This is a genomic window from Arthrobacter sp. 05N429 (genome assembly GCF_056397045.1).
This window is the reverse complement of record NZ_JBFTMQ010000009.1, coordinates 1-113,620: the sequence shown is the minus strand read 5'-3', so window position 1 is coordinate 113,620 and position 113,620 is coordinate 1. Positions and strand designations below refer to the sequence as shown.

At 66.9% G+C, this 113,620-nt stretch carries 102 protein-coding genes, 1 tRNA gene, 1 pseudogene and 2 riboswitches (1 of these 106 cut by a window edge); of the genes and pseudogenes, 33 read left to right on the top strand and 71 right to left on the bottom strand.

Translation table 11 applies throughout. From position 1 onward, the window contains the following. The 3 genes from AC1DF4_RS15070 to AC1DF4_RS15060 form a co-directional block, all read right to left on the bottom strand. Positions 1-96: the 5' portion of an OFA family MFS transporter gene (locus AC1DF4_RS15070; protein WP_476913627.1), read on the bottom strand. It extends 1,299 nt beyond the left edge of the window; the window shows 96 of its 1,395 coding nt (coding positions 1-96); its start codon is at positions 94-96; the stop codon falls past the left edge of the window. Between the two features lie 224 nt (positions 97-320). Continuing rightward, positions 321-2,804, bottom strand: a complete 2,484-nt coding sequence (locus AC1DF4_RS15065; protein ID WP_476913626.1) for a Tex family protein — start codon at positions 2,802-2,804, stop codon at positions 321-323. Positions 2,805-2,827: 23 nt separating this feature from the next. Then, positions 2,828-3,433, bottom strand: a complete 606-nt coding sequence (locus AC1DF4_RS15060) for an SOUL family heme-binding protein (protein WP_476913625.1) — start codon at positions 3,431-3,433, stop codon at positions 2,828-2,830. A 176-nt stretch (positions 3,434-3,609) separates the two neighbouring features. Between AC1DF4_RS15060 and AC1DF4_RS15055 the strand changes: the two genes are divergently transcribed. Next, positions 3,610-7,242 (top strand): TM0106 family RecB-like putative nuclease, encoded by a 3,633-nt coding sequence (locus tag AC1DF4_RS15055; protein ID WP_476913624.1) that lies wholly within the window; start codon positions 3,610-3,612, stop codon positions 7,240-7,242. A 183-nt stretch (positions 7,243-7,425) separates the two neighbouring features. On the opposite strand, the gene AC1DF4_RS15050 is transcribed toward AC1DF4_RS15055, so the two are convergent. The 4 genes and pseudogenes from AC1DF4_RS15050 to AC1DF4_RS15035 form a co-directional block, all read right to left on the bottom strand. After that, on the bottom strand, positions 7,426-8,496 hold the full coding sequence (locus AC1DF4_RS15050; protein WP_476913623.1) for an alkene reductase: 1,071 nt from the start codon (positions 8,494-8,496) through the stop codon (positions 7,426-7,428). 78 nt (positions 8,497-8,574) lie between these two features. Then, positions 8,575-9,629: pseudogene (locus AC1DF4_RS15045) on the bottom strand (2,3-butanediol dehydrogenase). 266 nt (positions 9,630-9,895) lie between these two features. Continuing rightward, the gene (locus tag AC1DF4_RS15040; protein WP_476913622.1) at positions 9,896-10,396 is read right to left on the bottom strand and encodes a PKD domain-containing protein; all 501 of its coding nucleotides are present in this window, start codon (positions 10,394-10,396) and stop codon (positions 9,896-9,898) included. 446 nt (positions 10,397-10,842) lie between these two features. Next, positions 10,843-11,436, bottom strand: a complete 594-nt coding sequence (locus tag AC1DF4_RS15035) for a DUF6318 family protein (protein WP_476913621.1) — start codon at positions 11,434-11,436, stop codon at positions 10,843-10,845. 240 nt (positions 11,437-11,676) lie between these two features. On the opposite strand from AC1DF4_RS15035, the gene AC1DF4_RS15030 reads away from it, so the two are divergent. Then, the gene (locus AC1DF4_RS15030) at positions 11,677-12,111 is read left to right on the top strand and encodes a pyridoxamine 5'-phosphate oxidase family protein (RefSeq protein ID WP_476913620.1); all 435 of its coding nucleotides are present in this window, start codon (positions 11,677-11,679) and stop codon (positions 12,109-12,111) included. 124 nt (positions 12,112-12,235) lie between these two features. Then, on the top strand, positions 12,236-12,757 hold the full coding sequence (locus tag AC1DF4_RS15025; protein WP_476913619.1) for a very short patch repair endonuclease: 522 nt from the start codon (positions 12,236-12,238) through the stop codon (positions 12,755-12,757). Here the strand turns inward: AC1DF4_RS15025 and AC1DF4_RS15020 are convergent. Further along, entirely contained in the window at positions 12,754-13,380 is a 627-nt protein-coding gene (locus AC1DF4_RS15020) for a TetR/AcrR family transcriptional regulator (protein ID WP_476913618.1), read from the bottom strand. The genes AC1DF4_RS15025 and AC1DF4_RS15020 overlap by 4 nt on opposite strands. Positions 13,381-13,501: 121 nt before the next feature. Here AC1DF4_RS15020 and AC1DF4_RS15015 point away from each other — a divergent pair, with 121 nt between their 5' ends. Beyond that, positions 13,502-13,795, top strand: coding sequence for a hypothetical protein (locus AC1DF4_RS15015; protein WP_476913617.1), 294 nt, complete (start codon positions 13,502-13,504; stop codon positions 13,793-13,795). 20 nt (positions 13,796-13,815) lie between these two features. On the opposite strand, the gene AC1DF4_RS15010 is transcribed toward AC1DF4_RS15015, so the two are convergent. The 10 genes from AC1DF4_RS15010 to speB form a co-directional block, all read right to left on the bottom strand. Continuing rightward, positions 13,816-15,084, bottom strand: coding sequence for a 5-methylcytosine restriction system specificity protein McrC (locus AC1DF4_RS15010; protein ID WP_476913642.1), 1,269 nt, complete (start codon positions 15,082-15,084; stop codon positions 13,816-13,818). Beyond that, positions 15,071-17,302, bottom strand: a complete 2,232-nt coding sequence (locus tag AC1DF4_RS15005; protein ID WP_476913616.1) for an McrB family protein — start codon at positions 17,300-17,302, stop codon at positions 15,071-15,073. The genes AC1DF4_RS15010 and AC1DF4_RS15005 overlap by 14 nt, the downstream gene beginning before the upstream one ends. Before the next feature lie 103 nt (positions 17,303-17,405). After that, positions 17,406-17,684, bottom strand: coding sequence for a hypothetical protein (locus AC1DF4_RS15000; RefSeq protein ID WP_476913615.1), 279 nt, complete (start codon positions 17,682-17,684; stop codon positions 17,406-17,408). A gap of 121 nt (positions 17,685-17,805) precedes the next feature. Further along, the gene (locus tag AC1DF4_RS14995) at positions 17,806-18,234 is read right to left on the bottom strand and encodes an acyl-CoA thioesterase (RefSeq protein WP_476913641.1); all 429 of its coding nucleotides are present in this window, start codon (positions 18,232-18,234) and stop codon (positions 17,806-17,808) included. A 74-nt stretch (positions 18,235-18,308) separates the two neighbouring features. Further along, positions 18,309-20,240 (bottom strand): ABC transporter ATP-binding protein, encoded by a 1,932-nt coding sequence (locus tag AC1DF4_RS14990; protein ID WP_476913640.1) that lies wholly within the window; start codon positions 20,238-20,240, stop codon positions 18,309-18,311. 176 nt (positions 20,241-20,416) lie between these two features. Further along, a complete protein-coding gene (locus AC1DF4_RS14985) occupies positions 20,417-22,150 on the bottom strand; it encodes an ABC transporter ATP-binding protein (RefSeq protein ID WP_476913614.1) in 1,734 nt (577 codons plus the stop codon). Positions 22,151-22,407: 257 nt separating this feature from the next. Continuing rightward, positions 22,408-24,123 (bottom strand): MFS transporter, encoded by a 1,716-nt coding sequence (locus tag AC1DF4_RS14980; RefSeq protein WP_476913613.1) that lies wholly within the window; start codon positions 24,121-24,123, stop codon positions 22,408-22,410. A 10-nt stretch (positions 24,124-24,133) separates the two neighbouring features. Then, entirely contained in the window at positions 24,134-24,613 is a 480-nt protein-coding gene (locus AC1DF4_RS14975; RefSeq protein ID WP_476913612.1) for a MarR family winged helix-turn-helix transcriptional regulator, read from the bottom strand. Between the two features lie 188 nt (positions 24,614-24,801). Then, positions 24,802-26,466 carry a thiamine pyrophosphate-binding protein gene (locus tag AC1DF4_RS14970; RefSeq protein ID WP_476913611.1) on the bottom strand — a complete coding sequence of 555 codons (1,665 nt, stop codon included), beginning with the start codon at positions 26,464-26,466 and terminating at the stop codon, positions 24,802-24,804. After that, on the bottom strand, positions 26,463-27,551 hold the full coding sequence (gene speB / locus AC1DF4_RS14965) for an agmatinase (RefSeq protein WP_476913610.1): 1,089 nt from the start codon (positions 27,549-27,551) through the stop codon (positions 26,463-26,465). The genes AC1DF4_RS14970 and speB overlap by 4 nt, the downstream gene beginning before the upstream one ends. A 406-nt stretch (positions 27,552-27,957) precedes the next feature. On the opposite strand from speB, the gene AC1DF4_RS14960 reads away from it, so the two are divergent. Continuing rightward, positions 27,958-28,782, top strand: coding sequence for a DUF559 domain-containing protein (locus tag AC1DF4_RS14960; RefSeq protein ID WP_476913609.1), 825 nt, complete (start codon positions 27,958-27,960; stop codon positions 28,780-28,782). Between the two features lie 162 nt (positions 28,783-28,944). Here the strand turns inward: AC1DF4_RS14960 and AC1DF4_RS14955 are convergent, their stop codons facing one another. Further along, the gene (locus AC1DF4_RS14955; protein WP_066433908.1) at positions 28,945-29,520 is read right to left on the bottom strand and encodes a helix-turn-helix domain-containing protein; all 576 of its coding nucleotides are present in this window, start codon (positions 29,518-29,520) and stop codon (positions 28,945-28,947) included. 312 nt (positions 29,521-29,832) lie between these two features. Here AC1DF4_RS14955 and AC1DF4_RS14950 point away from each other — a divergent pair, with 312 nt between their 5' ends. Then, entirely contained in the window at positions 29,833-31,356 is a 1,524-nt protein-coding gene (locus tag AC1DF4_RS14950; RefSeq protein ID WP_476913608.1) for a sodium:solute symporter family protein, read from the top strand. A gap of 230 nt (positions 31,357-31,586) precedes the next feature. Here AC1DF4_RS14950 and AC1DF4_RS14945 read toward each other — a convergent pair whose 3' ends face one another. Continuing rightward, positions 31,587-31,820: a hypothetical protein gene (locus AC1DF4_RS14945; protein ID WP_476913607.1), complete on the bottom strand. Its 234-nt coding sequence runs from the start codon at positions 31,818-31,820 to the stop codon at positions 31,587-31,589. Between the two features lie 283 nt (positions 31,821-32,103). On the opposite strand from AC1DF4_RS14945, the gene AC1DF4_RS14940 reads away from it, so the two are divergent. Continuing rightward, positions 32,104-33,276 (top strand): VIT1/CCC1 transporter family protein, encoded by a 1,173-nt coding sequence (locus AC1DF4_RS14940; protein ID WP_476913606.1) that lies wholly within the window; start codon positions 32,104-32,106, stop codon positions 33,274-33,276. Continuing rightward, a complete protein-coding gene (locus AC1DF4_RS14935) occupies positions 33,276-34,184 on the top strand; it encodes a matrixin family metalloprotease (RefSeq protein ID WP_476913605.1) in 909 nt (302 codons plus the stop codon). The genes AC1DF4_RS14940 and AC1DF4_RS14935 overlap by 1 nt, the downstream gene beginning before the upstream one ends. Before the next feature lie 4 nt (positions 34,185-34,188). Here the strand turns inward: AC1DF4_RS14935 and AC1DF4_RS14930 are convergent, their stop codons facing one another. Both AC1DF4_RS14930 and AC1DF4_RS14925 read right to left on the bottom strand, forming a co-directional pair. After that, positions 34,189-35,322, bottom strand: coding sequence for an LOG family protein (locus tag AC1DF4_RS14930; RefSeq protein ID WP_476913604.1), 1,134 nt, complete (start codon positions 35,320-35,322; stop codon positions 34,189-34,191). A gap of 8 nt (positions 35,323-35,330) precedes the next feature. After that, positions 35,331-35,831 (bottom strand): SRPBCC family protein, encoded by a 501-nt coding sequence (locus AC1DF4_RS14925; RefSeq protein ID WP_476913603.1) that lies wholly within the window; start codon positions 35,829-35,831, stop codon positions 35,331-35,333. Positions 35,832-35,884: 53 nt separating this feature from the next. On the opposite strand from AC1DF4_RS14925, the gene AC1DF4_RS14920 reads away from it, so the two are divergent. The 3 genes from AC1DF4_RS14920 to iolB all read left to right on the top strand — a co-directional run bounded on the left by AC1DF4_RS14920 (position 35,885) and on the right by iolB (position 38,589). Further along, entirely contained in the window at positions 35,885-36,688 is an 804-nt protein-coding gene (locus AC1DF4_RS14920; RefSeq protein ID WP_476913602.1) for a gamma-glutamyl-gamma-aminobutyrate hydrolase family protein, read from the top strand. A gap of 160 nt (positions 36,689-36,848) precedes the next feature. After that, the gene (locus AC1DF4_RS14915) at positions 36,849-37,589 is read left to right on the top strand and encodes a GntR family transcriptional regulator (RefSeq protein WP_476913601.1); all 741 of its coding nucleotides are present in this window, start codon (positions 36,849-36,851) and stop codon (positions 37,587-37,589) included. Between the two features lie 103 nt (positions 37,590-37,692). After that, positions 37,693-38,589, top strand: coding sequence for a 5-deoxy-glucuronate isomerase (iolB, locus tag AC1DF4_RS14910; RefSeq protein ID WP_476913600.1), 897 nt, complete (start codon positions 37,693-37,695; stop codon positions 38,587-38,589). Positions 38,590-38,708: 119 nt separating this feature from the next. Here the strand turns inward: iolB and AC1DF4_RS14905 are convergent, their stop codons facing one another. The 7 genes from AC1DF4_RS14905 to AC1DF4_RS14875 form a co-directional block, all read right to left on the bottom strand. After that, positions 38,709-39,755, bottom strand: a complete 1,047-nt coding sequence (locus tag AC1DF4_RS14905; protein WP_476913599.1) for a Gfo/Idh/MocA family oxidoreductase — start codon at positions 39,753-39,755, stop codon at positions 38,709-38,711. After that, positions 39,752-40,546: a TIM barrel protein gene (locus tag AC1DF4_RS14900; protein WP_476913598.1), complete on the bottom strand. Its 795-nt coding sequence runs from the start codon at positions 40,544-40,546 to the stop codon at positions 39,752-39,754. Before AC1DF4_RS14900 ends, AC1DF4_RS14905 begins: the two co-directional genes overlap by 4 nt. Next, positions 40,546-41,661 carry a Gfo/Idh/MocA family oxidoreductase gene (locus AC1DF4_RS14895; RefSeq protein WP_476913597.1) on the bottom strand — a complete coding sequence of 372 codons (1,116 nt, stop codon included), beginning with the start codon at positions 41,659-41,661 and terminating at the stop codon, positions 40,546-40,548. Before AC1DF4_RS14895 ends, AC1DF4_RS14900 begins: the two co-directional genes overlap by 1 nt. Before the next feature lie 34 nt (positions 41,662-41,695). Beyond that, a complete protein-coding gene (locus AC1DF4_RS14890; RefSeq protein ID WP_476913596.1) occupies positions 41,696-42,610 on the bottom strand; it encodes an ATP-binding cassette domain-containing protein in 915 nt (304 codons plus the stop codon). Positions 42,611-42,626: 16 nt separating this feature from the next. Then, positions 42,627-43,676 (bottom strand): ABC transporter permease, encoded by a 1,050-nt coding sequence (locus tag AC1DF4_RS14885; protein WP_476913595.1) that lies wholly within the window; start codon positions 43,674-43,676, stop codon positions 42,627-42,629. 52 nt (positions 43,677-43,728) lie between these two features. Further along, positions 43,729-44,724 (bottom strand): substrate-binding domain-containing protein, encoded by a 996-nt coding sequence (locus AC1DF4_RS14880; protein WP_476913594.1) that lies wholly within the window; start codon positions 44,722-44,724, stop codon positions 43,729-43,731. Positions 44,725-44,990: 266 nt separating this feature from the next. Continuing rightward, a complete protein-coding gene (locus tag AC1DF4_RS14875; protein ID WP_476913593.1) occupies positions 44,991-46,217 on the bottom strand; it encodes an MFS transporter in 1,227 nt (408 codons plus the stop codon). Positions 46,218-46,390: 173 nt separating this feature from the next. On the opposite strand from AC1DF4_RS14875, the gene AC1DF4_RS14870 reads away from it, so the two are divergent. After that, positions 46,391-46,840, top strand: a complete 450-nt coding sequence (locus AC1DF4_RS14870) for a MarR family winged helix-turn-helix transcriptional regulator (protein ID WP_476913592.1) — start codon at positions 46,391-46,393, stop codon at positions 46,838-46,840. Between the two features lie 24 nt (positions 46,841-46,864). Here the strand turns inward: AC1DF4_RS14870 and AC1DF4_RS14865 are convergent, their stop codons facing one another. The 9 genes from AC1DF4_RS14865 to AC1DF4_RS14825 form a co-directional block, all read right to left on the bottom strand. Continuing rightward, the gene (locus AC1DF4_RS14865; RefSeq protein WP_476913591.1) at positions 46,865-48,286 is read right to left on the bottom strand and encodes a sugar porter family MFS transporter; all 1,422 of its coding nucleotides are present in this window, start codon (positions 48,284-48,286) and stop codon (positions 46,865-46,867) included. After that, the gene (locus AC1DF4_RS14860; protein ID WP_476913590.1) at positions 48,283-49,158 is read right to left on the bottom strand and encodes a sugar phosphate isomerase/epimerase family protein; all 876 of its coding nucleotides are present in this window, start codon (positions 49,156-49,158) and stop codon (positions 48,283-48,285) included. Before AC1DF4_RS14860 ends, AC1DF4_RS14865 begins: the two co-directional genes overlap by 4 nt. Positions 49,159-49,242: 84 nt before the next feature. Continuing rightward, complete coding sequence (locus AC1DF4_RS14855) at positions 49,243-50,256, bottom strand: Gfo/Idh/MocA family protein (protein ID WP_476913589.1); 1,014 nt, start codon at positions 50,254-50,256, stop codon at positions 49,243-49,245. A 28-nt stretch (positions 50,257-50,284) separates the two neighbouring features. Next, entirely contained in the window at positions 50,285-51,196 is a 912-nt protein-coding gene (locus AC1DF4_RS14850; protein ID WP_476913588.1) for a sugar phosphate isomerase/epimerase family protein, read from the bottom strand. A 91-nt stretch (positions 51,197-51,287) separates the two neighbouring features. Beyond that, positions 51,288-52,799 (bottom strand): CoA-acylating methylmalonate-semialdehyde dehydrogenase, encoded by a 1,512-nt coding sequence (locus AC1DF4_RS14845; protein ID WP_476913587.1) that lies wholly within the window; start codon positions 52,797-52,799, stop codon positions 51,288-51,290. 59 nt (positions 52,800-52,858) lie between these two features. Further along, positions 52,859-54,787 (bottom strand): 3D-(3,5/4)-trihydroxycyclohexane-1,2-dione acylhydrolase (decyclizing), encoded by a 1,929-nt coding sequence (iolD, locus tag AC1DF4_RS14840; protein WP_476913586.1) that lies wholly within the window; start codon positions 54,785-54,787, stop codon positions 52,859-52,861. Positions 54,788-54,826: 39 nt separating this feature from the next. Then, positions 54,827-55,789, bottom strand: coding sequence for a Cgl0159 family (beta/alpha)8-fold protein (locus AC1DF4_RS14835; protein ID WP_476913585.1), 963 nt, complete (start codon positions 55,787-55,789; stop codon positions 54,827-54,829). Continuing rightward, complete coding sequence (iolC, locus tag AC1DF4_RS14830) at positions 55,786-56,790, bottom strand: 5-dehydro-2-deoxygluconokinase (protein ID WP_476913584.1); 1,005 nt, start codon at positions 56,788-56,790, stop codon at positions 55,786-55,788. The genes AC1DF4_RS14835 and iolC overlap by 4 nt, the downstream gene beginning before the upstream one ends. A gap of 227 nt (positions 56,791-57,017) precedes the next feature. Continuing rightward, positions 57,018-57,380, bottom strand: a complete 363-nt coding sequence (locus AC1DF4_RS14825) for a tautomerase family protein (RefSeq protein ID WP_476913583.1) — start codon at positions 57,378-57,380, stop codon at positions 57,018-57,020. 269 nt (positions 57,381-57,649) lie between these two features. Here AC1DF4_RS14825 and AC1DF4_RS14820 point away from each other — a divergent pair, with 269 nt between their 5' ends. Next, positions 57,650-58,015, top strand: a complete 366-nt coding sequence (locus tag AC1DF4_RS14820; RefSeq protein ID WP_476913639.1) for an ArsR/SmtB family transcription factor — start codon at positions 57,650-57,652, stop codon at positions 58,013-58,015. Further along, positions 58,012-58,494: an SRPBCC family protein gene (locus AC1DF4_RS14815; RefSeq protein ID WP_476913582.1), complete on the top strand. Its 483-nt coding sequence runs from the start codon at positions 58,012-58,014 to the stop codon at positions 58,492-58,494. Before AC1DF4_RS14820 ends, AC1DF4_RS14815 begins: the two co-directional genes overlap by 4 nt. A 112-nt stretch (positions 58,495-58,606) precedes the next feature. On the opposite strand, the gene sucD is transcribed toward AC1DF4_RS14815, so the two are convergent. The 6 genes from sucD to AC1DF4_RS14785 all read right to left on the bottom strand — a co-directional run bounded on the left by sucD (position 58,607) and on the right by AC1DF4_RS14785 (position 66,817). Then, positions 58,607-59,509, bottom strand: a complete 903-nt coding sequence (sucD, locus tag AC1DF4_RS14810; RefSeq protein WP_224048674.1) for a succinate--CoA ligase subunit alpha — start codon at positions 59,507-59,509, stop codon at positions 58,607-58,609. A 12-nt stretch (positions 59,510-59,521) separates the two neighbouring features. After that, a complete protein-coding gene (gene sucC / locus AC1DF4_RS14805; protein WP_310060815.1) occupies positions 59,522-60,691 on the bottom strand; it encodes an ADP-forming succinate--CoA ligase subunit beta in 1,170 nt (389 codons plus the stop codon). 224 nt (positions 60,692-60,915) lie between these two features. Then, on the bottom strand, positions 60,916-61,623 hold the full coding sequence (locus AC1DF4_RS14800; RefSeq protein WP_476913581.1) for a hypothetical protein: 708 nt from the start codon (positions 61,621-61,623) through the stop codon (positions 60,916-60,918). Between the two features lie 38 nt (positions 61,624-61,661). After that, the gene (locus AC1DF4_RS14795) at positions 61,662-63,017 is read right to left on the bottom strand and encodes a glycosyltransferase (protein WP_476913580.1); all 1,356 of its coding nucleotides are present in this window, start codon (positions 63,015-63,017) and stop codon (positions 61,662-61,664) included. A gap of 189 nt (positions 63,018-63,206) precedes the next feature. After that, positions 63,207-65,735, bottom strand: coding sequence for a DNA helicase PcrA (gene pcrA / locus AC1DF4_RS14790; protein ID WP_476913638.1), 2,529 nt, complete (start codon positions 65,733-65,735; stop codon positions 63,207-63,209). 224 nt (positions 65,736-65,959) lie between these two features. Continuing rightward, the gene (locus tag AC1DF4_RS14785; RefSeq protein ID WP_476913579.1) at positions 65,960-66,817 is read right to left on the bottom strand and encodes an inositol monophosphatase family protein; all 858 of its coding nucleotides are present in this window, start codon (positions 66,815-66,817) and stop codon (positions 65,960-65,962) included. 111 nt (positions 66,818-66,928) lie between these two features. On the opposite strand from AC1DF4_RS14785, the gene AC1DF4_RS14780 reads away from it, so the two are divergent. Beyond that, a complete protein-coding gene (locus AC1DF4_RS14780) occupies positions 66,929-67,582 on the top strand; it encodes a hypothetical protein (RefSeq protein ID WP_476913578.1) in 654 nt (217 codons plus the stop codon). Positions 67,583-67,793: 211 nt separating this feature from the next. Here the strand turns inward: AC1DF4_RS14780 and AC1DF4_RS14775 are convergent, their stop codons facing one another. Next, a complete protein-coding gene (locus AC1DF4_RS14775) occupies positions 67,794-68,819 on the bottom strand; it encodes a hypothetical protein (protein WP_476913577.1) in 1,026 nt (341 codons plus the stop codon). A gap of 211 nt (positions 68,820-69,030) precedes the next feature. Between AC1DF4_RS14775 and AC1DF4_RS14770 the strand changes: the two genes are divergently transcribed. Then, entirely contained in the window at positions 69,031-69,180 is a 150-nt protein-coding gene (locus AC1DF4_RS14770; protein ID WP_476913576.1) for a hypothetical protein, read from the top strand. Positions 69,181-69,246: 66 nt separating this feature from the next. Here AC1DF4_RS14770 and AC1DF4_RS14765 read toward each other — a convergent pair whose 3' ends face one another. The 3 genes from AC1DF4_RS14765 to AC1DF4_RS14755 all read right to left on the bottom strand — a co-directional run bounded on the left by AC1DF4_RS14765 (position 69,247) and on the right by AC1DF4_RS14755 (position 72,275). Beyond that, positions 69,247-70,773, bottom strand: a complete 1,527-nt coding sequence (locus tag AC1DF4_RS14765) for a putative bifunctional diguanylate cyclase/phosphodiesterase (RefSeq protein ID WP_476913575.1) — start codon at positions 70,771-70,773, stop codon at positions 69,247-69,249. After that, a complete protein-coding gene (locus AC1DF4_RS14760; RefSeq protein ID WP_476913574.1) occupies positions 70,763-71,197 on the bottom strand; it encodes a DUF7793 family protein in 435 nt (144 codons plus the stop codon). The genes AC1DF4_RS14765 and AC1DF4_RS14760 overlap by 11 nt, the downstream gene beginning before the upstream one ends. Before the next feature lie 298 nt (positions 71,198-71,495). Then, positions 71,496-72,275, bottom strand: a complete 780-nt coding sequence (locus tag AC1DF4_RS14755; protein ID WP_476913573.1) for a DUF998 domain-containing protein — start codon at positions 72,273-72,275, stop codon at positions 71,496-71,498. An 86-nt stretch (positions 72,276-72,361) separates the two neighbouring features. Between AC1DF4_RS14755 and AC1DF4_RS14750 the strand changes: the two genes are divergently transcribed. The 3 genes from AC1DF4_RS14750 (at position 72,362) to AC1DF4_RS14740 (ending at position 73,343) form a co-directional block, all read left to right on the top strand. After that, a tRNA-Arg gene (locus tag AC1DF4_RS14750) sits at positions 72,362-72,434 on the top strand. A 1-nt stretch (position 72,435) separates the two neighbouring features. Continuing rightward, positions 72,436-72,927, top strand: a complete 492-nt coding sequence (locus AC1DF4_RS14745; RefSeq protein ID WP_476913572.1) for a DUF6314 family protein — start codon at positions 72,436-72,438, stop codon at positions 72,925-72,927. 11 nt (positions 72,928-72,938) lie between these two features. Then, positions 72,939-73,343, top strand: coding sequence for an NUDIX hydrolase (locus tag AC1DF4_RS14740; protein ID WP_476913637.1), 405 nt, complete (start codon positions 72,939-72,941; stop codon positions 73,341-73,343). Here AC1DF4_RS14740 and AC1DF4_RS14735 read toward each other — a convergent pair. Together AC1DF4_RS14735 and AC1DF4_RS14730 are read right to left on the bottom strand one after the other, a co-directional pair. Then, complete coding sequence (locus tag AC1DF4_RS14735; protein ID WP_476913571.1) at positions 73,340-75,253, bottom strand: ABC transporter ATP-binding protein; 1,914 nt, start codon at positions 75,251-75,253, stop codon at positions 73,340-73,342. The genes AC1DF4_RS14740 and AC1DF4_RS14735 overlap by 4 nt on opposite strands. Continuing rightward, positions 75,250-76,920 carry an ABC-F family ATP-binding cassette domain-containing protein gene (locus AC1DF4_RS14730; RefSeq protein WP_476913570.1) on the bottom strand — a complete coding sequence of 557 codons (1,671 nt, stop codon included), beginning with the start codon at positions 76,918-76,920 and terminating at the stop codon, positions 75,250-75,252. The genes AC1DF4_RS14735 and AC1DF4_RS14730 overlap by 4 nt, the downstream gene beginning before the upstream one ends. A gap of 228 nt (positions 76,921-77,148) precedes the next feature. Here AC1DF4_RS14730 and AC1DF4_RS14725 point away from each other — a divergent pair, with 228 nt between their 5' ends. The 4 genes from AC1DF4_RS14725 to AC1DF4_RS14710 are packed head-to-tail and all read left to right on the top strand — an operon-like array spanning position 77,149 to position 80,132. Further along, positions 77,149-77,895, top strand: coding sequence for a hypothetical protein (locus AC1DF4_RS14725; protein ID WP_476913569.1), 747 nt, complete (start codon positions 77,149-77,151; stop codon positions 77,893-77,895). Beyond that, a complete protein-coding gene (locus tag AC1DF4_RS14720; RefSeq protein ID WP_476913568.1) occupies positions 77,892-78,617 on the top strand; it encodes a hypothetical protein in 726 nt (241 codons plus the stop codon). The genes AC1DF4_RS14725 and AC1DF4_RS14720 overlap by 4 nt, the downstream gene beginning before the upstream one ends. After that, positions 78,614-79,348: a hypothetical protein gene (locus AC1DF4_RS14715; RefSeq protein ID WP_476913567.1), complete on the top strand. Its 735-nt coding sequence runs from the start codon at positions 78,614-78,616 to the stop codon at positions 79,346-79,348. The genes AC1DF4_RS14720 and AC1DF4_RS14715 overlap by 4 nt, the downstream gene beginning before the upstream one ends. A 40-nt stretch (positions 79,349-79,388) precedes the next feature. Next, complete coding sequence (locus AC1DF4_RS14710) at positions 79,389-80,132, top strand: hypothetical protein (protein WP_476913566.1); 744 nt, start codon at positions 79,389-79,391, stop codon at positions 80,130-80,132. A 206-nt stretch (positions 80,133-80,338) separates the two neighbouring features. Here AC1DF4_RS14710 and AC1DF4_RS14705 read toward each other — a convergent pair whose 3' ends face one another. The 9 genes from AC1DF4_RS14705 to AC1DF4_RS14665 all read right to left on the bottom strand — a co-directional run bounded on the left by AC1DF4_RS14705 (position 80,339) and on the right by AC1DF4_RS14665 (position 90,957). Next, positions 80,339-83,362, bottom strand: coding sequence for an alpha-mannosidase (locus AC1DF4_RS14705; protein WP_476913636.1), 3,024 nt, complete (start codon positions 83,360-83,362; stop codon positions 80,339-80,341). 102 nt (positions 83,363-83,464) lie between these two features. Then, the gene (gene fdhD / locus AC1DF4_RS14700; protein ID WP_476913565.1) at positions 83,465-84,337 is read right to left on the bottom strand and encodes a formate dehydrogenase accessory sulfurtransferase FdhD; all 873 of its coding nucleotides are present in this window, start codon (positions 84,335-84,337) and stop codon (positions 83,465-83,467) included. Between the two features lie 75 nt (positions 84,338-84,412). Continuing rightward, positions 84,413-85,903: a molybdopterin-binding protein gene (locus AC1DF4_RS14695; RefSeq protein WP_476913564.1), complete on the bottom strand. Its 1,491-nt coding sequence runs from the start codon at positions 85,901-85,903 to the stop codon at positions 84,413-84,415. Next, entirely contained in the window at positions 85,900-86,187 is a 288-nt protein-coding gene (locus AC1DF4_RS14690; protein WP_476913563.1) for a DUF6457 domain-containing protein, read from the bottom strand. The genes AC1DF4_RS14695 and AC1DF4_RS14690 overlap by 4 nt, the downstream gene beginning before the upstream one ends. Further along, positions 86,171-86,881 (bottom strand): molybdenum cofactor guanylyltransferase, encoded by a 711-nt coding sequence (mobA, locus tag AC1DF4_RS14685; protein WP_476913562.1) that lies wholly within the window; start codon positions 86,879-86,881, stop codon positions 86,171-86,173. Before mobA ends, AC1DF4_RS14690 begins: the two co-directional genes overlap by 17 nt. Before the next feature lie 103 nt (positions 86,882-86,984). Next, positions 86,985-87,485, bottom strand: a complete 501-nt coding sequence (locus AC1DF4_RS14680; protein WP_224048651.1) for an HNH endonuclease — start codon at positions 87,483-87,485, stop codon at positions 86,985-86,987. A gap of 220 nt (positions 87,486-87,705) precedes the next feature. Next, on the bottom strand, positions 87,706-88,464 hold the full coding sequence (locus tag AC1DF4_RS14675; protein WP_476913561.1) for an NlpC/P60 family protein: 759 nt from the start codon (positions 88,462-88,464) through the stop codon (positions 87,706-87,708). A gap of 309 nt (positions 88,465-88,773) precedes the next feature. Further along, positions 88,774-88,943: riboswitch (cyclic di-AMP (ydaO/yuaA leader) on the bottom strand. Positions 88,944-89,079: 136 nt separating this feature from the next. After that, on the bottom strand, positions 89,080-89,898 hold the full coding sequence (locus AC1DF4_RS14670; protein WP_476913560.1) for a M23 family metallopeptidase: 819 nt from the start codon (positions 89,896-89,898) through the stop codon (positions 89,080-89,082). Between the two features lie 4 nt (positions 89,899-89,902). Beyond that, positions 89,903-90,116, bottom strand: a riboswitch (cyclic di-AMP (ydaO/yuaA leader). 145 nt (positions 90,117-90,261) lie between these two features. Next, the gene (locus AC1DF4_RS14665; protein WP_476913559.1) at positions 90,262-90,957 is read right to left on the bottom strand and encodes an iron-dependent transcriptional repressor DtxR; all 696 of its coding nucleotides are present in this window, start codon (positions 90,955-90,957) and stop codon (positions 90,262-90,264) included. Between the two features lie 264 nt (positions 90,958-91,221). Here AC1DF4_RS14665 and serC point away from each other — a divergent pair, with 264 nt between their 5' ends. After that, the gene (gene serC / locus AC1DF4_RS14660) at positions 91,222-92,349 is read left to right on the top strand and encodes a phosphoserine transaminase (RefSeq protein ID WP_476913558.1); all 1,128 of its coding nucleotides are present in this window, start codon (positions 91,222-91,224) and stop codon (positions 92,347-92,349) included. 91 nt (positions 92,350-92,440) lie between these two features. Here the strand turns inward: serC and AC1DF4_RS14655 are convergent, their stop codons facing one another. The 3 genes from AC1DF4_RS14655 to AC1DF4_RS14645 are packed head-to-tail and all read right to left on the bottom strand — an operon-like array spanning position 92,441 to position 94,884. Next, entirely contained in the window at positions 92,441-93,751 is a 1,311-nt protein-coding gene (locus AC1DF4_RS14655) for an MFS transporter (RefSeq protein WP_476913635.1), read from the bottom strand. Between the two features lie 44 nt (positions 93,752-93,795). After that, the gene (locus AC1DF4_RS14650; RefSeq protein WP_476913557.1) at positions 93,796-94,491 is read right to left on the bottom strand and encodes a DUF3027 domain-containing protein; all 696 of its coding nucleotides are present in this window, start codon (positions 94,489-94,491) and stop codon (positions 93,796-93,798) included. A 9-nt stretch (positions 94,492-94,500) separates the two neighbouring features. Next, on the bottom strand, positions 94,501-94,884 hold the full coding sequence (locus AC1DF4_RS14645) for a cold-shock protein (protein ID WP_476913556.1): 384 nt from the start codon (positions 94,882-94,884) through the stop codon (positions 94,501-94,503). 178 nt (positions 94,885-95,062) lie between these two features. Here AC1DF4_RS14645 and AC1DF4_RS14640 point away from each other — a divergent pair, with 178 nt between their 5' ends. From AC1DF4_RS14640 to AC1DF4_RS14615, 6 genes are all read left to right on the top strand, one after another. Beyond that, positions 95,063-95,296 (top strand): hypothetical protein, encoded by a 234-nt coding sequence (locus tag AC1DF4_RS14640; RefSeq protein WP_144673147.1) that lies wholly within the window; start codon positions 95,063-95,065, stop codon positions 95,294-95,296. Positions 95,297-95,306: 10 nt separating this feature from the next. After that, on the top strand, positions 95,307-97,799 hold the full coding sequence (locus tag AC1DF4_RS14635) for a helicase-associated domain-containing protein (protein ID WP_476913555.1): 2,493 nt from the start codon (positions 95,307-95,309) through the stop codon (positions 97,797-97,799). Further along, on the top strand, positions 97,796-99,442 hold the full coding sequence (locus AC1DF4_RS14630) for a DNA repair helicase XPB (protein WP_476913554.1): 1,647 nt from the start codon (positions 97,796-97,798) through the stop codon (positions 99,440-99,442). Before AC1DF4_RS14635 ends, AC1DF4_RS14630 begins: the two co-directional genes overlap by 4 nt. A gap of 94 nt (positions 99,443-99,536) precedes the next feature. Next, on the top strand, positions 99,537-100,247 hold the full coding sequence (locus tag AC1DF4_RS14625; protein WP_441404951.1) for a response regulator transcription factor: 711 nt from the start codon (positions 99,537-99,539) through the stop codon (positions 100,245-100,247). A 5-nt stretch (positions 100,248-100,252) separates the two neighbouring features. Further along, a complete protein-coding gene (locus AC1DF4_RS14620; RefSeq protein WP_476913553.1) occupies positions 100,253-101,740 on the top strand; it encodes a sensor histidine kinase in 1,488 nt (495 codons plus the stop codon). A 122-nt stretch (positions 101,741-101,862) separates the two neighbouring features. Beyond that, positions 101,863-102,150, top strand: coding sequence for a WXG100 family type VII secretion target (locus AC1DF4_RS14615; RefSeq protein WP_441404953.1), 288 nt, complete (start codon positions 101,863-101,865; stop codon positions 102,148-102,150). A 27-nt stretch (positions 102,151-102,177) separates the two neighbouring features. Here AC1DF4_RS14615 and AC1DF4_RS14610 read toward each other — a convergent pair whose 3' ends face one another. The 6 genes from AC1DF4_RS14610 to AC1DF4_RS14585 form a co-directional block, all read right to left on the bottom strand. Continuing rightward, positions 102,178-103,194, bottom strand: a complete 1,017-nt coding sequence (locus AC1DF4_RS14610) for an RNase H family protein (RefSeq protein WP_476913552.1) — start codon at positions 103,192-103,194, stop codon at positions 102,178-102,180. 182 nt (positions 103,195-103,376) lie between these two features. Next, entirely contained in the window at positions 103,377-105,014 is a 1,638-nt protein-coding gene (groL, locus tag AC1DF4_RS14605) for a chaperonin GroEL (protein WP_476913551.1), read from the bottom strand. 319 nt (positions 105,015-105,333) lie between these two features. After that, positions 105,334-106,596: an ABC transporter substrate-binding protein gene (locus AC1DF4_RS14600; RefSeq protein ID WP_476913634.1), complete on the bottom strand. Its 1,263-nt coding sequence runs from the start codon at positions 106,594-106,596 to the stop codon at positions 105,334-105,336. A 98-nt stretch (positions 106,597-106,694) separates the two neighbouring features. Next, a complete protein-coding gene (locus AC1DF4_RS14595) occupies positions 106,695-106,898 on the bottom strand; it encodes a cold-shock protein (RefSeq protein WP_056426478.1) in 204 nt (67 codons plus the stop codon). 195 nt (positions 106,899-107,093) lie between these two features. After that, positions 107,094-107,702, bottom strand: coding sequence for a LytR C-terminal domain-containing protein (locus AC1DF4_RS14590; protein WP_476913550.1), 609 nt, complete (start codon positions 107,700-107,702; stop codon positions 107,094-107,096). An 81-nt stretch (positions 107,703-107,783) separates the two neighbouring features. Further along, the gene (locus AC1DF4_RS14585) at positions 107,784-108,101 is read right to left on the bottom strand and encodes a DUF3263 domain-containing protein (RefSeq protein ID WP_476913633.1); all 318 of its coding nucleotides are present in this window, start codon (positions 108,099-108,101) and stop codon (positions 107,784-107,786) included. Between the two features lie 188 nt (positions 108,102-108,289). On the opposite strand from AC1DF4_RS14585, the gene AC1DF4_RS14580 reads away from it, so the two are divergent. Beyond that, a complete protein-coding gene (locus AC1DF4_RS14580) occupies positions 108,290-108,994 on the top strand; it encodes a uracil-DNA glycosylase (protein ID WP_476913632.1) in 705 nt (234 codons plus the stop codon). 51 nt (positions 108,995-109,045) lie between these two features. After that, on the top strand, positions 109,046-109,885 hold the full coding sequence (locus AC1DF4_RS14575; protein WP_476913549.1) for a siderophore-interacting protein: 840 nt from the start codon (positions 109,046-109,048) through the stop codon (positions 109,883-109,885). A 140-nt stretch (positions 109,886-110,025) separates the two neighbouring features. On the opposite strand, the gene AC1DF4_RS14570 is transcribed toward AC1DF4_RS14575, so the two are convergent. Further along, positions 110,026-111,522 carry a threonine/serine exporter family protein gene (locus AC1DF4_RS14570; RefSeq protein ID WP_476913548.1) on the bottom strand — a complete coding sequence of 499 codons (1,497 nt, stop codon included), beginning with the start codon at positions 111,520-111,522 and terminating at the stop codon, positions 110,026-110,028. 31 nt (positions 111,523-111,553) lie between these two features. After that, entirely contained in the window at positions 111,554-112,627 is a 1,074-nt protein-coding gene (locus tag AC1DF4_RS14565; RefSeq protein ID WP_476913547.1) for a lipid II:glycine glycyltransferase FemX, read from the bottom strand. 138 nt (positions 112,628-112,765) lie between these two features. On the opposite strand from AC1DF4_RS14565, the gene AC1DF4_RS14560 reads away from it, so the two are divergent. Further along, on the top strand, positions 112,766-113,320 hold the full coding sequence (locus AC1DF4_RS14560; protein ID WP_476913546.1) for a TspO/MBR family protein: 555 nt from the start codon (positions 112,766-112,768) through the stop codon (positions 113,318-113,320). 15 nt (positions 113,321-113,335) lie between these two features. Here AC1DF4_RS14560 and AC1DF4_RS14555 read toward each other — a convergent pair. Next, positions 113,336-113,620, bottom strand: a 285-nt coding sequence (locus AC1DF4_RS14555) for an L-serine ammonia-lyase, iron-sulfur-dependent, subunit alpha (RefSeq protein ID WP_476913545.1), incomplete at its 5' end; no start/stop codon positions are given.

The following is a 113,620-nucleotide window of genomic DNA, read 5'->3' as shown; positions in this document are numbered from 1 at the left end:
GCCGATGCACAAGTGCACGGCGAGCGCTGCGGGCGGCACCAGCCACCGGTTGAATCCCGGCGGGGCGATCGTTCGGTCACGGTCCAGCCAGCCCATAAGTGCTCCCCTTGCTTGTCGAAGACGTCGGTGTCCCTGCGGCATAGAGGCGAAGGACCCGCGATTGGGCCGTTGCCTCCGGCAATCATGGTGCAGATCGACAGCAAACGTACTACTTCTGCGACGAACGGTAGGAAATGCGCGATGAGCGGTCGCTTTGGGTTCGGCGACCTGCTTTCGGCGGCCTCTTTTGGGCGCTCTTTTTGGGCGCCCCCTACTCCGGGCTACTTTCCGAGGCCTGCCCTCCGGAGCGCTTCGGCCATCGCTGTGTTATCCGGCGCCGGGGCAGGCGTCGACTTCTGCGGTTGCCTGGCGGGTGTCCGCCGCTCAGGTGCCGGCTTCCCGGGCTGCTTCTGCCCGGACTGCTGCCTCGCCGGCGCCTGCGGTGCCGCACGCCCGCCACCCGCGCGGCCGCCGCCCCCGCGTGCCTCGGGGGCCGCCGGTTCGTCGTCGAGCCTCAGCGTCAGGGAGATGCGTTTCCGTTCCGGATCGGCCTCCAGCACCTTGACCCGCACCACCTGGCCGGACTTGACCACGTCGCGGGGATCGGAGACGAAGCGGTTCGCCAGCGCGGAGACGTGCACCAGGCCGTCCTGGTGAACCCCGACGTCGACGAACGCGCCGAAAGCCGCCACATTGGTCACGGTTCCCTCCAGCACCATCCCGGGCCTGAGGTCGGAGATCTTCTCGATGCCCTCCGAGAACGTCGCCGCCGCGAAGGCCGGACGCGGGTCACGGCCGGGCTTCTCCAGCTCGGCGATGATGTCCTGCACCGTGGGCAGGCCGAACGAACCGTCCACGAAGTCCTGCGGATTCAGGGCGGCGTAGCTTCCCGCGGCCGGCGCCTTCCCGCCGGCGGCGGCCTTGATCTTCCGCGCCACCGGGTAGGCCTCGGGGTGCACGCTGGAGGCATCCAGCGGTTCCGCGCCCCCGGTGATCCGCAGGAACCCGGCGCACTGTTCGAACGCCTTCGCGCCGAGCCGCGGCACCTTCTTCAGCTCGCTGCGCTTGTTGAACGGGCCGTGTTCGTTCCGGTAGGCCACGATGTTCTCGCTCAGCAGCGGCCCGACGCCGGCCACACGGCTCAGCAGTGCCGGGGACGCCGTGTTCACGTCCACGCCCACCGCGTTCACGCAGTCCTCGACCACCGCATCGAGGCTGCGGTCGAGCTTGGCGGCGGTGACGTCGTGCTGGTACTGCCCGACGCCGATCGACTTTGGCTCGATCTTCACGAGCTCCGCCAGCGGATCCTGCAGGCGCCGGGCGATGGACACGGCGCCGCGCAGGGACACGTCCATGCCGGGCAGTTCCGCGGCGGCAAGCGCCGAGGCGGAGTACACGGAGGCGCCCGCTTCCGAGACCACAATCTTCTGCGGCTTGGTGTCCTTGGCAGGGTCCGGGCCGGCGGTGAGCTGCTTCAGCAGTTCGGCAGCGAGTTTGTCCGTCTCCCGGGACGCCGTGCCGTTGCCGATCGCGACGAGTTCGACGCCGTGCTTCCGGGCGAGGGTGACGAGGGTCCGCAGCGCCTCGTCCCACTTCCGGGCCGGGGCGTGCGGGTAGACGGTGTCCGTCGCCACCACCTTGCCGGTGCCGTCCACCACCGCGACCTTCACCCCGGTGCGCAGTCCCGGGTCCAAGCCCAGGGTGGCGCGGTTCCCGGCGGGCGCGGCGAGGAGCACGTCCCTCAGGTTGGCGGCGAAGACCCGCACGGCCTCGTCTTCGGCGGCGGCGAACATCCGGCTCCGCAGATCCGCGGTCAGCCGGGCCAGCACCCGCGAGCGCCAGGCGAGCTGCGCGGTCTGCAGCAGCCAGGCGTCGGCGGGCCGGCCGCGGTCGGCGACCCCGAGGAACCGGGCCACGGCGGCTTCATAGCGGCCGCGCGCGGCGGTGAGGGCGGCGTCGTCGTTCGGTTCAGCCTCGGCGAGATCCAGCTCGAGCACGCCATCCTTTTCGCCGCGCAGCAGGGCCAGGACGCGGTGTGAGGGCATCCCCGACGGCTGCTGCGAGAACTCGAAATAGTCCTTGAACTTCTGCCCCTCCGCGTCTTTTCCCTTCTTGACGCGGGAGACCATCCGGCCCTGGGTCCAGAGCCGCTCCCGCAGCGTGGCGGCCAGGTCGGCGTCCTGGGCGACGCGCTCCACCAGGATGGAGCGCGCGCCCGCAAGGGCCGCGGCGGCGTCTCCGATGGCGTGTTCGGCGTTGAGATACTTGGCCGCTTCGCGTTCCGGGTCCAGCTCGGGCCGCTTCAACAGCGCGTCGGCGAGCGGCTCCAGCCCGGCCTCGCGGGCGATCTGCGCCTTGGTCCGCCGCTTGGTCTTGAACGGGAGGTAGATGTCTTCCAGCCGGGACTTCGTGTCGGCGCCGACGATCGCCGCCTGCAGTTCCGGGGTCAGCGCACCCTGGGCGGCGATCGCTTCGAGGACGGTCCGACGGCGGTCCTCCAGCTCGCGCAGGTAGCGCAGCCGCTCCTCGAGCTCGCGGAGCTGGGTGTCATCGAGCGTCCCGGTGGCTTCCTTGCGGTATCTGGCGATGAAGGGCACAGTGGAGCCGGCGTCGAGCAGGTCGACGGCGGCCTTGACCTGCCAGGCCTGCACGCCAAGTTCGGCGGCGATCTGGGCGGCGATGCCGGACTCTTGGGTCTCGGGAGTCTGGGTCTTGGGCGACGGTGTGGAGGCTGACGGGGACGGGCGCTGCGGGAGTTGGGTCACCAAGCCATTTTGCCTTACCGGGGTCAGGGGCCCGGCGCGCCCGAAGGCGGGACAGGCTCCTGCACGTCCTGGAGAACCTCGTTGCGGCGGAGGAACCAGGGTTTGAACGGAGGATCAAAGCGGGCGAACCGCGGTAGGTCCACGGCTGTCAGCCCGGCCAGCACCAGTGCCGCTTGCAGGCCCTCGTTGCGCCGTTCAAAGGCAGCTCCCGACCCGCTCCCCGAGAAACCAAGGGCTGCGGTCAGGGACCCGGGGATGGTCCGGATCTTGACCTCTGGATTTGTCGGGACCGGGGCCGTCTCTGCCGTCAGGCCTGGGGGGAGCACAAAGGCAACCACAAAATCAGCGGTTTCCCCGCTTCCCGGCAGCGGACCGCTCTGGAGCACCGGGGCGGTCATCGCCAGCTTCTGCGAAGGAGCGGGCTCCTGGATCACCGGGGCCGTCATCGCAAGCTTCTGACGTGCAGTGTTGTTTCCGCTGATGTAATTGAACAGGTGGCGGAAGGCTGCATTGCCGGCACGGTCGAACGTCGCGTTGACCTGCACCTCGGCCACGACGTGCGCGGGATAGCGGCGCAACTCGAAATGCGGGTAGCGCTGGACCAGATGGAAGGGCTGCTGTTCGGTCATCGTCTTTCAGACCATACGCCGGGCGTGCGACAGGAACCAGCCCGTTCCACCCAGGGCGCCCGCCGGTTTTGTCAGAGGGCTTTGATAGCTTGAAGTACAGACGGTCGGGCTGCGCTGACCATCCGTCCAAGGCGGACCAGCCTTCAATCCGGCAGTGCATCATCATCGGGGGCACAGTGTTTTTCCTTGAACCGGAAGGCCCGGGGTCCTTACCGGACCTGGTCTTCTCCGCGAGCGACCTCGTCACGGCCGCCGGCTGTGAGTACCAGCTGCTCCGGAAACTCGACGAGAAGCTGGGCCGCTCCCCTAAAGCAGCCTTCGAAGACGATGAGATGCTCAAGCACGCCGCCGTTTTGGGCGACCTCCACGAGCACAGAGTCCTTGACCGCTTCGTCGCGGAGTTCGGCCACTGGGATCCGGCCGCCGGCCGCGGCGTGTACGACGTCGTGCCGGCCGAGGCCATGGACCGCGCCACGTTGCTGGCCAAGCACCGGGAGTCCATCGACGCCCTGCGCTCCGGCGCCGACGTGGTGTTCCAGGCCGCCTTCTTCGACGGCCAGTTCCATGGCCGCTCCGATTTCCTGGTCCGCCAGGCCAACGGGACTTACGCCGTGTTCGACACCAAGCTGGCCCGCCACGCCAAGGTGACGGCCCTGCTCCAACTCGGAGCCTACGGCGACCAGTTGTTGAAGGCGGGTATTGCGCCGGACCCTGCGGTGACCCTGATCCTGGGAGCCACCGTTCCGCTCCCGGGCGGCGGCTTCGATTACGTCAGAAGCCACCACAAGCTTTCGGAGATCCTGCCGGTGTTCCGGGAGCGGCGGGACCGCTTCATGGCGTTGACCTCCTCGCACCTGGCGCAGCCCGGCCCCGTGAAGTGGGATGCTGCCGGAATCACCGCCTGCGGCCGCTGCGATTACTGCCAGGAGCAGGTCGTGGCCACCGATGATCTGCTCCTCGTGGCGCGGATGAACTCGGCCCAGCGCAAGAAACTCCGCGCCGACGGCATCCGCACGGTCCGGGAACTCGCGGAAGCCGCCCTGGTCAATCCCAACGCCTCAATGCTGCGCCTGCAGGACCAGGCCCGGATGCAGAGCGGCATCGGCGCAGCGGACGGTGAAGTTCGCTTCCTCAAGGACGGTGCAGAGCACAACATCCGCTTCGGCGTGATCCCGGAGAACTCGCTCGCCGAGCTGCCCCCGCCCAGTGAGGGCGACATCTTTTTCGACTTCGAGGGCGACCCTCTTTGGCAGGAAAGCGCGACCGGAATCTGGGGGCTGGAGTACCTGTTCGGCGTCATCGAGGCACCGACGGGTCCCGGCGTCGCCGGAGTTTTCAGGCCGTTCTGGGCGCACAGCCGGGAGGCGGAGAAACAGGCGTTCCTCGACTTCCTCGAGTATGTGCAGAAGCGCCGTCAGGACTACCCGGACATGCACGTCTACCACTACGCCGCCTACGAGAAGACGGCGCTCCGGAAGCTTTCCGTGATGCACGTTGCCGGCGAAGAGACTGTGGACCAGTGGCTGCGGGACGGGCTCCTGGTGGATCTGTACCAGACCGTCCGGAACAGCATCCGGATCTCCGAGAATTCCTACAGCATCAAGAAACTCGAGCCGCTCTACATGGGGACGAATCTGCGCTCCGGGGACGTGAAGGACGCCGGCGCCTCGGTGGTTGCCTACGCCCACTACTGCGATGCCCGCGACGACGGCCGGGCCGAGGAAGCCGCCAGCATCCTCGCCGGGATCTCCGACTACAACGAATACGACTGCCTTTCCACGTTGGAGCTCCGGAACTGGCTCCTGGGGCTGGCCCGGGAGCGAGGGATCAAACCACTCGGCGGGGTCGGACTAGGCGGCGGCGCCTCCCCCGCCACAACGACGGCGGCCGGTGCGGAAACAGGCGCCGTCACCGGGTCGAGTGACGCTGACCTGGATCCGCTGGAAGTGGCGCTGGCCGAACTGGCGGCTCCCGGCGTCGGGCTGTCCGAGGATGACCGGAAGGCGGTGTCCATGCTGGCCGCGGCAGTCAGCTATCACCGCCGGGAGCGCAAGGCTTTCTGGTGGGCGCACTTCGACCGTTGCGAGAACGGCCCGGACACGCATCACCAGCAGGACCGCAACGTTTTCCTTGTTGAGGACGCGGAGGTGCTCGGGGACTGGTGGAAGGACGGCGCCAAGCTTCCGGAGCGGAGGGTGAAGCTGATCGGCACGGTCAGCCCGGGCTCGGACCTCCGTGAGGGCAGCACGTGGTTCCGCATGTACGAGCCGCCGCTTCCGTCCGGGCTTGAGGGCACAGGTATCAACGGGACCGGGCGTAACGGCTGGTTCGGCACCGAGGTTCTGGAGCTGGGGCACGAGGATGGCAGGGACACCGTCATCATCCGGGACAAGCTGCGCAAGACCATCGAGCCGTATATCCAGGTGCCCGTCGCGCTGACCGAAGACCAGCCCATCCAGACCAAGGGCCTCGAGGACGCCTTGGCGGCCTTGGCCTCGGGAGTCACCGCGGCGTTGCGGGCCGGGTCCGCCTTCCCGCACCATCCCGCCCTCGATCTGGTCCGCCGGGTTCCGCCACGGCTGGCCTCCGGGGCTCCGCTGCCCCTCCCCGGCGAAGGCCCGGACCGTTTCATCGATGCGATCACGGCGGCCGTCGAGGCCCTGGACCATTCCTACGTTGCGGTCCAAGGTCCTCCCGGGACCGGCAAGACCCATGTGGGGTCGCATGTCATCGCCCGGCTGGTGGCGCTTGGGTGGAAGGTCGGCGTCGTCGGCCAATCCCACGCAGTGGTGGAGAACCTGCTCAAGACGGCCGTGACCAAGGCCGGCGTCGATCCTTCCGTGGTCGCCAAGGAAGTGAAGCACGCGGAGCCCCTCCCATGGGCGCAGCGCTCGGCCAAGGATGTGGCGCGGCTGCTGGGCACGCCCGGCGGCGCGCTCATCGGCGGCACGGCGTGGACCATGACCGGGGCCAACGTCCCGGCCGGATCGCTGGACCTGCTGGTGATCGACGAGGCCGGACAGTTCTCCCTTGCCAACACGCTAGCCGTGGCCCAGGCCAGCAGCCGGCTGCTGCTGCTCGGCGATCCCCAGCAGCTGCCGCAGGTCAGCCAGGGGGCCCATCCCGAACCCGTGGACGAGTCAGCCCTGGGCTGGGTTTCCGCCGGTCATGCCACGCTTCCGCCGGAACTTGGCTATTTCCTGGCCGACTCGTGGCGGATGACCTCGGAGCTGTGCCGGGCCGTATCCGAACTCTCCTATGAGGGCAGGCTGCAATCGGCGCCGGCCGCCGACCTCCGGCGGCTCGAGGGGGTCCCTGCCGGGATCGAGACCGTCCTGGTGGAACACAGCGGCAACATCACGTCGTCTTCCGAGGAGGCTGACGAGGTCGTCCTCCAGGTGAAGCGGCATCTGGGTTTGAGCTGGCATTCGGAGCAGGGTGCGCGTCCGCTGGAAGTGGCGGACATCCTGGTGGTGGCCGCCTACAACGCCCAGGTCAACGTCGTCCGCGATGCGCTCGATGGGTCGGGACTCGCCGGAGTCCGGGTGGGAACGGTGGACAAGTTCCAGGGCCAGGAAGCCGCCGTCGTGATTGTGTCGATGGCGTGCTCGGCGGTGGCCGAGGCGCCCCGCGGCATGGAGTTCCTGCTCTCCCGCAACCGGATCAACGTGGCGGTCTCCCGCGGCCAGTGGCGCGCCGTCGTGGTCCGGGCACCCGAACTGACCAACTACCTCCCCCCGCACCCCGAGGGCCTGGAGCAGTTGGGCGGGTTCATCGGGCTGTGCCAGCGGCCCGTCGCCGCCAGCTAAGCGGGACATGCCCATTCTTCGCCTCCACCACTGGACATGCTCACGCTTGGCACCCGCACCCACGGGACATGCTCAGTCTTAAGCACGAACAGTGGACAGAATGGCATTCTGCCCACTGTTCGTGGCTCCCGCGGGACATGTCCAGCGGTGTGTGGTGCGGGTGCGGCCGGGAGGCGGCCGGTACTAGTTCTGGTACGCCGGGTAGTCCGTGTAGCCCTTGGCGTCGTCGGTGTAGTACGTGGCCGGGTCCGGCTCGTTGGTCGGGAGTCCTTCACGCCAGCGGCGGACCAAGTCCGGGTTTGCGATCGCTGGGCGGCCGACGACGACGGCGTCAGCGTGGCCATCGGCCACCAGGGCCTGGGCTTCCTCGCGGGTGGTGATGACACCGAAGCCTGAGTTCAGCAGGAAGGTTCCGCCGAAGCGGGCGCGCAGGTCCTGGACGAGTTCGCTCGTGGGGTCCTTGTGCAGCACGCTCAGGTAGGCGAGCTGCAGGGGCGCGAGGGCATCCACCAGGACCTTGTAGGTCTCGTTGACATCCGCGGCGTCGAGCTCAACAGCTCCCTGGACGTTGTGTTCCGGCGAGATCCTGATGCCGACCCGGTCCGCGCCGACGGCGTCTGCCACGGCCTGGGCCACTTCAATGACGAAGCGTGCCCGGTTCGCAGGCGAGCCGCCGTAGACGTCGTCGCGCTGGTTGGAGGACGGAGCCAGGAATTCGTGCAGCAAGTAGCCGTTAGCGGAGTGCAGCTCGACGCCGTCGAACCCCGCACCGATCGCGTTGAGGGACGCCGTGACGAACTCCTGGACGATGCCCGGAAGCTCAGTGGTGGACAGGGCGCGGGGCACGGGGAAAGGCTTCTTGCCCTCGTACGTGCGGGTCTGGCCGTCGATCGCGATGGCGCTGGGTGCGACCACTTCGTGGCCACCGTTGGTGTCCTCATGCGTGACGCGTCCGGCGTGCATGACCTGGGCGAAGATGCGGCCCCCCTCGGCGTGCACGGCGGAAGTGACGTTGGCCCAGCCTTTGAGCTGTTCCTCGGTCACCAGGCCGGGCTGGCCCGGGAATCCTTGGCCGGCGCGGCTGGGGTAGGTGCCCTCGCTGACGATCAGTCCGAGCGACGCGCGCTGCCGGTAGTGCTCGACCACGAGGGGGCCGGGGATGCCTTCCCTGCCGGAGCGGACGCGGGTCAGCGGCGCCATCACGAGTCGGTTGGGCAGTTCCAGCTCGCCGAGGGTCATCGGAGAAAACAGCATGCAGTTCCTTTCACAAGACATTGTCTGTATGCGGCAACTGCACGGCGCCTGCAACTATTCCATGTGCGACCCGGATCACTACGGATGGACGATAATCTTCACCGCTGTGTCGTTGTGGTTGATCAGCGTGTCGAAGCCCTTGTCCACCAGATCATCCAGGGCGATTCTCCCCGTAATGAAGGGTTTCAGGTCGACCTTCCCGTCCTGGACGAGCTTGATTGCCGCCGCGTGATCGCCGCAGTAGGCGATGGTGCCGCGCAGGTCGATTTCCTTCAGGACCACTTTTTGCATGTCGACGGTGGCCGGATGTCCCCAGATCGACACGTTGACGACGACGCCGGCCGGCTTCACGACGTCGAGCATGGTGTCCAGCACTGCATTCACGCCGGCACATTCAAAGGCTGCATCGGCCCCCGCTCCTTCGGTCAGTTCCAACACCCGCGCCTTGACGTCGTCGGAGCTGGGATCCAGGACATGATCCGCGACTCCCGAGGAGACCGCCTTGTCCTTCCGGGCTGCCGACAGCTCGGTGACGATTGTGGTCACGCCGAGGCCCTTGAGGACCGCTGCGGTCAGGAGCCCGATGGGGCCTGCCCGCCGACGACGGCGACGTCGCCCGCTTTGACATCGCTGCGTCCGACGGCGTGATAGGCCACCGCGAGGGGTTCGATGAGGGCGGCTTCGTCCAGTGGGATGTCGCCGACGGCGTGGACCCACCGGGTGTCGACGACGATCGTCTCGCTCAGGCCCCCGCCCCCGCCTGACAGGCCGATGAAGCCCAGCTTGGTACAGAGGTTGTAGTGACCGCTGAGGCACGGGCCGCATTCGTTGCAGACAATGTAGGGCTCCACCACCACGCTATCCCCGACGGCGAGCCCGGTCACTCCCTCGCCCAGTTCCTCGACCGTGCCGGAAAATTCGTGTCCCATGGTTACCGGGGCGGCTTCATGGGAAAGCACGTGGGGACTTCCGGGCGGCGGTGTGAAGATGGGGCCTTCGAGGAATTCGTGGAGGTCGGTACCGCAAATTCCGCACCAGGCGACGGCGATTTTCACCGCCCCCGGGCGCAGCTCCGGCACCGGAACATCTTCAATCCGGAGGTCTTCACGGGCGTGGAATCGTGCTGCTTTCATGATGTTTTTCCTTCGCAGTGCGGGCCGCGGATGCACCCGGTCCGGGCGCATCCACGGCAGGTCGTTGGATTGTCAGAGAAAGTGGCCGCCATCCTCAGTGTGGTTCCCGAAGCTGGGCTTGTCACTGCTTTTCGAATCGCTTACTGGGACCTCGATCCACGCTGCCAGCTGGTGAGTGCCCGGACGGAACGCGTCGACCGGGAACTGCGGGGCCTAGACGCGATCTCTGGCACCTGCTGTTTTCTTGGGGTGCCGACTGTTGGACGCTAGGGAGCAGGAGGTGCGACGCCGGGGCAGCCTTGGCCTTGCGGGTTGCGGAGGCAGTCGTCAGCGTAGTTCCGGGTGATGGAGCGCCAGACGCTCACGGTCTGCGGAGGCGAGCTGAATTGCCCTTGGCCGGGGACGGGCAAGGGCGGGCCGCCGTTGACCGAGTAGGTCCCCTGGAAGTGCGTCGTCAGCACCACTGGGAAGTCGCCGGTCTGGGTATAGACGTGGCTGGTGGCGGTCTTTTCGCCCCAGCGCTCCTGCGGGAGGGGGCCGCCGGCGGCAGTCTGCGGCCCAAGCGAGGTACCGTCGCCGTAACTCCAGGTGTACTGGACGGGTTTGGCGACAACATGGACTTTCTGGGCCAGGATGGTGACGTCGAATTGTTGTTCCGCCGCGTCTGCGAAGAAGTTAGTCTCAGCGCCCCTGAGCGTGTGCGGGCTCGGCTGGGCCGTGACAGATCCTGCGGTGACTGGCAGCCGCTGGAACTCCGTTTGGATCATGGCGGCAATTCTGGGAAGCAAATCCTCCGGTCGCGGGTCGAAAAGACACGTGGGTCCCGAGTGAAAGGTCCATGTTGGATTCGGCACTCCCGCCGGCGCTTTCAGCCAGACGACAGGAATTCCTTCTTTTCCGTCGGGGCCATTCTTACAATCCACGAGGACGGCAAGGCACTCCGTGTCAAAGTCGCCGCCGCCCAGGTGGCACTGCAGTTCGTACTTGTATTGGTTGGGGTCGGCATGCATGGCTCCCGGTTGAAGCGCCACAAATTTCCCGGTCGCAGGGTCCAGTCTCCAGCCACCGACGTCAACGCCCTGATTGCCAAAACCAGCGTCAATTCCATCACCCTCCGCGATCGCCGGGCTAGAGATAAATAGCGTTCCGACTAGAATGCAGGCAATGCCGATTGAGCCCACGACGCGACGCCAACGGGGCGAACTCGATTGGCTCATCGAATTGGGTGAAGACTGGAAAGCTGCCACTCACCGGTCTTGTACGTCACGAGCATGACGTTTCCGGTGTCGGATGGCTGCGTGCGTTCGCGAAATTCAGTTCCCCCCGACGCAATGTATGTAATTGTCCCTTGCTGCACCTGCACGACGACCTGATATTGGCCGTCCGCGTCAGATTCAAAAGTCGTGCTGATCGATGGAGTTTCAATGCGCCCTCCAGCCAGCCATCGATCGTTCGTGTAGTTCTCGGCCAAGGAGCTGGTTATCTTGGCACAGAACTCGCAGGAGGGAGCTGTTACAGATTCCAATCCTGACGCATTCCCTGTTTCGTAGGCGAAGTTCAACTGCGCAAACCAGTACCGCGCGAACGCCTCGAGCCCTTCCTTCGTCTCCGCCTTCGCAGCTTCCGGCAGCACCGGAACTGGCACGTTCTGTGCCCTGCCGGAGGCGTCCGCCGGTTTGTAGCTGGCCGTCGGGGTGGGGGAAGCCGTGGGAGTCGGCGTCCCAGCCAAGCTCGAAGTCGCGGGCGCGGCTGTTGCACCAGGAGTTGTTCCTCCGCCAGTGCACGCTGTGATTGGCAGCAGGGTCATCGCAACCAAAACGGCGCAAATGCGTCTCCGGCGGCCGAAGGTTGAAGTGCGAGATGTCATGGTCAGCTATTCCCCCCGATAGAAAATCAAGACGCCTGAAGCCAAACAATGCCTTAAGGGTAACCGACATCACATTTGGGACATCAAAGTTATCCACAGGCGCTTGATTGACCTCGGCTCCCACCGATTTCCCGGCGCAGGCCTCTGGCGCTTTTCTACATGGCCCAGAACAATGAACCCATGATGTTCGAACATGCAGACGAAAATCCCATCCTCGTACTCGATGACGACCAGTGCTGGAAGCTGATTGAAGGCACGAAACACGGCAGGCTCGTGGTCGTCGTGGGCGGCGAACCCGATATTTTCCCGGTGAACTACGCCGTCAGCGGCCGGAAGCTCTACCTCCGGACGGCCCCCGGCAACAAACTCGCTGAACTGACGATCAATGCCAAGGTGCTGTTCGAAACGGACGGCATACTCGCCGATGAGGCCTGGTCGGTTGTCCTTCGCGGCACCGCCCGGGTGCTGGACCAGTCCGCCGACATCGCAGCGGCAGAGGCCCTGGGGCTCAAGCCGTGGGTGCCCACCCTGAAGGACTTCTACGTCGAGATCGAGCCCACCACGGTCAGCGGGCGCCATTTCCAGTTCGGCGAGCATCCGGAGCGGGAGATCTAACAGAGGTACGACGGCGGCAACGTTGCCTGCTCGACTTGGCCACCACCGTCGACCGCTAAACGACCTAATCCCGCGGGGCCCCCTCCGGCCTGCCGCCCGACCGGCCGCCGCCTAGACTTAATTCATGGCGGACAAGCTGACACCCGAGCGGCGCAGCTGGAATATGTCCCGTATCCGCGGGAAGAACACCAAGCCTGAACTGCTGGTCCGGAAGCTGCTGCACGCCAAGGGCTACCGCTACCGGCTCCACGGCACCACTCGTGGCGGACGCCTCCCTGGCAACCCGGACCTGGTCTTCGCCGGCCGCCACAAAGTCATCTTCGTCAACGGCTGCTTCTGGCACTTCCATGACTGCCGGGTGGGGCAACACGCGCCCAAGGCCAACGCCGAGTTTTGGGAAACCAAACGTACTCGAACGCGGAACCGCGACGCCCTGCAGCGCGATCAGCTCGCGAGCCTGGGTTGGGAAGTCCTCACCGTCTGGGAGTGCGGGCTCAAGGATCTTTCCGCGCTGGAAAAGCAGTTGGACGAGTTCCTGCTGGCCAGCAACTCCCGCCCCGCCGCAGCACGCCCCGCACCTGAACCACCCGCCCCAGCACCACCCGCCCCAGCCCCTCCCGCGTCTGCCTCCGCCCCAGAAAACTAGACCCGGTGGTGGTCGATCAGCCAACCGGCCATTTGCCGGGCGCGGCCGGCCGCGGCGAGGTCCCCCTCGGCCGCTGAAACGATCGAGCCCTTCATCAGGATGTGGCAGGACCGGGAAAACTCTTCCGGATCCCTCAGCCCCGCTTCCTCGGCAAGCTGCTGCACGTGGCCGCGGATCTTCGCGAGGTAGTCGATGCTGGCCTTGCCCAGCGGGTGCCCTGGTCCCATCTCAAGCAGGATGTTGACGAACGAACACGCTTCGAAGTCCTCGCGCGCAAACCAGTCGGCGAACACGTCAAAGACCGCCAGCAGCTGCTCCTCAGGGTTGGCTCCCCTCCGCAGCGCTTCGGCGACAATCTTGTCCACAGTCCACTGCTGGTCCCTTCGCGCCAGGAAGGCGAGCACCAGTTCGTCCTTGGACGCAAAGTGCCGGTAGAAGCTCGCCTTCGCCACACCCGAGCGGCTGATCAGTTCATTTACGCCGACGCCGCGGACACCGCGGGCGGAGAACAGTTCGTAGGCGACCGCGAGAATCCTTTCCCGGACCCCGGGCGCAACAGACCCGCAGTCGGCCGCGCCACGCGGCCGCGGTCCTGATAGTCCGGCATTAGCTGAGAGCGGCATAAGAATCACTTTGCGTCTATCCGAGACAGACTGTTCTGCCTCGGGTAATATCCGAATCTGGGGACAAGGACCCTATCGGGTCCGCACTTACTCGTACTACTACTCCACGGGAGAGCGCCAGATGCCGCACTTGCTGAGGTCCACCACGTCGCCCAGGACTGCCACGTGGCCGTCGAAGTCATCCCCTGGCTTTCGGCCGCAGGAGTACCGGCGGTCCCCCGAAGTCGATCCGGATCTCGAACCCCTGCGTCGGCAGGTATCCGCGATCATTGATGCGATTCTCTCCGACACCAAGCCCGAAGAGGCTCAGGTACGCGAAAAACTTCGCCGGCATGTCGCCAACAACCCCGGCCAGCCGGAAAAGGCCCTCTTGAGCCACCTCCTGTCTGTTTCCGTGGACCAGGAAGCCAGCTAGCGGCGACTCCAAGGAGTACGTCAGCGGCTGATGGTCGCCTGACGCACCACTTCGCCCCAGGACTGCTGTGCCAGGTCCGCCACGGAGGCCAGAATTTCCGCCGGTGGCCTCGACAGGTCGAGCGGGAATTCCACCACGTCGATGTCGGTGTTGAGGATCCTGCGCAGCTTGATCTCGCCCGCGCCCGGATACACCAGCCAGGCTGTCGGCACGCGCAGGGACGTGCAGTACGCCAGCATCCGGTAGTGGTCCCCCGACAGGGACGCCCCGGCGTCGGCCGCGGCCTGGTACTTGGCGTCGTAGACCATCACCGGCCGGCCTCCCAGGAAGTGGACGGCGCCGGGCTGCACCACGATCCGGTCTGAATCGCGCACGGCCTCGTTGAGCAGGGCGTTGTAGCGTAGGCGCATCTCCCCCGGATATGCGGCCATGGCCTCGCGGAGCGCGGTCCCCACGAAGTCCTCGAAGACCACGGACATGTCCACCACAAACGACGCCGACTGTTGCGTGCCGTCGCCGGCCTCCGCCGAGGCGTGGCGCAGGATCACCTCGGCGAGCCGCAGCGCAGCCTGGTACCGGGTGTTCATCCGGCTGGCCCGCCATGCCGGCAAGGGAGCGCCGGACTGCAGCCGGGTCACGGCGGCGAGCTTGCCCTTGAGCTGGCGGAGCCGGCTCAGCACCTCGGGCCGCACACCCGGGACCTGGGACATCCGTTCCAGCGCCGCCCGCAGGATGCGGTTCTCCGCGATGTCCTCGGTGAACTCGTCGTAGGACACCTCAAGCGGCACGAGCATCCCGGGCCGGCGCGAAATCTGGTCCGAAATGCGGATCCGGCCCTTGACCGTCCGCAGCGATTCGTCGACGTTGAGGTAGCCCTGCAGCACCCCGCGGCTCAGCGCACGGTCCGAGAGCTGAGCGAGCGACTCCGCGAGTGCACTCCACAGATCCGCTTCCTCGACCGCGGCGACGGAATCCTCCCGGAAGCCCTGGTCCCCGGCGTAGCCGAGCAGGAACAGGAGCCGGTCCAGGCCGAGCCGTTCCTTGGGCCGCACTTCGAGCTGCACCGTCGGCGTCCGCACCGAACCGACTTTGCCCACGGGCTCGATCCGGTACAGCCCCATGCCCATCGGCGAGGCTTTGGCCAGGCCGCTGCCGTTCAGGAAGGCCGCGCTGTCCGGGTCCAGCCGGTCGACGACGCCGCCGGAGAGCTCGTCCAGGACGATCCGACGCGCAGGCTGGGAACCCGGCGCGCCGTGGCTGGCGGGCTTCGGCCGGCTAGGCGCGCGCAAGGCGGTCAAGCAGCGGGTCCAGCCCGAACCGCTCCTCCAGCTGGGCCCGGTTCAGCTGGCCGTGGTAGTGCTCCTCCAGCAGCGGCATCAGCTCGTACTTCCAGATCCGGCGCAGGCCCTTGGGCGTCTGGGCGGACTTCTTCATGAAGTAGGACGGGCCGATCATGAGGTCCCGGTCCCACTCATCGATGGCGTCGTTGAGCGCGTCCATCAGCAGGGCCGGCGTCGTGTCCAGGTCGCGGGCCTGCAGGAACCGCAGCAGCGAGCCCTTCACCGGCTCGGTCTTGGGGTGCAGCTCAATGAAGGAGAAGCGGCGGCGGATGGCGGCATCCATCATCGCGATGGACCGGTCCGCGGTGTTCATGGTGCCGATGATGTAGAGGTTGTCCGGCAGTGTGAACGGCTCGTTGGGGCTGTACTGCAGGTAGATCCGGTCGTCGCGGTATTCGAGCAGGAAGTACAGCTCGCCGAACACCTTCGCAAGGTTCGCCCGGTTCATCTCATCGATAATCAGGAAGTACGGCTTGCTCTCGTTCCCGGGCTTGGCCGCCTCTTCGGCGATCCGGCGCAGCGGCCCGGCCACGAGTTTGAAGGACACCTGGCCCTCTTCGGTCTTGTCCGGGCGGAAGCCCTCGAAGAAGTCCTCATAGGCGTACGAGGGGTGGAACTGCACCAGCTTGACGCGTTCGTCGGTGGTGTCGCCGGCGAGCTGGGCGGCCAGGTGCTTGGCCAGGTAGGTCTTGCCCGTGCCGGGCGGGCCGTACAGCACCAGCTGCCGGTTCTCCTCCAGCAGTTCGGCGATTTCCTGCAGGGGCTCCAGGTCCATGTGCAGCGACGCGGCGAACTCCGGCGTCAGCGGGCGGAACCCCTCACAGGCAGGTTCGACGACGGCGGCCGGCTCGGTGCCGTCGCCGGGCTCGGCTTCCGCTTCGGCGGGCAGCAGCGCTTCAAGGGCCTGGATGACACGGGTGATGTCCACGATGATGCCGGAGGTGGCCAGCTGCCGCTGCACGTGGCGGGGCAATTCGGTCATATTGTGGGTTTCGTCGAACCAGCGCACCTTGCGGCGCAGCCGGCGGTTGTCGTCGTGGTGCTCAGGTTCACCGAGAACCACCCCCACCCGGACGGTGCCGGCGCTCTGGTAGAGGGTCAGGTCGCCGGGCTTCATCACGGTCAGGAAGGCGAAAACAGCGGTCTTGGTGTCCTCCCGCTCCACGTAGCCGAGGTGCTTGTAGTCCTCGTCCACGGCGTGCTGGACCAGCCCGGCGGTGACGCCGGGGTCCAGCAGGCGGAGGTGCTCGACGTCGAGCGTTACCGATTCCTCGGTCTGCCAGGCGCCGAGCAGTTCGGCGTTGTCGTGGTGGGTGCGCAGCAGCCAGGCACGCCGGCCGGGGTCGCCCACCTTCCGCCACTGGCTCACCAGTTGCCGGGAGTACCAGTCGATCCGTTGGCCGGCCTGTTCGTCGAGGTGCAGCCGGATGCGGTGGATGTCCGCGGAGATTTCCTCGTCCGTGTCGCCCTTCGCCCCGCCCACCAGGGAGGCAAAGGCGTCGCGGATCTCCTGGCGCTCGACGTCGGCCACCACAGGCTCGAAGTAGCTGGGCCAGACCAGGAATTCGATGCTGCGGCGGATGGCCGGCTGGTCATCGGGGGTGCCGGCCACCAGCTGGTGGAAGGCCAGCGGATCCTTCACGGCCGCCGCGACGGCGCCCGCCGGACGCTGGGCGACGTGCTGCACGAACCGGCAGAGCCATTTCAGGTGGTCCCAGATGGTCCAGTTGAACTCCGCGGTGCGGTCCCGGATGACGCCGTGATCGGTCATGCCGGCGAACAGCTCGTCCGGCAGTTCCAGCGGCGGCTCCAGCCAGGACGCGGCCTCCGCCACCCGTGCGCGTTTGACCTTGAGGGATTTCACCTCGTGGGCCAGCGGCAGGGACTGCAGGAACAGCAGCTCCACGGCCAGCTGCTTGGCGCCCCGGGACGCGTCCTGGAGGTTCTGCCGCAGGTTGGTCATCATGGGAGCTTTGGGATCCGGGACCCCGCGTTCGAGGCGGTTCAGCAGCTCCGCGGCGGCCTGCACCGACCACGTTTTGGTGCGTCCGTCCAAGGCGGACGGTTTGCCATGCAGTCCTGGCCCCAAGACAAACCACGCCGCGTCTTCGATCTCCTTGGAGATGCCGAGGGCGCGGTGCATGGCAGGCTTTTTGGATGGGGTCATGCTTTCAATTTACAGGCTTAAGCTGACAGCCCGCATCACGGTACGCCCGGAACCTACTGGGAAGTAGGTGCGGAAGAGCGCGCGGCCTCCCATTCAGCCGTCGCTATTTGACGGCGGGATGCCGCTTGACGCCAAAGGTGAAGTAGCTGCCCGGCCCGACGAAGTTGATCAGCGTGGCGACCCGCCACATCGCCTTGCTGCCGCGGATCTGATCCGCCGGGCGTCGCGTGATGTCCGTCTGGGCCGCGACAAGCAGCGAGAGTTGGACGGCGGCCGTGGTAATGGTTCCGAACTTCGCCGCCGGCGAGAGGTCTTTCCACGCCTTCTTCCGGGCGTAGTTCTTGCGCTTGCTCGCCATCATCTGTGCTCGTTTGTTCGCCATGATCCGCGCTCCTTGGCTTCGGGGCTGACTGCCCTCGGATTGTTCATTCTAGGGACGATCCGTAGAGCGAGGTAGAGGCCATGGGACCGGTTCTGCTTGGCACCTTGGGAGGAGGCTTCGCTCACCCGGAGTGAACCGGCGTGAACCGGGCGAGCTTCCCCTTCTGCTCGGGCGTCAGCCTGAGCACCCTTCCGGTGGCCTCGTCCACGAACGCCAGATGGCTCGTGGCCCGGACGCAGTCCTCGCGGGTGACGGGATCCTGGACGAGGTAGTGGATGTCGAAGCTGGCACCCTTCACCGCACCGATCCACAGCTGGACCAGGGCCGGCACATTGCGGTACTCGAGCGTCCGCACGTAGCGGATCTTGTGCTCCACGATCAACGCAAGCGTCCCCTCCGGGACCTCGTTGAAGAGAGGTACCGGAGGCTCAATGCCCGGCAGCCCGGAGCCCCGGGGCGGCCCGAAAGCCGCGATGCGGGCCTCCTCGAGGATCCGGACGATCTGGACGTTGTTGATGTGGCCGTAGGCGTCCATGTCGCCCCAGCGCATCGGGATCTGCACCTCGATGCGCCGGGCATGAGCGGACGCTGGCTCTGTGGACTCTGCCGCACGGCCGGCGGTGCTCAGCTGTGCACCGCTGTCGCGTCGTCCTTGAGCACCTGGTCGGCGTCCTCACCGGCGAACTGGGACATGTAGAGGCGGTAGTAGGCGCCCTTGAGGTCCAGCAACTGGGCGTGGGCCCCCTGCTCCACGATCCGGCCGGCCTCCATCACCAGGATGGTGTCGGCGTCGCGGATGGTGGAGAGACGGTGGGCGATCACGAAGCTGGTGCGGTCGGTGCGCAGGGCGGCCATCGCCTTCTGGACCAGCACTTCGGTGCGGGTGTCCACCGAGCTGGTGGCCTCGTCCAGGATCAGGAGCGAAGGGTTGGCCACGAAGGCCCGGGCAATGGTGATCAGCTGCTTCTCGCCGGCGCTGACGTTGTTGCCTTCCTCGTCGATGACCGTGTTGTAGCCGTCCGGCAGGGCGCGGACGAAGCGGTCCACGAAGGTAGCCTTCGCCGCTTCCATCACCTGTTCCTCGGTGGCGTCCAGCTTGCCATAGCGGATGTTGTCGTAGATGGACCCGCCAAACAGCCAGGCATCCTGCAGCACCATGCCCACCTTGGCGCGCAGTTCCGCGCGGCTCAGATGGGTGATGTCGACACCGTCGAGGGTGATGCTGCCGTCCTGGAGCTCGTAGAAGCGCATCACGAGATTCACCAGGGTGGTCTTGCCGGCACCGGTGGGTCCGACGATCGCGACGGTGTGCCCGGGCTCGGCCGTGAAGGACAGGTCCTCGATCAGCTGTTTGTCCGGGGTGTAGCTGAAGGTGACGTTGCGGAACTCGACGTGGCCGTCGGTCTTGGCCGGGAGCTTCTCGGTGGCGGTCTCGGCGTCCTGCTCGTCGGCGTCGAGGAATTCGAAGACCCGCTCCGCGGAGGCGACGCCGGACTGGAGCATGTTGGCCATGCCCGCCATCTGGCCCAGCGGCTGGGTGAACTCGCGCGAGTACTGGATGAACGCGGTGGCGTCGCCCAGGCTCATCCCGCCGGAAGCGACGCGGAGACCGCCGACGACGGCGATGCCGACGTAGCTGAGGTAGGACACGAACTGCATGACCGGCATGATCATGCCGGAGACGAACTGCGCCCCGAAGCTTGCCTTGTAGAGGGCCTCGTTCCGCTCGTCGAAGCGTTCCAGCATGTCGGCGTCGCGGCCGAAGACCCGGACCAGGTCGTGGCCGGAGAAGGACTCCTCGATCTGGCCGTTGAGCTCGCCGGTGTTCTTCCACTGGGCGGCGAAGAGCTTCTGGCTGCGGGAACCGATGATGCCGGCGGCGACAGCGGAGAGCGGCAGCGCGACCAAGGCAATCAGCGCCAGCTGCCACGACACGATGAACATCATGATGACGATGCCGATGACCGTCAGCGCCGAGTTCACCAGCTGCGCGAAGGCCTGCTGCAGCGCCTGCTGGATGTTGTCCACGTCGTTCGTGACACGGGAAAGGATGTCGCCGCGCTGGCGCGTGTCGAAATAGTTCAGCGGGAGCCTGTTGAGCTTCTTCTCGGTGTCGTCGCGCAGCTTGCGGACAACCCGCATGACCAGGATGTTCAGGACGTAGCCCTGCAGCCAGAGGAAGATGTTGGCGACGAAGTACATCACCAGGACCACGCTGATCAGGAATGCTAGCTCCTGGAAATCGATGCCGACGCCGGGGACGACGTCCATCTTGGAGAGCATGTCCGCGAAGTTGTCCTGCCCCTGGGCGCGCAGGCCCTCGACGAACTGCTCCTTGGTGCCGCCGGCCGGCAGCTGCTTGCCGACGACGCCGCCGAAGATCACGTCCATCGCCTGGCCGAGGATCCGCGGCGCCACGACGTTGAGGACCACGGCGACCGTCACCATCGCAAGCACGGCGATGATGCCGGCCCGCTCCGGCTTCAGCAGGCCCATCAGCCGCTTCGCGGAGGGCCAGAAGTGCTGGGCCTTCTTGGCCGGAATGTCGCCGAACATGCCGCCGTCGGCCTCGCCGGGCCGGTATTCCTCTTCGTAGAAATCGTCGTCCGGCTCCGCGCCGGGGACCTGCGGGTCGGAGAGCTGGGATTCGGCGGCCGGCTCGTCGGCTGCCGGGGAGGCCTGCCCTGAGGACTCCGACTTCCTGGAGTTTGGCGAGACGTTCTCTTTGGTGCTCATGCCACTGCCTCCGCGGTCAGCTGGGATTCGACAATTTCCTGATAGGTACTGGAGCTCTCCAGCAGTTCTTCGTGCGTGCCGCGGTCCACGATCCGTCCGTTGTCGAGAACCAGGATCTGGTCGGCGTCGGCGATGGTGGAGACGCGCTGGCCGACGATGATCACGGTGGCATCGGCGGTTTTCGCCTTGAGCGCCCGGCGGAGCCTGGCATCTGTGGCGACGTCGAGTGCGGAGAAGGAGTCGTCAAACAGGAAGACCTTGGGCTCGGTGACGAGGGCGCGGGCAATGCAGAGCCGCTGGCGCTGGCCGCCCGAGACGTTGGTGCCGCCCTGGGCAATCCGTGAGCCCAGTCCGTTCTTCTTCTCGCGCACAAAGTCCGCGGCCTGGGCTACGGTCAGCGCGTCCCAAAGTTCCCCGTCCGTGGCCTCGGGCTTGCCGAAGCGCAGGTTGTGTTCGATGGTCCCCGAGAACAGGTAGGGCCGTTGCGGCACCATGGCGACGCGCTGGGTGATTTCCGCCCGGTCCAGCTGGGTGACGGGGACGCCGTCGAGCAGCACCTCCCCCGAGGCGGCGTCGTAGAGACGGGGCAGCAGGGCCAGCAGGCTGGACTTGCCGGCGCCGGTGGAGCCGATGATCGCCACGGTCTGGCCGGGCTCGGCGGTGAAGCTGATGTCGCTCAGCACCGGCGCTTCGGCGCCGGGGTAGGCGAACGACACATTCCGGAATTCGACGCGGCCGGCCTTTGCGGCCGGTGCCACGGGGGTGAGTGCCTCGTGAATGGAGGGTTCGACGTCGAGCACCTCGCCGATGCGGTCCGCGCAGACCGAGGCGCGCGGAATCATCATGGCCATAAAGGTACCCATCATGACCGCCATCAGGATCTGCAGCAGGTACTGCAGGAAGGCCGTAAGCGCGCCGACCTGCATTTCGCCCGCGTCGACCCGCTGCCCGCCGAACCACAGCACGGCGGCGGTGGAGATGTGCAGGATCATGCCGATGGCCGGGAACATCAGCACGAAGAGCGCACCGATTTTCAGCGAAACGTCGGTCAGTTCCTTGTTGGCCGCGCCGAACCGCTCGGCTTCGTGGGGTTCGCGGACGAAGGCACGGACGACGCGGATGCCGATGATCTGCTCGCGGAGGATGCCGTTGAGGCGGTCGATCTTGACCTGCATGGACCGGAAGAGCGGCATCAGACGGACTACGAGGTAGCCCACCACCACGATGAGCACCGGCACGGAGACCCAGACCAGCCAGGACAGGTTGAGGTCCTCGCGGAGGGCCATGAAAATGCCGCCGATGCACATGATGGGTGTGGCCACCATGAAGTTCAGGCCCATCAGCATCAGCATCTGCACCTGCTGGACGTCATTGGTGCCGCGCGTGATCAGCGTCGGGGCGCCGAAAACGTTGACGTCCTTCGCGGAAAAACTCGTGACCTTCCGGAACACGCCGCGGCGCAGGTCGCGGCCGAACGCCATGGCGGCCTTGGACCCGAAGTACACCCCGGCGATCGCGGTGGCGACCTGGATCAGCGCGACGCCGAGCATCACGCCGCCGGTGCGCCAGATGTAGTCCGTGTCGCCCCGGGAGACTCCCTCGTCAATGATCTGGGCGTTCAGGCTGGGAAGGTACAGCGCCGCGATGGTAGAGGCGAGCTGGAAGAAAATGACTGCCCAGATGTATGGCAGATACGGCTTCGAATAGCGCCGTATGAGAGTGACGAGCATGCCCACGAGTCCTTAAGGAAATACCGAATAAATGAGGCTGGAGAAGGTTCTGGCGAGGGAACATCCACCGGATGCTCCTATTACTAGCAGAGGGGGCCGACAGCCATAGCCATCCAACTCTACGAAACGACCGTCCCGCGGGGAACATCGGCGACGGAAAATCATCCAAACGGCGTACTTTTCGCTCCGCGGATTCCCGTGAAGCCCGCGGCCGCCCCTGTCCGGGCCGGCCGCGGTGCCGCCAGCGTGCAGCCCGCTCAGTCGCTCAGGCGCTGGCTTTCGCGCTGCCGGCTGAGCACGTCAACGAATTCCCGGTCGAGGTCGACGATTCCGGTCCCGGCCACGGGGCTGGCGGATGCCGCCGAGGCGGGGGCCGCCGACTCAACCGCAGTCGCGGCGGACGGGGCCGGGCCGCCGTCGCCCTTTGCTGAAGGGCTGACGATGTCCACGGTGCGCCGCAGCGGCTGTTCCTTGATGAAGAGGATCGCCACCAGGGCGACCAGGCCGATGATCGCGGAAATCATGAAGATCTGGGCGGTCGCGTCGCCGTAGGCGGCCCGCATGATTTCGCGGACGGGCTGCGGCATGTCCTTGAGGTCCATGCTGGCGCCGGCGCCGCCGCTGACGGGAATCCCCGCGGCGGTGAGTCCCTCCGTGGCGAGTTCCTTGACCCGGTTCGCCATGACGGCGCCCAGGACGGAGACGCCGATGGCGCCACCGACCGACCGGAAGAACGCTACCGAGGCGCTGGCGGTTCCGATGTCGCTGGCCCGCACAGTGTTCTGCACGGCCAGGACGAGGTTCTGCATCAGCAGGCCCAGGCCGAGGCCGAGGATCGCGGTGTAGACGCCGGTCTGCCAGAGTTCAGTGGTGTGATCGATGGTTCCGGTCAGTCCGAGGCCACTGATCAGCAGGATGGCTCCCGCGATCAGGTACCGCTTCCATTTTCCGGTCCGGCTGATCAGCTGCCCGGAAACCACGGAACCGATCAGGTTGCCGGCGATCATGGGCAGGGTCAGGAGCCCCGCTTCGGTGGGCGACGCGCCGCGTGCCACCTGGAAGTACTGTCCGAGGAAGGTGGACGAACCGAACATCCCGACGCCGACGGCGATCGAGGCCAGGATGGCGAGAGCCGTGGTGCGCTGCGAAATGATCTTCAGCGGAATGATGGGCTGCGGCACCTTGGACTCCACCAGGACCAGCAGTGCCAGCAGGACGACGCCGCCGCCCACCATGGCCACGCTCTGCCAGGACCACCAGTCGTAGTAGTCCGGGTTGCCGGCGAACGACACCCAGATCAGCAGCAGGCTCACGCCGGAGGTCAGCAGGATGGAGCCGAGCCAGTCAATTTTCGCGGGCCGCCTGACGTGCGGCAGCTTCAGGGTGACCTGCAGCAGGATCAGGGCGATCACGGCGAGCGGGACGCAGACGAAGAAGGTCCAGCGCCAGCCCAGCGGGCTGTCCACGATGAAACCGCCGAGAAGCGGTCCCCCGGCCGTGCCCACGGCCATGACGGCGCCCATGTAGCCGGAGTACTTGCCGCGGTCGCGGGGCGGGATGATGGAGCCGATGATGGCCATGGCCAGCGCGGTGAGCCCGCCCATGGCGATGCCCTGGATGACGCGGGCGGTCAGCAGCAGCGGGATGGTCTCCGACAGGCCCGCCATGACGGAACCGGCCACGAAGATCACGATGCTGAGCTGGACCAGGAACTTCTTGTTGAAGAGGTCGGCCAGCTTGCCCCAGATTGGGGTGGTCGCGGCGTTGGCCAGCAGGGCCGCGGTGATGACCCACGCGAAGTCAGTCTGGGTCCCGTGGAGCTCGGACATGATCGTGGGCAGGGCGTTCGCCACGATCGTGCTGCTGATGATCGCGGTGAAGAACGCGGCCAGCAGGCCGGTCAGGGCTTCCATGATCTGGCGGTGGGTCATCACCGCCGGCGGTGCGGGGGGCTGTTCTGTGCTTGCTGCCATGGGGCGCTCCTCAAACAATTTCGGTCGTGGTGGTGGATCCGGCCGTCGTTGCCCGGGCTGATGTCCTGAGGGACTCAGCAAGTTTCTGGAGGGTGTTCGTTGTCTCTGCGACGTCCTTCTCGCTCCAGTCCTGCAGGAAGCCAAGGAGTGTGGCGGCGCGCTGCTCCTCGATGAAACGGAGCTTCTCGACTCCAGACGCGGAGAGCGCGATCAGCTGCGCCCGTCCGTCCAGGGGGTCGGGCCGGCGGACCACATAGCCCTGTTCCTCCAGTTCGGCAATGTGCCGGCTGAGGACGGGGGCACTGACTCCGAGCCGGTCCGCGAGCGTGGTGGCCCGGGCTTCCCCCTCCCCCACGAAACGCAGTACGCCTTGGAGGGCCACACCTGTGTCTTCGCCGCGAAGCTTCACGGCGGCTACGCAGCGGACGGCGCGTTGCAGATCGAAAATCTGGTGGACGAGTTTGGCTGCGGTGTCCGGCGCGACTGCCATCACGGCTCCCTATTTTTTGCCTTTGCTGGCTTTGCTTGCCTTAGGCAACAAATATATCAGGAAATTAGTTACTTTGGGAAACTAACCCTGTTTTCGGGGGTGCCGCCGGCTTAAACGCCGGCGCGGACCGGCAGCATTGCTGCCGGTCCGCGCTGAGCGTTTTTCCAGTGGGAGTTGAGCGTGGGGGCTCAGGCCTCCAGGTGGGTGGGGGCGAACATCTGGAGCAGGGTTTCGACGACGACGACGTTCGGTCCGTCGGCGGCGAAACCGGCCTTGAGCGCGTCCCCGACGTCCTCGGGGGCAACCCGGACGGCAGGGACCCCGAAGGCCTCGGCCAGCTTGACGAAATCGGGGCGGGCGAGCTCCGTGGCGGTAGCCTTGCCGAAGGCGCCCACCATGTATTCGCGCAGGATGCCGTAGCCCCCGTCGTCGACAATCAGCCAGGTGACCGGAACATTGTGCTGCTTGGCCGTGGCCAGTTCGGAGATGGAGTACATCGCCGATCCGTCGCCCGAGACGGCGAGCACGCGGGCCGAGCCGCCGGGCTTGCCGGTGGTTTCCAGGCCGACGGCGCCGCCGATCGCCGCCGGGAAGCCGAAGCCGAGTCCGCCGGCGCCCTGGGCGGAGTGGAACTGGCCTTCGCGGGCGTCCCAGCAGCTCCAGGCCCAATAGGCGGAGATGGTCATGTCCCAGAACGTCTGCATGGCGGCGGGAACGGCCTCCCGGATGTCAGCCATGAACTTCAGTTCCTTGCCGAGGTCCTGGGATTCCAGCCGGGCCTTGACCTTGGCCAGGGTTTCCTTGACCAGCGTCTCCGGCGAGGTACCGTGCCAGTCCGCACGCTCCCCGTGCGGCTCCGTCAGGGCGGCGTCGAGCGCGGCGAGCGCCTGGCCGGCGTCGGCCCGGATGCCCAGGCCGGGTCGGTTGGATTCCAGCACGCGGGGTTCTGCGTCGATCTGGATGATCCGGCCGCGCGGCTCGAAGGTGAAGTAGTTGGAGGTGACCTCGCCCAGGGAGGAGCCGATCACGATCAGCACGTCGGCGTCCTCGAGGAGCTCCGTCATGTGCTGGTCCTCGATCCAGGACTGCAGCGAGAGCTCGTGGTTCCATGGGAATGCCCCGTTGCCGCCGGGGGTGCAGATGACCGGAGCCCGGAGCTTCTCCGCAATGGAGAGCAGGGATTCCTCGGCCCGGCCGCGGCGGGTGCCGCCGCCGGCGATGATGGCCGGACGTTCCGCCGTCGACAGCCATTTCACGGCCTCGCGGACGAGTTCCACGCGGGGCGGATTGTCGGCCGCTTCGGCGAGGGCGTCCTCCACCGGGGGAACCATGATGGGATCCAGCAGGACGTTCTGCGGGATTTCCAGCCACACGGGGCCCTGCGGCGAGGAGATCGCTTCGGTCCAGGCGTCCTGGATGGCGGAGGGGATGCCCGAGGCGTGCTGGATCAGCCGCTGGCTCTTGGTGACGTTCGCGGCCGAGGCCTTCTGGTCATCGAGCTGGTGCAGCATGCCCTTGCGGCGGGCGCCGAGTCCTTCCAGCGGGATCTGGCTCGCCACGACCACCATGGGAACGCCGGTGGCGTAGGCCTCCTGCAGCCCGGCCAGGGACGTCAGCGCACCCGGGCCGGTGGAGAGGAAGAGGACGCCGACCTCGCCGGTGGCGCGGGAGTAGCCGTCGGCGGCGAAGGCCGAGTTGTTTTCCACCCGGGAGGAGACGAAGTGCAGGTTGCCGCGGCCCATGGCGTCGAAGAGGCCCAGGGCGTGCTGGCCCGGGATGCCGAAGACGGTTTTGGCGCCGAGCGCCTCGAGGGTCTCGACGACGAGGTCGCCGCCGTTGCGCACGCCGGTCACTGGGAGACCCCGCTCTCGACGCGCTGGGACGCCGGTGTCGCGAAGCCGGCCGGGCGGCGGGATTCCTGGCCGAGGGCCTGGGCGGCGTAGCCGTTCGCCGTGCCGAAGCGGTTGCCTTCAACCGCGCGGTCCGCCATCAGGGTGACGAGCTCGTAGGCCACGTGGCTGGCGGCGACGCCGGTGATGTCCGCGTGGTCGTACGCGGGGGCCACCTCGACGACGTCGGCCCCGACCAGGTTCATGCCGCGGAAGCCGCGGATGATCTCCAGCAGCTCGCGGCTGGTGATGCCGCCGGCTTCCGGGGTTCCGGTGCCGGGCGCGTGGGCGGGATCGAGCACGTCGATGTCCACCGAGATGTAGAGCGGGCGGTTGCCGATCCGGTCGCGGACCTTGGCGACAGTTTCCAGCACACCCTGGTAGTAGACGTCGGCGGAGGTGACGATGCCGAAGCCGAAGCGGTGGTCGTCGTCGAGGTCCTTCTTGCCGTAGAGCGGGCCGCGGGTGCCGATGTGGCTGATGGCCTCGGTGTCCAGGATGCCTTCCTCGACGGCCCGGCGGAAGGGCGTGCCGTGGGTGTATTCCGCGCCGAAGTAGGTGTCCCAGGTGTCCAGGTGCGCGTCGAAGTGCAGCATGGCGACGGGCTCTCCGGCCCGTTCGGCGGCGGCACGCAGCAGCGGCAGCGCGATGGTGTGGTCCCCGCCGAGGGTCACCAGCTTGCTGCCGGAGGCGGTCAGGTCCAGGGCGTTCTGCTGGATGGTCTCGATCGCTTCATTGATGTTGAAGGGATTGACGGCCATGTCGCCGGCGTCGGCCACCTGGATGTTTTCGAAGGGGCTGACGTCCCAGGCCGGGTTGTACGGGCGCAGCAGGCGGCTGGCCTCGCGGATGTGGTTGGACCCGAAGCGGGCGCCGGGGCGGTAGGAGACCCCCGAGTCGAAGGGCACGCCAACAACGGTGACGTCCGCCTTGGCGACCTGGTCCAGCCGCGGCAGGCGCGCATAGGTGGCGGCTCCCGCGTAGCGCGGAATGCGGGATGAATCGATGGGGCCAAGGTTGCCATTGGCCTCGATGCGCAGCTCTTCCAAAAGAAAGCCTCTCCTTCGAGGATTGACCGACGGGTGTGACAGCCATCATACACTCGAAGTTGCCTCTTGTGCATCAAATGTTTACTCGTGCGCTCTGGCTGGTGGTGGCGGGCGGAGATGGGCGGGGGGCGACGGCGAGCGACTGGCGGGCAGGCGGCGATGGACTGAGCTGGGCGGTGTTGACGCTCCTGCCCAGTTACCTACGCTCGCAACCCGCCTGCGCCGCGCGATTGCACGGAAAACCGGGGACTGCGTATGTCTGGGGCCGGTCCTGCCGGGAGTAACCGGGCAGGAGCGCGGCCGGATCCGCGGGCTTGGTGTCCTGAGGCACGAAGCCGGCGGCGGGTTTTCCAGATAGCCCGATTGCCGCCTTCCGCCTGCGTGCGCCTACCCCTGTACTGGCTGGATGGAACCCCTGGACTACTTAGCGCAGGTGGGCGGCGTCGCCCGGACCGGGCAACTCCTGGCCGCCGGCTACTCCCGGACAGAAATTTCCCGACTGGCCGCTGTCGCACGCCAGCCACGGCGTGGCGTCTTTGTCCTTCCGAAGTGCCAACCCGAGTTCGAGGCAGCGGTCCGGAACAACGCCCGGGTCAGCTGTGCGAGCGCGGCAGGACACTACGGGCTCTGGCTGCGGGACACCCCCGCCCAGCACCACCTCGCGTGCAACCACGGCCGCGGACACGGCTTCGTCCGGCACCGGACGGTCAGGTTCGACGGTCATCCCACGCTGCCACTGGCCGCGGTCGAGGACGTCGTGCTGCACGCAATCACCTGCCTCGCTCCCCCGGCATCAACAGCCATCGCGACTTCGGCAATGCGCCTGCATGGCGTCCCGTTGGAACTGTTGAAGGCCCAGCTCACGGCCGACCGGTCCGGCCAGGCTCTGAAAGCGCTGCACCAGCTGGATCTGCGCGCCGAGTCCATCGTGGAAGTCGATGCCCAGCACCTGTTCCGAGCCAACGGAATCGGCTACGACGCCCAGGTCTACCTGCCTGGGATCGGCCGGGTCGACTTCCTGATCGAGGGCTACCTGATTGTCGAGGTGGATGGCTTCGCATTCCATTCCAGCCGCGAGTCCCTGCGCCGGGACCTGGGCCGAAACAACGCCTCCACATTGGGCGGCTATGCCGTCCTCCGGTATATGCCGGAGCACATCTGGTTCGAACCGGAGCGCGTCCTGGCCGAGATCCGGGCAGTGCTGGGCCGGCGTTCACAGCCCGCGCGCTGAGGTGCCTGCGCTGGCCCGACCCGCCCCTGACGTTCCTGCCCAGTTACTCCGGCACCCACGCCGGAGAACCCGCAGAATTCCGGGGCATAGCACCTCCGGGAAGCACCCCGGGAGGGAGTAACCGGGCAGGAACGCAGCAAAACCCCAACCCGGGCGCAGACCCTAGCGGCTCGCGGCGGGGACCAGCACCCAGAGGACCTCGACGGCGTCGTCCGTCGGGTTCACCCACGTGTGCGGCTCACGGCCCGGGAAGGTCACGGTGTCCCCCGTATGCAGTTCGAATTCCTCATTGGTGAGAATCAGCCGGATGCTGCCCCGGACAACGTGGAGCACATCGACATCGCAGTCCACCGCGTAGAGTTCCGATTCGCCGCGGCCGCGAGGCTCGATCACGGCCTGGATGATCTGTACACGGCGCTCTGAGCGCGCGGTCAGGAGCCGCTCAACGATCCCCTCGCCGCCGAGCGAGATCCGCGGGCCTTCGTTCTTTTTGGTGAGATGCGTTTCTGGAGCGGCAAAAAGGTCGCCGATCGAAATGGAAAGCACTTGGCACAGCGTCACGAGGGACGCCACCGACGGAGAGGTGAGGTCTCGCTCGACCCGGCTGAGGAATCCCTTGGTCAGGCCGGTGGCGTCGGCGACCTGCTCGATGGTGAGCCGCTGCGACTGCCGGGCGGCGCGGATCCGGGAACCGATGGCAACGGGAACGTTGCTCGGTTCTACTGGTAGAGCCTTCATTTAGGAACCTTTCACGGCCGGCCGCTCGGCCCCATCGTTGGAGCAATACTAGCGGGACGGCGTCCGGTGGACGCCGGACCCACCCGCGACGCGTAATGCGTCTTGACTGTTACCCGGGTCACAACATACTGTTTGGCAACAAGTGTTGCCTATAAGGCAATTGCTGCCGCATAGACACGGTGGAGTACCTTACCCAAGGGACATTTCCGCTGGCAGTCCGTCACCGTACCCGTCAAGAAGCACCTGATCCCCGGCGCCATATCGTGCCCCGGCCGGGTCAGCCCTGCTCCGAACAGCTCTGAGGAGCCCTTAATGGACGCAAGTTTCGTCAACATCGCCATTGTGGTGGTGTACCTGGTCGCCATGCTGGCGTTCGGGTGGTGGGGTAAGTCCCGCACCAAGAACAACAGCGACTTCCTGGTGGCCGGCCGCCGCCTCGGCCCATTCCTCTACACCGGAACCATGGCCGCGGTCGTGCTCGGTGGCGCCTCCACGGTCGGCGGCGTCGGCCTGGGCTACAAGTTCGGCATCTCCGGCATGTGGCTCGTGGTTGCGATCGGCGCCGGTGTGCTGCTGCTCAGCCTGCTGTTCGCCAGCACCATCCAGAAGCTCAAGATCTACACCGTTTCCCAGATGCTGAGCCTGCGCTATGGCAGCCACGCCACCCAGACCTCCGGCATCGTTATGCTGGCCTACACGCTGATGCTCTGCGCCACGTCCACCGGCGCCTACGCCACCATCTTCGTGGTTCTCTTCGGCTGGGACCGCGCTCTGGCCATCGCCATCGGCGGCGCGATCGTCCTGGTCTACTCGACCATCGGCGGCATGTGGTCCATCACCCTGGCCGACCAGGTCCAGTTCGTCATCAAGACAGTCGGCATCTTCCTGCTGATGCTGCCATTCACGCTCAACGCCGCCGGCGGCTTCGAGGGCATCCGTGCCCGCGTGGATGCCAGCTTCTTCCAGATTGACGGCATCGGCATCCAGACGATCATCACGTACTTCGTCGTCTACACCCTGGGCCTGCTGATCGGCCAGGACATCTGGCAGCGCGTCTTCACTGCGAAGACCCCCACTGTCGCCCGCTGGGGCGGCGCCACCGCCGGCATCTACTGCATCCTCTACGGCGCGGCCGGCGCCCTGATTGGCCTCGGCGCCCGCGTGGCGCTGCCGGACATCGATGTCAAGGCCCTTGGCAAGGACGTTGTCTACGCAGAAGTTGCCACGCAGCTCCTGCCGATCGGCATCGGCGGGCTCGTCCTCGCCGCGGCCGTCGCCGCCATGATGTCCACGGCCTCCGGCGCCCTGATCGCGGCCGCCACCGTGGCACGCGCCGACGTCCTGCCGTTCGTCGCAAGCTGGTTCGGCAAGAACATCAACACCGATGACACCGACAACCCGGAGCACGACGTCAAGGCCAACCGGATGTGGGTCCTCGGGCTCGGCATCGTGGCGATCGTCATCGCCATCATCACCAAGGACGTCGTCGCGGCCCTCACCATCGCCTACGACATCCTCGTCGGCGGGCTCCTCGTCGCAATCCTCGGCGGCCTGGTCTGGAAGCGCGGCACCGGTGTTGCCGCAGCCGCCTCCATGGCCGTGGGTTCGGTCATCACCCTCGGCACCATGATCATCCTCGAGATCAACGCCGAGGTGCCGTTGGACGGCATCTACGCCAACGAGCCGATCTACTTCGGCCTGCTGGCCTCCGCGGTGGTCTACATTGCGGTGTCGCTGCTGACCAAGCCGACGGATCCCGCGGTCATGGCCAACTGGCACCGCCGGGTCGCCGGCGGCGCTGCCGAGGACGAACAGGTTCCTGTCCTGACCCACTAGGATCCTGGCGCGCTAAGCGGCCGGTTCGCTGCGGGACCGTGCAAGACTGCCGCCCCCACCGGCAACGAAAATAAACGACGACGGCGGTGCTTCCCTTTCGGGAGGCGCCGCCGTCGTCGTTCCACTCGCGTTCAAAAAGCGGTCCAACACCGTCGTTCCAGTCGGCGTATAAGTACCAGCTGACGTATAAGTACCAGCTGACGTATATACGGGGCTATAGGGAGCGCCGCTTACTCCGATTCCTCCGGCTGGCGGAATTCGTCCGCGTCCAGGGGCACCACCGGCTGGTCCTCGCCGAGGAAATCGTCCTTGTCCAGCGGGACGAGCCGCTCGGCCTCTTCGAGCAACTCCTCCTCCTCGGTCTCCGAAGCATCGACGGGGGTATCCTCCGCGTAGTCATAGGCCGGATCGGATTCGACCGTGTCCCTCGCCGGCTGGACGGGGTGGGATCCGCTGTTGTCCATGGTGCAACCTCCGTAGGCCCTCGGTGGCGGCTGTGGCTCCGGAGAACCCGCCGTGGGTTTCATTCGAACACCGCGAACCCGGACGGTCAAGGGCTCTACGGCCCGGCGGCGGCACCGCTACGGCCCGGCTACGGCACCGCCCAAAATTCCCCGCCGACGCCGTCCTTTTTACGGTCCGCCTAAACTCCCCGCTCAGGATCGCCAGCCGAAAATGCGCGGAAATACGAGGTACGCTAAAGACGCAATGGGGCCGAACCATGCCCTTTCAAGCCCAGGAGCTTCCGTGTCCCAGCACGCCACATCTGATCCGCACAACACCGAACCGGGCCGCCCGGAACCCCGCCACCCCGCACCCCGCCACGAGTCGCCCGCTGCGGCGCCGAGCTCCGCGGACATCAAGCGGTGGCGGCAGTACCTTGCCGACGAACGGGCCGAAGCCGCCGTCTACCGGGACCTGGCCCAGAACCGCAGCGGCGAAGAGCGCGACATCCTCCTCGCCCTGGCCGAAGCCGAAGGCCGCCACGAAGCCCACTGGCTCCAGCTGCTCGGCGACCAGGCAGGCCGCCCGCGCCCCGCCTCGCTCCGCAGCCAGTTGCTGGGCTTCCTGGCCCGCCACTTCGGCTCGGTGTTTGTCCTGGCCCTCGCCCAGCGGGCCGAAAGCCGTTCGCCGTATGCCTCCGACCCCTCCGCCACGCCGGCCATGGTCGCCGACGAACAAATCCATGAGGAAGTGGTCCGGGGGCTCGCTACCCGCGGCCGCAACCGGCTGGCCGGCACCTTCCGCGCGGCCGTGTTCGGCGCCAACGACGGGCTGGTCAGCAACCTGTCCCTGGTCATGGGCATGGCCGCCTCCGGCGTAGGCAGTTCCGTGGTCCTGCTCAGCGGCGTCGCCGGGCTGCTGGCCGGCGCGTTGTCCATGGGTGCCGGCGAATTCATTTCCGTGCGTTCCCAGCGCGAACTCCTGGCCGCGACCCGTCCCACCCAGATCACCCTGGCCGCCGCACCCTCGCTGGACATCGAACACAACGAACTATTGCTGGTCTACCTTGCCCGCGGCATGTCACGGGAAGCTGCCGAACACCGCGTCGCCGAGCGCATGGGCCTGCTGGACTGCGACTGCGATCCCAGCCTTTCCCTGCAGCCGGAGGTCCCGGAAACCCGGGACGAGCACGAAGCCGTCGGCACCGCCTGGAGCGCGGCGGCGTCGAGCTTCTGCTTCTTCGCATCCGGCGCCATCGTGCCGATCCTCCCGTTCGTCCTGGGCATGACCGGAATTGCTGCGCTCGTGGTCTCGGCCGTCCTGGTGGGCCTGGCGCTCCTGGTCACCGGCGGCGTCGTAGGCTTGCTGTCCGGCACCTCGCCCGCGACCCGCGGCCTCCGCCAGCTGGCGATCGGCATCGGCGCGGCCGGCGTGACGTATCTGCTGGGCATGGCCTTCGGCGCCGTGGTCGCCTAGTGGAGGGTCCTGAGTTCCGGGACCGGTCACCGCGTCACAGCCGCCCCCGCACCACGTGGCGGATTTTCCGCGGACTGGCGACCGCAGCCCTGATTGCCGGCGCCGCATTCCTTGCCGCCGGTTTCATCTACGGGGATCCGCGTTTCGCCGGACTCTTCGAAGTCAGCCGCGGCACCGGACCGGGCACGGCGATGGCGGGCCAGCCCGGCCAGCCGGCGTCGGCGGAGGCGGTGCGGACAGACACTCCCCCGCCCGGCGTCGAAGAGCAGGACGAGCCGCTCGGACACCCGCAGAAACCGGCCGTTGCCAGCAGCTCGTACAAGTTCCTGGCCGTGAACGACGACGGCACCCCGGTGGGCTATTCGCCGTGCCGGCCGCTGCACTACGTAGTGAACGCGGCACTGGCTCCGGAGGGTGCCGAGCGTCTGGTCGAGGATGCGATCAGGACCGTGTCCCGGGCGACCGGCATTAAGTTCGTCAACGACGGCGCGACCACCGAGGCACCCTCCCAGTCCCGCGTCCCGTACCAGCACGACGTTTACGGGGAACGCTGGGCGCCCCTGCTGATTGCGTGGACCACCCCGGACCAGGCGCCGCAGCTCAAGGGCCCGGTGATCGGCACGGGGGGCAGCACCCACTTCAGCTTCGGCGACGGGCCCAAGAGCTTCGTCACCGGCAGCCTGGAACTCGATGCCCCGCAGATCGCCGAGGACCTGGGCCGGACAGACGGCGCAGCGTACGCCACCGCGGTGATCCTGCACGAGCTCGGCCACGTGATGGGGCTGGAGCATGTGAACGACCCGGTGCAGCTCATGTATCCGGAGATCGGCGCCCCGGACGGCCTGGCCGCCGGCGACCTGAACGGCCTGTACGAGCTGGGCAAGGCGCAGTGCCGCAAGGACCTCTAGGCGCCTAGCTGTCCAGGACGGCGAGCGCCTCGTCGACCGTGTCCACCAGGAAGATCCTGCTCTCCATCCGCCGTCCCGCCGCCAGGCTCTGCAGCAGGGGCCACGCCGGATAGCGCCGGAGCCAGTGCTCACGCCCCACCAGCACCATCGGCATGATGGTCTCCGGCGTGCCGTAGTAGTTCTCACAGGCGTCCTGGAAGATCTCCTGCACCGTCCCGGCGGAGCCGGGCAGGAAGACAATGCCGCCGTTGCACAGTTCCAGCAGGATGGCCTCGCGGATGGCGTTCGCGAAGTACTTGGCTATGTGCGTGGCGAAGAAGTTTGGCGGCTCGTGGCCGTAGAACCAGGTGGGAACACCCAGCGACGGCGTGCCGCCTGGATGGCGTTCGACGACGGCGGCGGCGGACCGCGCCCACGCCGCGACAGAGGGCCGGAACCCGGGGACCGTGGCGAGGTCGTCCAGGGCCTTGCGGAAGTCATGTTCCGGGGCATCGCTCAGGTAGGCGCCGAGGTTGGCGGCCTCCATAGTGCCGGGACCGCCGCCGGTGGCAACCACCCGGCCGTCCCTTGCCAGCAGCCGTCCCAGCAGCGCGGCCTCCTCGAAAACGCTGGAACCGCGGTGCGCGGCATGCCCGCCCATCACACCCACCATGGTCCGGCCGGCACAGAGTTCCGAGCGGGTCAGCTCATCGAGGGCGTCACCGATCGAATGGTCGTGCAGGGCCGCGGCCAGGGTCGCGTCCAGGCGACGGCGCTGTCCGGGCCGGATACTCCACTGGTACACCCTGGCGTCCGGGGTGTCCTCGTAGCGCGCCTCGGTGATCCCCGCATAGAGCTCCTGCGGGGTGTAAAGCCTCCCGCGGTAAGGGTTGAACGGTACTGCCTCAAGCTTGGGGAAGATGAGGGCGCCGCGGCTGCGCAGAGAGTCTTCCACGCCGGCGTCGAACGTGCACCCGAGGAAGATTCCGCCCTGCGCCTGCATGGCCTCGAGCTGTGCCGTCCGTCCGCGCAGGTCCAGCGACTGGGCATGCCAGCCCTGCATGGACCTCGCCCCGGCCGCGACCAGCCGGTCGAAGCCGTCCAGGCTTTCGACCTCCAGCGTCCGCGGACTGGGGTGCAGGCTGCGGGCGGCACTCATCCGGGCGCCTAGCGGAGTTGATCCGGGCCGGAACCTGACCCGGCGCCGGATGCGGCCTCGGAGTTCAGGTAGGCGTCCAGCTTGGCGAGGGTCTGCTCGATGTTGGCCGGGTGGCGGCGGACGTAGCCGGCCAGGCGCAGGAGGATCCTGGCGCGCACTTCCCGCGCGTCCCACTGCTCGATGACGAGGGTCCCGGGGTTGCCGGCGGCGTCGGCCGCAGGCTCCAGCAGGTAGCGCCAGACGTGGCCGCCGAAGTGCCGCCACGCGATCCGCCGGCCCTCCTCGAACTCGCAGACCGTGTTGAGAATCTTGTAGTCCACCTTCAAGTTCATATCCATGCCGAACTTCGCACCAAGGGCGAGCCGTTCGGGGCCGCGCGGCTGGGCACCCTTAACGGTGTCGGAGCCGTCGATCACGCTGTGCAGTGCGGGGGTGGCGAGCACTTCGAAGATGGCCTTCGGAGCGGCCGCGATGAAGCGGCTGCGGGACACGAGATATCTGTTCGTCATCCGGCAATCCTAGTCCTGCGTTGTGAGGCAGAAATTGTGGTGCAGAATAAATCATGCAGACTCCGCCCCTCCCCCGCAGCAGCCGGCCACGCATCGGCATTCCCGTCCGGCTCAGCAGCTCCGCGGCCCCGGATCCGCGGGTGGCGGAGGCCAATGAGCTCTTCGACTACATCGTGGACCTGGTGCGCGACGGCGGCGGCGAACCGGTGCTGCTCACGTCACCGGAAGAGCCGCTCGAGGCGCTCGACGGCGTCGTCCTGCCGGGCGGCGGCGACCTGGACCCCCGGCTCTACGGCGAAGCACCCGGTGACGCCTGCTACGACGTCAGCCCGGCCCAGGACGAACTGGACCTGGCAGTGGCGCGGCGGTCGATCGACGCCGGGCTGCCGGTGCTCGGCGTCTGCAGGGGGCACCAGTTGCTCAACGTCCTCTACGGCGGAACACTGATCCAGGACATGGCTCCGGGGACGGTGGCGCACCGGGAGCCCGCACCCGCGCACGGAGCCGGCCCGTGGGCCTGGCACGAGGTCGAGGTGCAGGGCGGCACCAAGGTGGCCGGACTGTACGGGGGCAGCGGGGACGGTGTCTATGTGGACGGAGGAGCGGGGAACGACGGCAGCGGGAGCAACCCCGCCAACATCAACGTCAAAATTGCCTCCGGCCACCACCAGGCAGTGGCCCAGGTCGCCAAAGGACTCGTGGTGACAGCGGTGGCCGAGGACGGGACCATCGAGGCGCTGGAGGACCCGGAGCGCTGGGTTGCGTCAGTGCAGTGGCACCCCGAGGCCCTGGAACTCCCGGCCGCAGAACGGCTGGCCCCGTTCCGCACCTTTGTCGAGATCTGCCGGGGACGGTAGATTCGCGTATCTTGTCCTGACACCACGCGCTACCCCCTGATACCATTTACTTAGGTAGTATGTCCTATCAAGAGAACATATGCCGGACTAGTGAACGGCGGCCCCACCGGGTTTCCGGTCCGGGGCACAAGGGAGCGCATGAACAGTGGCTATACAAAAAGTGGCTAATCAACTTAATCTCAACATCGACCGGTCCTCCCCGGTACCCCTCTACCACCAGGTGGTCCAGGGCATTGAGGCCGCGATCCACGGCGGTGTCCTGCCCCCGGGCAGCCGACTCGACAACGAGATCGACCTTGCCGCACAGCTGAACCTCTCGCGCCCCACCATGCGCAAGGCCATGGACGAGCTGGTCCGCTCGGGGCTGCTGGTGCGCAAGCGCGGCGTTGGCACCCAGGTGGTTTCGAGCCAGGTCCGGCGCCCCCTTGAGCTGTCCAGCCTCTTCGATGACCTCAGCAACAACGGCAGCAAGCCCACCACGGACGTGCTGAGCTTCTCCCACGACGAAGCCGACGCCGCCACCCGGGCGGCACTCCAGCTTCCCGCCGGCGCGAAGGTCTACCACTTCACCCGGCTCCGGAAGGTCGGCGGGAAACCGCTGGCGCTGATGGAGAACTGGGTCCGCGATGACATCACCGCCATCGACGAAGCGCTCCTGGGCTCACAAGGCCTCTATGGGATCCTGCGCAACGGCGGCGTGAACTTCCGGCTCGCCTCACAGCGGATCGGCGCCATGATCGCCAACGACTACCAGGCGGCGCTCCTGGAAACCACCCCCGGCTCGGCCCTCGTCACCATGGAGCGCACCGCGGTGGATGACACCGGCCGCCAGGTGGAGACCGGCCACCACGTCTACCGCGCGGATTCCTACAGCTTTGAAATGACTCTGGTTCAGCGGTAGGAGCTGCCCGCGCCGGACTCCCGGGCACTGCCCGCCGCACTGAAGCCACCCACCCGCATACACCCGCGCCTTCCTCCGGCGCAGCAACGAAAGGGCAGAACTCATGGCCAACTGGGTCTATCCGCTCGGCACCGCCACCCAGGGAAAGTGGGACGTCTCGATTGGCGCGTCCGATTCGACCGTGGAGGTGGAGGGCTGGGCCCACACAGGGCTGAAGGTCGCAACGCTGGGGGCGGCGGCCGCCGTCGAACTCCCCGCCGTGGACGAGGAACGCATCGTGGTCCCGCTGAACGGCTCCTTCGCGGTGTCGGTTGAGGGCGGGGAGTACCGGCTGGCCGGCCGGGACAGCGTCTTCAGCGGTCCCAGCGACGTTCTCTACACGGGAACCGGCAAGGCTGTGACCATCAGTTCGGCCGACGGCGGACGCGTTGCCGTGGCCACAGCTCCCGCCAAAGCGTCCTACCCCACCCGCCTCGTCACGGCCGCCGAGACGCCGGTGGAACTGCGCGGAGCCGGCAACTGCTCCCGCCAGGTCCACAACTTCGGCACGCCCGCGGCGCTGGAAGCGGACCGCTTCATCGTGTGCGAAGTCCTGACCCCGGCCGGCAACTGGTCCTCCTATCCCCCGCACAAACACGACGAGGAGAAAGACGGCGAGACCAGCCTCGAGGAAATCTACTACTTCGAAACCCGGGCCGCGCTGGGCCACCCTGCACGGCCGGACCACGTGGACGCGATCGGCTACCAGCGGGTCTACGCCTCAGACGAACGGCCCATCGACGTCTCCGCGGAGGTGCGGACCGGCGACGTCGTGCTGGTGCCCTACGGCTGGCACGGCCCGGCCATGGCAGCACCGGGCTACGACCTGTACTACCTCAATGTGATGGCGGGCCCCGGTCCGGTCCGCGACTGGCTCATCAGCGACGACCCGCACCACGGCTGGATCCGCCAGACCTGGGAAGGCCAGGACATCGACCCGCGGCTGCCGTTCGGCGCCTGAGAGGGCCGCCTGAAACGGCAGGGTCTGCCGAAGACAGAGAACCCCAGAGCCTGATGGCTCCGGGGTTCTTTAGTCTTCGGCGCTCCACCCCGGCGACGGAACCGGGGTGGAGTGCCAGATCAGGGGCCCGTGCGGTGGGCCACGGCCTGGACCACGCGGACCGGCACGCCGGTGGCGAGGGATTCCTGGGCGGCGTCCGCCACGCGGGAGGCGGCCACGGCGTCTTCCGGGGTGCAGGGGTTCTCCCGGCGGCCCAGGATCAGCTCGACGAAGGCCGCCATTTCGGAGCGGTAGGCCTGGTCGAACCGCTCGGCGAAAGTGCGGTGGGGCTCGCCGGCCGGGAACGAGATCCCGGCTTCGGCCGAGGCCAGCGCCGTTTTGTCGTCCAGGCCGACCATCAGCGAACTGCGCGAGCCCTGAATTTCCAGTCGCACGTCGTGGCCGGCACCGTTGTACCGGGTGGCCGAGACCGTGCCCACGGTGCCGTCGTCGAACGTCACCAGCGCGAGGGCCGTATCCACATCTCCTGCCGCCCCGATGGCCGGGTCTCCGTTGTTGGACCCCCTGGCATAGACCTCGACGATTTCCCGGCCGGTGAGCCAGCGCAGGATGTCGAAATCGTGGACCGAGCAATCCCGGAACAGCCCGCCGGAGCTGGCCAGGAACTCGACCGGCGGCGGCGTCATGTCGCAGGTGACGGCGCGCAACGAGTGGATCCAGCCGAGCTCGCCGGCCTGGTAGGCGCGCCGGGCCTCCTGGTAGCCGGCGTCGAAGCGGCGCTGGTGGCCGATCTGCACCACGCCTTGCCGGTCCCGGACGTAGTCCAGCACGGGCAGGGCGTCCGCCACGTTCAGGGCCACGGGCTTCTCGCAGAAGACCGGAATCCCGGCGTCCACCCCGGCCTTGATCAGGTCCGGGTGGGTTCCGGTTCCCGTGGCGATGACCAGTCCGTCCAGCCCGGAGGCGAGGAGCGCCTCCACGGACGGCAGGAACTCGGCACCGAGCCCGGCTGCTATGGACCGGGCGTGGTCTTCGGCGACGTCCGTGAGCCGCAGCCGGACGTTGATGCCCTGCGGATTCAGGACGTCGTTGACCGAGGCGATGTTCTTGGCGTGCATAACGCCGATCCGCCCCACGCCGACCAGCCCGAGGATGACGTCTTTCATACTTGCGCTCCCGTGTGAAGTGCGGGCACGGTGAATGCTGCCCGGAAGGCCTCCAGGGCCGCATAGCTGTCACCGCTGGCCCAGGCTTCCATGCCCACGGTGCCGTCGTAGCCGGCTTCCGCGAGCGCCCTGGCGACGGCAGCGTAGTTGATTTCTCCGGTTCCGGGTTCGCAGCGCCCGGGAACATCCGCCACCTGGAGTTCGCCAAGGTACGGCAGGGCGTTCCGGACGAGCTCGATCAGGTTCCCCTCCCCCATTTGGGCGTGGTAGAGGTCGAGCATGAGCCTGGCATTCGGGTGCCCGGCGGCCTGCACCAGCGCCAAAGTGTCTTTGGCACGCGCCAGCGGGATGCCGGGGTGGTCGAGGATGGTGTTGAGATTCTCGAGGCAGAAGGTCACCCCGTACCTCTCGCCGAGCTTGCCCAGGCGTTCCAGGGTCCGGGCGCCGGTGGTCCACATCTGGCCGGTTGCCCGGTAGACGGGGCGGGCCGCCTGGCCGTCGATGAGTTCTGCCGGGTGCACCACCATCCGGCTCACGCCGAGCTCCAGGGCAGTGGGGATGAGCGACTCCGCCGTCCGCACTACCGCGTCCGCCGTGTCGGGATCCGCCAGGCTGCCGGCGGTATATCCCGTCATGGAGGAAAACGCCGCCCCGGTGGCCTTCAGCGCACCGATGTCCTTTGTGCGCGAATCCCAGAGTTCGACGTCGAAACCGGCCTCGTGGATCCGGCGCACCCGCTCCGTGAACGGGAGGTCGGTGAAGACCATTTCCGCGCAAACGGCCAGACGCATCAGAGGACTGCCTTTTCATGGACGGCCGCTGTGTTGACCGCCACTGGCGTCCCGCGTTTGACCGATTCGATGCAGGCCAGTGCCATGGCCAGCGCACGCCGGGCGTCCGCCGCCCCGGGCGTGAGCGCATAAGCGGCCGACGACGGCACTGTATCGTCTCTGCGGCCGTCACGCCGTGCGCGCACGGCGTCCGCAAAGTCGACGAGTTCATCCGTGTAGGCCTGCCGGAAGAGTTCCACGTTCAGGCGCGGCGTGTCGGCCGACATCCCGTCGGCGGTGTACCGGCGCGCCGCGGTTTCCGTGGCACGCCCCGCCTGCACCATGCCCTTGGAACCGAAGACCTCCCCGCGGATGTCGTAGCCGTAGAGGGCGCTGAAGTTAGCTTCGGCCACGGCGATGGCACCGTTGCTGTAGCGGATGGTCACGACTGCCGTGTCCAGGAAGCCCTGGTCCCGCAGCCCCGGTTCCACCAGCGCGTCGGCAATGGCGTAGACCTCCACGGGCTCGGCGCCTTCGTTGAACCAGTTGAGGGTATCGAAGTCGTGGATCAGGGTTTCCAGGAAGACGGTCCACGCCGGGACCCTGGCCGCGTGCGGGATGCTTCCCGTGCCCGGGTCCCGCGTCAGCGAACGCAGCAGCTGCGGCGTCCCGACCGTTCCGGCGGCCAGATCCTTTTTGGCGGCCTGGAAGTCCTCCGCGTACCGGCGGTTGAAGCCGATCTGGAAGTGCACTCCGGCTGCCTCCACGGCGGCGAGGGCGGCGTCGAGTTCGTCGAGGCCCAGTCCGGCCGGCTTCTCGCAAAAGACGTGTTTGCCGGCGGCGGCGGCCTGTGCGATCAGCGAGGAGTGGAAGCGTGCCGGGCTCGCGATGATCACCGCGTCGATCTCCGGGTCGGCAAGGATGTCGGCGGCGTCGGCCGTCACCTTGCCGGCACCGAGGACGGATGCCAGCGCGGCGGCGGACTCAACATTGGGGTCTGCGATGGCCGCGAGCTCGGCGCCGGGGACCCGGCGGACGATGCTCTCGGCGTGGAAAGCACCCATCCAGCCGGAGCCGATCAGCCCGATCCTCGCGGGCAGGGTGGCGTCGGACGGGGTGCGGTTCAGGTAAGCCAAAGGCTTGTCCTTTCGAGAATCGGGACGGCTGTTGCTAGTAGGACTTGCCCGTGGTCTGGGCCACGTCGGCGACCTCGCCCTTGACTTCCTTGACCACGTCGCCGTGGCCGCCGAGCTGTTCGAGTTCGTGGGCGAGTTCGGCGAGTTCGGCGCCGCCGGCCATTTGGGCCGTGAGTTCGTCCAGGGTGATGTCCTTCTTGTCGTAGTAGCCGATCGACTTGCCGCGTTTGAGCAGCAGGAACCGGTCGCCGACCGGGAAGGCATGGTGCGGGTTGTGGGTGATGAAGATGACCCCGAGGCCGCGGTCGCGGGCCTGCAGGATGTAGCGGAGCACCACGCCGGACTGCTTCACGCCCAGGGCCGCGGTGGGTTCGTCCAGGATCAGGACCTTCGCGCCGAAGTACACGGCCCGGGCGATCGCGACACACTGGCGTTCACCGCCGGAAAGCTGGCCGATAGGCTGCTCCACGTCGCGCAGGTCGATGCCCATCGCGGCGAGTTCCTTGAGCGTGATGTCCTTCATCTTTTCGACGTCCATGCTCTTGAACGGGCCAAAACCGGACGTCAGTTCCGAGCCAAGGAAGAAGTTCCGCCAGATCGGCATCAGCGGCACCACCGCGAGGTCCTGGTAGACCGTCGCGATGCCGACATCGAGGGCGTCCCGGGGAGAGCCGAACTTCCGTTCCTCCCCCATGATCTTCAGGACGCCGGCGTCGTGCTGGTGCAGGCCGGCGATGATCTTGATCAGCGTGGACTTGCCCGCGCCGTTGTCGCCCAGCACACACGTGACGCGGCCGTTGTCCACAGCCATCGTCACCTCGGACAGGGCGATGATGTTGCCGTAGTGCTTGCCGACTCCGTCGAGGGAGAGCAGGTGCACCGGGGTGTGGGTGAGGGGATCTTTTTCATTCTGCAGCAGCGTTTGCTGATCGATCTCTTTGGCATTCATGTTCTCGGGGCCCCTTTTACTTCAGTTCCGCGCGGCGCTTGACGATGAGGTTGACGATGGTGGCCAGCAGCAGCATCAGGCCCAGGAAGAACTTGAACCAGTCCGGGTTCCACTGGGCGTAGACGATGCCCTTGTTGGCCATGCCGAAGATGAACGCGCCGATCGCGCCGCCGATCGCCGAGCCGTAGCCGCCGGTGAGGAGGCAGCCGCCGATCACCGCGGCGATGATGTAGAGGAATTCGTTGCCCACGCCCTCACCGGACTGCACGGTGTCGAAGGCGAAGAGGTTGTGCATGCCCAGGATCCAGGCGCAGAAGCCCACGGCCATGAACAGGCCGATCTTGGTGGCCTTGACCGGCACACCGACGGCGCGGGCGGCGTTCGCGTCCCCGCCGACGGCGAAGATCCAGTTCCCGACGCGGGTCCGCATGAGCACCCAGGTGGCCACCGCGACGAGCGCGAACCAGATGAACACGGTGATCTTGATGTCGACGCCGCCGATGTTGACCGAGGAGGCGAAGATCGCCCGGGCCGAGGCGAAGCCTTCCATGTTGGAGATTGAGGGCGAGGACACGGAGCCGCCGATCAGGCGGGTCAGGCCTAGGTTCAGGCCGGTCAGCATCAGGAACGTGGCGAGCGTGACGATGAAGGACGGCAACTTGGTCTTGATCAGGATCCAGCCGTTGATGAAGCCGACGGACAAGGACACCAGCAGGGCCAGGCCAACGCCGACCCAGACGTTCGTGGTGAAATACCAGCTGAACAGCGACGCCGTCAGGGCCGAGGTGATCACCGCGACACCGGTGGAAAGGTCGAACTCCCCGCCGATCATCAGCAGGGACACCCCCACCGCCATGATTCCGATCGTGGAGCTGCCATAGAGGATGGTCGCCAGGGCGCCGGGCTGGGTAAACGTCGGGGACACCAACGCGAAGAAGATGAAGAGGACGATGGCGCCCACCAGGGCACCGACCTCGGGACGTCCGAGCAACTTCTGGAACGGACTGCGCTTGGCGACGCGCTCATCGAGCGCCGCTGACTCTGTCTTGGTCTGGGTGACGGTCATGATAAGTCTCCTAGCTGCCGGGCCGGCACCGGCCGGCCCGGCCAGCGGGCTGTTAGCGGACGCCCTGCTGGGCGAAGGTCAGGACATCGGCCGCATTTGATTTGTCGATGACCGCCGGGCCCGTCAGCACAGGCTGGCCACCGCCGATGTTGAAGCCGCCCCGCTTGTTCTGCCAGATGGCATCGACGGCTCCGTAGCCCTGCAGCCACGGCTGCTGATCCACGGTGAACAGAACTGCACCATCCACGATCTTCTGGGCGAGCTCCGCGTTGAGATCGAAACTCGCAACCTTGGCAGAGCTGCCGGCGTCAGTGACCGATTTGAGGAGAGTCAGGGTGATGGGGGCGCCGAGGCCGATGATGACGTCGGCGTCCTTGGAAGCCTGGAGCTTGGCAGTCGCGGTGGACTGAACAGAGGTCATATCCTTGCCGTCAACGTAAAGGATCTCCGTCCCCGGCACCTTCGCCTTGACGCCCGCGCACCGTGCTTCAAGTCCGACATGGCCCTGTTCCTGTATCACGCAGACCGGGTGCTTGTACCCATCATCGGCCAGCTTGGTGCCCACGGCTTGACCAGCGAGCTGCTCGTTGGAACCGAAGTGGGTGAATGCTCCCAGCTGGGAGGAAACCGATTCGCCGGCGTTCAGGCTGACGATCGGGATGCCGGCGTCAGCGGCCTTCTTCAGGACGTCTTTGAGGGCTTCGGGCTTGGCGAGCGTGACCGCGATGCCGTCGACCTTCTGGTCGATGGCCTGCTGGATGAGTTGGGCTTGGCGCCCGGCTTCGGGATCGGACGTGTAGAGGAGCTCAACGTTGTCCTTAGCCGATGCCTCCTCGGCCCCCTTGCGAACGATGTCCCAGAAGGTGTCACCCGCTGCGGCGTGGGTGATCAAGGCAATCTTGATCCGCTCAGTGGAGGCGACTTGGCCGCCGCCGGCCGCGTTGCCTGAATCTGCGGGCTTGCCGCCGGTGCTGGAACACGCGCTCAGGGCCAGCATGGGTACCACGGCCGCCACGAGGGCCGTCTTCCGCCACGAGAACTTGGTCACGATCAATCTCCTTTGATCCGGGCCACGCCGACCGCTTCATTGCGTCAGTCCGTGAGCCATCTACAACTGATCATGGTGACTTAGCTCACTAATGTCAATAGTTTGTCCTGACATTAGGATGTAATCACGTAACGATTGACTTGCGCCCCGTAAAGAAGGATCGAATTGCGGGCGTTCAGCGGGACGCTCACTGCCCGAACACGACGGCGACGGCGGCCCCGAAAGGCCGCCGTCGTCGTCGTTAGGTCCACACTGCCGCGGGGCCGCTAGGCCCGCTGGAGCTCCGCTTCCCGCTCGGAATCCGCACCAGCTTCGCCGGCTCCGATGCGTCCAGTGGCGTGTCCGGCGTCGTGCCGCTTTGCCGCGGCCGCCGCGAACGCCATGACGGCCAGGCCGAGCAGTGTGATGCCGGCGCCCGCCCAGATGGGCGAGGTGTAGCCGAGTCCGGCGGTGATGGTCACGCCGCCCATCCAGGCGCCAAGGGCGTTGCCCACATTGAAGGCGCCGATATTAGCGCCAGAAGCCAGCGTGGGCGCCGTCGTGGCGTACTTCATGACCCGCATCTGCAGTCCGGGGACGGTGGCGAAGCCGAAGCCGCCCAGCAGCACCATGGAGGCGATGGTCATCGGCTGGTTGCCGGCGGTGAGGGCGAAGACCACGAGGACAACCACGAGTGCGGAGAGCGCCACCAGGAGCGTGCGGTCCACGTTCCGGTCGGCCGCTTTGCCGCCCGCGGTGTTGCCGATGAAGAGGCCCACGCCGAACAGGATGAGCAGCCACGGCACGGTGGAGGCCGAGAAGCCGGTGACCTCGGTGAGCGTGAAGGCGATGTAGGTGAAGGCGCCGAACATGCCGCCGTAGCCAAGGATGGTGACCAGGATGGAGAGCCAGACCTGGCCGGACCTGAAGGCGCGGAGTTCACCGCGCAGTCCGCCGGCCTGGCCCGCACCGGTTTTCGGGACCAGGGTGAGGATGCCGACCAAGGCCAGAACACCGATGACCGTGATGGCCCAGAACGTGGACCGCCAGCCGGCGGCCTGGCCCAGCATCGTACCGAACGGGACGCCCAGGACGTTGGCCGCCGTGAGCCCGGTGAACATGATGGCGATGGCGCCGGCCTTTTTAGTGGGGGCGACCATGCTGGCGGCGACCACCGCGCCGATGCCGAAGAAGGCGCCGTGCGCGAGCGCCGCGATGATGCGACCGACCATCATCAGCCCGTAGTCCGGCGCGACGGCGGAGACCAGGTTGCCGGCGATGAACAGCACCATCAGCACGGCGAGCACGGGCTTGCGCTCGAAACGTGTCACGGCGGCCGTCAGGAGCAGCGCCCCGACAACGACGGCGAGCGCGTAGCCGGATATGAGCCAGCCTGCCGTGGCTTCGCTGACCCGGAAGTCGGCGGCCACTTCGGGCAGCAGGCCCATAATGACGAACTCGGTAAGTCCGATCCCGAACCCGCCGAGGGCGAGTGCAATCAGGCCAATGGGCATGGAGGAGCTCCTTCAAAAACTGTACGGAAAGAAGTGCGAAGCGTAAGATATTAGTTGCAGACGCGTTATTTATTGTTGCACAAGCAACTATACCGCGCAAGCAACTAATTTGTGGGCTGTCGACGTTCCCTGGTTTTTGGGGACCCGGCAGGCCGATCTGAAGGGAAGAACTGATGGGCATCAAGGACGACGCTGTCGAGGTCCGGGCGCAAGGCTGGCGGACCCTGGCGGCCCTGCACGGACTGATCGAGGCCGAGCTGGAACGCGCGCTACAGGCTGCGGCGCAGCTGTCCGTCGTCGAGTACACGGTGCTGGATGCGCTGAGCCGCCAGGACGGCTGGCACATGCGGATGCAACAGCTGGCCCGCGCCACCGCGTTGAGCGCCAGCGCCACCACGCGACTGGTCAACCGGCTCGAGGACCGGGGCCTGCTGACGCGGATCCTGTGCGCGGATGACCGCCGGGGAATCTACACTGAGCTCACCCCGAGCGGGATCAAGCTGCTGGAGGAGGCCCGGCCCAGCCATGACGCCACACTGGAGCGTGCGCTGGCCGAGGCGCAGGAGGTGCCGGAACTGGCGCCGCTGGTCGATGCGCTCCCCCGGCTGCACGCCGTGGTCTAGGGCGGGGCTTCCTGGTTGATGAGGCTAGGCGGTGACGGGTTGTTTGGCCGCCGCGTTCTTGAAGTGGTGCTCCAGGTCTTCCAGGCTCTTGTCCTTGGTCTCCGGAATGTACTTCGCGGCGAACGTGATGGCGCCGACGCCCAGCACGGCAAAGACGAAGAAGGTGTTGGAGAGCCCGATCGCGGCCAGGAGTTGCGGGAAGCCGAAGCCGACCAGGAAGTTCACCGTCCACAGCACAAAGGCTGAGGCGCCCATGCCGAGGCCCCGGATTTTCAGCGGGAAGATCTCGGACAGCATGAGCCACGTGACCGGGGAGATCGCGCCCTGCTGGAAGGCCAGGAACGTCACGGTCAGGGACAGGATCACGAAGCCGCGGGCGGTGCCTGCGGGCAGGATCAGGGAGAAGAGTCCGATCAGCAGCAGCGCCGCCGTCGTGCCGATCTGGCCGGTCATGAGCATCCTGCGCCGGCCCACTTTGCCCAGCAGCCAGATCCCAACGAACGTGGCCACGACCGAGATGACGCCGTTGGCGATGTTCGCCGTCAGGGCGGCCTCCCTTCCGAAGCCGGATTGGGCGAGGATCTGGGTGCCGTAGTACATGATCGAGTTCACGCCGGTGATCTGCTGGATGACGGCCAGGCCGACGCCCACGACGAAGATGCGGCGCAGCCAGGGGACGCCGAGGTCTTTCCAGGAACCCATCTTGGACTTGTAGTCCTCGACGGCCATGGCTTTGACTTCCTCGAACTCGGCCCGGGCCTCGGACTGGGAGCGGATCCGTTGCAGCACACTGAGGGTTTCGCCGAAGCTGCCCATCGAGGCCAGCCAGCGCGGGCTTTCTGGCATGAAGTTCATCCCGATCCAGAGCGCGATCGCCGGCAGGGTGGCGATGACGAGCATCCAGCGCCAGATCCCGCCGGACTCCCCGAACGTGTTGCCGAGGTAGGCGTTGAAGATGAAGGCCAGCAGTTGGCCCGTGACGATCATCAGCTCGTTTTGGGTGACGATCCGTCCGCGCCGGGCGCTCGGCGAGACTTCGGCGAGGTAGACGGGCACGGTGACGGACGCGCCGCCGACGGCGAGGCCGAGGACGAAGCGGGCCAGGATCATGACTTCGGTGTTCGGGGCGAACGTGCAGGCCAGGGTGCCGATCAGGAAGATGACGGCCAGCACCATGATCATCTTGCGCCGTCCGTTGCGGTCCGCGAGGCGCCCGCCGAACAGGGCGCCGAAGGCCGCGCCGAAGAGCAGCGAGGAGGTCACCAGCCCTTCCGTGAGCGGGGTCAGGCCCAGGTCCTCCTGCATGTACGGCAGGGCGCCGTTGATCACGCCGGTGTCGTAGCCGAAGAGCAGCCCGCCGAAGGTGGAAATGATGGTCGCTGTGCGCAGCGCCCGTTTGTGGTTTCCCGGCGCCTTCCGCTGGTGGGCGGTGGCCGTGGACGTCATACGCTCACCTTCTGGATCTGCTGCTTCATGGTCTCCAGCTGGTAGCGGGAGACCTCGGCGGCGTCGTCGTCCTCGGCGAACACGCTGGAGACCATCACGGTGTCCTCGCGGTCAAGGAAGCCGATTTCCTGCAGGCCGCCGAAGAATTCGTCCCAGTTGACGTCGCCGTCGCCGATTTTCAGGTGCTGGTGCACCCGGACCGGGTTCCCGGGCGGGTTGGTGATGTAGCGCAGCCCGTGTGAGGCGTGGTGGTCCATGGTGTCGGCGACGTGGACCAGGCGGAGCTTGTCCCCCGCCGCGCGCATAATGTCCAGCGGCGCGTTCTTCATGTGGAAGCTGTGCGAGGCCACGTAGACCAGGCCGACGTTCTTGGAGTTGAGCCCGCGGATCACCCGGATCGCGGCCAGGCCCTCCTCGACGAAGTCGTCCGGGTGCGGGTCGATCAGGAGGTCGATGCCTTCACGCTCGATAATGGGCAGCAGTTCCTCCATGGAGCGGTAGAACGCACGTTCCGATTCCTCGGCCTTCTCCGGCCGGCCGCTGAATTCGGTGTTCATCGTGCTGACGCCCAGGTCCACGGCGATCTGGATGGCACGCTTCCAGTAGCGGACGGCGGCTTCGCGCGCGTCCTCGTCCGGGCCGGACCAGCGAAGTACCGGCAGCACGGAGGCGATTTCGATCCCGGCGTCCTTGCAGGCCGCCTTCAGCTGGCCCACCAGTTCGTCGTCGGCCTTGGGGTGGTTGTAGAACGGGATGAGGTCGGCGTGCGGGGTCATCTGCATGTACTTGTAGCCTAGGTCCGCCACCACCCGGGGAAATTCGAGCAGGGTGTGCGAGTGGTGGAACGGCGTTGGATCAAGTGCGATTTTCACGTGGAACACTCCATTGTGGGTCAGTCGGGTGTGCGTGGTACGAACGAACGAACGGGAGGGGGCCGCGGCCCCCTCCCGTTGGTCCTAGCTGTACAGGGCGGGCTTGGAATTCAGCTTCACGGCGACCTTCTCGCCGTTCTTCTGCGCTTCGACGCCGGCCTCGCAACAGGCTGCGGTGGCGTACCCGTCCCAGGCCGTCGGGCCGCCGATTTCGCCGCGGAGGGCGGCGTCCACCCAGGACTGGATCTCAACGTCGTAGGCGGCGCCGAAGCGCTCCTCGAAGCCGGGCGTGACGTTTCCGCCCCAATGGCCGGCACTGCGGGTGTAGGGGCCTTTGTCGCCGCCGATGCTGACGATACCGTCTTCGAAGGAGGCTTGGGTGGCCACTTCGTAGCCGAACTTGGCGTTGACGAAGATCTCGACGTCGGCCAGGACACCGGACTCGGTTTCGATCAGCACGTGCTGCGGGTCGTGCTGGCCGGCCGGGGCGTTCTTCGTGGCCTTGCCCAGGCGGACCTGGACGGACGTGATCTCCTCGCCGGTGAAATACCGGATGGCGTCGAACTCGTGGACCACGGAATCGTTGATCAGCATCTCGTTGGTGAAGCCGGCCGGGGTGGTCGGGTTGCGGTGCTGGTGGTGCAGCATCAGCAGTTCGCCGAGTTCGGAGCTCCGGATGATGTCGCCCAGGGCGGCGTATTCGGCGTCGAACCGACGCATGAAGCCGACCTGGATGCGCTGGCGGCCCAGCTTCTCCTCGGCCTGGACGATCTTCCAGGCGGATGCGGCGTCAGGCGTGAGCGGCTTTTCGCAAAGGATCGGGATGTCCTTGGCGATCGCCTTGAGCAGGATGCCCTCGTGCAGGAAGCCGGGGGTGGCGATCAGGACGGCGTTGACGTCGCCGTTGTTGAGCGCCTCGTCGGCGTCGGCCAGGGCCACAGCGCCCGGGATTCCTTCGATGGCCGCCTGCGCCCGGGCCAGGTCGACGTCGACGACGGCGGCAACTTCGGCCCCGTGGATGCGGGTGTTGAGCCGCTGGATGTGGTCTGCGCCCATACGGCCGGCGCCAATGACAGCTACGCGGAGGGTCTTGGTCATGGTTCTTGTCCTTCGTTCTGGTTGGCGTCTAGTTGACGGCGGTGCGGGAGCCGCAGGAGAGCAGGTAGTTGCGGGTCCGCTTGGCGATCGGCATCGGGACGTCGAAGGCGACGGGGTACATGTCCTGTTCCACGATGCCAAAGATCGGCCGGTCCAGCGCCTCGACGGCTTCGATGACGGCGCGCAGGTCCGGCAGTCCGTTCGGCGGTTCGGTCATCACGCCGGCCAGATTGGCGGCGGCCCAGGTCAGGTTTTCCTCGTTAACCTTTTTGAGGATGTCCGGGTTGATCTGCTTGAGGTGCAGGTAGCCGATCCGGTCCGGGTAGTTCTTGATCAGATCCAGGCTGGAGGCGCCGCAGTATTCGGCGTGGCCGGTGTCCAGGCAGAGGTTGAGGTACTTGGCGTCGGTGGCGGCGAGGAGGGTCTCGATGTCCTTCTGCGTGCCGACGTGGGAGTCTGCGTGCGAGTGGAACTGCTGCTGCAGGCCGAAGTCCTCCAGCAGGGTTTTGCCGAGCCGGTTGTGGCCCGCGAACAGGTCTCTCCACGCCTTCTCGCTGAGTTCGCCGCTTTCCACGGCCTCGCCGGTGACGTCGTCGCGCCACATGGCCGGGATGACCACCATGTGCTCGCCGCCCATCGCGGCGGTGAGTTCGGCGACTTTGCGGGCCGGCTCCCAGGCGGTTTCCCACTGGTCCAGTCCGCGGTGGAACGCGGTGAACACGGTCCCGGCCGAGATTTTCAGGTCGCGGGCCTTGAGTTCCTCAGCGAGGCGGGCGGGGTCGGTGGGGAGGTAGCCGTAGGGGCCAAGTTCGATCCATTTGTAGCCGGATTCGGCCACCTCGTCGAGGAAGCGTTCCCACGGGGTCTGCTGCGGGTCGTCCGGGAACCAGACGCCCCACGAGTCCGGTGCGGTGCCGATGATCAGCTTGTTCTCAGTCATTGCCATTCCTTCTCATCGATTGCTCCGCAGGTGCCGTTTTGGACGTTCAAAACGGCGGTTACGGAGCAGTCGATGGTGGTGAGTCGGGTCGTCAGTTGGACGGGAAGTTGTAGGAGGCGCCGGAGGCGTGGGTCGGTTCGGGCCAGCGGGACGTGACCACCTTGCCGCGGGTGTAGAAGGAGACACCTTCCGGGCCGTAGATGTGCTTGTCGCCGAAGAGCGAGGCCTTCCAGCCGCCGAAGGAGTGGTGTGCCACCGGGACGGGCAGCGGCACGTTGATGCCGATCATGCCCACCGTGACGGAGCGCTGGAACTTGCGGGCGCTGGCGCCGGAGGAGGTGAAGATTGCCGTGCCGTTGCCGTAGGGGTTGGAGTTGATCAGGGCGATCCCGGCGTCGAGGTCCTCGACCCGGACGACGACCAGGACGGGCCCGAAGATTTCCTCGCTGTAGGCGGTCATTTCGGTCTTGACGTGGTCGATGACGGTGGGGCCGACCCAGAAGCCGTCCTCGTGGCCGGGGACCACGAGATCGCGGCCGTCCACCACCATGGCAGCTCCCGCGGCCTCGGCCTCGGTGACGATCCGGACAATGCGTTCCTTGGACGCCGGGGTGATGACCGGTCCCATTTCGGCGCCGGGCTCGGTGCCGTTGTTGACCTTGACGGCGAGGGCGCGCTCTTCGACCTTCTTGACCAGCAGGTCGGCGGCGTCACCCACGGCGACGGCGACGGAGATGGCCATGCAGCGTTCCCCGGCGGAGCCAAAGGCTGCGGCGGCGAGGTGGTCCGCGGCGTTGTCGAGGTCGGCGTCGGGCAGGATGATGGCGTGGTTCTTGGCGCCGCCGAGGGCCTGGACGCGCTTGCCGTGCTTAGTGGCGGTTTCGTGGACGTACTGGGCGATCGGGGTGGAACCGACGAAGGAGATGCCGTCAACGTCCGGGTGGGTCAGGAGGCCGTCCACAGTTTCCTTGTCGCCGTGCAGGACCTGGAAGACGCCGTCGGGCAGGCCCGCGTCCTTCCACAGCTTGGCCAGCAGCATCGAGGCGGAGGGATCGCGTTCGGAGGGCTTGAGGATGAACGCGTTGCCGGTGGCGATCGCCATCGGCGCCATCCACAGCGGCACCATGACCGGGAAGTTGAACGGGGTGATGCCGGCGACGACGCCGAGCGGCTCGCGGAAGGAGAAGACGTCGATCCCCGTGGAGACCTGGTCCGAGTAGTCGCCCTTGAGCAGGGTCGGGATGCCGCAGGCGTACTCGATGACCTCGAGGCCGCGGCCGATCTCGCCCTTGGCGTCCGAGAGGACCTTGCCGTGCTCGGCGGTGATCAGCTCGGCGAGCTCGTCCACGTGGGCCGCGACGAGCTCGCGGAACTTGAACAGCACGGCGGTGCGCTTGGCCAGGGAGAAGTCGCCCCAGGAATCGGCGGCGGCCCGGGCGGCGGCGACCGTGGCGTCCAGGTCCGCCCGGTTGGCCAGCCGCAGCTCCGCGGTGACGGCGCCGGTGGCGGGGTTGTAAACGGGCTGGGTGCGGGTGCCCGCACCTGCGGTTTCGGCGCCGTTGATGAAGTGGTGGATGGTTTTGGTGGTGGTGAGGGTGCTCATCAGAATGTCCTTGGGAGTTGGAGTCAGGGGTGGCTGGGGGCCGGTGTTCAGCGGCCAGCTCAGCCGAGCAGCTTGCGCTGGCGGTTCTTGTGGTCGACGTAGGTCTGGAAGGCCTGTTTCGTGGAGTCGAGCTCGGAGACCTGGGAGACGGGTACGTCCCACCAGGACTCGGAGCTGGGGGCATCGAGCAGCGGATCCGATTCCACATGGATGACGATCGGGCCGCCGCGTTCGGGGGCGGCCTTGGCATCCCGAACGGCCTGTTCGAGCTCGGCGATGACCTTCTCCCCCGGTTCGATCCGGATCACCTTTACGCCGAGGCTCTCGGCGTTCAGTGCCAGGTCCACGGGGAGCCGGTCGCCGTCGTCGAAGCTGTGGTGCTCCTCGTCCAGGGCGCGGTACTGCGTGCCGAAGCGCTGCGAGCCGAGGGATTCGGAGAGCGAGCCGATGGAGGCGTAGCCGTGGTTCTGGATCAGGACCACGATCAGCTTGATCCGCTCGGCGACGGCGGTGACGAGTTCGGTGTGCATCATGAGGTAGGAGCCGTCCCCCACCATGACGACGACGTCGCGCTGCGCGCCGCCCCTCGCGGCTTCGGCCAGGGCGGCGCGCTTGACGCCGAGGCCGCCGGGGATTTCGTAGCCCATGCAGGAGTAGGCGTATTCCACGTGGTAGCCGAACGGGTCGCGGACGCGCCACATCTTGTGCAGGTCACCGGGCAGGGACCCGGCGGCGCAGATGACAACATCCTGGGCGTCCATGGCGCGGCTTGTGGCGCCGGTGATCTCGTTCTGCGCCGGCAGCGGGGTGAAGCGGGTGCCAAAGGCCTCGTCCACCGTGGCGTCCCAGCGGGTCTTCTCGGCCGCGACCTGCCGTTCCAGGTCCGCGCCGACCCGGTAGCCGCCGAGGGCCTGGTTCAGCTTGATCAGCGCCTTGCGTGCATCCGCGACGATCGGCAGGGAGGTGCCGTGCTTGTAGGCGTCGATCGGGGCGACGTTGATGTTGATGAATTTCACGTCCGGGTTCTGGAACGCGGTCCGGGACGCGGTGGTGAAGTCCTCGTAGCGCGTGCCGATGCCGATGATGAGGTCCGCCTCGGCGGCGATGGCGTTAGCCGCCGTCGTGCCGGTGGAGCCGATGGCGCCGAGGGAAAGCTTGTGGTCCCAGGGCAGGACGCCGACGCCGGCCTGGGTGTTGCCCACCGGGATGCCGGTCAGCTCGACGAACTTAGCGAGTTCCTCGTTGGCGTAGGCGTACAGGACGCCGCCGCCGGCGATGATCAGCGGGCGCTTCGCGGCGCGGATCGACTCGGCGGCGCGGCGGATGTCCTCGTCGTCGGCGTCGGGGCGTCGGATCCGCCATTCGCGTTCGGCAAGGAATTCCTGGGGCACGTCGAAGGCCTCGGCCTGGACGTCCTGGGGCAGCGAGATGGTGACGGCGCCGGTCTCGGCCGGGTCCGTCAGGACGCGCAGGCCGTGGTGGAACGCGGAGAACAGCTGCTCGGGCCGGGTCACGCGGTCGAAGAACTTCGACAGCGGCCGGAAGGCGTCATTGACGGTGATGTCGTAGGCGTAGGGCTGCTCGAGCTGCTGCAGCACCGGGTCCGCGGCGCGGGTCGCGAAGGTGTCGCTGGGCAGCAGGAGCACGGGCAGCCGGTTGGTGGTCGCCAGCGCGGCACCGGTGAGCAGGTTCGAGGAACCGGGGCCGATCGAGGTGCTGATCGCAAAGGTCTGGCGGCGCCGGGTGTGCCGGGCGTAGCCGACGGCCTGGTGGGACTGGGCCTGTTCGTTGCGGCCCTGGTAGTAGGGCATGATCGTCGGGTCGAGCTGCTGGTACTGCTTGAGTGCCTGCCCGACGCCGGCAACGTTGCCGTGGCCGAAGATGCCGAACATGCTTGGAATCAGGCGCTCCCGGAAGTCCTGACCGCCGACCGTGTCAACGGTGTACTGCTTGGACAGGTATTCGACGACGGCCTGGGCGACCGTCATTCTGCGTGTTCCTGAGGCAGTGCTCATTCCCATGGGACGTTACTCCGATACTTCTGCGGTGCGGGTGGACAGGGTGCGCGGGACGGACCGGTTCAGCAGGGAGGCCGCCGTCGCCACGGCGCCGGCGACGTCGCCGTCGTGCGGGTAGAGCAGGGTGCGGCCGACGGTGAGTCCCTGGACGCCGGGCAGCGCGAGTGCCGCTTCCCAGCTCGCAAAGACGTCGTCCTGGCTGCTGTCCGGATCCCCGCCGAGCAGCACGGTGGGCATGGTGGTGGCCGCCATGACGCGTTCCATCTCGGCCACGACCGGGAGCTTCATCCAGGTGTAGGCGCTGGTGGAGCCGAGTCCCTCGGCGATGGCGATCGATTTGATCACGGCGTTGGTGGAGAGGTCGTTGCGGACCTTGCCGTGTTCCCGGACGGAGAGGAAGGGTTCCACCATGGCGATGAGCTTGCGTTCGGCAAGCGAATCGATGACTTTGGCGGTGGCTTCCAAGGTTGCCACCGTGTCCGGGTCCCCGAGGCAGATGCGGGTGAGCATCTTGCCGCCGTCGGCCCCCAGCGCTTCCAGCGCGGCGGCAGTGTGGCCGGTGAAGCGGTCGTCGAATTCGTTGACCAGGCCGGAGAGCCCGCCGCGGTTCATGGAGCCGAAGACGAGCTTGCCGTCCAGTGCCCCGAGCAGGAGCAGGTCGTCCATGATGTCCGGGGACGCGAGGATGCCGTCCACGTCCGGGTTGGCGAGGGCGATCTGCAGGCGGTCCAGGAGCTGGCGGCGGTCCGCCATCGCCACCGGGTCGTTGCCGACCGCGAGGGCGCCGCGGGCGGGGTGGTCGGCGGCGACGATGAAGTTCTGTTTGCCTGCCTTGACGCCGGGGTGGCGGCGGCGCGCCTTGGCGGCGCGGGCGATCGCGGCGGGGTCCTCGAGCCGGATGGTGCTCAGGTGCTCGTAGCGGCGGGGATCGTCGTCGACGGCGGCGGTGACGGATGCTGGATTAAGGCTCACAGGGTGGCTCCTTCGGGGGCGTGGGTGCCCGGCACCAGGCGGCCGCGTTCGGCGAGCAGGGAGGTGACTTCCTCCGGCGTCGGCATGGCATCCGCGCAGGAGAGCCGGGAGGCGACCAGCGCGCCGGCTGCGTTGGCGAAGTCGAGGACCTGGGCGAGCGGCCAGCCGGAGAGCAGTCCGTGGCAGAAGGCCCCGCCGAAGGAGTCGCCGGCGCCGAGGCCGTTGACGGTGTCCACGGGAACCGGAGCGGACACAACACGTTCGGTGCGGGTCTTCGCCATCACGCCGTCGGGGCCCAGCTTCACGACGGCGATTTCGACGCCGGCGGCGAGCAGCCGGTCCGCCTGCTCGTCCGGGGTTCCTTCGCCGACAGCGACGGCGCATTCCTTGTCGTTGCCGATCGCGACGGTGACGTGCGGCAGGATCTTGGCGACCTGCTCCCGGGCTTCGGCTTCGGACGCCCAAAACATCGGCCGGTAGTCGAGGTCCAGGATGGTGAACTGCCCCGGCTCCAGTCCGGTGCGGGGCCTGGCCTCGTGGGCAGCGAGGTGCGCCGTGCGGCTGGGTTCCTGGCAGAGGCCGGTGACGGTGGACCAGAAGATGCCGGCGTCCCTGATGGCGGCGAGGTCAAGCTCCCCGGCCTTGATCTGCAGGTCCGGCGCCGTGGGGAAACGTCCGTAGAAGTAGAGCGGGAACTCGTCCGTAGCCGGCTTGATCGCGCAGAACGTGACCGCGGTGGGCCATTCCTTCACCGCGGTGACGAAGGAGTCGTCCACGTTGAACTTGCGCAGCTCGCGGTGCAGGTATTTGCCGAAGGCGTCGTCGCCGGTGCGGGTGATGACGGCGGTGCGGCGGCCGTGGCGGGCGGCTGCGACCGCCACGTTGGACGGCGATCCCCCAAGGTACTTTCCGAAGGACGTGACATCCTCCAGATCCACCCCGATGTCATTCGGGTAGATATCAACGCTGATGCGCCCGATCGTGAGAAGTTCGTGGGTCACGGTGATCGCGGACCTTTCTGGTGGAGACTCGGTACCTTTGCGCAGCCTGAGCTTCGATGCTTAGGAAGCCGGCGTGAGCCGGGCCACATCCACTACTTTGCCCTAGAATCTATGTGCTGTCAAAGGTTTGTACTGACATATTTACAACATGACACGGGAAGGCTGAATGGGCCCGCCGTCCGGCCGCCGCGGCGGCCTTCTGCAGCCCCTGCGGGCCGCCGGCCGGGCTACCTGCCGGCCACGCCCAGCTCGCCCGTGACGTACTGCGCCCGGCCGAATCCGAACGACCAGTCCCCCGCCGTGTTCTCGACATAGCCGATGAATACGTCCTCGCCTGCGACACCAACGGCGGCCAGTTTTTCCGCAATGGCGGCAAACAGTGACTGCTTGGCCTCTTGGCGGCGTCCGGCCTGGGTGAAGATCTGGATCATGACAACATCCGGCGTGCGCTCGAAGCCGAGGCCGGCGTCCTGGGCGACAATTTGCCCCGCCGGATGTTCGGTCAGGATGGCGTCGTGGATGCCGCGACTGATCGAGCGGAGCTGTTCGGGGCTGCGCCCCTGGTTGACGTCTATTCGCACGAGAGGCACTCGTCACTCCTTCACTTGTTTGTCCTGACATTCTAACAAACTGCGGATGAGCAGAGCAAGGGCAAACAGCAACGCGAGGTTAGATCGCGTCCATCGTGGGGTGCGGGATGCGCGCAAGGGTGACCCCGCGCTTGGACTATTGCGTTGACCAGGGGTCAGGCGTAGCGTTAACAACCTAAAGGTTGATCAATGAAGTGGTTGATCATAGTCACTGCCAGTGGAGCAGCAGAGAGACACCACCGGATCCGGGACGGGAAGTGAGGCACCCCGTGGACGAACGCGACGACGAACAGCTCGACGCAGCCTTTCTGGCACTCGCTGACCCCGTCCGCCGCCGCATCATCTCCCGGCTCAGCCGGGGTCCGGCCACCGTGAATGAACTGGCGGAACCTTTCGCGATCACCAAACAGGCGGTCTCGAAACATATCCAGGTCCTCGAGCAGGCGCAGCTGGTCACGCGCACCCGTGACGCCCAGCGCCGGCCCGTCCACCTGAACCCCGCGCGGCTGGAGGCGCTCACCGCATGGATCGGCCAGTACCGGCTGGTCCGTGAGGAGCAGTTCCGCAGCCTTGACGCCGTGCTCAAATCCAACGCCGCGGCAGGCGGCACACAGGCAAAGGATTCATCATCATGACCAACGCCCTCAAACTCAGTGTCCCGGAGGGACTGCCCTTCATCGATTGCGAGCGGGAGTTCGATTTCCCCGTCGCCGACGTCTTCCGGGCCCACAAAGAGCCCGCCCTGGTCGCCCAGTGGCTCGGCCCCCGGCGGCTGAAGATGGACATCGACCACTACGATTTCCGCACCGGCGGCACCTACCGCTACACCCACACGGGACCAGACGGCGACTCCTACGGCTTCAACGGCGTCTTCCACACGGTCCGGGAAAACGACTTCGCCATCCAGACGTTCGAGTTCGACGGCTACCCCGATGTGGTCAGCATCGAGTTCCTGACCTTCGAGGACCTTGGCGGCGGCCGCACCCTGCTGAGGGCCCACGGGGTCTATCCCAGCATGGAGGCGCGCGACGGCATGGCGCAGTCCGGCATGGAAGGCGGACTGTCCGAAGGCTACGAGCGGCTCGACGAGCTCCTGGCCGGCGCGAAAGTCTAGGACCGCCGTCGACCTTAAACAAACAACGCGGGGTCACTTCCGGTCCATCCCAGCGGGTGGGACGAACCGGAAGTGACCCCGCGTTGCGTTGGTGCTTGGCGGTGCTTCGAGCCTAGAGGGCTGCGAAGACCTCGCGCAGGAGCTTGGCGGTCTCGGACGGCGTCTTGCCGACCTTGACGCCGGCAGCCTCGAGGGCTTCCTTCTTGGCCTGGGCGGTGCCCGCGGAACCCGAGACGATGGCGCCTGCGTGGCCCATGGTCTTGCCTTCCGGAGCGGTGAAGCCGGCCACGTAGCCGACAACCGGCTTCGTGACGTGTGCCTTGATGTAATCGGCGGCACGCTCTTCGGCGTCGCCACCGATTTCGCCGATCATCACGATCGCCTTGGTCTCCGGGTCGGCTTCGAAGGCTTCGAGCGCATCGATGTGGGTGGTGCCGATGACCGGGTCGCCGCCGATGCCGATGGCGGTGGAGAAGCCGAGGTCGCGCAGTTCGTACATCATCTGGTAGGTCAGGGTGCCTGACTTGGAGACGAGGCCGATGGGGCCCTTGCCCGTGATGTTGGCCGGGGTGATGCCAACGAGGGCCTCGCCCGGGGTGATGATGCCGGGGCAGTTCGGTCCGATGATGCGGGTGACCTGCTTGCCGTTGGCGTCGACCTTGGACTGGGCCAGTGCCCAGAACTCAGCGGAGTCCTGGACCGGAACGCCTTCGGTGATGACGACGACCAGGCCGATGCCGGCCTCGATGGCTTCAACGACGGCGTCCTTGGTGAAGGCCGGCGGCACGAAGACGATGGAGACGTCGGCGCCGGTCTCGGCCATGGCTTCCTTGACGGTGCCGAAGACGGTGATCTCGGTGTCGCCGTGCAGGACCGTGGTGCCGGCCTTGCGGGCGTTGACGCCGCCAACAACGTTGGTGCCGGCCTTCAGCATCAGGGCGGTGTGCTTGGTGCCTTCGCCGCCGGTGATGCCCTGGACGATGACCTTGGAGTCCTTGTTCAGATAAATAGACATAGTCGCGTCCCTCTACTTCGCTGCGTTGGCGAGCTCGGCAGCCTTGTCGGCGCCCTCGTCCATGGTGGCGGCCAAGGTAACCAGCGGGTGGTTTGCCTCGGCCAGGATGCGGCGGCCTTCCTCAACGTTGTTGCCGTCGAGGCGGACTACCAGCGGCTTGTTCGCGGAGTGGCCCAGCTCGGCCAGTGCACCGACGATGCCCTTGGCGACGGCGTCACAGGCGGTGATGCCGCCGAAGACGTTGACGAAGACGGACTTGACCTGCGGGTCGCCCAGGATGACGTCGAGGCCTGCTGCCATGACCTCGGCGGAAGCTCCACCGCCGATGTCCAGGAAGTTGGCGGGCTTGACGTTGCCGTGGTTCTCGCCGGCGTAGGCAACGACGTCGAGGGTGGACATGACCAGGCCGGCACCGTTACCGATGATGCCCACGGAGCCGTCCAGCTTGACGTAGTTGAGGTCCTGCGCCTTGGCCTTGGCCTCGAGCGGGTCAGCAGCGTCCTTGTCTTCGAGGTGCGCGTGCTTCGGGTGGCGGAAGTCCGCGTTCTCGTCGAGGGAGACCTTGCCGTCGAGGGCAACGATGTCACCGGCGCCGGTCAGGACCAACGGGTTGACCTCAACGAGGGTGGCGTCTTCCTTCTTGAAGACGTCCCAGAGCTTCAGGATGACGGCGGCGACCTTGCCGCGCAGTTCCTCAGCGAAGCCTGCAGCGGCGACGATTTCGTCGGCCTTGGCCTGGTCGATGCCGACGGCCGGGTCGATCGCGATCTTGGCCAGGGCTTCGGGGCGCTCAACGGCGAGCTGCTCGATTTCCATGCCGCCTTCAACCGAGCACATGGCCAGGTAGTTGCGGTTGGCCCGGTCCAGAAGGACGGAGAAGTAGTATTCCTCGGCGATGTCTGCACCCTGGGCGATCATCACGCGGTGGACGGTGTGGCCCTTGATGTCCATGCCGAGGATGTTGGTGGAGTGTTCAAACGCCTCGTCAGCGGTCTTGGCGACCTTGACGCCGCCGGCCTTGCCGCGGCCTCCGGCCTTGACCTGCGCCTTTACGACAGTTACGCCGCCGATTTTCTCGGCAGCTGCCTTTGCTTCTTCAGGGGTGTGCGCCACGATGCCAGCAAGCACGGGTACACCGTGCGCCTCGAACATATCGCGCGCCTGGTATTCAAACAGGTCCACGGTTTAGTGTCCTTCTACGTCGAAGTAGTTTCTGTACAGCCGGACCCCACGTTATCGCGGTTACCGGGCTGCGGAATAAACGCACCCTGCGACTAGCTTGGAAACGAGCCACACGGCGCAATGCTCCTTTCGGAACTCTAGTCCTTCCTTGGGAGCGGCCCGTTCCAGAGTACCCGTTATGTGAGTAAGGACACTATTCTATGGAGCGTAGAAAAACCGCTAGATTACGGGGTTTTTGGGGCTGCTGAGGGGCTCTGCGCGGCCGGTTTCCCGGTGTTGGGAATCAGTTCGTAACGGTCCCGCGTAACGAAGAAAGCGACGCCAGCGGAGACGTTTCCGCAGGCGACACCGCCGTAGTAGGCGGAGCAGCGCAGGCCGTTGCGCTCCAGGCCCTGGCCCTCGTCGAGGACCGGCAGCTGGGAGATCGGGCCTGCGCGGCTTCCCTTGGGCCCGAATTCCGCTTCCTGCTGTGTGACGCCGGAGCGGCATTCGCCGTAACCGGCTTTCTCCGGCGTGAGCAGCACGGCGCCGCCGAGGTAGCCGAGACCCGTCCCGCCGCAATCGTCCGCGATGTCCTGGGCCTCCGGCTTCGGATACTCCGCGAGTTCGCAGTGCGCCACGGGTACGGTGGCCAACTTGTTGTTGGCGGAGTCCGGGAACCCGTTCGGTTCATACGGCAGGTTGACGTGTCCGCCCCTGGCCGAAGTCAGGGAACAGACAATGTTCCGGTCCGCGGTGGCGAAGCTGAGGATGTCCTGGCCTGCCGCGTACTTCGTAGCGTCCGCCAGGGGCGCTTGCCTGAGCTGCTCCAGTGCGGGCAGGGGCGCGGGCGGAACGTAGTCCGGGTCCTTCTGCGTGATGGTGCACGCCGTGGACGCCAGCAGGATGAGGGCGGCCAGGATCCCCAGAAGTGTCCGTCGCATGGGCTCCATTATGCCTGCAGGTTGGCAGGCGCCCGCGGCTGACGGCGTCAGCCCCCGACGCCGGGTGTCCCGCCCCCGCTTGTCCCGCCCGCGGCGGCCGCTGTGATGACGTCGACGGCGGCGCCGATGCTGTCTTCCGCCTCGAACTGCCCCCGTACCGCCTGCGCCCGGGCGCGCCAGGACCGATCTCCCAGCACGGTGTCGACGGCGGAGCGGACCGCGGCGGCGCTGGGTGTCTCGGTTTTGAGATTGATCCCGACGCCGGCGTATTCCACCCGGGCGTTGACGTCGCTCTTGCCCTCGTTGAGGCCCGCCGTCACGAGCGGGACCCCGTGGGACAGGCTCAGTAGCACCCCGCCGAAGCCTCCGTTGGTGACGAAGACGTCCGTGGCCGGAAAGACCCGGGCGAAGTCGACGTAGTCTTCGACAACGACGTTGGGCTGCGGGTACCGCCGTCGCAGTTCTTTGGTGTTCGCGCCGCCGGTGGCCACGATGATGAGGGTGTCCGTGTCCTTCAGTGCCTCGATGGCGGGGATCATCAGCTTTGCGGGGTCCCTGTTGTCAACTGTTCCCTGGGTGACGACGACGGTCCGGCGCTGCGTTCCGGTGGCGGACGGCGCGGTGGCTGCCGTGAGCGAGGACGGCGTGGCGGCGGTCTCCGGGCCATCGGCTCCGGGCGCCCGGTGGGGCAGCAGGGCGCCCACGTAGTGGACTTTCGGGTTGACGTTCCGCCGCGGAAAATCCAGCGAGGCCGTGCCAGTCTGGATAATCGCATGCGACCACAGGTAGGGCTCGTCGGTGATGGGGGTCCCCCGCCGGGTGCGGAGGCCGTAACCCTGAAGCTGCCGCGTGTAACTGGTCCGCGCCGGCTTGGTGACGAACTGGTCCGAGACGAGCCGGGCGCCCGAATGGAGGATCCTGTCGGCCGGGGTCCGCGCGGGCGCAAAGCCGAAGAACATCGGGGGCACCAGCGGATCGCTTTCCATATTGCCGATAGGGACAAAACTGACCACCGGTTTGCCCAGCACCACCGCCACGAGCCGCTGGATGAACATGGTGTTGTCCATAACAACGGCATCGAACGGGAAGCGCTGGTGCACATCCCTGATGTCTTCGAAGAAATTCGTGACGTTGCTGGCGAAGATCCGTTCGCCGTCGAACCGGATGGCCATCGGTCCTTTGAGCTTGGCGCGCTGCGGATAGAGCTCATTGAGGTTGTCCCCGGTGTGCTCAATCGCGCGATCGAACGGGTAGTGCGGGATGCCCAGCTCGTCCAGCCTGCCGGCCAGCGTGCGGCCGGTGTACCAGCCGACGTCGTGGCCCTCGTCCGTCAGGCGGACACCGATGCCGGTCATGGGGTTGAAGTGTCCGGCGATCGCCTGGCTGGCCAACAGAATCTTCATGCGGCGACCCGTCGTTGGTTGCGGTAGCGCACCGGAGCGGAATGCCGCTTCCTGGCGCCCGATGCTCAGACTGTAGACGGGTCAAGGCCCCGGCACAACGATGCAGCGCAGTCCGAAGAATCCGGGCCGCCAGAGTTGTTGGTGCCCCTCCCCAGCTTCCCTGGCGGCTGGCGGGCGGACCAGTTCCGCTTAGGCGTCGAGCTTTGTCAGCGGGGCGTAGCGGAGCAGGAGCCGCTTCTCGCCGACGCTGAACTTCACCTTGGCGACGGTCTTGTCCCCGGCACCCTCGACGGCCAGCACAGTGCCGTTGCCGAAGCTCGTGTGGTTGACCTTGTCGCCCACGCTGACGGCGACGACCTCCTTCTGCGGCTGCACCCGGTTCTTGGCAATGGCCGCCGGAACATCGGCGTTGAACCCGGCCGAGGGGCTGGCCTCCGTGCCGCGTGCCGTGCCTGCTCCCCAGAAAGATCCGCCGTACCGGCTCGAGCCAATGGAACCACCGCTCCCCCAGCCGCCGGCCTGGCGGGTGGAGCCCTCGCGCTTCCACTCCACCAGCTCGGCCGGGATTTCCTCGATGAACTGGCTGGCCGGGTTGTACTGGCTCTGGCCCCACATGCTGCGCACTTCGGAGCGGGTCAGGTACAGGCGCTTCCGGGCCCGGGTCAGGCCGACGTAGGCCAGCCGGCGTTCCTCGGCCAGTTCCTTGGGGTCGGTGGCGGAGCGCTGGTGCGGGAACAGCCCGTGCTCCATGCCGGTCAGGAACACCACCGGAAATTCCAGTCCCTTTGCCGTGTGCAGGGTCATCAGGGTGACCACGCCCAGCCGCTTGGCTTCGGCGACGGCGGCGGCCAGCTCGTCGGCGGTGCCCGCCGGCGCGTCCGGGATCTGGTCGGCGTCGGCCACGAGGGAGACGCCTTCCAGGAAGGCGCCGAGGGATCCCTCGGGGTTGTCCCGCTCGTATTCCCGCACGACGGCGACGAGTTCGGCGAGGTTCTCCACCCGGGACTCGTCCTGCGGGTCGGTGCTGGAACGAAGGGTCGCGAGGTAGCCCGTCTGTTCGAGGACGGCCTCCAGTGCCGCGGCAGCACCGGATCCGGAGGCCACCTCGGCGAGGTCGTCGAGCAACTTCACGAAGCCCTGGACCGCGTTGACGGAGCGGGTGGCCATGCCGGGTGCCTCGTCGGCGCGGCGGGCGGCGGCCATGAACGAGATCCTGTCGCGCTGCGCGAGGGAGGCCACGGCCCCCTCGGCACGGTCGCCGATGCCGCGTTTTGGCTCGTTCAGGATGCGGCGGAGGTTGACGTCGTCGTCGGGGTTGACCAGCACGCGCAGGTAGGCGAGGGCGTCCTTGATTTCCTTGCGCTCGTAGAACCGGGTCCCGCCGACCACCTTGTACGGGAGTCCGACGCGGACCAGGACATCCTCGATGGAGCGTGACTGGGCGTTGGTGCGGTAGAAGATGGCGACGTCGCCGGGGCGGAGATCGCCCTCGTCCTGCAGGCGGTCGATCTCCTTGGCGATGAACTGGGCTTCGTCGTGTTCGTTTTCGCCGACGTAGCCGACGATCTTCTCGCCGTCGCCTTCCGCCGTCCACAGCCGCTTCTCCGGCCGGTTGGGGTTGCGGGAGATGACCGAGTTGGCCGCGCTGAGGATGGTCTGGGTGGAGCGGTAGTTCTGCTCGAGCTTGATGGTGCGGGCGTCGGGGTAGTCCTTCTCGAACTCCACAATGTTGCGGATGTCGGCGCCGCGGAAGGCGTAGATCGACTGGTCAGAGTCACCCACGACAGTGAGCTCAGCCGCGCCGGGGCCTTCGCCCACGATCTCGCGGACGAGCGCGTACTGGGCGTGGTTGGTGTCCTGGTATTCGTCGACCAGGACGTGCCGGAACCGGCGCCGGTAGGATTCGGCGAGCGCCGGGAAGGCACGGAACATGTAGACCGTCTCGGCGATCAGGTCATCGAAGTCCATCGCGTTGGCCTGGCGCAGCCGCTGCGTGTAGCCCTTGAAGACTTCGGCGACGGCCTGTTCGAAGGGGTCGTTGTAGTTCGCGCTGGAAGAGTAGCTGTCAGCGTCGATCAGTTCGTTCTTGAGCGCCGAAATCTTGTGCTGGATTGCCTTGGGCGCGAAACGCTTCGGATCGAGGTCCAGGTTCTTGACCACGAGGGTGATGAGGCGCAAAGAGTCGGCGGAATCGTAGATGGAAAAGTTGGAGTTTAGACCGACATTCTTGGCTTCGCGGCGCAGGATCCGGACGCACGAGGAGTGGAACGTGGAGACCCACATCGTCTTGGCCCGGCCGCCCACCAGGGCCTCAACCCGCTCGCGCATTTCGGCGGCGGCCTTATTGGTGAAGGTGATGGCCAGGATCTCGCCGTGGTGTGCGCGCCGGGTGGCGATCAGGTAGGCGATCCGGTTGCTGAGCACGCGGGTCTTGCCCGAGCCGGCGCCGGCCACGATCAGCAGGGCGCTGCCGGCGTGCTTGACGGCCTCTTCCTGCTGCGGGTTCAGCCCCCCGAGGAGCTCGGCCGCGCCCGGGAGCCGGTGGTGGTCCGGTTCCCCGGCCGGGTTGCCCCCGTGGCCGCCGTCGGGCCCGACGCCGCTGGCAGAATTCAGGGCGGAATCCAGTGCCGTCATCCCATGACCGGCAGGCGTTTTGGTGCGCGCCGCCGTGTTCGAGGCAGCTTGGAAGGGTCCGTCGGCGTAAGGGTCAAACAACATATCCATGGTGTTAACAAGTCTAGGCGGTGCCACTGACAGTCAGGTCCGCCCCCTCGGGACATGCCCTCCCCTGCCCGCAGCCACTGGGCATCATGCCCGCATGCCCACGCCCCGCGGCCAAGAATGAGCATGTCCCCCACCCGTGAAACCGAGGACTGAGCATGTCCAGACGCATGCCCACGAACTGGGCATGTCCCGCGCGGCGGGGAGTTGGGTGCCCGGACCTACGTCACGGAGCCGGATTCGAGGGCGGCGCGCAGGTGACGGACCGCCGTCGTGCCTCCGGCGACGAACCAGTCCAGTCCGTTGACCCGGACGACGTCGGCCGCGCCGCCGGCCGCGAGGACGATGGCTTTCCCCGGCAGCCAATCCCACTCCGGGCAGCTGTGCTGGAACCAGCAGCCCAGTTCGCCGTCGGCCACGCGGCTGAGGTCGCAGGAGCCGGAGCCAAACATGCGCAGCGCGGCCGCGGAGGTCGCGGCGGCGTGCCATGGCATGGCGCACATCGGGTCGGCCAGCCACGTGGGGTGGATGTAGGTCGCGGCGCCGAGTTCGGACAGGGGCGCGTCCGAACGGCCGGCGCCGGGAGCCCCCTCCGCACCGAATGTGGTCAGCCGTTCGCCGTTGAGGGTTGAGGGCCGGGCTGTTCCGCCGAGCCAGAGCTTGTCCTCTTCCGGCTGGAAGATTCCGCCGAGCACGACACCGGAGGAGTCCTTCAGGGCAATGGCCGAGCACCAGTAGGTGGACCCGTGCAGGAAGTTGTATGTCCCGTCCACGGGGTCGATAACCCAGGTCCGGCCGCTGGTGCCGTCCACGGAGGCGCCCTCTTCGCCGAGGATGCCGTCGTCGGGCCGGCAGCGCTGGAGCTGTTCCAGCACATAAGCCTCGGCCGCGTGGTCCGCGGCCGTGACGACGTCGGAAACCGACGTCTTTTGGCGGCCTTCCAGGCCGGCCTGCCGCATAAGGAGCGCCATGGTCCCGGCCTCGCGCACGAGGGCCTCGGCGAGCTGGTAGTCGTCCAGGGCGGGATTGAGTTCAGCGGAGCTGTGCCGGCCGAGCCGGTGTTTTCCTAGTTCGGTCACGCGCTCCAGCCTATCGGCGCCTGCCGGCAGTGAACAGGCGGCAGGCGGACAGCACCCGGCTTCACGGGTCCCCGCGCTCAGTGACTGGTGTGCCCGGGCGATAATGGAGCCATGGCCAAGACACCCGCACAGCGGATCAAGAAGCACGGCGCGAACGCCGTCGTCCCCCAGCACCAGCTGCCGTCGGTGATCAACCCCAGCACCAGCCGGACCCCGCAAAAGGCGCAGAGCAACAGCAACCTGATCCTGATTGCGGGTGTTGTGGCCAGCCTGTTCCTGTTCTGGTACCTCCACCTGCTCACTCTGAACCAGCTCACCCAGCTCAGCGGGGGTCTTGCTATGCCGGATTCCCTGGTCGGGGGCTTCGACGCCGGCTACGTGGAGCAGCTGCGCACCGCCATGGACGAAGACGCCCGCGGGCAGCTGAACTACATCCACAAAACCGCCGGCACGCTGTTCCCGCTGATCTTCGGCTTCACGTGGCTTCTGCTCATCGGCACCAACGTGGCACGTAAGGGACTGCGCTGGGCATTGTGGGCCGTTCCCCTGCTCTTCGCGGCTGTCAGGCTGTGGGGCAATGCGGCCATCGATTCGATGCTGTCCGCCGAGACCGTCGACGCCGGCCAGGTTGCCTTGGCATCCGGCCTCACCGTCGCCGGTTGGGTGCTGCTGGTGCTGAGCCTGGTCGTTGGGGGCGCCGCGGTGTTCCTCGGCCGCAAGCCTGCCGCGGCAAAGGCCCGGACCACGGGACATGCCCAGCCCTAGGCGCGGCCACTGGCCATAGTCCCACTATGCCCACTCGTTGCCGCACCCGGAGGGCATGCGCCGCGGCCCCCGCAAGGGGACCAACGGGACATGCCCAGCGCTTGGCTCAGCCAGTGGACATAGTCCTACTATGTCCCTGCGTGCAAGCACCGGAGGGCATGCCCAGCGGCGTGTGCCCTCCAGGCCAGTGGGGAAGCGAGTCCGGCTGGTCTCAGGCCTCGCTGGCGAGGTACTCCCGGGCCTGGTCCGCGCGCTGCGGGGCGCCCGCAGTCTCGAATTGCTCCGCGGCGCGCAACAGAACGTCCGTTGCCGCCTCATTTTTCCCGGTCGCTATGTACGCCCTGCCCAGCAGCAGGCAGGCCTCCCCTGTTCTTTGCGGAGAAATTCCGTCCTCCAGCCTGCAAAGATCGTCCAGGAGGCCGATAGCGGCCGGCGCATCACCCGACAGCAAGGTCCAGTGCGCGCGGTTCAATTTCAATAAGTGATAGTCGTTCGAACTTCCGCCGATAACGTCAGTGGCCAGTTCCGCCCGTTCAATGCAGCGCAATGTGTCCGCGTCGGCGACGTCTGCAGCCAATCGCATGGCTGCAGACGCTTTATTGAATTTTGCCCAGACGTCCAGATTCCTGGCGGGCGAGAATGTCGCGGCAGCTAGTTCGTGGTAGCGCAGCCCTTCCTCCACGTTATTGCAGAGGAATGCCACATTGCCGATCACCCAGTACGCCTTGCCCGCCAACTGTTCGTCTACTTCGTCAGAGATGATGTTGCCAAGTGCTTGACTCTCGGTCCAAGCGTCGGCAAGCATTCCGCTGTCAGCCAGTGCCGCAATAAGTGCATGCCGGGCTTTCATACTGATCTCGATATCTGCATCTCCCACGGCGAGTTCCGCTGCCGTCCGTGCAGATTCAGCGGCTTGTTCCAGAAGCCCTGCCCTATGCTTTGCCTGCGACATCAGGATGTGGGCTTTGGCCCGGGACTGCGGGGAAAGGGCTGATGATGGGCTCGCGACTAACACCTCAGCAAGTCTGGCCGAGGCATCATACTCCCCGGCATCCAACAAGTTCTCGACTTGGAACAGCCTCATGTCCGATTCCCCAGCAAGATCCCCTTCGGCCGAGGCTATCGCCGCAGCTTCTCCGGCGCTGTTGGCGGCTGCGCCGAAATCATGGTCGTCCCGAAATCGCCGAGCCTGAAGCTCAGCGGTGAAATATGCGGGAGGTAGAGAGTCTTGTTGCATGAGCCAATTATCCGTCCCCAAGGACGGAGAAATGTACATGACGTGCAAGTCAGAGCGTCGCAGTATCCGCGCAGGAGTCGCGCAGGCACGCATTAATAGCACAGGAGTTATGGTTAGGAGACATTAGGGTGCTTCCAGGCGTGTCGAGTGCACATATACTGATCTCGCATCACACGAGTCACATCAGCCACTTACGTAACAGGAGTCCTCCATGAAGAAAACCCTCGCAACACTTCTTGTCGCCGGCGCCCTGGCTGCGGCGGGTCTTTCCGCATCTGCTGCCGTCTCTGCAACCGGCAACTCGGGGCAGGGCTCGGTCGTGGCAATGGAATGGTGGCCGAACTCCACTCCGAAGAACTAACGGAGACGGCGCAGTCGAACGGTGGGTGTCGGATTCCGACACCCACCGTTTTTCGTGCCGCTGTACTTACCGGCTCCCCTGCCCGATCAGCGCCTCGATATCCGACGCCGGAACGGGACGGCCGAAATAGTAGCCCTGGCCGCTTGAGCAGCCCAGTCGGACCAGCTCGGCGGCTTGCTCCGCCGTCTCGATGCCCTCGGCCACAGCTTTGAGCCCGCAGGCGTGGATGAGGTGCAGCACCGCCTCCACGAATTTGCTCTCGTCCGCATCTGAGCCCAGCCCGTCGATCAGGCTCTTGTCGATCTTGACAACGTTGACCGGCAGCTTCCGCAGGTAGCTGATGGACGAATAGCCGGTGCCAAAGTCGTCGATTTCAAGCTGCACCCCCAGACGCCGCAGGCCGCTGAGGGAGTACTTGTCCACATCCCCGCCGTTGACGGCCATGGACTCCGTCAACTCCACGATGAGGTTGGCGGCGTCGACCCCTGTTTCGCGGAGGATGTCGCGGACGTGTTCTATCAGATCGAGGTTCTGCAGCTCGGTGGTTGAGATGTTGACCCGGACGTTGAAGTCGGCGTCCACGTTCAGGTCCTGCTGCCAGCGTCGCAGCTGGCGCACCGCGTTCCTCAACACCCAGTGGCCGAGGTCTACGATCATCCCCGTCTCTTCCGCCAGCGGGATGAAGGAATCGGGCATCAGGAGGCCGCGCTCCGGGTGGTTCCAGCGCACCAGCGCCTCAACGCCTTCGATCCTTCCGGTGGCCAGGTCCACCACCGGCTGGTAGTGCAGCGTGAGCTGGTCCTGGAGGATCGCCTCGCGCATTTCGGTGATCATGACGCTCTGCAGCCGGCGGGCGTAGAGCAAGGCCGGCTCGAACACCTTGATACTGCTGTGTGGCTGGGCCTTGGCCGCGTACATCGCCGTGTCTGCTTCCATGACCAGATCGTCGACGGACTGCCCGGGTTCCGCCACCCGCAGTCCGATGCTGGTACCGCACGTGATGCGCAGATCCCCGATTTCCAGGCTCTCGCCGAGCGCCTTGAGGATTCGGTTGGCGACCCGCCGGGCCCGGACCAGGTTGGACTTCGGCAGCATGACGGCGAATTCGTCGCCGCCGAGGCGTGCAACGGTGTCCGTCTCCCGGACTGCGTCCTGCAGGCGCTTCGAGATCACCCGGAGGACGTCGTCGCCGGCGCTGTGTCCCAGCGTGTCGTTGATGCCCTTGAAGGAATCCAAGTCCAGGACCAGCAGCGCAGGCGGCATTTCACCCCGGGACGTTTCGGCAAGGGCGTGGCTCAGGACCGAGTTGAGCGCCGTCCGGTTGGCCAGTTGGGTGAGCGGGTCAGTCAGAGCCATCCGCTCGAGCTCAACCTGGGCCTCGCGCAGCATGGCCGTTCGGCTTTCGACGCGTTCCTCAAGTTCCTGGTAGATGGTCTGCAGGTCGTCAGCCATCAGGTTGATCCCGGCAATGACCGCGGCGACGTCGTCCCTGGCACCGGAGTGGGGAATCCTGGTGGTCAGGTCGCCTCCTGCGATTCGGACGATGCCTTCGACGAGGGCGTGCAGCCTGGGGTCCGGCGGATCAGTCTTCACTCGTGTATTGCCCTAACCAGTCGATGGCCTCAGCCTCGGATGTGAAGAACTGCGCCGGGATCGTCTCGGTCTTTGACCGCAGCAGGTAGTGCGCAATCACGCGGTCGACTGGGCTCTCCCCCACCAGGGCAAAGGCCGACGCCGCGATCGAGGTGGCATAGACGTGCCGGGCCTCGACGCTGACGCCCACCACACCGGTGATGACCAGCAGCACCGGCAAGCGCCGGCCGTTGGCCATCGCGCGGACCGTGGCGCCGGCAACACGCGCCTCGGGCCCCTCGATTTCCTCGTTGGCCGGCAACGCGACCTCGATGATGCCGCCTTCCCGCATGCGGACACCGATTGGGACGCCCGCCGGAGTCGCCGTCACGCCCGACTCTTCGGGTATCCGCTCGTCGGGCTCGGCCAGCGCCTCGACGGTCATCGGGCTTCCGCCAGGCGGCAGGCCCGCACAGTCACTTCGGAGGACAGCCGGACCGGGCCGCGCTGGACAACTCCAGCCTTCAAGCCCCCGAGGGCTTTCGCTGCATCCAAGCGTCGCAAGACTAGCTGATCAGACATTCGTCCCCATTGGACTCCAAAGTCGGCCATTCGTCGTGCGCCGGAGTCACGTGCGCACGCTGCACCGGGATGTTCCGGCGAATGCCCTCATGATAATCGAAGGTCGGCCACGTATGAGACATAAGACACCGTCTCTTGGGTCATCCGATCAAGAACCTCCGTCATGCGCGGAGGGCACCGCGGGCCAGGGCTGCCTTCCGGAGCGAGCGGTCCCGGCCCACCCGCTGGGCGACCACCAGACCGACGGCGGCCGTGCCGATGGTGATGGGGTACCCCATGAGCCGCTCCAGGGTCCCGGGCTCCGGCACGTCCATCCCTGTCACGCCGGCGGTGACCAGGGCGCCGAGGGACACGAGGCCGCAGGCCAGGATGGGCCAGCTCAGGGGTGTCTGCCGAAGCCACAGCCGGCCCAGCAGCACCAGGGCCAGGCTCCCGGCACCGAAATACATGATGGCGCCCACCCCGTGCCACACGGACCCAGCGTCCTCAGGGACCAGCCCCACCAGGACGGTGCCGGCTCCGGCGACGGCGGTGAGCGCACGTGCGGAGACCGCGGCAACCCAGGTGAAGCGGCCACCCGGCACCAGTGTGAACTGTGCGCCGGGCCGCGCTGCCGTGCACAGCAGCGCCGAACTCAGCAGCAGGGCGCCGACCATCATCCCGATGCCCTGGACCACGAACGAGGCGTTCATGAGCACATGCGCCGGCGAGCAGACGTCGCGGCCGTCGAAAAGCCCGCAGCCCGCGGCGCCCAGGTCGCTGATGTAGCCGGTCCGGCGGCTGTACGGCTGCTGCCCCGCCCACGCGCCGATCACGGCTGCCTCGGCCACAAAATACTGCAGCACGCTGAGCAGCGCCAGTGCGCCCGCGTAAAACTGCGTGGACGGCAGATCAGGGATGTAGATGATGTCCTGGGACGGCGAGTCAGCGGGGGCGGCCATGCCAAGAGCGTAGTACGGCCCGTCACCTTGTATGCTTATATCCGTGTCCGAACGGGCCGGCCCGCGGCCGTCCAGCACGGATACCCGCCCTCGTAGCTCAGTGGATAGAGCACGGCTCTCCTAAAGCCGGTGTCGTTGGTTCGATTCCAATCGAGGGCACTTGAACCCCCAGCCGCCGGCCGCCGCTCCGGACTTCGATCTCCGCGCCTACCTGCTGGGCTCCTGGAGAGTGGAACGCACCCTCCTCGACAGGTCCACCGGCACCCGCGGGTCCTTCACCGGCGTCGTCCGCTTTACCAAAACGCCCGACGGCGGCCTCCGCTTCCGCGAAGAGGGCACCGTTGCCTGGGCATCCGTCCCCGGCGGACCGGCGGGCACACCGTTTGCCGGACCGGCCAGCCGGGAATACCTGCTGCGGCCCGCCGTCGCACCGGACACGATGGACATGTTCTTCCCCGACGGCAGGCCGTTCCACCGCATGGGCTTCGGCCCGCAGAGCGGCCGGGACCGGCACTGGTGCGACCCTGACAGCTACCGCGTGCAGTACACGTGGACCGCTCCGGATGAGTTCCGCTATGAGTGGGATGTCACCGGCCCGGCCAAGGACCAGCTGCTCACGTCCGTGCTCCGCCGGACCACGGACGCCGCATGAACACGCCCGCCATGAACCCGCTCATCGTGGTCTCCGCCGTCTGTGTCTTCGACGAGGCCGGGCGCCTCCTCACCGTCCGCAAACGCGGCACGGACAAGTTCATGCACCCCGGCGGCAAGCCCGAGGCGGGCGAGACGGCCGCCCAGACGGCCGCCCGGGAGCTGGCGGAAGAAGTCGGAATCGTCCTCGCGGCGGACGAGCTGGTGCTCCTGGGCATCTGGTTCGCGGACGCCGCCAACGAGGCTGCGACGCAGATCCAGGCCACGGTCTTCACCGCCCCCGGGGCATGGCATGCCCGGCCCTCCGCCGAGATCGCCGAGATCCGCTGGCTGGACCTGGCCGCGGAGCTGCCGGACGACCTCGCCCCGCTGCTGACCGACCACGTCCTGCCAGCCCTCTCGGGGCAGCAAGGCTAGAGCCCGGGAACGGACTCCTCGGCCACGGCACTGGCCTCGGCGAACTGGGTTCGATACAGCTCCGCATAGCGGCCCTCGGCGGCCAGCAGTTCGCTGTGCGTTCCGCGCTCCACAATCCGGCCATCCTCCACCACCAGGATGGCGTCGGCGGCCCGGATGGTCGACAGCCGGTGGGCAATCACGACGGCGGTGCGGCCCTCGAGCGCAGCGCCGAGCGCCTCCTGGACAGCGGCCTCGTTGGTGGAGTCCAGGGCCGCGGTGGCCTCGTCCAGGATGACGACGCGCGGCTGCGCAATGAGCAGGCGGGCGATGGTGAGCCGCTGGCGTTCGCCGCCAGAGAGCCGGTACCCGCGCTCCCCCACCACCGTGTCCAGGCCGTCCGGGAGCGAGCGGATCATGTCTTCCAGCCGCGCCTGCCGCAGCACGTCCCACATAAGCTCGTCGCTGGCCTCCGGCCGGGCGAGGCGCAGGTTGGAGGCGATGCTCTCGTGGAAAAGGTGCCCGTCCTGGGTGACCATGCCGAGCGTGTGCCGCATGGAGTCGAAGGTCAGGTCCCGGACGTCCACGCCGGTGCCGGGGACGCTTCCGCCAAAGCGCACGGCACCTGAATCGACGTCGTACAGGCGCGACAGCAGCTGCGCGATCGTGGACTTGCCGGCGCCCGAGGAGCCCACGAGGGCGACCGTCTGACCGGGCTCCACCCGGAAGCTGATGCCGTGCAGCACCTCTTCACCGCCGCGGGTGTCCAGCGTGGACACGTCTTCCAGCGAAGCGAGCGAAACCTTGTCCGCCGACGGGTACGAGAAGCGGACGTCGTCGAACTCCACGGACAGCGGCCCGGGCGGCGACTGCACCGCATCAGGCTTCTGCTCGATGAGCGGCTTGAGGTCCAGGATCTCGAAGACCCGCTCAAAGCTGACCAAGGCACTCATGATCTCCACCCGGGCGTTGGAAAGCGCTGTGAGCGGCGCGTAAAGGCGGGTCAGCAGCAGGGCCAGCACCACGACGTCGCCCGCGGCCAACTGCCCCTGCAGCGCGAGGAAACCGCCCAGGCCGTAGACCAGGGCGAGGGCCAGCGCCGAGACCAGCGTCAGGGCGGTCACGAAGGTGAACTGCAGCATCGCTGTGCGGACGCCGATGTCCCGCACCCGGCCCGCGCGGGCCGCGAACTCCCGGGATTCCTCGTCGGGGCGGCCGAAGAGCTTCACCAGGGTGGCGCCCGGGGCGGAGAAGCGCTCCGTCATCTGCGTGCCCATGGAGGCGTTGTGTTCCGCGGCCTCGCGGCGCAGGTCGGCCAGTTTGGAACCCATCCGGCGGGCCGGAATCAGGAAGATGGGCAGCAGGATCATGGCCAGCACGGTCACCAGCCAGGACTTGCCCAGCATGACCACCAGCGTCAGGGCGAGGGCCACGACGTTGCTGACGACGCCGGACAGGGTCCCGGCGAACGCCGACTGCGCGCCGATCACGTCATTGTTCAGCCTGCTGACAAGCGCCCCGGTGCGGGTACGGGTGAAGAAGGCGATCGGCATTTTCTGCACGTGGTCGAAGACCTTGGTGCGCAGGTCCACGATCACGCCTTCGCCGATCGTGGAGGACAGCCAGCGGGTGACGAGTCCCAGCCCGGCCTCGGCAACCGCCACGATGGCGATCAGCACGGCGAGCCAGACCACGACGTCGGTGCCCGCGCCGGCGATGATCGCGTCCACCACCTGCCCGGCCAGGACCGGGGTGGCGACGGCCAGCACGGCCATCACGATCGACAGCAGGACGAAGGCGATCAGCCGGCCCTTGTGCGGACGGGCGAAGCTGAACACACGTTTGAGCGTCTCCTTCGAGAACGGCTTCGAGCCGCTGGAGGCGCGCGTGATGTTGTACAAGGAGCTCCAGGCAACCCGGTCCATGCTCATGAGTTCTTGCCTTTCGGGGCGGTGGCGCCCAACAGCTCGGTGACGACGCCGTCGTCCACATTCCAGCGCGCGTCGAGGCGCACGTTTTCCAGCAGCCTGCGGTCGTGGGTGACCAGCAGCAGGGCGCCGTCGTAGCCTTCGAGGGCCTCTTCGAGCTGTTCGATCGCCGGGAGGTCCAGGTGGTTGGTGGGTTCGTCGAGCACCAGCAGGTTCACGCCGCGCGCCTGCAGCAGCGCCAGTGCCGCGCGGGTCCGCTCCCCCGGCGACAGGGAGTCGACCGGCCGGGAGGTGTGGTCGGCTTTGAGGCCGAACTTGGCCAGCAGGGTCCGCACTTCCGCCGGGGACTGGTCCGTCAGGACGGCTTCGACGGCGTCTGCCAGTTTCAGCCCGCCGGCCAGCAGCCCGCGGGCCTGGTCAATCTCGCCGACCGCCACGGAGGCGCCCATCGAGGCGTCGCCGGAATCGGGCCGCTGGACGCCCAGCAGGAGCCGGAGCAGGGTGGATTTGCCGGCGCCGTTGGGCCCGGTGATACCGATCCGTTCCCCGGCGTTGAGCTGGAGGTTCACGGGTCCGAGGGTGAAATCGCCTTGGTGGACGACGGCGTCGCGGAGCGTCGCCACAACAGCGCTGGACCGTGGCGCCGCCCCGATGCTGAACTGTAGTTGCCATTCCTTGCGGGGTTCTTCGACTTCTTCGAGCCGGGCGATGCGGGATTCCATCTGGCGGACCTTCTGGCCCTGCTTTTCGGAAGACTCGGTGCTGGCCGCGCGGCGGATCTTGTCATTGTCCGGGTTCTTCTTCATCGCGTTCCGGACGCCCTGGGAGCTCCACTCGCGCTGGGTGCGGGCCCGGGAGACCAGGTCGGCCTTGGTGTTGGCGAACTCCTCGTACCGTTCACGGGCGTGCCGGCGCGCGACGGCGCGTTCCTCGAGGTAGGCCTCGTACCCGCCGTCGTAGACCGCCACGGAGTTCTGTGCGAGGTCGAGTTCCACGACGGTGGTGACGCAGCGGGCGAGGAACTCGCGGTCATGGGAGACCAGCACGACGCCGCCCCGGAGCCCCTGCACGAAAGCCTCGAGCTTGGCCAGCCCGTTGAGGTCCAGGTCGTTGGTGGGTTCGTCCAGGAGCACGACGTCGAAGCGGCTGAGCAGCAGTGCCGCGAGCGCCACGCGTGCGGCCTGGCCGCCGGAAAGCCCCGTCATGTCGGCGTCCTGGCCTACCTCCAGGCCGAGGTCCGCCAGCACAGCCGGCACGCGTTCTTCCAGGTCAGCGGCGCCGGAGGCCATCCAGCGGTCGAACGCATGGGAGTAGTCGTCGTCGGCGCCGGGGGCGCCSACGCCAAGGGCCTCCGCCGCGGACTCCATCTCGACGGTGGCCTGGGCGCAGCCGGTACGCCGGGCTATGTAGCCGCCCACCGTTTCGCCAGCGATCCGTTCGTGCTCCTGGGGCAGCCAGCCCACGAACGCGTCGGCCGGGGCAAGAATGACCGTGCCTTCCTGCGGCTCGTCCACTCCGGCAAGGAGCCGGAGCAGGGTGGATTTGCCCGCACCATTGGCTCCCACGACGCCGACGACGTCGCCCGGTGCGACGGTCAGGGAGAGTTTGGAGAAGAGTGTGCGGTGGTCGTGACCACCGGCGAGGTCCTTGGCAACAAGGGTTGCAGTCATTAGTCCATCCTCTCACCGCGGCCCAAAACAGAGGGCCGGGGGGCGCTCCGGGCGGCCAATCGCCGCCGGGCATGAAAGAACCCGCTGGTCCGGACTTGGGGGGTGTACGGACCAGCGGGTTCGAGCATCTAGCATAGTTGAATCAGCACCTCCCGTAAAATCAATGCAGTTCTTGCTCCACCGATCTTCAGAAGCGCCCCTTCCATTCGACTCCGCAGGAAGCCATAGATGCCATTACCCGCCAAGGCGTTTCAACACTGGCTCCATGGCGTTGCTCCCACCGCGAGCACGGCCGATATCTGCAGGATCTCCGGGATCAAACGCACCACCCTGGCCCAGCAGCTGGTTCGGGGAAAGGTCGCGGAAACCACCCTGGTAAGCATCAGCCGCGCCCTGAAACGCAGCCCCCTGGCCGACCTCGGCTCGTTTGACAGCTATGCGGAGCTTGCGAAGCAGCCGCAGCCGCCCACCGCTGCCGAACTCGTGAGCCAGATTGCGACGATGGACCTGCTCCGCGCGGTTATTTCCCGCTCGTCCCCGGCGTATGGCGGCTTCGGCGACAACGGCAGCTCGTTGACCCCGGCGCTCAGCGCGGCCCCGCACGCCACCTCCGTCCGGAACTGGGTGGACGCGATCGACGACGGCGAACTGCGGCACCGGGTTTCGGCGGCAACGGGAGTCGCGCCCCAGAACTATTCGGCGCAGTTGACCGCGAACCGGCTGTCTCCGGAACTGGCGGTCGCTACCGCCCGCGCGGCTGGCGTAGGATTCACGGGCGGACTTGTCGCCACCGGACTGTTGACGGAGCGTGAAGCCGGTTGGGCACCGGAGGCAAGGCAGGCGGCCCTGGACGCACTCTCGAACGGCGAACTCACGGCATTGGCCGGTGAGCGCCTGCAGTCCCTTGGCCGGACTTTGCGCCGCCAGGAGCAGGAACACGAACAGACAAAAAAGATATGGGAGAACCTCGGATGATCGCGACCCTGCAGTGGACCACGTTGGCGGTCTGCGCCATCGTGGCGATCGCGCGGGTCCCCAGTGCGCTCCGGGGCGAGAACCGGTCAATTTTCGGTATTTTCGCGATGTCGACCGTGGCTATCCTGCTCAGCATCGACGTGAGCTACCGGTCCGTCGATGCGTGGCTCGGGTCCGAAAACTATACGAACCTGATCCTTCGCTTTGTCGTCTACGGGACGGTGCTGCTGGCCGGCTACCGGATCGCCAAGGCTTTCGATGCACCAAAGAGCATCCGCCTCATCGTCGGGCCCCTGGGCAAGACGGTTCTCGCTGTGGTTGGCATCGCCACCGTGATTCTGTTCCTGTGGGCCGACACCGCGGGAACCGCCACTGGGTTGAGCGGTTTGCCGGCTAGAAGCCCCCAGAATGCGGCATTCATCGAATCCTACGCCGCGGCGGGGCGCTTGTACCCGTCCTACGTGGCCGCATGCATCCTGCCCGCCACCTTCGTGGCCATCGGTCAGCAACTGCCCAGAACCATCCGCATCGGCGCATTATTGCTGACCATCGCTTTCACCGCCATGGCCTTCGGCACGTTCTTCCCCCTCATCCCTGCGGATGTTGCATACCTTCAAGCCATCATCAATTACACCGCGGTACTGTGCCTTGCGCTTGGTCTCGCCCTTATCTGGATCTCCAGCCTGGTGGCAAGACGCGCATTACGGATGAACGTCGGATGATCGCGATCCTGCAGTGGACCACGTTGGCGGCCTGCGCCATCCTGGCGATCGCGCGGGTGCCCAGTGCGCTTCGCGGGGTGAACCGGTCGCTCTTTTTCATTTATGCGTTCCTGACAGCGGGCCTCTTGCTAAGCATCGAGGCACCCTACGTGGCAGTTGACCAGGTCTTGGGCGGCATGAACCTGGCCAATCTGCTTCTGCGCTTCATCATCTTCGGCGCTATCTTCGCCCTTGGGCTCAGAATTGCGCGGGGCTTCGGCGCAGACGACGGGCTCCGCCTCCTCACGGGCCCTGTCGGGATCGCCGTCGCGGCAGCCGCGTCAGCGGCCGTGGTGGTGGTCTTCCTGATGATGGATACTGCGGGTTCGTCCGCAGGACTGATCGGGGTCTATGACAAGGACGCGCGCAATGCGGCGCTCGTGGAATACTACGGAGCCGCCGGTCGCCTGTATCCGGCGTACATCACGCTTGCCCTCCTTCCGGCCATGGTGAGGACGGTCCGCAGCAGGCTGCCGGGCCTCGTGCGGCTCGGCGCCGCACTGCTGGCCGTTGGGTCCGTTGCCATTACCCTGAGCCTCCTGTCCCCGGTAATCCCCCCGTCACTGGCCTACCTGCGCTTCGTCTTCAACTACACCGCCGTCCTTTGCCTCCTGCTCGGGCTGGCAGTGATCTGGCTGTCAAAGGCAGTGGCTAAGCGGACACCGAAGATGCAAACTGACTTCACTGGATAGTCATTGGGGGCTGAGCCGCCAAGCGATTTGAGAGATCCTGATGATGGCAACGCTGGAGTGGGCGACACTGACGGTGTGCTGCGTGGCGCTCCTCCTGCGGGTCCCGGACGCTGTGAAGGGCCGGAACAGAACCGTCTTCGGCATCCTCCTGCTGGCCACCCTCTGCAGCCTGCTCGCCGTCTCCGAGCTCTACGTGGCGATTGACGGCGCCTTGGGTGGACGGCATGTGACGAGCCTGATCCTGCGCTGTCTTGTCTTCGCGACAGTTTTGCTGGTGGGCCTCCGCATCACCAGGGGCCTCGCGGCCACCAGAGGCTACGGCCTCATCGGGGGCACTGCCGGCCGCTGGGCGCTGGCGCTCTGCTGCCTGGCGGTGCTGGCGACGTTTCTCCTGCTGGACACGACCGGGGCGTCGGCGGGACTGCGGGTCCCCTCCGACGTCGGCGGCAGGAACGCCTCCCTGGCCGCCTATTACACCGCTGCCGGCCGCACCTACCCTGCGTTCGTGTCGCTCATTCTGGTGCCCCCGTTGCTGGCCACGGTCAGGAGCCGACAGCCCCGCCTGGTCAGGGCCGGAGCCCTGCTGGTCCTCCTGGGCGCCCTGTTCGCGATCCTTAGCCTTCCGGTCTCCCTGGCCCCAGCTGCCTGGGCCGAGGGGTTGCGCTTCGTCAACTACACGGCGGTTCTGGGCTACGTTGCGGGCCTTGCCGTCCTATGGTTCTCCGGGCTGATCAGCAACCCATCAGGTAACGCTAAGGCAACATTACGCCGGAACCCCGACTAAGCATTCACAAAATCATTAGACCGTGAGAGAATCATGAATGTGTGAAAGCGGCATTCGCTTCGTGGACGGGAACAATCCGTGCGGAGCCGAGGCAGCCGCCCAAGCGCCATTGGGGGGATGAGTGGTAGCGGTCCGGCTGGACCGCTCCCACTCAGCCTGTTTAACGGCACATTCGGGCGCGCGGGCCTGCCCCACGGTTCCGGTCATCAGCGTGCAAACCTCAGGGTCACCAGCTGGAAGGGCCGGAGCGCCAGTTCAGCCGAGTTCCCAGCCGGGGTCACGCCCGGCGCAGCGGCCGGGCGCTCCAGCAGATCCACGGTGTGGACGCCGTTGACGTCGAAACGCGCCGTCACGAGCCCCGCGGACCGCTCCCCCAGCGATTCGTAGACCCGCACGATCACGTCACCGGAGCCGTCCTCGGCCAGTTTCACGGCTTCAACGACCAGGGCCGGGTTCGAGACGTCTACGAGCGGCTCTGCGCCGTGGGCGCCCTTGTGAACCCGCGGTGAAAGGTTCGTCCGGTAGCCCTCCTGGACGGCGTCGGCGATGCTGGCACCGGGCCGGATCGTGACGTTCAATTCGTGCCGGCCGCGGTCCGCACCGGGGTCGGGGAACTTGGGTGCGCGCAGCAGCGAGAGGCGCACGGTGGTGTTGGTCCCGCCGTCGTCCTCCCGGATGTTCCGGGTGACGTCATGGCCGTAGGTCGACGAGTTGGAAATGGCCACCCCGTAGCCGGGCTCGGCGACGTGGATCCACCGGTGGGCGCAAATCTCGAACTTCGCGGCCTCCCACGAGGTGTTCAGGTGAGTCGGGCGGAACACATGGCCGAACTGGGTCTCCGCGGCCGAGCGGTCCGCCCGGACGTCGAGCGCGAACCCGAGCTTGAGCAGCTTTTCGCTTTCCTTCCAGTCCACGGCCGTGGAAATCGCCAAAGATTCCGCGCCCGGCCCCAGCGAGATCCGCTGCGTCACCGCAGACGTTCCCGCCAGCCGTTCCACCACGACGACGGCGTCCGGGCCGATGTGTTCCACGGCCATCGAGCGGGCGTCGGTGAGCTGGACGACGTTGCGGCGGTAGAAGGCGTCGATGTCCCAGGCATCCCATTCGTTGGGGGTGTCCCGGTGCAGCTCCAGCAGGTTCCCGTACTGCCCGGGGGCGATCGCGTCGCGCCCGCTCGCATGGTCGACCAGGGATTCGAGGAGGCCGCCCGCGTTGATGACGGCCCGGATGACCCCGTTGTCCAGGATGTAGCCGCCGGCAGCCTCGGTGACCAGCACCGGCTGCCCGTCGAGGACCGGCTCGGCCGCGGCCAGCGCGGCGACACCGCTGCGCCCGTGCGGGGCGGCGTTGAGCAGGAAGTCTGTGTCCCCTGCCCCCAGCAAGGCCCCGGCGGCGGCGTCGATGATCGCTTCAAGGCGCTTGCCGACGGCCGTGTAGTTCCGTTCCGCGTCCTGGTGCACCCAGGCGATGGAGCTGCCCGGGAGGATGTCATGGAACTGCTGCAGCAGGACCAACCGCCAGAGTCGCTTGAGCTCCGCCGCCGGGTAGCTATACCCGGTGCGGACCGCGGCCGTGGCGCACCAGAGCTCGGCTTCGCGCAGCATGTGCTCGCTGCGACGGTTGCCCAGTTTTGTCTTAGCCTGGCTCGTGTAGGTGCCACGGTGCAGCTCGAGGTACAACTCACCAACCCAGACGGGGAGTGCCTCGTATTCGGCCTCGGCCCGGGCGAAGAAGCTGGCCGCCGGGCCGAGCTCAACCTTCGGCGATCCCTCCAGGTCCGCGGTGCGGCGCGCCGCTGCCAGCATTTCGCGGGTGGGGCCGCCGCCGCCGTCGCCATAGCCGAACGGGACCAGCGAGATGGTGCCCCGGCCGTGGTCCCGGTAGTTCCGCTCGGCGTGGGCGAGCTCCCGTCCGCTGAGTTCCGAGTTGTAGCTGTCCACCGGCGGGAAGTGCGTGAAGAGCCGGGTGCCGTCGATTCCTTCCCAATTGAAGGTGTGGTGCGGCATCCGGTTGACCTGGTTCCAGGAGATCTTCTGGGTAAGGAACCACTTGCTGCCGGCGGCCTTGACGATCTGCGGCATGGCCGCCGAATAGCCGAACGTGTCCGGAAGCCAGGCTTCCTCGCATTCGACGCCGAACTCGGCGAGGAAGAAGCTTTTCCCCTCCAGGAACTGGCGGGCCATGGCCTCGCCGCCGGGCATGTTGGTGTCCGATTCGACCCACATGCCGCCTACCGGGACGAACTGGCCGGTCTTGACCTTCTCCCGGATCCGCCCGAAGAGCTCCGGGTACAACTCCTTGATCCAGGCCAACTGCTGGGCAGAGGAGCAGGAAAACACGAAGCCGGGATCCTCGTCCATCAGGGCCACCACGTTGGAGAACGTGCGGGCGCATTTGCGGATGGTTTCGCGGACGGGCCAGAGCCACGCGGAGTCGATATGCGCATGCCCGGTGGCGAGCAGGTGGTGTGCCGAGGCGTAGGCCGGCCGGGCCAGGACACCGGCAAGGGCATCCCGCCCCGCCGCTGCTGTGCCCGGGACGTCCTCCGGGTCCATGATGTCCAGCATCCGTTCCAGCGCACGAAGGATCTCGTGGCGGCGGGGCAGTTCCATCGGCAGTTCGTGCATAAGCCCGTTGAGGGTCCAAATGTCCTGCTGCAGTTCCCAGACGGTCTGGTTGAGTTCGGCGATGACGATCCTGCCGAGCCGGTACTTTGGCTCGTTGCCCGAGGTCGCCTTGTCCCCGTACGGGGTGGCCGCGAAGGTCCACCCCTGCGACAGGTCGGGGTTGGCGGCCGCCTCCACATAAAAATCCACGGACATTCCGCTGCCCAGGAGCTTCAGCGGGATGTACTGGTTGCGCGGCGAGATGGCCTTGACGATCGTTCCGTCCGGCCGCCAGGCGATGCCTTCGCACTGGAAGCCGGGAAGGTCGCTGCTGAAGCCAAGGTCCACGATGACTTCCACCGAAGTGTCCGCCGCCGTGCCCCAGGCGTCCGGCACCTGCCCCTGCAGGCGCAACCATTTAGTACTCCACGGCCGCCCCCACGCCGCTCCATGTTCCTGCGGCCCGAATTGTTGCCGCAGCGCCTCCAGGACCGGGACGGGTTCATCCGGGACATCCCAGCTGCTCAGCGTGAGCGGAACGCTGCGCGGGTAGACCGCGGGGGCGATGCGTTCGCGAACAAAGCGGTCGAGCCGGACTTCCGTGAGACGGCGGTCGTCGTGCAATGTGTTCCTCTTAGCGCTGGCGTGGATGACGCTGAAATGCATCCAATCGATGGATATAACTTACTTCGCCGCCGGCCCTCAAGCCAGAACAGGGAACAGGCCTCACCCGCCGACGACTGCGGGCAGGCCCACCCGGTGGGCGCCTGCATAAACATTCAGCGATGTGCCGCGGCTGAATCCGGCCAGCGTCATGCCGCTGGCCTCGGCCAGCTCGACGGCCAGGCTCGACGGCGCACTGACCGCGGCCAGGACGGGAATGCCGGCCAGGGCGGCCTTCTGCACCAGTTCGAACGACGCGCGCCCGGAGACCTGAAGCACGGTTCCGCGCAGCGGCAGCAGACCTTCGCGGAGGGCCCAGCCCACCACCTTGTCCACGGCATTGTGACGTCCCACGTCCTCGCGCAGGCACAGGAGTTCGGCGGAACCGTCGTCGGCGATCCGGAACAGGCCGGCGGCGTGCACGCCGCCGGTGACGTCAAACACGGCCTGGGCTTCCCTCAGCTGGTCCGGAAGCGACGCGAGCGTGGCCACCGGAACCATTAGAGGGTCGGCCGAGGGACTGAAATGTGAGGACTTGCGCACGGCCTCAATGGAGTCCGTGCCGCAGATGCCGCATGAACTGGACGTGTAGATGTTCCGCCCGGTGTCGGGGCGGACGACGTCGGGCCTGAGCTGGGCTTCCACGACGTTGAACGTCTGGACCCCGTCCTCGTCTTCCCCGGCGCAGAACCGCAGCGAGACGAGCTGGTCCGGAGTCCAGATGACGCCCTCGGAAACGAGGAAGCCCGCCACAAGGTCAAAGTCGTTGCCGGGGGTCCGCATGGTCACAGAGAAGGACAGGCTCCCGATCCGGATTTCCAGCGGCTCCTCGACGGCCAGCACGTCCTCCCGGTGGCGGACCGGGAACTCGAGGGCTTGTGGCGAACCGTCCAGTACATACTTGTGCACCTTGCGGCGCTGCGTGACGCGGCCCATCAGGTACTCCTAACCAACATAACTCCATCATGGCAAGCACCGGGCCGGGTGGCCAGCGCGTGTTAGGGCCGGGCACTACCCCAGCAGTTCACTCCAGTCCACGGGGCCGCCGGTACCCGTTGGCTTCCGGGCGGCCCGCTTGGGGGCAGGTTTGTCCTGGGCCGGCATCAGGTCGGGGAGGGCCGCACCCCAGGGAAGGGCGAAGGCCGGGACCGGTTCCCCCAGCTGCACGCCGTGCGGCGGGACCACCAGCACACCGTCGGCGGCGGCCAGTCCGCGCATCATTCCCGGGCCGGTGTGCTGCGCCGGGGATGCCATGCCGTAGACCAGCCGGAAGGGCATCAGCCGGGTCCTGCCGGGGTCCGGCTCGATCATGGAGCCGCAGGGCACGTCGGTGACCGGCGGCAGAGTCCGGTGACCCAGCGCGGCCAGGAGCGGGGCCCCGATGGTCGAGAGTGCCATCATGGCCGCGAGCGGGTTGCCAGGCAGCCCGACAATGAACCTGCCGTCGGGCAGTTCTGCCAGGACGGCGGGGTGGCCGGGCCGCATGGCGATGCCGTCGATGAGAAGTCGTCCGCCCAGCTCGGCAACCGAACGGCGCAGGTGGTCCGTGCCGGACCGGCCGGTGCCGCCGGTGGTGATGACGACGTCGGCGGGCAGCAGTTCAGCGGCGGGGCGCCCGGAAGGCTGGGCCGCAGCACTCTCGCCGGCGCCGTCGGCGGGTTCGGTGTCCTCGAGCGCTGCGAGCCACTCGGCGTAGCTGTCGCCAATTTTCGTTTCGCCGGCAAAGATCCCGCCGAGCATTTCCACAACGGCCGCGAGCTGGGGACCGAACGTGTCGCGCACCTCCCCCGGCTGGGGAATTCCTGCCGTGACCACCTCGGAACCGGTGAACACGAGCCGGACCAGCGCCTTGCCCTGGACCGGGAGCGCATCGTGGCCGGCGAGGGCTGCGAGGGCCAGGTGGGCGGGATTGAGCAGGGTGCCGCGCTTGATCAGGACTTCGCCGGCGGCGGCTTCCTCCGCCGCCTTCCGGATGTGCTCTCCGTTCCGTGGCTCACCGGGTTTGGCGGCGCCGGCGAGCTGCAGGACCGGGAGCCCGTCCTCATCGGCGGCTATCTTGCCGCTTTCACTCCGCAGCACGGCCTTCGCGCCGGGCGGGATCAGCCCGCCCGTGGCAATCGGGCTCGCCTGGTGGGGGGCCAGCCGCTGGCCGGCTTCCGCCAGGATCCAGGGCCCGCTGCCGTTGACGGCCCAGCCGTCCATGGCGGACGAGGCGTAGTGCGGCATGTCTACGAGCGCTTCCACGTCGGCGGCGAGTTTCCTCCCCAAGGCGTCACGAAGGGCAGCGGGCGACGCGGGGATGGGCGCCGCGCAGTCGAAGGCGAGCTGCCAGGCTTCCTGCCAGGTGTGCGCGAGGTGCCGGTGCGGCGCCTCGGGTTCCTCGACCGGGGCGGCGCCGCTGGCTCCGCCCCCCGGAGGCGCGCCGGCGGGGCTTCCAGCGGGCATGCCGGCATGCTCATCCCCGGCGGCAGCAGCGCTGCCGGAAGGGGGTGCAGGTGTCATGCTCCGGAGGCTTCGTTGGCTGCGTAGTCCTTGGCGAGTTTGCTGGCCACGACCATTGCTGCCTGCATCGAGACCGCATCGGTGGCCTGGCCGGAGCCTGAGGCCAGGCCTGCCGCGAAGCCGGCGATGAATGTCGTCAGGGGGGCGGCCGGGCGGACCACGGAGTGCGCCGCCACCCCGGCCAAAGCCAGAACCGCGTTCACATCTACCTCGACGTCTTCCAGTTCCAGGGCCTGAAGCAGGGCACGGCACCAGTCTTCCAGTGTTTCATCCTGGCTCTTCACCGCTTGCCTCCAAGGTCGAATTCTGCTGGGGAGCCCCGGGCCGGGTGGCCGGCTCATGGCTGTCGCGGCCATGGCTGTCGGGCGGAACGGTTACCCCTAATGCGGACGCATCGTCCCAGGTATCCACATCATCCGTAGACCCCCCGGGGACGCTGACTTCCCGCACCTCCAGACTAGCAAGAAGGGCGAACACCGAGGCGTTTTCGAGTGTGCCGAGCTGCCCGGCTTCACGGGCACACCGTTGTAGCGCAGCCGTGCCATATAAACCCACCAGCGGTTGGCGACGCCCGTCGGCGGCCACTGCCATCAGCCCGCCAGCCGGAGGAGCTTCCTCTGCCGCTTCCAGCAGGGCCCGGACAGCGGCGCCCGCCCGGGGCATGTCACAGGCCAGGACAAGGGTGAACGGCACTGTTGGCCGGGGGCGGCCGGCCACATCGCGGTGCCTTTCCAGTGCGGAGAGGCCTGCAGCGATGGCTGCGGCCGGTCCGGCAAAGGGCGGGTCCTCCCGGCAACTCAGCACGCCTTCCGGCAACGTTCCCGGGTCCGGCCCGACGACGGCGACTGCCGCCGCGCCCCGCGCGGCCTGCAGGGCGCGATCAAGGAGGGTGGCGCCGTCGTGCATCAGCCCCGACTTGGGCACGCCTCCCAGCCGGGAGGACCGGCCCCCGGAAAGGATGACTGCATCGAATTCCACCGGCCCAGCCTAGCGCGCTCCGGCGCGGACGCCGCGTCGCAAACATCAGGCACCGGCCGGCAGGCGGTGAGGTCGGTCCCGAAGGTCAGCCGCCGGCGCCGTTTCAGGCGGCAGATTCCGGCAGCAGGAACGGGTCCCAGGCCGGGGTGGGCTTCTCCAGTTCCTTGATCTGCCAGGTTGTGCCCTTGGGGGGCGCGGGGCTGAAGCTGAGCTTCCATCCCATTTCGCCCGGCGTGTGGTCGCCTTTGGCGTTGTTACAGCGCAGGCAAGCAGCAACGAGGTTTTCCCAGGAATCCGCACCACCCCTGGATTTGGGCTGGACATGATCGATGGTGTGGGCAGCCTTGCCGCAATAGGCGCAACGGTGCCCGTCCCGGCGGAGCACGCCGCGGCGGCTGACGGTCGTCAGGGTGTTGTACCGGGGCCTGATATAGCGATTCAGCAGAATCACCGAGGGCCGGCCCAGGACGTCCTGCGGTCCAACGACGGGATCGTCGCCTTCCGCCACGACACTGGCCTTTCCAGTCAGCACAAGGACGAGCGCCCGGCGGAAGGTCACAACCGCCAGCGGTTCATATCCAGCATTCAGAACGAGAGTGCGCATCCGCATACCTCTTCACGGCCGCACCCGCCAGGGGCACGAGGGCCGGCTGCCCTCTGCATGGTCGGGCTATGGATCGACAAAACAAGAGTAAACACCGAGGTGCCGTTTCACCGAATCTTTTTTTGCCGGCCGCGGCCCGTGTCGGCTGAAGTTCACGTTGCGGCAACGCAAAGGACCCCTGCCGAATGGCAGGGGTCCTTTGCGTAAAAAGCTGTTGTCCTTAGCCGCCGACGCGGATGAAGACCGGGCCGGAGCCGACGTTCACGGTCTGGAGGGAAGTGGTCCCACCGTTCCAGCCGCCGTGAACTGCCATGCCGTTGCCGACGTAAACAGCGATGTGGGCCATGCCCGCGCCACCGTTCTGGTAGTACGCGAGGTCGCCCGGCTGTGCCTCGGCGGCGCTCACGGTGCGGCCGAGGGACAGGTAACCTGCCGGCCAGCCGTGGTAGTTGATGCCCGCAGCAGCCAGCGCGTTCGTGGCGAGTGCGGTGCAGTCCTGGCCAACGCCGATCTGGGCGTAGGCGGCAGCGGCGATCGTGGCGCCCATGCCGCTGGCGACGCCGGCCGGAGCCTTGGTGCCGGCCACGGAAGCGGTGGCCGCGGCGCCGACCTTGGTGCCTGCGGTCTTGGCAGTGGGCGTTTCCTGGACCTTCACGACGGGCTTCGCCTTGACGGGGGCCGCAATGGTGGCGACTTCGGTCTTGTCGTAAGCGATCGAGATGCTGGAAGCAGCCGAGATCGTCGCGGGGGCGGCGGACTGGACTTCGAGCGTCGAAGCGGAGGTGGACTCGCGCTGGACGTTGGCCTCAGCAGCGTTGGCTGCGATACCGCTGGTCAGGACGAGGCCGGAAGCAGCAGCGATGACTGCGGCCTGGCGGCCCATGCCACCGGCGTTGTCTCCGACAGCCTTGGCAATAACAGCCAGCGAGTTGGTCTTGGTGACCTCGGCGCGGTGCCGTGCGATTGCACGAGTAGTCATTAAGTTCTCTCTTTCGTGATCCTGTGGCCGCGCTTTTCAGGCGCGTGCTGAGGACGCTCCGGCATCTTGGGGGTACGCCGGATCGCCCCGAAATGGGTTACTTAGCGAAGGGTGTACTGCGAAGACGCGCCAAAAGCGGGAACTGCATGCAGGTGCATGGCCTGCGGGCCGGACTCAGCAGAGATTGAGGCGGCGGTGTGAGATCCGTTCCGGGCGCCGGCAAGGGCAACCGAGGAGTCGGATTTCAGCGGGCTCGTAAGAGCCGCGCAAGCGCGGTGACGCGCAGCATTGTGGCGTGAAGACACGAAAGTAGCCTCTCCCAATGCCTGCGAGGTGAGCTGTCGGATTCGGATGGGAGTCACCCGGCCGCGCTGCTTCCTGGGAAGCTTTGCGACTTAACCCCAAGGCCTTCTTTCGAAGGCCAAAATTGGTTCCCCCGCCCCTGCCAGACGATGTAATGCGAACGGACCTTGAGCGGTGGCAGAGCTAGGCAATCCACTCAAGAGCGCCAACTTCGGAAAAGTTGGCGTAGGTCAAACTTACAACAGTTGGGACTCAATGTCACATTCGGATCACGGCGTGTCACAAGAATGCGAGAGCGTCCGATCAGCTTTGTTACAGCCAGCCGGTCGGGTCGACAACTTCGCCGTTGACCATGACCTCGAAGTGAAGGTGGCAGCCCGTGGAGGCGCCGGTGGTGCCGCTCATGGCCACGACTTCGCCGCGGGAGACCTGCTGGCCAACCTTGACGGTGTCTGAGGACAAGTGGTTGTAGGTGGTCTCCAGGCCGTTGCCATGGTCGATCACCACGCGGTTGCCGCCGCCGTAAGGGTGCCAGCCGGTGAACGTCACGGTGCCACTGGCAGCAGCCAGGACCGCCGTGCCGCACTGTGCCGAATAGTCCTGGCCACGGTGGAACTCGCCGGAGCCGCCAGTAATGGGGCTGACGCGATATCCAAAGGGCGACGCTGTTTTCAACTGGGCCAGCGGCGCCCCTAGGCTCCCGGCGGAGGCCGCGCGGGTAATCGAACCGACCGACTGGGCGCTCAGCAACTGCTTGAGCTTTCCGTCCGGGTCACCCTGGGTGGTGACGGCGGTCCGGTTGAAGTCGATTTTGGCCTCGTCAGCCGTCACATCAGGCTGGACTGCGGCCGAGATGGATCCCGTGGCCCCCGTGTTGGTGGCCATAACGGGGCCCGTGGCGGGGACGGTAACAGTGAGGACCAGGCCCGTAGCGGCGAGTGCAATGCCGGCCTTTTGCCCCACGCCGCTGGCGGCGGCAAAGTCTGTTACCTGGCGGAACGGGCTGCGGCGGCCCCTGCGTTCGTCACGGTGCGCGTCACGTGGGCGGTCTGCCAGGACGGCGACGGCCGGACGCGGCTCCGGAGCGGGACCGGTCGCACGACGGCGGCCCCTGGCGGTCTGGGTGGTCAAGAACGGTTCCTCTCTGGAGAGCCTGCGAAGTTAGCTGTCGGATTCGGGTCAGAGAGATCAAAGACCCGGTCCGCCGTGGCAGGCGTCCAGACACAGAGGCATCCAAAGAGTCCCTCGGTGGTGTGTGCTTGCCGCTGACGGACTTCACCCCAAGGCTGATTAACAGCCGGAAGTGGTTCCCCCGCCCCTGCCAGAAGGTGACTCTGCTACTGATCCGCTGGCAGAGCTCGGCTTCGGATCAGGTAACGCTTTGGTATCGGTACTAGTGATCAACTATAGGCGATTAAGCCTTGCAGAGATAAATCCGTTATCGAACCTGTGCACAACTCATGGGTCGTCCGATGAGCAGTCGGTTAGGTCCTGTTAACCGACGGTAACAAAGACGTGGGCCGCAACCTCGGGCGGGAGTTCCAGGGCGCCTTCGATATCCGGTACCCGGACGGAGATGTACTCCCCCACCCGTTCCAGCGCCACCAGGGCGCCGGGCCGGATGCCGCCTTCGTCGAGCTGGACGAGCAGTTCCGGTTCGACCTGGATGGGCTCGGCCAGCCGGTTGACCCGGACCCGGGAAGCCGGACCGTAGCCGGCCATGGCTTCGAGCAGGTTCACCACGCCATCCCCGTAGGGCTGGGATGGCGGGCCGCCGAGTTCCGCAAGGCCCGGAATCGGGTTGCCGTAGGGAGACACGGTGGGGTGGTCCAGCAGTTCGAATATGCGCCGCTCCACCCGCTCGCTCATGACGTGTTCCCAGCGGCAGGCTTCCTCATGGACATAGGCCCAGTCGAGCCCGATGACGTCCGCCAGCAGGCGCTCGGCAAGACGGTGCTTGCGCATGACCCCGATGGCACGTTTCCGGCCGGTTTCCGTCAGTTCAAGGTGCCGGTCACCGGAAACAACCACCAGCCCGTCGCGCTCCATGCGGCCGACGGTCTGGGAAACAGTGGGACCCGAGTGACGCAGCCGTTCGGCGATGCGGGCGCGGAGGGCAACGATGTTTTCTTCTTCAAGTTCCAGAATGGTCCGCAGATACATCTCGGTGGTATCGATCAGATCCGTCATTCAGCTCAGCTCCTCGAGCGCCGTCCTTGCGTGTTCCCACCGTACCGCGAGCTGCTTGCGCCCTGGCGGGGTCCGCCGTACGTTCGCAGGTCAGCTTAGCCTATTTTGAATTACTCCGGATAATCTCAGTGACCGGACTATGACGGGCTCTTTTGCCACCCCCACCGGGCAGTCAGGCAGAATGAAACGCAAGGCTTCGTTGCAGCCACCCTGCCGGGCCGCCTCCCAAGCCACGCTTTGTACCAGCCGAAAATTGGAGCCACTGTGAGCGACACCAGCATCACGATTCCCGCCAACCTCCTTCCCAAGGACGGCCGGTTCGGCGCCGGACCGTCCAAGGTCCGCCCGGAACAGATGGAAGCCCTCGCTGCGGCTTCCGGGCTGCTGGGAACCTCCCACCGCCAGGCACCGGTCAAGAACCTCGTAGGATCGGTCCGGAGCGGGCTCAGCCAGTTCTTCCGCGCCCCCGAGGGCTACGAGGTCATCCTGGGCGTCGGCGGGTCGACCGCGTTCTGGGACATCGCCAGCTTCGGACTCGTGGAAAACAAGGCCCAGCACCTGTCCTTCGGCGAGTTCGGCTCGAAGTTCGCTTCCGCCACCAACAAGGCGCCCTTCCTCGCGGATTCCTCCATCATCAAGTCCGAGCCGGGGACCCGCCCGGCGGCCCAGGCTGAGACCGGCGTCGATGTTTACGCCTGGCCGCAGAACGAGACGTCCACCGGCGTGGCCGCTCCGGTCCGGCGTGTTGCGGGCGCCGATGCCGGCTCCCTCGTGCTGGTCGACGCCACTTCGGCGGCCGGCGGGCTGGACGTCGACGTCGCTGAAGCGGACGTCTACTACTTCGCCCCGCAGAAGAACTTCGCCTCCGACGGCGGCCTGTGGCTTGGCCTGTTCTCCCCGGCAGCGCTGGAGCGCGCGGCGCGGATCAAGGCCGGCGGCCGCTGGATCCCGGACTTCCTGGACCTCCAGACGGCCATCGACAACTCACGGCTGAACCAGACCTACAACACCCCTGCGCTGGCCACGCTCGTCACCCTCGACGCCCAGGTGCAGTGGCTCAACGCGAACGGCGGTCTGGACTTCGCCTCCGCCCGCACCGCGGATTCCGCCGGCCGCATTTACCGTTGGGCCGAGGCCTCGGAGTACGCCACCCCGTTCGTGGCGCAGGCCGAGGACCGCTCAAACGTCATTGCGACCATCGACTTCGACGACTCCATCGACGCCGCCGCAATCGCCAAGCTGCTCCGCGCCAACGGCATCGTGGACACCGAGCCCTACCGCAAGCTGGGCCGCAACCAGCTCCGCATCGCAACGTTCGTGGCGATCGAGCCGGACGATGTATCGGCGCTGCTGGAATGCATCGACTTCGTCGTGGGCGAACTGAAGAAGTAGCCCTCCCGAATCAGGCGGGGCTGGCAGCGCCAGCTTCCATCGCCGTCGGCGGCGTCGTCCGGGTTTCTATCCCCGGGCGGCGCCGTCCGTCTCAGAGGCCGGTTCCGCCGGAGCCGATCCCGTCTTCGCCGGTTGGTCCGGGGCCGGAGGCCACGACCCGGAAATGGCGCAGCCCGCGGGCCCTGCGGTCATACCTGATCCGCAGTTGCTTGGCGCGGATGATCCACGCCAGCCCGATCAGGGCCGCGATCAGTCCGGACGCCGCCGCGACGCTCAGGGACCACCGGGGACCGGCCACGTTCGCGACCCAGCCCACGAACGGCGCCCCGATCGGTGTGCCGCCCATGAAGATCGCCATGTAAAGGGCCATCACCCGGCCCCGCATCACGGGATCCGTGGTCGTCTGGACATAGCCGTTGGCGCTGGTCATCATCGTGATGGCGAAGAGCCCGACGGGAACCAGCGCCACGCCGAACCAGAAGTAGCTCGGGGCCAGCGCCGCGATGCCGGAAGCCACGCCGAAGGCTCCGGCCGCCCCGAAAATGATCCGCAGCCTGGGTTTCTTGCGCCCGGCGGACAGCAGGGCACCGGCGACGGAGCCGATGGCCATGATGGAGTTCATCAGCCCGAAGGCGCTGGCGTCCAGACCGAATTCCGTGCCGACCATGGCCGCGATGAACAGCACGAAGTTCAGGCCCAGGGTGCCCACGATGAAGACCGCGACCAGCACCACCACGATGTCCGGCCGGAAGCGAACGTACCTCAGCCCCTCGCGGATCCTGCCCTTACCGGCCGCGGCCCGGGGCAATTGGCGCAGGGACGCTGAGGGAATCTTCCACAGGCTCAGCAGCAGTGCCACAAAAGTCAGCGTGTTGATCAGGAAAACCCAGCCGGGGCCGACGGCGACCGTGAGGATACCGGCCACAGCGGGGCCGATCATCCGGGCCACGTTGAAGGAGGCGCTGTTGAGGGCCACCGCGTTGGGCAGGTAGTCGTCGCGGACCAGTTCGGAGACGAAAGTCTGGCGCACGGGGGCGTCGAGCGCGGAAACGACGCCCAGCAGCAGGGCAAAACCGTATACGTGCCACAGTTCGGCAGCCCCGGACACAACGAGGATGCCGAGGGCCGCGCTCAGCAGCGCCATCGCGGACTGGGTCAGGACGAGCAGCTGTTTGCGGTTGAAGCGGTCGGCCATTAGCCCGGCCACTGGGGCGAGGAAGAGCTGGGGTCCGAGCTGCAGGGCCATGGTGATGCCCATGGCCCCGGCATCGTGTTCGGTCAGGTGGTCAAAGACCAGCCAGTCCTGGGCAGTGCGCTGCATCCAGGTCCCGATGTTGGAGATAAGGGCGCCGATGAACCAGATCCGGTAGTTCAGGATATGCAGGGACTTGAAGGTGGACATCATGTCCAGCCCTCACTGCGCAACGCCCCTGATGGTTCCAACCGCTAGTCAGCCTCCGCGGCGGTCAACTCGCCTTCCGGAGCGTCGCCGGCGTCTGCGTCCTCAACACCATCGACATCGTCTGCGTCGTACTCGTCGGCGTCATCGGAGTCGTCTTCCGGCGCGCCGTCGGCGTCGGTGGTTACATCGTCCGCGGTATCCGTGGTGGCCTCGTCAGCATCGTCCCGGGGCGCCACCGCGGGGGTTTCTCCAGTTTCGTCGTCGCCCTGCTCATCGCCGGGGCGGACCCGTTCGGCCCACGGAATCCATTCGGGCGCCAGGATCGATTCATCGGAGGGCAGCAGGCCCAGCTCGTCGACCGTAACAACCTTGGACCTGGAGTTCCGGGTCAGCACGGCGTACCACTGCCAGCCGCCGTAGCCGGCCAGCTTTGATTCGAAGAGGTGCGTGACCAGGCGGTCGCCTTCGCTCTTGGCCGCCAGGTGCTGGCCGATCTGTTCGGCGGGGGCGATGCCCTCGATGGCAGCACGCGCGACGTCGACGGCGGCGGCCAGGAAGGCATCCGGCTTGCCGGTGCGCCAGGCCGGCACCCCGGCCCGTGGCTTGGAGCCCGCCTTGGTTCCGGCCTTCTTGTCCCCGGCGGCCGCGCTATCCCCGGAGGCGCTGCTCTCCACGGCTGCGCTGTCCACGGCTGTGCTCTCCACGGCTGTGGGGTCGGTCAGATCGGTTTCCGAAGTCATCGCCGGGCCTTATGCGTCCAGCTCGTCGGCAACCTTACGCAGGGCGACGGCGATCGCCTTGCCCTTGTTGCCTTCCGGGTACTTGCCCGCGGACAGTGTGCCGGACAGGTTGTCCAGTACGGTGACGAGGTCCTGGACCAGCGGGGCGAGGTCCTTCGCACTGGGCCGCTTGGCCTTGGCGATGGACGGTGTCTTGTCCAGCACGCGCAAGCCCAGGGCCTGGGCGCCCTTGCGACCGTCGGCCACGCCGAATTCAACCCGGGTGCCTGCTTTGAGCTCGGTTATGCCCTCGGGCAGCGCGGACTTCGGCAGGAAGACTTCCTGGCCGTCCTCGCCCGCGAGGAATCCGAAGCCCTTTTCCTTGTCATACCACTTGACCTTGCCGGTAGGCACGTAATCAACCTTCTTCGTTCTGCTGGTGACACGGCCGACAGTCACCGCATCCGCATTGATATGCGGGTTCAGGGTATGACTGCCCGGACCGTGTTGGTCTGTTCCCTCAAGGTTATCGTGCCCGGCCCACTTTGGCCGTTTGGGGCGCGGAACAGGCCGGACTGTTAGCGTTAGCTCCATGACTCCATTGCGATTCCGGCGGCCACTGTTGATCGTTGCGGCCGTCGCGGCCGTGCTGTCGCTCGCGGCGGTCGGCGTCGTGATGGCGATGGCCTTCAACAATGCCGTGTCGCCGGTGTGGATAACCTCCACTGCGCTCTACGGGCTTCCCGTGGCCTTCCTGCTGATGCTCTTGCTCGTGATCGACGGCGTTGCAGCCCGCCGGCGCACCCGAGGGCCGGACGAAAGGTAGCGTTGCACTGATGTCCCTGATCCGCGCGCTCAGCAAGGAACTGCAGGCACGCAGCGATGATTCGTTGCGTGCCTTGTTCTCCGCGCGGCCGGACCTCATTTCTCCGGGCGTGCCGGATTTCGCGGCCCTCGCTGCCCGGGCAAGCGGCCGCGTCAGCGTGCAACGCGCCCTGGAGCGGCTCAACCGCCCGGAAATGCAGGTCCTCGAAACCCTGCACCTGTGCACCAACACCGATACCGGGCACAGCGCCTCCGCCCCGATGCTGAAGAAGCTGATCAACGGCTCTACCCTGGCCTCGATCGAAAAGATGCTGCATTCGCTGCAGGAACTGGCCCTCGTCCACCGGGCGGAGCCCCCGCATGGCGCAGTCCCGGCCGGCGCGAAACAGCGGTACTACTTGCCGGTGGGCAGCCTCAAGGACGTGATCGGTATCTATCCGGCGGGCTTGGGACGCAGCTACACCGAACTCGTGCGGCTCCAGCCGGCCTTCGCGCAGCGCGTGGTCCAGCTCGTGGCGGAACTTCACCGCAGCGGCGCGACGGTCGCCCCCGCGACCACGCCGATGGAAGCCGCCCTGTCGCTGCAGCACTGGACGGCCACTCCGGAATCCCTCCGGCTGATCCTGGACACCGCCCCGGAACGCACCACCGCGCTGCTCGCACGCTTCGGGAACTGGGCCATGGGCGCCGTTCCCCAGGCGCAACGGCGCGCCTCCGTGCTGCACGAGGCCGCCGACGTCGGGCCGGTGGACTGGCTCCTCGCCCGCGGGCTGCTGGTGCCGCTCGATGCCGCCCACGTGGAGCTGCCGCACAGCGTCGGCGTCTCGCTGCGCGGAGGCTTTGTCATCGAGAAGTTTGCGCTGGCTCCCCCGGTTCCGCGGCTGGGTTCCACCTCTGCCGCGCTGCGCCGCAATGCCGCCCTGGGCGCGATCGCCGAGACCCTGCGGCTGGTCGGTGAACTGCTCTATATTGTTCGCGAACAGCCCCTCGTCACCCTGCGCAGCGGCGGCGTGGGCGTCCGGGAGCTGAAGCGGCTGGCTGACGGGCTGCGGCTCGAGATGCACGACGCCGGCGTGCTGGCGGAGTTGTGCGCCCTCTCCGGCCTCATCCGCCTGGACGTGGACAGTTCCGCCTGGGTCCAGCCGGCGCAGCTTGAATGGCTGACGCTTCCGCGGCAGGAGCAGTGGCTCTGGCTCGTCAATGCCTGGCTCGCCAGCGAGCGCGCGCCCTCCCTCGTCGGACAGCCCGTCAACGGCCAGGCCGCAGCCCAGGCCGTCCACCGCGGCACGGCCGGGAGTACCATCAACGCGCTTTCGGCCGAAGCCCAGCGCCCGGACGCTCCGGTGGTCCGGAAGCGGATCCTGGAAATCCTGGCTGAACTGACAAAGGAGGCCGCGGCGTCGGACGGTCAGGCCCCGGTGCTGGACGCCGCGGCAGTGCTGGAGCGCGCCGACTGGACCCAGCCCCGGATGGCACGGCGTTTCAGCTCCCTCATCCGTGGTGTCCTGGCCGAGGCGGAGATGCTCGGCCTCATCGGCTCGGGCGCCCTCAGCCAGATCGGGGCGGCGATCGCGGCCGAACAGCCCGACGAGGCGCTGGGGATCCTGGGCGAACACCTGCCGGCGGCCCTGAACCATGTGCTGCTCCAGGCGGACCTCACCGCCGTGGCGCCCGGCTACCTCGCTCCGGAACTGACGGAGAAGCTCCTCACCATGGCCGACGCCGAGGGCCAGGGCCCGGCCACGATCTACCGTTTCTCCGTCTCCTCGGTCCGGCGCGCACTCGACGCGGGCCAGGATGCCCAGGCGCTGCTGGATTTCCTGGGCCTGCACTCGGCCACGGCGATCCCGCAGCCGCTGAAGTACCTGATCGAGGACACCGCAGCCCGCCATGCCAGGCTGCGGGTGGGATCCGCCGTGAGCTTCATCCAGAGCGACGACGAAACGGCGCTCCTGGAGCTGCTGAACACTCCCGGCGCCTCCGGCCTCGGATTGGTCCGGATCGCACCCACCGTGCTGGTCTCGCACGCCGTTCCGCGGGACACAGCGCACGTCCTCCGGAGCCTGGGGCTGTCCCCCGCCGTCGAGGAATCCGAGGCAGGCGGCATCCGGCTGCGCCGCACCACCGCGCTGCCCGGCAGTGCCCGCCCGGTCTACAGCGCCCCGCGCACGGCCCCTCCGGAAGCCGACGTCGACGCCCAGCTGGCCGTGCTGCGCAGCGGGCGGCCCTCCGCGGGAGGCGCCGTCGGGCATTCCGCAGCGGCCCCGGGCAGCGAGGAAGCAACCCAGCTGGGCCTGGAGACCCTGCAAAAGGCGATCCGGCTCAAACAGCGTGTGGTGATGAACGTCGTCGACAGCCTGGGGAATTCCGTGCGGGAAACCGTTGTTCCGGTAGCTGTAAACGGTGGACGGGTCCGGGTGTTCGACCCGGAGAAGGACACTGAACGCGTACTGTCCATCCACCGGATTATTGATGTAGAAGCCGCGGAGGAATTGCTCCAGTGAACGACGGACCGCTGATCGTCCAGAGTGACAAGACCATCCTGCTCGAAGTCGACCACGAACTCGCCACCGAAGCACGCCACGCCATCGCCGCCTTCGCCGAACTGGAACGCGCCCCCGAACACGTGCACAGCTACCGACTCACGCCGCTGGGCCTCTGGAACGCCCGGGCCGCCGGCCTCGACGCCGAGAAAGTGCTGGACACGCTGCTGAAGTACTCGCGTTTCCCCGTGCCGCATTCCCTGCTGATCGACGTCGAAGAGACCATGTCCCGGTACGGCCGGCTGCGGCTCGAAAAGGATCCCCAGCACGGCCTGGTCATGCGCACCTCCGACTATCCGGTGCTGGAGGAGGTCAGCCGCGCCAAGAAAATCGCCCCACTGCTGGGCCCGCGGATCGACGGCGAAACCGTTGTGGTGCACTCCTCCCAGCGCGGGCAGCTCAAGCAGCTTCTGCTGAAAATCGGCTGGCCTGCCGAGGACCTGGCCGGCTACGTCGACGGCACGCCGCACCCCATCATGCTCGACGAATCCGGCTGGAAGCTCCGCCCCTACCAGCAGCTGGCAATGGAGAACTTCTGGGCCGGCGGCAGCGGCGTCGTCGTGCTTCCCTGCGGAGCCGGGAAAACACTGGTGGGGGCCGCCGCGATGGCCACGAGCTCCACCACAACCCTGATCCTGGTGACCAACACGGTGTCCGCGAGGCAGTGGAAGGACGAACTCCTTAAGCGGACATCCCTCACCGAAGAGGAGATCGGCGAATACTCCGGCTCCGTCAAGGAAGTCCGTCCCGTCACCATCGCCACTTACCAGGTCCTGACCACCAAGCGGGGCGGGCTTTACCCCCATCTGGAACTGGTGGACGGCAACGACTGGGGACTCATCATCTATGACGAGGTCCACCTCCTGCCCGCCCCGATTTTCCGGATGACCGCGGATTTGCAGGCCCGGCGCCGGCTCGGCCTCACCGCCACGCTGGTCCGCGAGGACGGCCGCGAGGGCGAGGTCTTCAGCCTGATCGGTCCGAAGCGCTACGACGCGCCGTGGAAGGACATCGAGGCGCAGGGTTACATAGCGCCGGCCGACTGCGTCGAAGTCCGGATCGATCTGCCCCGGGACGAACGCGTGGCCTACGCGATGGCCGAGGACGCGGACAAGTACCGGCTGTGCGCCACGTCCGAATCCAAGACGCAGGTGGTGGAACAGCTCGTCGCCGAACATGCCGGCGAGCCGCTGCTGGTGATCGGGCAGTACATCGACCAGCTGGACGAGATCGGCGAACGCCTGCAGGCGCCGGTGATCAAGGGCGACACGTCCGTCAATGAACGCCAGAAGCTCTTTGATGCCTTCCGCGCCGGCGACGTGCAGACCCTCGTGGTGTCCAAGGTCGCCAACTTCTCCATCGACCTGCCTGAGGCCTCGGTCGCAATCCAGGTCTCCGGCTCCTTCGGCTCCCGGCAGGAAGAGGCCCAGCGCCTAGGCCGGCTGCTGCGTCCCAAGAAGGACGGCCGCGCCGCACGCTTCTACTCCCTGGTGGCCCGGGACACGCTGGACCAGGACTTCGCGGCCAAGCGCCAGCGCTTCCTGGCCGAGCAGGGCTACGCCTACCGGATCATGGACGCCAAAGACGTCGGGACAGTGACCTGACCGCCCTAAGTACCCCGCGACGGCCGCGGCGGGAGCATGCAACACACATCTTTCATTCAGAAAACTCCCAGAGTCTGGGAGCATCATGGGAATTATGAAAAAGAACGGTCCCGAAGCCAAGCTGCTCGTCGTCGATGATGAACCCAACATCCGCGAGCTGCTGTCCACGTCCCTGCGCTTTGCCGGCTTTGAAGTCGTGTCGGCGTCCAACGGGCGCGAGGCCCTGGCGGCGGCCGATCTCCATTCCCCGGACCTGGCCGTCCTGGACGTCATGCTGCCGGACATGGACGGCTTCACCGTCACCCGCCGGCTGCGCGCCGCAGGCAAGCACTTCCCCGTTCTCTTCCTGACCGCCAAGGACGACACCGAAGACAAGGTGATGGGGCTGACGGTGGGCGGCGACGATTACGTCACCAAGCCGTTCAGCCTCGACGAGGTGGTGGCGCGCATCCGCGCCGTGCTGCGCCGCACGCAGCCGTTGCAGGACGACGACGCGGTCATCCGCGTCGATGACCTGGAGCTCGACGACGACGCCCACGAGGTGCGCCGCGGCGGCACCGTGATCGAGCTGTCCCCCACCGAATTCAAACTCCTGCGCTACCTCATGCTGAACCCCAACCGCGTGCTGTCCAAGGCCCAGATCCTGGACCACGTCTGGGAATACGACTTCAACGGAGACGCCTCGATCGTGGAGTCCTACATCTCCTACCTGCGCCGCAAGGTGGACCTTGATCCTGACGCCCCGGCCCTGATCCAGACCAAACGAGGCGTCGGCTACGTGCTGCGGACGGCCGAGAAGCGCTGATCCTGTTGCTGCACCGTTGGAAGTCGGCGTCGCTGAGGTCTCAGCTTGTCGCCATCATGACCGCACTGATGCTGGTGGCCCTCACCGCCACCGGCGCCGGGACCCTGACCCTGCTGCACAGCTATCTGCAGGGTCAGGTCGACGACAAACTCCGGGCCGCGGTCGCCTCGGTGCGCCAGCAGCAGTCTTTCAGCCAGTTGCGGGACCAAAACCAGAGCGTCCCCACGGACTACTCGCTGATGCTCTTCGCGCCGGGGCAGCCGGCGGTGCCGTTCGGCGGGGACAGGGACATCCACCCGGATATCACCAGCATCACCGCCGCCGAGACGGCGGACCGGCAGCAGAACCCCTTCCAGGTCCGCGGCACGGACGGACGCAACTGGCGGGTCGTCGCACTCAACGTCGTGGACAGCAACAACCGCAGTTCCGTGGTGGTCATCGGGCTCCCCCTGGGGCCGGTCGATTCCGTCATGGAACACGCCGTCCTGGTGGTGGTCGGCGTCGGGCTGCTGACCCTGGTCCTGGCCTTCTTTATCGCCACGTGGAGCATTTCCCGGTCCTTCCGGCCGCTGGCCCGGGTCGAAAAGACCGCCGCGGCGATTGCGGCGGGGGATCTGTCCCGGCGCGTGGAAATCGAGAATCCCAACACCGAAGTGGGCCGGCTGGGCAGCTCCCTCAATGCCATGCTGGCCCATATCGAGACGGCCTTCGCCGCCCGGATGGCCTCCGAAGACCGGATGCGTCGCTTCGCCGCCGATGCCTCGCATGAACTGCGCACCCCGCTCGTGACGATCCGCGGCTTCTCCGAGCTGTACCGGCACGGCGCCTTGGCCACCCCGGAGGATGTGGCGACCGCCATGGGGCGGATCGAGAGCGAAGCCAAGCGGATGGGGGCCATGGTGGAGGACCTGTTGCTGCTGGCCAGAATCGACGAGCAGCGGCCGCTCCAACAGAAGCCTGCCGATCTGCTGCTGATTGCCAACGACGCCGTCGTGGACACCCAGGCCAGTGACCGCGGCCGCGCCATCACCCTGACCGGGCTCGACGGCGGCGCCCCCGGTCCGGCTCCGGTCCTGGGCGACGAGGCCAAACTCCGTCAGGTGGTCGGGAATCTCGTGGGCAACGCCCTGCGCTACACCCCTGAGGGAACGCCCATTGAGCTGGCCGTCGGCGTCCGGACCGACGGGGACGGGACCCGGCAGTCCGTCATCGAGGTCCGCGACCACGGCCCCGGCGTGCCGGACGAGGAAGCAGCACGGATCTTCGAGCGGTTCTACCGCGCCGACACCTCCCGCACCCGGGAGACCGGTGGCAGCGGGCTGGGACTGGCGATCGTCGCGGCCATCGTCGGCTCGCATGCTGGCACCGTCAGGGTCACCCAGACCGATGGCGGCGGCGCCACCCTGGTAGTCAGCCTGCCGTTCCTGGACGAGGCCTTGGAAGAGCAGGGTTCCCGTGCCGGTTCCGGCGCCCGTGACACTGCCGGGAGTTAACCGGCCGGGAATCTGTACGCCTTTTCCACATACCGGAACCTGCCCCGTTCCCCGGCCCCGCGGTCTGCCTAGGCTCGCAGTGTCCGGAGAGTCCGGATCAGGCACCGTCGAGAGGCCATCCCATGAGCATCATCTCCGTCGATACGGAACTCCTCCAGCTCAAGTCCGCAAACGTCAAAGCAACGGTCGACCGGATCGGCGCTGACGTCCAGGCCATGAAACGCGGCCTCGACGAGCTGCAGGCCACGTGGCGCGGCTCGGCCGCAACCAATTTCCAGGCCCTCGTCGCCGAGTGGACGCTGACGCAGGGAAAAGTCGAGGCATCCCTCGCATCGATCAACCTGGCGCTGAACTCCGCAGCAGCGAGCTACGCCCAGGCCGAACAGGCAAACACCCAGCGATTCAGCTGACCGGCCCCCGGCGCGTCGGAGGCTGGCTCAGGCTTCCGGGGTGCCCTGGTGGAAGCGCAGCCGCCATTGAGCGCCGTCGTGGACCCACAGGGAGCTGCGCAGGGCCGTTCCCGTTCGGGTGTGGGTGCGGTACGTCAGGAGGACGGTCTGCTCGCCCAGCCGGTCTGCACCCAGCATTTCCAGCTCGGCGGGACCGCCCGGGTTCTCTTCCAAGGACATCATCATGGCGTCCCTGGTCCAGATCCGGCCCGAGCTGCCGATTTCGGTGAAGTCCGGGTGGAGCAGCACTCCGGTGCGGCCGAGGTCGGCACGCGTTTCCGGCCGGAGGAGTTCGCGTTCGAGCGCCTCGACGATCGCTTCCGGGCTCGCGTCCGTGCCTGGCGCGGGCGTGATGTCCTCGTCGAGCTCGCTGAAGAGGTCGGGTTCATCGAAGAGCGTCGGTTCTCCGAACAACTGCTGCCGGCCGGTCAGTGCCTGCGCCGCGAGTGGCTGGGCGTGCGTCGGGCGGGACGCCGCCTGCGCGGCAGCGGGTGCTGCCTGTGCTGCGGGGGCCAGGGCTTCTGCCGCCGCCTCGGCTGCGGCGCCGAACCCGGGACCCTGGCGCACGGCCACACCCTGCTGGTAGGCCGTGGCCGCGGCCCTGGCGCGGTCATCCGCCGCCTCGTTGAGGTCATGCCCGGCGTGGCCGCGCACCCATTCGAACTTGTATTTGCGGCCGACCAGCGCCTGGTCGATCTCTTTGAGCAGGTCGACGTTCATAACGGGCTTGCCGTCGGACTTGCGCCACCCCTTGCGCTTCCAGCCCGGCATCCATTTGGTGACGGAGTTGATGACGTACTGGCTGTCGCAGAGGATGTGCAGGTCCTCCCCCGGCAGGTGTGCGGTGGAGTGGAACAAATCCAGCACGGCCATGAGCTCGCCCATGTTGTTGGTGCCGTGCGGCCATCCCCCGGCACGCCAGCAGTCGTCGTTCACGTACCAGGCCCATCCGGCCGGGCCGGGATTTCCTAAAGCCGAACCGTCGGCTGCTGCTGTAATCGTCACTGCACTATCCTGCCAGACCTCCGACCCCGCGGGTGCCGCCGCACCTCCGGCACCAACCACCCAGCGCCCCCGAGGGTTAACGCCGACGGCGGCCCCACCCGAAGGAGGGACCGCCGTCGTCAAACGTGCCGTTGCTGACGGAAATCCATCAGCCAGGCGTTCAGGGCCTGGTAGCAGGGTGGTTAGAAACCGCCCATGCCGCCCATGCCGCCCATGTCGTCGCCGCCGCCCATCTGGGCGCCAGCCTTCTCGGGCTTGTCGGCCACAACGGCCTCGGTGGTGAGGAACAGTCCGGCAATGGACGCCGCGTTCTGCAGGGCAGAGCGGGTGACCTTGACCGGGTCGTTGATGCCGGCAGCCAGCAGGTCGACGTATTCGCCGGTTGCTGCGTTCAGGCCGTGGCCTGCGGGCAGGCCGCGGACCTTGTCGACCACAACGCCAGGCTCGAGGCCCGCGTTGAAGGCGATCTGCTTCAGCGGGGCGTCGATGGCGACGCGGACGATGTTCGCACCGGTTGCCTCGTCGCCTTCGAGCTGCAAATTGGCGAATGCCTTGGCGCCAGCCTGGATCAGGGCAACGCCACCGCCGGCGACGATGCCCTCTTCGACAGCAGCCTTGGCGTTGCGGACAGCGTCCTCAATGCGGTGCTTGCGTTCCTTGAGCTCAACCTCGGTTGCGGCACCGGCCTTGATGACTGCAACGCCGCCGGCCAGCTTGGCCAGGCGCTCCTGCAGCTTCTCGCGGTCGTAGTCCGAATCGGAGTTCTCGATCTCGGCACGGATCTGGGAAACGCGGCCGGCGATCTGGTCAGCGTCGCCTGCACCCTCGACGATGGTGGTCTCGTCCTTGGTGACAACGACCTTGCGGGCGCGGCCCAGGAGTTCGAGTCCGGCGGTCTCCAGCTTGAGGCCGACTTCCTCGGAGATGACCTGGCCACCGGTGAGGATGGCGATGTCCGCGAGCTGCGCCTTGCGGCGGTCGCCGAAGCCCGGAGCCTTGACGGCGACGGACTTGAAGGTGCCACGGATCTTGTTGACGATGAGCGTGGCCAGGGCCTCGCCCTCGATGTCTTCGGCAATGATCAGCAGCGGCTTGGAAGACTGCATGACCTTTTCGAGGACGGCAACCAGTTCCTTGACGTTGGAGATCTTGGAGTTGACGATCAGGATGTACGGATCCTCAAGGACCGTTTCCTGGCGCTCGGCGTCGGTGACGAAGTAAGCGGAGATGTAGCCCTTGTCGAAGCGCATGCCTTCGGTGAGTTCCAGCTCCAGGCCGAAGGTGTTCGACTCCTCGACGGTGATGACGCCTTCCTTGCCGACCTTATCCAGGGCCTCGGCAATCAGGGCGCCAATCTCGTTGTCACCGGCAGAGATGGACGCGGTGGCGGCAATCTCTTCCTTGGTTTCGATTTCCTTGGCGGAGGCCAGGAGCTCGCGGGTGACAGCCTCGACGGCCTTCTCGATGCCGCGCTTGAGGGACAGGGGATCAGCGCCGGCCGCGACGTTGCGCAGGCCTTCCTTGACCAGGGCCTGCGCCAGCACGGTGGCGGTGGTGGTTCCGTCGCCGGCGACGTCATCCGTCTTCTTGGCAACTTCCTTGACCAGCTCGGCGCCGATCTTCTCGTAAGGATCGTCCAGCTCGATCTCCTTGGCGATGGAAACACCATCGTTGGTGATCGTGGGGGCGCCCCACTTCTTTTCGAGGACGACGTTGCGTCCACGCGGGCCGAGGGTGACCTTGACGGCGTCGGCGAGGATGTTCAGGCCCCGCTCAAGACCGCGGCGTGCCTCTTCATCAAATGCAATGATCTTGGCCATAACGGCAGTAGTCCTTTCGGGACAGTCGTTAAGAATGAACCTTTGCTGCGGTGCCCGCGACGGACGATCCCTGGCCCGGCGGCCTCTGTATGCCGTTGGGCCCGGGATCTCACCCCAGCCAGGTGTTTCTTTCGCTCCTGGATCGGCTGGTTCAACTCCGCGGCCGGGCGAACCGGGCGTCGTTTTAGCAGTCAATACGCGGGAGTGCTAAGTCAATAATTAGCACTCCCCCGGGGAGAGTGCAAGCAGTGGTCGCGCAGGAGGGCCCTCTATCGGCATGCTGGCGGCGCTCCGCTGCGACGCAATACGCTACGGGCGATTAAGTCCCGCTGCTGCTGGAAGTTTCGTTGCCGCTCATGGTTGCCGTGTTGTCCGGCCCGTAGGTGTAGACAACATAGTTTGCGGAGCTGATGTCACCGTTGGAATCGAAGCCGACCGGACCGGATTCGCCGTCGTAGTCGGGACGTTTGCCTGCCCGGATGGCGTCGGTGCATTCCTGGTAGCTCTTGCATACCGCGGCCTCGCCGGCGGGCGCGCCTTTGCCTGACGTCGGGGCCGTCCCGCCCGAGACGGTGATCAGGCTCGCCGCAATGGAGGTTCCGGCGTCGTCCTGCGCTGCGGCCGCCGCGATGGCGGCAAGGTTGACGGCGTCGTAGGTCTCCGCGGCGAACGTCATGTCCTTCAGTCCAGGATCCACGGAAACCAGCTCGCCCTGGAAGTGGGCTGAGGCAAAGGTTCCCGGCAGGATCCCCCGCGCACCGTCGAGGGCCCGGGAACCGAGGCCTGAACCGTACTGGCTCACCGCTCCGTCGCTGAGGATGAGCTTCTTGCCGGCAAGGCCGGCGTTGTTCAGCTCGGCGATGGCACCTTGGGCACCGGCGCGGGAGACCAGCACGACGGCGTCGGGTGCCGCTGCCTTCGCTGCGGCAGCAGCCTGCTGCGCCCGTCCCGGAGAGAACCCCGCGACTACGAGGGGCCCGAGCCCGGCGTCCTTGGCCGCGGCGGCCACCGCGTTGGATACGTCCTTGCCATAGGCGCCTTCCTCGTACACAACGGCAATGGTTGCAGCGCCGCTGTCCTTGGCCAGCTTGACGAGAACGGGGGCCTGGGCGATGTCGGCCGCCGAGGTGCGGAAATAGTAGCCGTTGCTCTCGTAGCTGCTGAGCCCGCTGGCGGTGTTCGCGGGGGAAATCATGGCCACCTTGGCGTTGGACAGGACGTCGATTGCAGCGGGCGCCCGGCTGGAGTCCGTCGGACCGATGACGATGTCCGCTTTGGCGGCAACGAGTGCCTTGGCCTGCGCTGCGGTGTCGCCGCTGACGGTCGACGGAAGCAACTCCACCGGTTTGCCCTTGTGACCGCCTGCAGCGTTGACTTCCTTGACGGCGAGCTTCGCGGCGGCGAGTTGGGGCGCGTTGAGGAAGTTTTGCGGGCCGGTGTTGTCGAGGATCAGACCGATCCGCAGGGTCCCGTCGCCGCTGGCGTCGGCCTGCTCGACGCGGGCACCGCCCGCCGGCCCCAAACATGCCGTGGTGGCCAGGGCGGCAACAGCCGCCACGGCCACGGCCCGGCCCCGCCGCAGGCCCACACTCAGGCGCCGGACCGTGCCGCCGGCAGCCTTCCGGCCGGAAATCGTTTCGGCAGGGTCCTGCGACACGTGCGCTGCGGCGGTGAAGGTCACTAGGCGGGCCGGACGCTTTCGGCCTGCGGGCCCTTTTCGCCTTCGCCGACTTCGAGTTCCACGCGCTGCCCCTCATCCAGGGCGCGGTAGCCCTCGCCCGCTATCGCGGACCAGTGCACGAAGACATCGGCCCCGGAGTCGTCCACGGTGATGAAGCCGTAGCCCTTTTCGGCGTTGAACCATTTGACGGTTCCCAGTGCCATGGTGTCCACACTTTCAGTCGGATTGCGGGCGGCACACCACGATGTGCGCCGCGGACTGCGGGCGAGCAGAATGCAAAACGCGTGCCGCAGATTGCAAAAAGTTGTCCGCAAGTACTCTACCCACACCGTCTGGCCGGTGCGCAGGGAGCCTGCGGCTCCGGCTGCGAATAGTTATTCAGGCGTAACCGGAACGGGCTACTTGAAGCCGGGGCCCAGCACCACGACGAGCGGCACTTGGAATTCGGCCGAGTCCACCACGGTCTGGATGCCGAGGAGTTTGCCGAGGGCCTCGGCATTGCCCTTCTGCTCGGCGCCGCTGTAGAAGACGACCGAGCTCTTCTGCGGCACGCCTCCCCAGTTTCCGAGCATGCCGAGCTTCCAGCCGGCGGTGGAGACGGTTCCGCCGACGCGGTTGGCCAGTCCCGCGGTAGTGGTGCCGTTGTAAATCGCCACCGGCTGGGTCTTGTCGACGGCGGAAGTCGGCGTCGGCGTCGGCGTGGCCGAAGGCGTGGCAGCCGCAGAGGGTGACTCGCTGGGAGCGGGGCTGGAGGCTGTGGGCGCGGGCGATGCTGCGGCGCTGCCGGCACCCTGCTCGGCCGATACGGCCACCGTGTTTCCGCCGGTGGAAAATCCGAGTTTCGGCAGGATCAGGAAGGCCACGAGGCCAACGGCCAGGGCCGCGGCACCGACGGCCAGGATGGGAGCCAGACGGCGGCGGCTGGATTCGGCGACGGCCCGGTGGACACCCTGGCGTGTGGAGGTCTCCGGGACCCGATCAAATTCATCCCGAGCGTATTTGGTCATGGTAAAACGACGTCCTTGCTGATTTCTGACGAATAGTCCTCGCCGGCTGATGCGCGGGAATCCGCGCATCCGGCTGTGCTTTTATGCGTCTGAGCCCAGGCGGCGGGCAGTGCGCGCACGTTGGCGTGACGTACGTAGTCTACGCAATCTCTTCACCAACATCGGATCATGGGCCAGCGCATCCTCGGTATCGATGAGGGCATTGAGGATCTGGTAGTAGTGCGTGGCGGAGAGGTCGAAGAGTTCCCGGATGGCCTGTTCCTTTGCGCCGGCGTACTTCCACCATTGCCGTTCCAGCGCCAGCATCTGCTGATCCCGGCTGCTCAGGGGCGACTCGTCGCGGACATCCGCGGCAACGGACTCCGCCGTCGAAAGGTGCTCTTGCGCTTGTTCGGCCACCACACACTCCCTGCTTGTTCCGGCCCGGCTGGTTCCGGTGAAAAGTCTTCCCCCATGCTACGGACGAATAACAGGGTTGTCATTTGCCACCCTGCGAGAATTGCCCTGTGCCGAACTCCGATTCCCTTGATTCCGATGCCTTGTTCGAGCTGGAGGCCCCCGCAGCCGACGCCGTCGGCTACCCCGCAATGGCCGACCTGCCGCTGAATGAGCTCGTGACTCCCGGCTGGGCCGAAGTGCTGGCGCCGGCCGAGGGGCAGTTGCGGGATGTCCTGCGTTTCCTGGGCGGAGAGGTTGCCGGTGGCCACCCGGTCCTGCCGCCGCCGTCGAACGTCCTGCGGGCCTTCCGGCAACCGCTGGCGGATGTCAGGGTGCTGATCGTGGGCCAGGACCCGTATCCGACGCCGGGCCACGCCGTGGGGCTGTCCTTCGCCGTGGACGGCGCTACCCGGCCCATCCCGCGAAGCCTGGCAAATATTTACAAGGAGCTCGACGCCGATCTGGGGCTGCCGCCGCGGATCCACGGCGACCTGAGCGGCTGGGCGGACCAGGGTGTGCTGCTGCTCAACAGGGTCCTCAGTGTCCGGGCAGGGGCGGCCGGCTCGCATCGAAACAAAGGATGGGAAGCCATCACGGCAGCGGCGATCAGCGCCCTGGTGAACCGCACGACGGCGAGCGGCGCGCCCGCGCCGCTCGTGGCGATCCTGTGGGGCAAGGACGCCGAGACCGTGCGCCCGCTGCTGGGTTCCACTCCGGTGATCGCCAGCGCCCATCCGAGCCCGCTCTCGGCCCCGCGGGGATTCTTCGGATCCCGGCCTTTCAGCCGGACCAATACGCTGCTGCAGGAACAGGGCGACGGCACGGTGGACTGGGAACTGCCGCCGCTTCCCTAACCGGCTTCACAGTACGGGCCGGGCTCAGGCTTCTTGGCTAGGCTTGGCACTATGACATCAGTGCCCGCCGCCACCTCGGCCACCCGGAAATCCCGCCCGCAGACCAACCTCACCGTCTTGCGCCGCGAGCAGCTCTCGCCGCACATGGTCCGGATCATCGCCGGCGGCCCGGGTTTCGCCGGTTACGTGAACAACGCCTTCGTGGACCGTTACGTCAAGATCGTGTTCCCGCAGCCCGGGATCACCTACCCGGAACCGCTGGACCTCTGGGAAATCCGGGAGTCCATGCCGCGGGAGCAGTGGCCGCACACCCGGACCTACACCGTCCGCTGGGTCGACGAGGCGGCCGGGGAACTCGCCATCGACTTCGTGATCCACGGGGACGAAGGCCTGGCCGGACCCTGGGCCGCGTCAGCCCAGCCCGGCGACGCCCTGGTGTTCACCGGCCCGGGCGGCGGCTACAACCCGGATCCGGCCGCGGATTGGTACCTGTTCGCGGGTGACGAATCCGCGCTGCCAGCCATCGGCGCTTCGATCGAATCGCTCCCGGCGGACGCCCGCGGACTCGCCTTCCTCGAGGTGGACGGCGACGCGGACATCCAGGCAATTGCCGCGCCGGCCGGCGTCGAGCTTCGCTGGCTCCTGCGCGGCGGCGTGCCGGCCGGAGCCAGCGACCTGCTGGTCACAGCCGTGCGCGACGCCGACTGGCCCGAGGGCCGGGTGCACGTCTTTGCGCACGGCGAGCGCGGCTACATGAAGAGCCTGCGGGATGTGCTTTACGTGCACCACGGGCTGGAACGCGCCCAGGTCTCATTGTCCGGCTACTGGGCGAACGGCCGCGTGGAGGACGACTTCCAGGCGGAAAAGAAGCTCCCCATCGGGAAGATCTAAGACAGGCAAGACCTGACGGGGCCCGGGAGATTCCCCACCTTTGCCATCCCGGCGGCGGGACTCCCCCGCGCGGCGGCCCGCCACGCCGTCGGGACCCGCCAAAGGTGGGGAAACCCGGCGGCGCAGCCCGCAGAGGAGACCTAGCGGCGCCGCGCCCGCCGTCGTTCGTTGCTGGCCAGGCCGCGGGTCAGGGGCCGGGCAAGGGTGTCACCGAGGACGATGCCGGCCGCTACGCCCAACACGATGGCGCCGGCATTGAGCATCCCGCCCGCGCCTATGAGGATTTCGGATTCCTCGATCGTCAATACATACATGGACCGGAATATAGTGAGTCCGGGCAGTAGGATCAAGGCCGCCGGAACGGCGACCACCAGCTGCGGAGCGCCCATCCGGAGCGCCACCACTCGGGCCAACAGACCGATCACGACGGCGGCGAGGGCCGGTGCGAACCGCGGCCCGATACCCACGGCGTCACCGCCGATGAGGACCAGATAGCCGACGACACCCACGGCAGCGGTGGGGAGCAGCAGCGTCCAACTGGTCTGTTCGGTGATCCCGATTGCGACAACGGCGATGGCGATCAGGATGCCCACGGCCCACCACGGATACGCCGGAGGGAATGTTTCGGTGACATCGATCGGCTCCATGCCGGTCATGTCACCCACCACGAAACCGACGGCGATTCCGGTGACGAGTGCGCCGAAGGTCAGCATGGTGGAGAGGAAACGTCCGGCGGCCGTGACCGGGAAGCCGTTGATCGCATCCTGCACCGAGGAGACCAGCCGTCCGGTCGGCAGCAGCAGCAGGATGCCGCCGACCACCACGATGGCAGGAGGTATCTGGATCCCTACGAGGCCGCCGAACCGCCACAGGAGCAAGGCGATGAAGGTGACCAGGAAGGAGCACGAGGCGGTGACGAAGAAGTCCGGTGTGCGCCAGCGCCCCAGCTGCCGGGCCAGCAGGCTGACCAACAGGTTGGAAGCGAAGGCGACGGCGGAGGCGCCGGGTCCGCCGCCGAGCACCCCGACGAAGACGGCGGAGAACACCCCGAACGCCACCGTGACCATCCAGCGTGGGAATGGCTTGGAACTGTGGGTAATTTCGTCGAGCCTGCGCACAGCCTCCTCGCGCCCCACTCCGCCGGCCACGATATCTGTGACCAGCTGGTGCACCTTTGCAAGGCCCGCGTAGTTGTTAGTCCAGGACCGCACGACGCGGAGCAGTGTGATCGGCGTCTGGTCCTTAGGCGCGTAGTTGATGGCCACCGACTGGTTGGTGATGTCCACTTCGATGTGTTTGAGGCCCAGTGCGGCCGTAATGGCTATGATGCTGGTTTCCACTTCGAGGGCACCGGCACCGTACCGGAACATGGACTCGGCCAGGTGCAGCGCGAAGTCGATGGTCTTGCGGGCAGAGGTGTCCACCCCGCCCACCTGGATCATCGGGTTGGCGTAGGGGCTGCCGGCGAGACGGTCCACGATGCTCATCGGAGCCGTGGGCGGGTTCTCCCCCTGGACCAGCCGGCGCAACATCCGTTTGGCCGCGGCGTTCTGCCGCACCTGCGTGGCCGACATCGGCTCGGTCTTGGGCAGCCCATCAGTATGCGGCCGGCGGCGGCGGTCAGGTTCGTTGGTCATTCCGGCGTCCTCAATTTCCGTGGCAGCCGGTTTAGTAGAACTGCTGGCCCGTGCGGCGGGTGTAGAGCTGGCGGGCAACGCGCTCCCCCGCGGCCATCCAGGCCTTGTACTTCAGCGGGTTCAGCACCTGGTCGTAGCAGCCGACAAAATCGGTCACGGTCTTGCTGAAGCTGGTCTTGAACAAGCCCAGGCCATGGAATGGGTTGGACGTGTCCTTGAGCCGGTCGCTGGGAGGCGTGCCGCAGAAATCGTATTCGGTGCAGCCGATTTCCTTGAGCTGGTTGATGGCCGTCCATTGCACCAGATGGGAGTCACCGTACTGGCCGCGCTTCTGCAGCGACCCGCCATCCTTGTACGTGCCTTTGCGGCCGTAGTTGATGACGAAGGCGCCTACCGAGGGCACGCCGTTCTCATAAACGAACAGGAGCCGCCCCTGGTCCCGTTTGATGAAATTCGTCCAGAACTGCTGGTAGTACTCATATTCGCGGACGCGGACCTGGGACTTGGCTTCCACGGTGTTGGTCATCAGCGCGTACATGGCGCGGAAGTTCTCTTCTGTGGGCTCCACGTTGCGCACCTCCACCCCTTCGCGGATGGCGCGGCGGACGGCGTTGCGGCCCCGCGAGTGCAGGTTGCGCAGCAGCTGGTTCTCTTCCGGGGAGATGTCCAGCAGTGCCGTCGAGTCGTTCGGCTGCAGGTTGTGCGTCTTGACGAGGCCGGCGCCTTCGATCACGCTCTTAGCGGCCCCGGAGAGCACGATGTCCGGCTCGATCTTGATGGCGAAGACCCCCAGCCTGGCGCGCTTCACGAACTCGGCGTTGGCCGCCGCGATGCCGGGGATGTCCTCGACGGAGGCCACATCCGGGCCCTTGATCAAGTACCAGAGTTTGCCCAGCAGCGGGAAGGACTTCTCCAGGACGAGGTTGTAGCTCATGTAATCGGCCGTCTCGTACACGAGGTGACGGGGTTTCCAGCCGAAATGCTGCTTGACCTCGGCGAACGCCTCCGATTGCAGGAGATTGCCGCCGTTGGGATTCGCGGTGACGTGGGCATCCCAGTTGGCGATCTCTTCGGCAGAGGCAAAGCGGGCAGTGAATTCACGCAAGGGTGCGGTATCCAATCATTGCGGTACGAGCGTCGGCGGCATGCGGACATGCAGGTTCAAGTCTATCCGCCAAGGTCCGTGGTCCGGCCCGTGGTCCGGCCATGCGCCGGCCAGGAACGGAGCCGCTACGCTGGAAGCATGCCGCCTGACCAACAATCTCTTGCCACAGGATCCGGCCGCCAGGGACACCCGGCCCCGCTGCGCGCGATGGGTCCCCAACTGCTGGGCCTGCTGGCCTTCCTCGCGGCATCCGCCCTGGTGGCAGGGCTCGGCGGGCTTGCCACCGCCAACAACGTCAACGGCTGGTACGCCACCGCGGACAAGGCGCCGTGGTCACCGCCGAACTGGGCGTTCGGGCCGGCCTGGACCCTCCTCTACACCGCAATGGCCGTGGCCGCCTGGCTGGTCTGGCGCCGTCGGACCGAAGGAACCCGGCCCGCCCTGACGGCCTATGCCGTCCAGCTGGTCTTGAACCTGCTGTGGACGCCGGTCTTCTTCGGCCTGTACCCGGTGCTCGGCACGTCCGCGCTGTGGGTCGCCTTTGGCATCATCGTCGCCCTGGCGGCGGCTGTGGCCGTCACCATCCTCTATTTCGGACCGATCAGCCGGACGGCCGGGCTGCTGTTGCTGCCCTACCTGTCCTGGATCGTGTTCGCCGCGTCGCTGAACCTCTGGGCGGCGCTGCACAACTGACGCTGAACAGCTATGTCAGCACTCCACCACGTTCACAGCGAGGCCGCCCATCGCGGTCTCCTTGTATTTGGAGCTCATGTCCTTGCCGGTTTCCCGCATGGTCACGATGACCTCATCAAGGGACACCCGGTGCGTGCCGTCGCCCCACAGGGCCATTTTGGCGGCGTTGATGGCCTTCGCGGCGGCGATGGCGTTGCGTTCGATGCAGGGGATCTGCACGAGCCCGCCGATCGGGTCACAGGTCAGGCCGAGGTTGTGTTCCATCGCGATTTCCGCGGCGTTTTCCACCTGCTGCGGGGT

Coding starts and splice junctions, on each gene's coding strand:
- AC1DF4_RS15060 (WP_476913625.1), bottom strand. CDS start 3,433: ATGACCGAACAGCAGCCCTTCCATCTGGTCCAGCGCTACCCGCATTTC.
- AC1DF4_RS15050 (WP_476913623.1), bottom strand. CDS start 8,496: ATGCTGTTTTCTCCGATGACCCTCGGCGAGCTGGAACTGCCCAACCGA.
- AC1DF4_RS15040 (WP_476913622.1), bottom strand. CDS start 10,396: ATGATCCAAACGGAGTTCCAGCGGCTGCCAGTCACCGCAGGATCTGTC.
- AC1DF4_RS15035 (WP_476913621.1), bottom strand. CDS start 11,436: ATGACCCTGCTGCCAATCACAGCGTGCACTGGCGGAGGAACAACTCCT.
- AC1DF4_RS15030 (WP_476913620.1), top strand. CDS start 11,677: ATGATGTTCGAACATGCAGACGAAAATCCCATCCTCGTACTCGATGAC.
- AC1DF4_RS15025 (WP_476913619.1), top strand. CDS start 12,236: ATGGCGGACAAGCTGACACCCGAGCGGCGCAGCTGGAATATGTCCCGT.
- AC1DF4_RS15020 (WP_476913618.1), bottom strand. CDS start 13,380: ATGCCGCTCTCAGCTAATGCCGGACTATCAGGACCGCGGCCGCGTGGC.
- AC1DF4_RS15015 (WP_476913617.1), top strand. CDS start 13,502: ATGCCGCACTTGCTGAGGTCCACCACGTCGCCCAGGACTGCCACGTGG.
- AC1DF4_RS15005 (WP_476913616.1), bottom strand. CDS start 17,302: ATGACCCCATCCAAAAAGCCTGCCATGCACCGCGCCCTCGGCATCTCC.
- AC1DF4_RS15000 (WP_476913615.1), bottom strand. CDS start 17,684: ATGGCGAACAAACGAGCACAGATGATGGCGAGCAAGCGCAAGAACTAC.
- AC1DF4_RS14995 (WP_476913641.1), bottom strand. CDS start 18,234: ATGCGCTGGGGCGACATGGACGCCTACGGCCACATCAACAACGTCCAG.
- AC1DF4_RS14990 (WP_476913640.1), bottom strand. CDS start 20,240: ATGTTCGGCGACATTCCGGCCAAGAAGGCCCAGCACTTCTGGCCCTCC.
- AC1DF4_RS14985 (WP_476913614.1), bottom strand. CDS start 22,150: ATGCTCGTCACTCTCATACGGCGCTATTCGAAGCCGTATCTGCCATAC.
- AC1DF4_RS14980 (WP_476913613.1), bottom strand. CDS start 24,123: ATGGCAGCAAGCACAGAACAGCCCCCCGCACCGCCGGCGGTGATGACC.
- AC1DF4_RS14975 (WP_476913612.1), bottom strand. CDS start 24,613: ATGGCAGTCGCGCCGGACACCGCAGCCAAACTCGTCCACCAGATTTTC.
- AC1DF4_RS14960 (WP_476913609.1), top strand. CDS start 27,958: ATGGAACCCCTGGACTACTTAGCGCAGGTGGGCGGCGTCGCCCGGACC.
- AC1DF4_RS14955 (WP_066433908.1), bottom strand. CDS start 29,520: ATGAAGGCTCTACCAGTAGAACCGAGCAACGTTCCCGTTGCCATCGGT.
- AC1DF4_RS14950 (WP_476913608.1), top strand. CDS start 29,833: ATGGACGCAAGTTTCGTCAACATCGCCATTGTGGTGGTGTACCTGGTC.
- AC1DF4_RS14945 (WP_476913607.1), bottom strand. CDS start 31,820: ATGGACAACAGCGGATCCCACCCCGTCCAGCCGGCGAGGGACACGGTC.
- AC1DF4_RS14930 (WP_476913604.1), bottom strand. CDS start 35,322: ATGAGTGCCGCCCGCAGCCTGCACCCCAGTCCGCGGACGCTGGAGGTC.
- AC1DF4_RS14925 (WP_476913603.1), bottom strand. CDS start 35,831: ATGACGAACAGATATCTCGTGTCCCGCAGCCGCTTCATCGCGGCCGCT.
- AC1DF4_RS14920 (WP_476913602.1), top strand. CDS start 35,885: ATGCAGACTCCGCCCCTCCCCCGCAGCAGCCGGCCACGCATCGGCATT.
- iolB (WP_476913600.1), top strand. CDS start 37,693: ATGGCCAACTGGGTCTATCCGCTCGGCACCGCCACCCAGGGAAAGTGG.
- AC1DF4_RS14905 (WP_476913599.1), bottom strand. CDS start 39,755: ATGAAAGACGTCATCCTCGGGCTGGTCGGCGTGGGGCGGATCGGCGTT.
- AC1DF4_RS14900 (WP_476913598.1), bottom strand. CDS start 40,546: ATGCGTCTGGCCGTTTGCGCGGAAATGGTCTTCACCGACCTCCCGTTC.
- AC1DF4_RS14890 (WP_476913596.1), bottom strand. CDS start 42,610: ATGAATGCCAAAGAGATCGATCAGCAAACGCTGCTGCAGAATGAAAAA.
- AC1DF4_RS14885 (WP_476913595.1), bottom strand. CDS start 43,676: ATGACCGTCACCCAGACCAAGACAGAGTCAGCGGCGCTCGATGAGCGC.
- AC1DF4_RS14875 (WP_476913593.1), bottom strand. CDS start 46,217: ATGCCCATTGGCCTGATTGCACTCGCCCTCGGCGGGTTCGGGATCGGA.
- AC1DF4_RS14870 (WP_476913592.1), top strand. CDS start 46,391: ATGGGCATCAAGGACGACGCTGTCGAGGTCCGGGCGCAAGGCTGGCGG.
- AC1DF4_RS14865 (WP_476913591.1), bottom strand. CDS start 48,286: ATGACGTCCACGGCCACCGCCCACCAGCGGAAGGCGCCGGGAAACCAC.
- AC1DF4_RS14855 (WP_476913589.1), bottom strand. CDS start 50,256: ATGACCAAGACCCTCCGCGTAGCTGTCATTGGCGCCGGCCGTATGGGC.
- AC1DF4_RS14850 (WP_476913588.1), bottom strand. CDS start 51,196: ATGACTGAGAACAAGCTGATCATCGGCACCGCACCGGACTCGTGGGGC.
- AC1DF4_RS14845 (WP_476913587.1), bottom strand. CDS start 52,799: ATGAGCACCCTCACCACCACCAAAACCATCCACCACTTCATCAACGGC.
- iolD (WP_476913586.1), bottom strand. CDS start 54,787: ATGACGGTCGCCCAGGCCGTCGTCGAATACCTGTCCAAGCAGTACACC.
- AC1DF4_RS14815 (WP_476913582.1), top strand. CDS start 58,012: ATGACCAACGCCCTCAAACTCAGTGTCCCGGAGGGACTGCCCTTCATC.
- sucD (WP_224048674.1), bottom strand. CDS start 59,509: ATGTCTATTTATCTGAACAAGGACTCCAAGGTCATCGTCCAGGGCATC.
- AC1DF4_RS14800 (WP_476913581.1), bottom strand. CDS start 61,623: ATGGAGCCCATGCGACGGACACTTCTGGGGATCCTGGCCGCCCTCATC.
- AC1DF4_RS14795 (WP_476913580.1), bottom strand. CDS start 63,017: ATGAAGATTCTGTTGGCCAGCCAGGCGATCGCCGGACACTTCAACCCC.
- pcrA (WP_476913638.1), bottom strand. CDS start 65,735: ATGTTGTTTGACCCTTACGCCGACGGACCCTTCCAAGCTGCCTCGAAC.
- AC1DF4_RS14780 (WP_476913578.1), top strand. CDS start 66,929: ATGGCCAAGACACCCGCACAGCGGATCAAGAAGCACGGCGCGAACGCC.
- AC1DF4_RS14775 (WP_476913577.1), bottom strand. CDS start 68,819: ATGCAACAAGACTCTCTACCTCCCGCATATTTCACCGCTGAGCTTCAG.
- AC1DF4_RS14770 (WP_476913576.1), top strand. CDS start 69,031: ATGAAGAAAACCCTCGCAACACTTCTTGTCGCCGGCGCCCTGGCTGCG.
- AC1DF4_RS14760 (WP_476913574.1), bottom strand. CDS start 71,197: ATGACCGTCGAGGCGCTGGCCGAGCCCGACGAGCGGATACCCGAAGAG.
- AC1DF4_RS14755 (WP_476913573.1), bottom strand. CDS start 72,275: ATGGCCGCCCCCGCTGACTCGCCGTCCCAGGACATCATCTACATCCCT.
- AC1DF4_RS14740 (WP_476913637.1), top strand. CDS start 72,939: ATGAACCCGCTCATCGTGGTCTCCGCCGTCTGTGTCTTCGACGAGGCC.
- AC1DF4_RS14735 (WP_476913571.1), bottom strand. CDS start 75,253: ATGAGCATGGACCGGGTTGCCTGGAGCTCCTTGTACAACATCACGCGC.
- AC1DF4_RS14725 (WP_476913569.1), top strand. CDS start 77,149: ATGCCATTACCCGCCAAGGCGTTTCAACACTGGCTCCATGGCGTTGCT.
- AC1DF4_RS14720 (WP_476913568.1), top strand. CDS start 77,892: ATGATCGCGACCCTGCAGTGGACCACGTTGGCGGTCTGCGCCATCGTG.
- AC1DF4_RS14715 (WP_476913567.1), top strand. CDS start 78,614: ATGATCGCGATCCTGCAGTGGACCACGTTGGCGGCCTGCGCCATCCTG.
- AC1DF4_RS14710 (WP_476913566.1), top strand. CDS start 79,389: ATGATGGCAACGCTGGAGTGGGCGACACTGACGGTGTGCTGCGTGGCG.
- fdhD (WP_476913565.1), bottom strand. CDS start 84,337: ATGGGCCGCGTCACGCAGCGCCGCAAGGTGCACAAGTATGTACTGGAC.
- AC1DF4_RS14695 (WP_476913564.1), bottom strand. CDS start 85,903: ATGACACCTGCACCCCCTTCCGGCAGCGCTGCTGCCGCCGGGGATGAG.
- AC1DF4_RS14680 (WP_224048651.1), bottom strand. CDS start 87,485: ATGCGCACTCTCGTTCTGAATGCTGGATATGAACCGCTGGCGGTTGTG.
- AC1DF4_RS14675 (WP_476913561.1), bottom strand. CDS start 88,464: ATGACTACTCGTGCAATCGCACGGCACCGCGCCGAGGTCACCAAGACC.
- AC1DF4_RS14665 (WP_476913559.1), bottom strand. CDS start 90,957: ATGACGGATCTGATCGATACCACCGAGATGTATCTGCGGACCATTCTG.
- AC1DF4_RS14655 (WP_476913635.1), bottom strand. CDS start 93,751: ATGTCCACCTTCAAGTCCCTGCATATCCTGAACTACCGGATCTGGTTC.
- AC1DF4_RS14650 (WP_476913557.1), bottom strand. CDS start 94,491: ATGACTTCGGAAACCGATCTGACCGACCCCACAGCCGTGGAGAGCACA.
- AC1DF4_RS14640 (WP_144673147.1), top strand. CDS start 95,063: ATGACTCCATTGCGATTCCGGCGGCCACTGTTGATCGTTGCGGCCGTC.
- AC1DF4_RS14635 (WP_476913555.1), top strand. CDS start 95,307: ATGTCCCTGATCCGCGCGCTCAGCAAGGAACTGCAGGCACGCAGCGAT.
- AC1DF4_RS14625 (WP_441404951.1), top strand. CDS start 99,537: ATGAAAAAGAACGGTCCCGAAGCCAAGCTGCTCGTCGTCGATGATGAA.
- AC1DF4_RS14615 (WP_441404953.1), top strand. CDS start 101,863: ATGAGCATCATCTCCGTCGATACGGAACTCCTCCAGCTCAAGTCCGCA.
- groL (WP_476913551.1), bottom strand. CDS start 105,014: ATGGCCAAGATCATTGCATTTGATGAAGAGGCACGCCGCGGTCTTGAG.
- AC1DF4_RS14595 (WP_056426478.1), bottom strand. CDS start 106,898: ATGGCACTGGGAACCGTCAAATGGTTCAACGCCGAAAAGGGCTACGGC.
- AC1DF4_RS14590 (WP_476913550.1), bottom strand. CDS start 107,702: ATGACCAAATACGCTCGGGATGAATTTGATCGGGTCCCGGAGACCTCC.
- AC1DF4_RS14580 (WP_476913632.1), top strand. CDS start 108,290: ATGGCCGACCTGCCGCTGAATGAGCTCGTGACTCCCGGCTGGGCCGAA.
- AC1DF4_RS14575 (WP_476913549.1), top strand. CDS start 109,046: ATGACATCAGTGCCCGCCGCCACCTCGGCCACCCGGAAATCCCGCCCG.
- AC1DF4_RS14570 (WP_476913548.1), bottom strand. CDS start 111,522: ATGACCAACGAACCTGACCGCCGCCGCCGGCCGCATACTGATGGGCTG.
- AC1DF4_RS14560 (WP_476913546.1), top strand. CDS start 112,766: ATGCCGCCTGACCAACAATCTCTTGCCACAGGATCCGGCCGCCAGGGA.